The sequence below is a fragment of the Pseudomonas sp. ef1 genome (assembly GCF_007293365.2).
In the GTDB taxonomy this organism is placed as follows: Bacteria; Pseudomonadota; Gammaproteobacteria; order Pseudomonadales; family Pseudomonadaceae; genus Aquipseudomonas; species Aquipseudomonas siliginis.
In genome coordinates, this window is sequence record NZ_CM129815.1 from 2,407,740 (window position 1) to 2,521,199 (window position 113,460).

Sequence of the window (113,460 nt, forward strand, 5' to 3'; positions counted from 1 at the left end):
CATCGCCGGACGTGGTGCTGATCTACGAATCCGGCCCGATTGGCGCCAAGCCGAGCGTACTGCCGCTGTCCATCGGTGACGGTGAGCTGGCCGAGACCGCCGACACCGTGGTGCCGACCGGTGAGATTTTTCGCTATTGGTTGCAGGGCGGGCGCATCGACGTTGGCTTCCTCGGCGCCGCGCAGGTCGACCGTTTCGGCAACATCAACACCACCGTGGTCGGCGACTACCACGCGCCGAAAGTGCGTCTGCCGGGTGCCGGTGGCGCGCCGGAGATTGCCGGTTCGGCGAAAAGCGTGTTGATCATCCTTAAACAGTCGGCGCGGTCGTTTGTCGACAAGCTCGATTTCATCACCTCGGTCGGTCACGGCGAGGGCGGCGATTCGCGTAAACGTCTGGGCCTGCCGGGCGCCGGGCCGGTGGGCATCATCACCGACCTGTGCATCATGGAACCGGAGGAGGGCACCCACGAGTTCGTGGTCACCGCGCTGCATCCGGGCGTGACCCGCGAGCAAGTGGTCGCCGCCACCGGTTGGGCGATCCGTTTTGCCGCCTCTGTTGAAACCACCGCTGAGCCGACCGAAGTCGAGCTGACGGCGCTGCGTGATCTGGAAGCGCGCACCGCTGCCGCCCACGGCCAGGCACCGGGAGAAGCATGATGCGTGACGTGTATATCTGCGACGCGATTCGCACCCCCATCGGCCGTTTCGGCGGCGCACTGTCCGCCGTGCGCGCCGATGACCTCGCCGCCGTGCCGATCAAGGCCCTGATGGAGCGCAATCCATCGGTGGACTGGAATGCCGTCGATGAGGTGTTCCTCGGCTGCGCCAACCAGGCCGGCGAAGACAACCGCAACGTTGCGCGCATGGCGCTGCTGCTGGCGGGTCTGCCGGACAGCGTGCCCGGCGTTACGCTCAATCGCCTCTGCGCTTCGGGCATGGACGCGATCGGTACGGCATTCCGCGCCATTGCCAGTGGCGAGATGGAGCTGGCGATTGCCGGTGGCGTCGAGTCGATGTCCCGCGCGCCATTCGTGATGGGCAAGGCCGACGCGGCGTTTTCGCGCAACATGAAACTGGAAGACACCACCATCGGCTGGCGTTTCATCAACCCGCTGATGAAGGCGCAGTACGGCGTCGATGCAATGCCGCAAACCGCTGACAACGTCGCCGACGACTATAAGGTCTCGCGCGCAGATCAGGACGCCTTTGCCTTACGCAGTCAGCAACGTACCGCCGCCGCGCAGGCCACCGGTTACTTCGCCGAAGAAATTGTTGAGGTACGGATTGCCCAGAAGAAGGGCGAAACCGTGGTCAGCGAGGACGAACATCCGCGCGCCGACACTACGATTGAAGCGCTGGCCAAACTGAAGCCAGTCAATGGCGCGGACAAAACCGTCACCGCCGGCAATGCCTCCGGGGTCAATGATGGTGCTGCTGCGCTGATTCTGGCGTCAGCCGAAGCGGTGAAAAAACACGGCCTGACTGCTCGCGCAAAAGTGCTCGGCATGGCCAGCGCCGGCGTCGCACCACGGGTGATGGGCATCGGCCCGGTGCCGGCGGTGCGCAAACTGACCGAGCGCCTCGGCGTGGCGGTCAGCGATTTCGACGTGATCGAACTCAACGAAGCGTTTGCCAGCCAAGGTCTGGCGGTACTGCGTGAACTGGGGCTGGCGGATGACGCGCCGCAGGTCAACCCGAATGGCGGCGCGATTGCCCTCGGTCATCCGTTGGGTATGAGCGGTGCGCGGCTGGTGCTGACGGCCCTGCATCATCTGGAAAAGACTGGCGGCAAGAAAGGTCTGGCGACCATGTGCGTCGGTGTTGGCCAGGGTCTAGCCCTGGCCATCGAACGTGTCTGACGCGCTGCGGCACTTACAAGAACTGAGGAAAGCGAAATGACTGACAAGCCTGGTTACCGTCGCCCACAGGCAGGCACTCAGCCTGACTACCTGCACCCGACGTATCAATCCACCAACCTGCGCTCGCCGTCCAAGCCGTTGGTGCACCTGCCCCATTCACTCTCGGAAATCACCGGGCCGACCATCGGCGCCGAACACGTTGCCGAGAAGGACAATGACCTCACCGCTCAGCACGACGGCGAGCCATTGGGCGAGCGCATCATCATTCACGGCCGCGTGCTCGACGAGGACGGTCTGCCGGTGCCGGGGATTCTGGTGGAGATCTGGCAGGCCAATGCCGCCGGCCGCTACAACCATGCCCGCGACCTGCACGACGCGCCGCTGGACCCGAACTTCACCGGCACCGGTCGCACCGTCACCGATGCCGATGGCTGGTACCAGTTCCAGACCATCAAGCCCGGCGCCTATCCGTGGGGCAACCACCACAACGCCTGGCGCCCGGCGCACATCCACTTTTCCCTGTTTGGGCCGAGCATTCTTACGCGTCTGGTTACGCAGATGTACTTCCCCGGCGACCCGCTGCTGGCGTATGACCCGATCTACAACTGCGTGCCGGACACTTCGGCCAAGGAACGCCTGATCGCCAGTTTCGATCTGGAAAAAACCATTCCGTCCTACGCCCTCGGTTACCGCTGGGACATCGTGCTGCGCGGCCGTGAAGCCACGCCGATGGAGAAATAAGATGACGCTCTATGCGACCACGTCCCACACCGTCGGGCCGTATTACCACATCGGCCTGACCTGGCTGAACCGCGAAACCCTGGCCAACGAGCTGACCCTCGGCGAGCGCGTGGCGATCACCGGCCAGGTGGTCGACGGCAACGGCGATGTCGTCAACGACGCCATGCTCGAAGTCTGGCAGGCCAACGCCGCCGGCAAGTACGATCACCCGGAAGATCAGCAGGACAAACCGCTCGACCCGAATTTCGAAGGCTTTGGCCGGGTACCGGTGGACGCCGAAGGGCGCTTCCGTTTCACCACGATCAAACCGGGCACCGTGCCAGGGTTGAAAGGCTCGACCCAAGCGCCGCATCTGGTGGTGCTGGTGTTTGCCCGTGGTCTGGTCAAGCATTTGCTGACGCGGATTTATTTTGAAGGCGAACCGGCGAACGTGGCTGATCCGTTGCTGGAATGTGTGCCGGCGGAGCGTCGCGCAACGTTGCTGGCCAAACAGGATGCCTCGGGTGTTTACCAGTGGAATGTGGTTCTGCAGGGCACCGATGCCGAGACGGTGTTCTTCGATTATTGAGAGAACACCCCAAATCCCCTGCAGGACAGAGTCCCTGTGGTGAGGGGATTTATCCCCGCTGGGCTGCGAAGCAGCCCCTAAAACCAGTCGGCGCGGTATTCAGATGAACCGCGTGTATCTGATTTGCGAGTGCTTCGCACTCGAGCGGGGATAAATCCCCTCGCCACAAAGGCTGATCCAGACTTGGGTGATGATCCGATGTGGAACGGGACTGTTGCAAAGTGTGTCTAGACTGTGACTGTCCCTATCGAGTGAAAAAACAATGACAACTACCACCTCTCACTACACCGGCGAAGAGCGCAGCAAGCGCATCTTCGCCATCGTCGGCGCTTCCTCCGGCAACCTCGTCGAATGGTTCGACTTCTACGTCTACGCCTTCTGCGCGATCTATTTTGCCCCGGCGTTCTTCCCTTCCGATAACCCCACCGTGCAACTGGTCAACACCGCTGGCGTATTTGCCGCCGGGTTCCTGATGCGGCCGATTGGTGGCTGGATCTTCGGTCGGGTCGCTGACAAGCACGGGCGCAAGAACTCGATGCTCATCTCGATTCTGATGATGTGCTTCGGCTCGCTGCTGATTGCCTGCCTGCCGACCTACAAGGACATCGGCGTCTGGGCACCGGTGCTGTTGCTGTTCGCGCGTTTGCTGCAAGGTCTGTCGGTCGGCGGCGAGTACGGCACCACCGCGACTTACATGAGCGAAGTCGCGCTCAAGGGTCAGCGCGGATTCTTCGCCTCGTTCCAGTACGTGACGCTGATTGGCGGCCAATTGCTGGCGGTGTCGCTGGTGGTGGTGCTGCAACAGTTCCTCACTGAAGAAGACCTGCGTGCCTACGGTTGGCGGATTCCGTTCGTGGTCGGTGCGGTGGCGGCGCTGATTTCGCTGTTCCTGCGTCGTTCGCTGAAGGAAACCACCAACAAGGAAACCCGCGCGCACAAAGACGCCGGCAGCATCACTGCATTGTTCCGCGATCACAAAGCGGCGTTCATCACCGTGCTCGGCTACACCGCCGGCGGCTCGCTGATTTTCTACACCTTCACCACCTACATGCAGAAATACCTGGTGAACACCGCCGGGATGCATGCCAAGACCGCCAGCTACATCATGACCGGCGCGCTGTTCCTGTATATGTGCATGCAGCCGCTGTTCGGCATGCTCGCCGACAAGATCGGCCGGCGTAATTCGATGCTCTGGTTCGGCGCGCTTGGCACGCTGTTCACCGTGCCGATTCTGCTCAGCCTGAAAAGCATCAGCAGCCCGTTCCTCGCCTTCGTGCTGATCACCCTGGCGCTGGCAATCGTCAGTTTCTACACCTCGATCAGCGGTCTGGTGAAAGCCGAGATGTTCCCGCCGGAAGTCCGCGCGCTTGGTGTCGGCCTGGCTTACGCGGTGGCGAATGCGATCTTCGGTGGTTCGGCAGAGTTTGTGGCCCTGAGCCTCAAGGCCGGCGGCATGGAAAACGCCTTCTACTGGTACGTTACGGCGATGATGGCGGTGGCCTTCCTGTTCAGTCTGCGTTTGCCCAAGCAGGCGAAGTATTTGCACCACGATCTGTAAACCCATGTGCGCGGGCTGCGAGGCCCGCGCCGGCAAGGACTGTTTATGACTCAGCGACCGGGCAATCAATTGTTCGATGCCTACTTCACCGCCCGCGATATGCGCGAAGTGTTCTGCGATCAGGGCCGGGTGCAGGCGATGCTCGATTTCGAAGCGGCGCTGGCCCGGGCCGAGGCGCGGGTCGGGCTGATTCCTTCATCGGCCGTGGCACCTATTGCCGCAGCGTGCGAGGCGGGCCTGTATGACTTTGCGGCGCTGGGCGAGGCGATTGCTACGGCCGGCAATTCGGCGATTCCACTGGTCAAGGCCTTGGGCAAGCAGATCGCCTCGAGCGATGCCGAAGCCGAGCGCTATGTGCATCTGGGCGCGACCAGTCAGGACGTGATGGATTCCGGGCTGGTCCTGCAATTGCGCCAGGCGCTGGCGCTGATCGAAGACCAACTGGCGCAACTGGCCGACTCGCTCGCAGCTCAGGCACAACGTTTCGCTACCACGCCACTGGCCGGGCGCACCTGGCTGCAACATGCCACGCCAGTGACCCTCGGTATGAAAATCGCCGGATGGCTGGGCGCCGTCACGCGCAGCCGTCAGCGTCTGCAACAACTGAAACCGCGTCTGCTGGTGCTGCAATTCGGTGGCGCCTCCGGCACCCTCGCGGCGCTGGGTGAACAGGCGTTGCCGATCGCCAAAGCATTGGCCGAAGAGCTGCAACTGACGCTGCCCGAGCAACCGTGGCACACCCAGCGTGATCGCATCGTCGAATTCGGCGCTGTGCTTGGCCTGATCGCCGGCAGCCTCGGCAAATTCGGCCGCGACATCAGCCTGTTGATGCAGACCGAAGCAGCGGAGGTTTTTGAGCCTGCGGCACCGGGCAAGGGCGGGTCGTCGACCATGCCGCACAAGCGCAACCCGGTTGGCGCAGCGGTGCTGATCGGCGCGGCCACGCGGGTGCCGGGGCTGGTGTCGACGCTGTTCAGCGCGATGCCGCAGGAACACGAACGCAGCCTCGGTTTGTGGCACGCCGAATGGGAAACCCTGCCGGAAATCTGCTGCCTGGTGTCCGGTTCGCTGCAACAGGCGCGCTTGCTGGCCGACGGTCTGGAAGTCGACGCGGCGCGCATGGCCCGCAACCTCGAATTGACCCAAGGCCTGGTGCTGGCCGAAGCGGTGAGCATCGTCCTTGCCCAGCGCGTCGGCCGCGACACCGCGCATCACCTGCTCGAACAATGCTGCAAACGTGCAGTGGCCGAGCAACGCCATTTGCGTGCGGTGCTCGCTGACGAGCCGCAAGTCACCGCCGAACTCAGTGGCGCTGAACTCGATGATCTTCTGAACCCCGCGCATTACCTCGGCCAGGCGCAAGTCTGGGTCGAGCGTGCGGTGGCTGAACACAACGCTTTGACTGTCTGAAGGAGAGGGCTGTGGCTTTCGTTCAACTCGCCGATGGCGAACTGCACTATGAAATTGAGGGCCCGGCGGAGGCGCCGGTGCTGGTGCTGTCCAACTCGCTGGGCACCGACCTGCACATGTGGGACGCGCAGATGCCGGCGTTCACCGAGCATTTCCGCGTGCTGCGTTTCGACACGCGCGGCCATGGGCAATCGCTGGTTACCGAAGGGCCGTACAGCATCGAACAACTCGGTCGCGATGTGCTCGGTCTGCTCGATGCGCTGCATATCGAGCGCGCGCATTTCTGCGGGCTGTCGATGGGCGGGCTGATCGGTCAGTGGCTGGGGATCAACGCAGGCCATCGTCTGCACAAACTGATCGTGTGCAACACGGCGGCGAAAATCGGCGATCCGTCGGTATGGAATCCACGCATCGAAACCGTGTTGCGCGACGGCCCGGCGGCGATGGTCGCACTGCGTGATGCCTCGATTGCGCGCTGGTTCACCCCGGACTTCTCGGCGGCCCATCCCGAGGCTGCGAAGAAGATTACCGAGATGCTCGCCGCGACCAATCCACAAGGCTATGCGGCCAACTGCGCGGCCGTGCGCGATGCCGATTTCCGTGAACAACTGGCTTCGATCAACGTGCCGTTGCTGGTGATTGCCGGCAGCGAAGATGCGGTGACGCCGCCGTCCGGCGGGCACTTCATTCGCGACCGAGTGCGCGACGCCGAGTACGCCGAGTTCCATGCGGCGCATTTGTCCAACGTGCAGGCCGGCGCCGCTTTCAGCGACCGTGTGCTGGCGTTTTTGCAGGCTCAGTGAGGAAGAATTTGTGGACGAGAAACAACGTTACGACGAAGGCATGCAAGTACGCCGCGCGGTGCTGGGCGATGCCCACGTCGATCGCAGCCTGACCACGCTGACCGAGTTCAACTCGGAATTCCAGGAGATGATCACCCGCCACGCCTGGGGCGACATCTGGACCCGCCCGGGCCTGCCCCGCCATACCCGCAGCCTGATCACCATCGCCATGCTGATCGGCATGAACCGCGAGGGCGAACTGAAACTGCACCTGCGCGCGGCAGCCAACAACGGCGTCAGCCGTGGCGAGATCAAGGAAGTGATCATGCAGAGCGCAATCTACTGCGGCATCCCGGCGGCGAACGCGACGTTTCATCTGGCCGAATCGGTGTGGGATGAACTCGGGGTTGAATCCCGCGAGTGAGGTTGTTGCACTGACGCCTTCGCGAGCAGGCTCGCTCCCACATTGGAATGCATTTCCCTGTGGGAGCGAGCCTGCTCGCGAAAGCGGTAGCGGCCGTAACGAATCACACCCTGGCGACAATAAATATTCGCTTGAATGCAAACAACGTATGCCCATCCCCCTCTTGCGGATAATGCTCATGCACCCGCATCAGGTAGTGATAGATAAACCGCGCCTGTTCCGCTGAACTCAACGCCTGCATCACCGGCCGCAGCGCCGAGACCTTCACCCAGTCATACACCGGCGACTTGCCGTCAACCACCTGCAACTGCTCGGTCTCCCAGATATCCAGCGACGTAGTCATGGGCGCGAGCAACCGATAGTAATCCTCCAGTGCCAATAACGGCCGCGCCGCCATGCGCTGGCGTAGTTCAGGTGTGCCCAGTGGTGTGCCACCGGGGCCGCCGTTTTCGAGGGTGTCGAGCATCAACCGATACCACAGCGCATCGCGCCAGTCCGGCATGTGCGCCGCCAGACAGCCGCCGGGATTCAGATAACCGAGCAGGCGCGGCAGCAGTTTTTCATGGCCTTCGATAAAGTGCAGCACGGCGGCCGCGAACAGCAGATCCGCCGGCTGCTCAGGTTGCCAATCAAGCAGGTCGCAATGTTTCCACAACGCCCGGATCGGCAGGCAGCGTGCCTCATCGAGCATCTGCGCGGAGCTGTCGACGCCCTGCAAATGCGCACGCGGCCAACGCTTGGCCAGCAACTGCGTAGCGATGCCGGTGCCGCAGCCCAGATCGTAAATGCGTTGGGGGTTTTGCAGTTCGATACGGTCGAGCAATTCGTTGACCGGACGTTGTCTGAGACGGGAAAACTGTTGGTACGCCTTGGCGTCCCAATCGGGTGCAGTGGTGCGGCGCGTGATCATGAGGTGATCCTCCGGTGATCAAATGGTGTCTTCCGATGACAACCTGGTGCACAGCTGGAGACCGACTACGAAACGGAAGCGTGAAGGGTTGGAGCACCTGAGTCCTTCAGGTTTGCTCACTGTAACTGTCGCCCGCAAAAGCGCTACATGGCCTGACCAATGGCATGCATCTGTGATGGGAATCAAATGTGGGAGCGAGCCTGCTCGCGAAGGCCATTTCATATTCGACAGAGATGTCGACTGAAGCTGCGCTTTCGCGAGCAGGCTCGCTCCCACAGTGGGGCATGTGTGGTTAGAGAAGGCTGATCGGGTAGCTGACGATCAGGCGATTTTCATCGAACTCGTTGTTGCTGAAGTCGCGGCGCATGGTCGAATTGCGCCATCTGACGTTCAAATCCTTCAACGTGCCGCTCTGCACCGTGTAACCGAGTTCCGATTCGCGACCCCATTCCTTGCCGTCGGTGATCGTCCCGGTGTGCACGTTGTCGCCGCTGATGTAGCGGTTCATCAGGGTCAGGCCAGGGATGCCCATGGCGGCGAAGTTGTAGTCGTGGCGCAACTGCCAGGAGCGTTCCTGAGCGTTGTCATAACTGGCGTTGTAGCTGTCGTTGGCCAAGGTGCCGCCGCTGGTGCCGTTGACGCGCATCCAGGCGCTGTCGCCGGCCAGTTTCTGCAGGCCGAGGTAGAACGTGTTGCCGCCGTACTTGGCCGAAAACATGCCGTACCAGGTCTTGTTGTCCAGATCGCCGGCAAGCGCGCTGCCATCTTCCTTGCCATAGAAAAAGCCGAGGTTGGCGCCCAGCGTCCAGTCGCCGAGCGGCTGACTGTGCAGCACATTGAGGTACTGCTGGCTGTAGATGTCCTTGAGTTGCGCATTCCATAAGCCGATCTGTGTGCGCTTGTCGTTGAACAGGTATTCGCCGCCCTGGAAGTTGAAGCGATCAGAGGTGAACGCGGCTTTGCCGGTCATCGACATGTCGCTCATGCTGCTGTCGTCGCGCGGGCTGTTGGCGCGGAACTGGCCGCCATAGAGGGTCAGGCCGGCGACTTCCTTGGAGGTGATCTGGCCGCCACGGAAGGTTTGCGGCAGCGAGCGACCGTCGTCCGAACGCAGAATCGGCAATACCGGCATCCACTCGCCGACCTTGACCTCGGTCTGCGAAAGTCTGGCCTTGAAGGCGACGTTGGTGCGACCGAAGTTGTCCGCCGGGCGCCCGTCATGGTCCAGCGGCAACAACTGCGTACCGCCCGTGCCTTTACCGCCATCGAGCTTGATCGAATACAGCCCGAGTACGTCCATGCCGAAACCGACGGTGCCTTGGGTAAAGCCGGATTTGGCGTCGAGGATGAAACTCTGCGTCCATTCTTCAGCCTTGCCCTGGGTTTTGGTCGGGTTGGTGAAGTTGCGGTTGATATAGAAGTTGCGCAGGTTCAGGTTGACCTTGGCGCCTTCAACGAAGCCGCCTTCTTCGGCGCTTGCCGGCAGGGCCAGACCGGCGATGGCCAGGGCGATCACAGCGGGCAATGCGTAGGGCACAGGGAAAACTGTCATGGACTTGGGTCTCTCTTGTTTTTTTAGGGCGAACGGGTGCGCTGCGGCCGGTTTTCGGGGTGCAGACCTGGAAAGTATTCAGGGGTGAAACGATGGCAATCAGCCGGACGGGGCAGGGCGCGGGAGCATGGTGTCGAACCTGTTGTTATTGGTTTTGTGGAGCGAATGGTGCGGGGGGCGGATGTTTGGATTCAATTGGGAAAAGCGGGTTTTGGGCGATTATCGAACAGCATTGAAGATCAAAAGATCGCAGCCTCCGGCAGCTCCTACAGGGCAACGCATTTCAAATGTCGGAGCTGCCGAAGGCTGCGATCTTTTGATCTTCAAAAAACAAAAAGCCCACCAATATGGTGGGCTTGATGTATTCAGCCGAGGATCAGAACAGCTTCATCTTCGGCGCTTCTTCTTTCAGCGCTTCGTTCTGCGCGGTCTGCGCATTCCAGCCACCGCCCAGGGCCTTGTACAGGTTGACCGCACTGGTCAACTGCGCGAGGCGGTCGGTGATCAGCGCTTGTTGTGCGCTGAACAACTGACGCTGGGCATCGAGGAAGGTCAGGTTGCTGTCGACGCCGATGCGATAGCGACGTTCGGCCAAGCGGTAGTAATCCTGGTTGGCCTGCACGAAGTCACGCTGCGCTTGCAACTGCTCGGTGTAGGTCTGGCGGGCGGCGAGGCCGTCGGCGACTTCCTGGAAGGCGGTCTGGATGGACTTCTCGTAGTTCGCCACGCCAATGTCCTTCTGGATCTTGGCGTAGTCGAGGCTGGCGCGCAGGCTGCCGGCGTTGAAGATCGGCAGGTTGATCTGCGGCTGGAACAGCCACGTCCCCGAACCGCCCTTGAACAGGCCGGACAGGTCCGGGCTCAGGCTGCCCGCGTTGGCGGTCAGGCTGATGCTCGGGAAGAACGCTGCACGGGCCGCACCGATGTTGGCGTTGGCCGCCTTCAGGTTGTACTCGGCCTGGAGGATGTCCGGACGACGTTGCAGCAGGTCCGAAGGCAGACCGGCCGGTACGTCGCTGAGCAGGTCATCAGACAGCGGTTTGGCGGCTTGCAGATTGGCCGGGATACCGGTGCCGAGCAGCAGGGTCAGGCTGTTTTCGTCCTGCGCGACCTGGCGGGTATAACGCGCCAATTGTGCCCGGGCGTTTTCCACGGAAGTGCGCGACTGTGCCAGATCCAGCGCCGAGGCCACACCGACTTCGTTGCTGCGGCTGGTCAGCTTGTAGCTTTCTTCGAAGGCACCGAGGGTGTCCTGCGTCAGCTTGAGCAGTTCCTTGTCCGCCTGCCAGGTCAGGTAGGCATTGGCGACGTTGGCGACCAGACTGATCTGCGTACTGCGGCGTGCTTCTTCGGTAGCGAAGTACTGTTGCAGCGCTTGCTCGCTCAGGCTGCGCACCCGACCGAACAGGTCGAGTTCGTAGGCGCTGACGCCGACGGTAGCCGAGTAGGAGCTGCTGATCATCGACTCGCCGGTCTGCGAGGCACGGGCCGGCAGACGCTGGCGGCTGCCGGCGGCATTGGCTGACACTGCCGGGAACAGGTCGGCGCGCTGGATGCGGTACTGCGCCGCGTAAGCGTCGATGTTCAGCGCCGCGACACGCAGGTCGCGGTTGTTTTCCAGGGCGACCTGGATCAGCTGTTGCAGGGCCGGGTCATGGAAAAACTGCTTCCAGCCCTGTTCGGCAGCGGCTTGCGCCGGAGCCTGGGCCGGCGAATATGCCGGCCCCTGCGGGTACTGGCCTGCGACCGGAGCCTCAGGCTGCTGATAGTCAGGTATCAGCGAGCAACCGCTCAGCACGAAGGCAGCGACTGCGATGGAGAGTAGCGACTTGCTCATTGGCCAGCCTCTTTAGGAGTTTCAGTAGTCTCATCCGCGTCGGTCTTTTTACGCTGACCGATGGACGACACAGTAACGAAGAACAGTGGGACCCAGAAGATCGCCAGGATCGTGGCCGTGAGCATACCGCCAATCACGCCGGTACCGATCGCGTGCTGACTGCCTGAACCGGCGCCGGTGGAAATCGCCAGCGGCACAACACCGAGAACGAAGGCCAGCGAGGTCATGATGATCGGGCGCAGACGCATGCGGCAGGCTTCGATTGCCGCCTCGCGCAGGCTGCGTCCCTGTTCATGCAGTTCCTTGGCGAATTCGACGATCAGAATGGCGTTTTTAGCCGCCAGACCGATGGTCGTCAACAAGCCCACCTGGAAGTACACGTCGTTGGACAGACCGCGCAGGCTGGTAGCCATCAGTGCACCGATGATCCCCAGCGGTACCACGAGCATGACCGCGATCGGAATCGACCAGCTCTCATACAGCGCCGCCAGACACAGGAACACCATCAGCAGCGACAGGGCGTACAGCGCTGGCGCTTGCGAGCCGGACAGACGTTCCTCGTAGGACAGACCGGTCCAGGAGATACCGACACCGGCCGGCAGCTTCTTGGCAATCGCTTCGACTTCAGCCATCGCTTCACCGGTGGAGTAGCCCGGCGCCGGAGCCCCGAGGACTTCGACCGCTTCCACACCGTTGTAACGCGCCAGTTTCGGCGAACCGTAGACCCACTCACCCTTGGCGAACGCCGAGAACGGAACCATGGTGCCTTCGGCGTTGCGCACGTACCACTTCTTCAGGTCTTCGGGGCTCATGCGCGAATCCGGCTGGCCCTGCACGTAGACTTTCTTCACCCGACCACGGTCGATGAAGTCGTTGACGTAGCTACTGCCCAGCGCGATCGACAGGGTGTTGTTGATGTCGCTGATGGTGATGCCGAGGGCACTGGCCTTCTCGTCGTCGATTTCCAGCTGGAACTGCGGCTCATCGTTCAGGCCGTTCGGACGCACCTGGGTCAGCACCTTGCTTTGCGCCGCCATGCCGAGGAACTGGTTACGCGCTTCCATCAGTTTTTCGTGACCGATACCGGCGCGGTCTTGCAGGAACACGTCGAAACCGGTGGCGTTACCCAATTCCAGAACCGCTGGCGGGGCGAAGGCAAACACCATCGCGTCACGGAAACTGAAGAAGTGTTGCTGGGCACGCGCGGCGAGCTTGAACACGCTGTTGTCGGCGTTACGTTCGCCCCACGGTTTGAGCATGATGAACGCCATACCCGAGCTCTGCCCACGGCCGGCGAAGTTGAAGCCGGTCACGGTGAACACCGAAGCCACCGCGTCCGCTTCACCGCCGTCCTTGTTCGGACGCAGCAGATACTCACGCATTTCATCCACGACCACCTGCGTGCGCTGGGCACTGGAACCGGCCGGGGTCTGCACCTGGGCGAACAGTACGCCCTGGTCTTCTTCCGGCAGGAACGCGGTCGGGATGCGGGTGAACAGCCAGATCATGCCCACGACGATCAGCAGATACGCCAGCAGGTACGGCGCCTTGCGGGTCAGCATGTTGCCGACGCCGCGCTCGTAGCTGCGTACGCCACGGTCAAAGTTACGGTTGAACCAGCCGAAGAAACCTTTCTTCGGAGTACCGTGCTCGCCTTTCGGAATCGGCTTGAGCATGGTCGCGCACAGCGCCGGGGTGAAGATCAGGGCAACCAGCACCGACAGGGCCATCGCCGAAACGATGGTGATCGAGAACTGCTTGTAGATCACACCAGTGGAGCCGCTGAAGAATGCCATCGGCAGCAGTACCGCCGAGAGCACAAGGGCGATACCGACCAGCGCGCCCTGGATCTGGCCCATGGATTTCTTCGTCGCTTCCTTCGGTGACAAGCCTTCTTCGCTCATCACCCGCTCGACGTTTTCCACCACGACGATGGCGTCGTCCACCAGCAGACCGATGGCCAGCACCATGCCGAACATGGTCAGGGTGTTGATGCTGAAACCGGCGGCGGCGAGGATGCCGAACGTACCGAGCAGTACCACCGGCACGGTCATCGTGGTGATGACGGTGGCGCGGAAGTTCTGCAGGAACAGGAACATCACCAGGAACACCAGCGCGATCGCTTCGACCAGGGTGTGCACCACGCCTTTGATCGACTCGGTCACCACCGGGGTGGTGTCGTACGGGAACACCACTTCCATGCCTTGCGGGAAGAACGGCTTGAGGCTGTCGATGGTGTTGCGCAGCGCTTTGGCGGTATCGAGGGCGTTGGCGCCGTTGGCCAGTTTCACCGCCAGACCGGACGCCGGGCTGCCGTTGAACTGGGCGCTGATCGCGTAGTTCTCGCCGCCGAGGCCGACTTCAGCCACGTCTTTGAGGCGAACCTGCGAGCCGTCCTTGTTGACCTTGAGCAGGATTTCCTTGAACTGCTCAGCGGTCTGCAGACGGGTCTTGCCGATGATCGTCGCGTTCAGTTGCTGGCCCTGCACGGCAGGCAAGCCACCGAGCTGACCGGACGACACCTGGACGTTCTGCGCGGCAATCGCGTTTTTCACGTCGACCGGGGTCAGGTTGAAGTTGTTCAACTTGGCCGGGTCGAGCCAGATACGCATCGCGTACTGCGCACCGAAGACCTGGAAGTCACCGACACCGGCGGTCCGAGAGATCGGGTCCTGCATGTTCGACACGATGTAGTTGGACAGGTCGTCCTTGCTCATGCTGCCATCACGCGACACCACGCCGATCACCAGCAGGAAGTTTTTCACTGCCTTGGTCACGCGGATACCTTGTTGCTGCACTTCCTGCGGCAGCAGCGGGGTGGCCAGGTTCAGCTTGTTCTGGACCTGGACCTGCGCCGTGTCGGAGTTGGTGCCTTGCTCGAAGGTCGCGGTGATGGTCATGCTGCCGTCGGAGTTACTTTCCGACGACACATAACGCAGGTTGTCGATACCGTTGAGCTGTTGCTCGATGACCTGTACCACGGTGTCCTGCACGGTTTGTGCGGAAGCACCTGGGTAGGTTACCTGGATCGCAATGGCCGGCGGCGCGATGCTCGGGTATTGGTTGATTGGCAATTTCAGGATCGAAAGTGCCCCGACCAGCATGATCACCAGGGCAATTACCCAGGCGAAAATCGGACGGTCGATGAAGAATTTTGACATGGGTTACTCCCCTTTGCCGCCGGCGGCTTTGTCAGCTGCCTGTGCGGGGGCCGGGTTCTTGGTGCCGACGTTAGTCGCTTCGGTCGCTTTGACCTCGACGCCCGGTTTGACGTACTGCAGCCCTTCGGTGATCAGACGATCGCCGGCTTTCAGGCCGTCTTCGATCAGCCACTGGCTGCCGACGGTGCGGCTGGCCTTGAGCTGACGCAGCTCGACCTTGTTGTCGGCGCCGACGACCAGTGCGGTCGGGGTGCCTTTGAGGTCGCGGGTCACGCCTTGCTGTGGCGCGAGGATCGCTGCGCTGTTGACGCCGGCCTGCAACTGGGCGTGGACGAACATGCCTGGCAGCAGGGTGTGATCGGGGTTGGGGAACACGGCGCGCAGGGTCACCGAGCCGGTGGTCTGGTCAACCGAGACTTCGGAGAATTCCAGCTTGCCGTCGAGCTTGTACTGGCTGCCGTCTTCCAGGGTCAGCTTGACTGCGGCGGCGTTGTCGCCAGCCTTCTGCAGACGGCCGCTTTCCAGTTCGCGGCGCAGTTCCAGCAGTTCCACCGACGACTGGGTCACGTCGACATAGATCGGATCGAGCTGCTGAATCACTGCCATTGCATCGGCCTGGCCATTGCTGACCAGTGCGCCTTCGGTCACCGAAGAACGGCCGATACGGCCGGAGATCGGCGCATAGACCTTGGTGTAACGCACGTTGATCTGCGCAGTCTGAAGCGACGCTTCCGATTGCAGGCGGTTGGCCAATGCGGTGTCGTATTCCTGACGGCTTACGGCTTGTTCGTCGACCAGTTGCTTGTAGCGGTCGGAGATGGACTTGGTCGAACGCAGGTTGGCTTCGGCACTTTTCAGCGTCGCTTCATAGACCGACGGATCGATCTGATAAAGCTGCTGACCGGCTTTGACGTCGGCGCCTTCCTTGAACAGACGTTTGAGAATGATGCCGTTGACCTGTGGGCGAACTTCAGCGATGCGGAACGCACTGGTGCGGCCCGGAAGTTCCGAGGTCAGGGTAAAGGCTTGTGGTTGCAGGGTGACGACGCCGACCTGAGGGGGCGGAGCGGCAGGGGCCGCTTCTTCCTTTTTACATCCGCTGAGCAGCGATGCCAGGGCGACGGCAGTGACCAGAGCGGTAACAGCTGGCTTGAATTGCATGAAGATCCTCGGGTCAGGCGCGCATGAAGCGCACAAGAAGTGTGAAAGAGTAAAAATCGGGCACCGGGTGGATAAGTAGCTTGCTAAGTAATATACTTACGTTCATGGTTGTTTGTAAACACCTGCGCCGCGTACCCACCCTGATACAAAAGTCGTCGCAAGGTTTGAAATTGTAGGCCGGGGAGTCGATTCACGAGAGATCGCCCCCTCTTTATTCAGCGGATATTCAGCCATCCCTGAAACATCCTGTTTGAGGTTTTACTGCCATGGTCCGTCGTACCAAAGAGGAAGCTCAGGAAACCCGCAGCCAGATTCTGGAAGCGGCCGAGAAAGCCTTCTATGAAAGGGGGGTTGCCCGCACCACCCTGGCGGACATCGCGACCCTCGCCGGCGTGACGCGTGGCGCCATCTACTGGCATTTCAGCAACAAGGCCGATCTGGTCCAGGCGATGCTCGACAGCCTGCACGAACCGCTGGATGAACTGGCCAAGGCCAGCGAAAGCGAGGACGAACCGGACCCGCTGGGCTGCATGCGACAGTTGCTGATTCATTTGTTTCATCAAGTTGCACTGGACCCGAAAACCCGGCGCATCAACGAAATTCTGTTTCATAAGTGCGAGTTCACCGATGAAATGTGCGATCTGCGCCAGCAGCGCCGGACGGCCAGTCTCGATTGCAATCTGCGCATCGGCCTGACCCTGCGTAATGCGGTGAATCGCGGCCAGTTGCCGGAAGATCTCGACACTGCCCGCGCGGCCATCAGCATTCATGCCTACATCGACGGCCTGCTGTACGGCTGGCTGCTGGCCCCGGACAGCTTCGAACTGCATGCCGAGGCTGAACGCTGGGTCGACACCGGGCTGGACATGCTGCGCCTGAGCCCAAGCCTGCGCAAATGAAACAAAATGCGCAATGGCCCGGCAGGATGTCAATCAGCCGCCATGGCTGATGATCGCGGCGGGGAGTTTAATCGTAGCGAGTCGCAGATTTTGTAGGGAAATTGTGTCGCTGTTGTTAAACGGTGTTTGCTTGCGCTTGTCCTGCGCCAATAGCAAAAAGCCCCTGACTCTCACAAGTCAGGGGCTTTCTTATTTCTGCGCTACAGCCTGATTACAAGGTCGGATAGTCGATGTAACCGACCGGACCTTTACCGTAGAAAGTCTCTGGATGCGGCTCGTTCAGCGGCGCATCAGCCTGCAAACGTGCCGGCAGGTCCGGGTTGGCAATGAACGGCACGCCGAACGCCACCGCGTCAGCCTTACCGCTGGCCAGCCACGCGTTGGCGCTTTCCTTGGTGAATTTCTCGTTGGCGATGTACGGGCCACCGAAAGCTTCTTTCAGTTGCGGGCCGAGGCTGTCGGCGCCTTCTTTTTCACGCGAGCAGATGAACGCGATGCCACGCTTGCCCAGTTCACGGGCGACGTAGGTGAAGGTCTCGGCAAGATTGTCATCGCCCATGTCGTGGGAATCGGCACGCGGTGCCAGGTGCACACCAACGCGGCCAGCGCCCCAGACTTCGATCGCGGCGTCGGTCACTTCCAGCAGCAGGCGCGCACGGTTTTCCAGCGAGCCGCCGTACTGGTCGGTGCGCTGGTTGGTGCTGCTTTGCAGGAACTGGTCGAGCAGGTAGCCGTTGGCGCCGTGGATTTCCACGCCGTCGAAACCGGCGGCCTTGGCGTTCTCGGCACCGGTGCGGTAGGCGTCGACGATGTCGGCGATTTCAGCGGTTTCCAGAGCGCGCGGCGTTGGGTAGTCGGCCAGCGGACGCACCAGGCTGACATGGCCCTTTGGCTGGATGGCGCTAGGCGCAACCGGTGCTTCACCGTTCAGGTAGGAAGGGTGAGAAATGCGGCCAACGTGCCACAGTTGCAGGAAGATCTTGCCGCCGGCGCCGTGAATCGCCTTGGTCACGTTGGCCCAGCCACGCACTTGATCGTTGGACCAGATGCCCGGGGTGTCCGGGTAGCCGACGCCCATCGGCGTTACCGAAGTGGCTTCACTGAGGATCAGGCCGGCCGAGGCGCGTTGTACGTAGTATTCGGCCATCAGCGCGTTCGGCACACGGCCTTCGTCGGCGCGGCAGCGGGTCAGCGGGGCCATGATGATGCGGTTGTTCAGCTCGATGTCGCCGAGTTTGATCGGGTCGAAAATAGTCGCCATGTCTAAAAGCCTCTCTTTAATAAAGGAAGTTGATCAGTTGGAAGCAGGGGCCAGCTCGGCATTGCCGTTCTGGCGGAAGGTAATCAGGGTTACCAGCAGGGCCAGTACAGCCAGCGCGGCGGCAGCCAGTGGCACGCTGGTCAGGCCGTAGCCGTGGGCGATGACGCTGCCGCCGACCCAGGCGCCAAGGGCGTTGCCGACGTTGAAAGCGCCGATGTTCAGGGTCGAAACCAGGTTCGGGGCAGCCTTGCCGAAGGTCACCACGTTGACTTGCAGCGCCGGCACAGCGGCGAAACACGCGGTGGCCCAGAGGAACAGGGTGATCTCGGTCGGGATCAGCGCAACGCTGGTCCAGCTCAACACCGTGGACACCACGGCCATGGCGATGAACACGCCGATCAGCGTGGCGGCCATGCCTTTGTCGGCGAGTTTGCCGCCGATGATGTTGCCGACCGTCAGGCCCAGACCGATGAGCATCAGCGTCCAGGTCACGCCACGCGGCGACACACCGGTGACTTCGCCAAGCAGTGGGGCGACGTAGGTGAACAGGGTGAAGACCGAGGCGGCGAACAGCGCGGTCATGCTCAGTGACAGCCAGATGCCGGCGCCTTTGAGCGCGGCGAGTTCGGCGCGCATGTCGAGTTTCTCTTCGTCACGCTTGGCCGGCAGAAAGCGGATCAGGCCGATCAGCGCGATCACACCGATGACGGTCACTGCCCAGAAGGTCGAACGCCAGCCGGCTTCCTGACCCAATGCGGTGCCCAGTGGTACGCCAAGCACGTTGGCCAGGGTCAGACCGGTGAACATCAAGGCTACTGCCGAGGCACGTTTGTTGGGCGCGACCAGATTGGCCGCCACCACCGAGCCGATGCCGAAGAACGCACCGTGGCACAGCGCCGTGACTACCCGGGCAAACATCAGCACGTTGTAGTCGCTGGCGATGGCGCAGAGCAGGTTGCCGACAATGAAGATGCCCATCAACGCCACCAGCGCGGCCTTGCGCGGCAGCTTCGCGGTGGCCAGCGCCATGAACGGCGCACCGATGGCCACGCCCAAGGCGTAACCGGTGACCAGCCAGCCGGCGCCGGGAATCGACACACCGAGATCCGCCGCCACGTCGGGCAGCAGGCCCATGATGACGAACTCGGTGGTGCCAATGGCGAAGGCGCTCAGGGCGAGGATGAGAAGCGAAAGGGGCATGCAGGTTTCCTTGTCGGCTGACTGACGTTAAGGGTCAGAGCTCTTTACTGAGAGTGCTGAGAAACGCCTGGATGACGTCCTCGTTACGTTTGAAGAAATGCCACTGCCCGGCCTTCTGGCTGCTGATCAGCCCGGCCCGTTGCAACGTCGCCAGATGGGCCGACACGGTCGATTGCGACAGGCCGCAACGCTGATCTATCTGCCCGGCGCAAATACCGTATTCGTGGTTGTGCAACTGCTCGGGGAATTCGCCTTTCGGGTCTTTCAGCCAGTTGAGGATGTCTCGCCGTACTGGGTGCGCCAGGGCTTTTATTATTTCGTCGAGGTCGAGGTTCATGGCTTGGGCTCGTGGTGGCAGTGGCGATATATCGCGATGGAGCGAACTTTAAATCGTTGGATCACGATATACCAATATGAATTCGGTCTGACGAACGCATAAATCGCTATATCGGGTTATAACGATACGAGGATGCTGGAGGAGCGACCGCAGTGCTAAGCTGCGCTCATGAATTATCTCGCGCATTTGCATCTCGGCGGCCAGCGCCCCGGTCAGTTACTCGGCAGTCTCTATGGCGACTTCGTCAAAGGTCGTCTGCAAGGCCAGTTCGACCCGGAGGTAGAGGCGGCGATTGCGCTGCATCGGCGCATTGACGTGTTCACCGATCGGCATCCACTGGTGGACACTGCCCTGGGCCGCTTTACCGAAACGCGCCGACGCTATGCCGGAATCGTCCTCGATGTGTTTTTCGATCATTGTCTTGCGCGGGACTGGACGCTGTATGCCGACCGGCCGCTGGAGCAGTTCACCGCAGACGTCTATCAGGTGCTGTCTCGCGAACGGCAATTGCCGGAGCGGCTGGCAAAGATCGCCCCGCACATGGTCGCCAACGACTGGCTGGGCTCGTATCGCGAATTTGAGGTGCTGGAACAGGTGCTGCGCGGGATCTCGCGACGCCTGACCAGGCCGGAGGAATTGGCCGGGGCAATGGCGGAGTTGCGGCGGTTGTATGAGCCGCTGAGTGAGGACTTCAGCTTGTTTTATCCGCAATTGCAGGATTTCGCACAAAACTCTGATCCACTGAAGATCTGAATGTGGGAGCGAGCCTGCTCGCGAATGCGGTGTCTCAGCCAATATAGATGCTGAATGGCACGACGCCTTCGCGAGCAGGCTCGCTCCCACAGGGGATTTGTATTTTCAGGCGGCGATCAAATCGCCTGCGCGACGCGGTTCGGCAGGTTTCGCCACCTCACCAAACAACACCTTCTGCACCGCCTGCTGCGCTTCGAACGCCAGCGCCGCGCGCTCGCGGCCCTGACAGGCAATCGGCTTGAGCAGATGCACCTGGACATCGCCGCAGTCATGGCTGAACAGGCGCATCAGATGCGAGAGCAAATCATCGTCACCAATGAACGGCGCCAGCGTATCGATTTCGCCGTCACGCAGATAACGAATCGCCACCGGTTGCAGCATCACCTCGGAATCGATCGCCGCCGACAGCAGGCGACCGTGAAAGGTGCGCAGCGAACGGCCATCGGTGGTGGTGCCTTCGGGGAACATCAGCAGTGCATGTTCGGTCTGCAGATGGCGGGTCATCTGCTTGCGGATCAACTGGCTGTCGCCCGAGCCCCGGCGGATGAACAGGCTGCCGGCCTTGGCCGCGAGCCAGCCGGCCACCGGCCAGGTGCGCACCTCGGCTTTGGACAGAAACGACAGCGGCGTGAGCATGCCCAGCAGCGGAATATCGGTCCACGACACGTGATTGCTGACCCACAGCATCGGCTGTTTCGGCAGCTCGCCATGCACGCTCACGCGAAACGGCAGGGCGTTGCTCAGCCGCGCCATGAAGAAGCGCGACCAGCGCTGACGCCGCTCCATCGAGTGCGCCAGACCAATGCGCTCGAACACGCCGAATACGCTGGCCATGGTCAGCCCCAGCGTCACCACCAGCAGCACTCGCGCGATTCGCGCGTACACCCGCAACCGGCTCATCACACCGCCGCCTTGAAGTGTTTGGCGTAGCGCGGGCAGAGTTCGTCGCGCTTGAGCAGGATGAACACGTCGGCCACCTGGAAGTCTTCGTCCCAGCACGGCTCGCCGCAGATCTTCGCACCGAGGCGCATGTAAGCCTTGAGCAGCGGCGGCATTTCGGCGATGACGTTGGACGGGATATCCAGCGTCGGCAGCGGATTTTTCGGCTCGGCGCGCAGGTGTTCGGTGCACAGATAACGTTCGCGCAGACGCTGCATGATCGCGTGGGCCTGAATGCCGCCGTCCTGCATCGGGATGCTCGCGCAACCCATCAGGTAGCTGTAGCCGCCCTGATTGAGCACTTCGGCCAATTCGCCCCAGAGCACGGCGATGGTGCCGCCGTTGCGGTACGCCGGATCGACGCAGGTGCGGCCGATTTCCAGGATCGGGCCTTGCAGATGGGCGAGGCCGTGCAGGCTGAATTCTTCTTCGCTATAGAACTTGCCGAGGCTGCTGGCGGCGGTGTGATCGAGCAGACGCGTGGTCGCCACCAGGCGCCCGGTGTTCAGATCACGCACGCCGATGTGGCTGCAGTGAACATCATAATCATCCATGTCCAGACCCAGTTCGGCGCCTTTCAGTTTGGCGTTGAACTCGCCGCTGAAGACGGCGAAGCGCAGGGCCTGGGCTTGCTGCAAGGCTTCGGCGCCGATCAGGCGTTCGGCTTGCAGGCGGCGTTCATTGCCGGTGTCGCTGATGCGGGCGATTTGCGTCATGTGAATCTCCGTACGGGCCTTTAACCCGTCGTGGGTTGCAGCCGATCGACTTTCTTTATGCAGCCGTGTTGTGCAAAGTCAGGCTATGTAGCCCCGGTGTCATCGCCATGAACGTTCGGTGATGCTTATATGACAGCCCACAAGGAGGCGCCCATGCCCTGGCCAGATCTGCTGCACCGCCGTGAACGCTTGCCCGCCGCTGCTGATCTGGCCGAGGGCTTTGCAACGTTGTTGCAGGCGCTGGGCAACGTCACGCCGTTCGAATTGGCGGTGGCCGGCGGGCGGCGGATGGCGACGCCGGGGCTGGCGTTTCTGGTGGGTTATCAGGCGGCGCTGCGCATGTTGTGGCCGAGCGCGCCGCTGAGCCTCGGCGCCTTGTGCGCGACCGAACAACGCAGCCTGCGTCCGGCCGATATGCAAACGCGGCTGAAAGATTTGCGCCTGAGCGGGCGCAAGGATTTCGTCACCGCAGGCGACGCCGCCGATTGGTTACTGGTGGCTGCGCGCAATGAGGAGCCTGGCGAAACACCGCGCCTGAGTCTGGCGGTGGTGTATCCCGGCGAGCCCGGCGTGAGGGTGGAAAAACTGCCCGCCTTGCCATTAATGCCGGACATCAGCCACGGCCGCCTGTACCTCGACGGCGTCCTGTGCGAATTGCTCGCTGGCGATGGCTGGGACGCCTACGTCAAACCGTTTCGCACCCTTGAAGATGTCTACGTGCTCAGCGCCATGACCGCGTGGTTGTACGGCGTCGGCCAGGACAGCGACTGGCCGCAGGCCCTGCAACTGCGTTTGCTGGCGCTGCTGGCCGGGTGCGCCGAGGCCAGTCGGCAAGCGCCGAACAATCCGCCCGGGCATGTGCTGCTGGGCGGGTTGTTTGCGCAGTTTGAATCACTCAAGACCGAGGTAGATCAGGCGTTGGTGCAGGGTGATCCTGCGTGGGCGGCGATGTGGCAGCGTGATCAAGGCGTGATGCAATTGGCTGCAGGGGCCCGGGCCAAGCGCTTGGCCAAGGCTCTTGCGTTGGCCTGACTGGCCTCATCGCGGGCAAGCCCGCTCCCACAGGTTTCAAAGGTGTTCATGAAATGTGTGTTCACTTGGGACCCCTGTGGGAGCTGGCTTGCCAGCGATGGCAATTTCATGGACGACCAACATCTAAAATTTGTCATAAACCCCGACTAGTCTCGACAGGTTCATTCCCTGAGCGCCCACCATGTTCAAAGGCCTGTCCCTGTTCCTGCTGCTGATCAGCCTCACCGTCCGGGCCGAACAATGGCCGAATGAGCAATGGCCCATCGCCCCGCAGATCACCGGCCCGGCCGTCGAGGCGCTGGAAAACTACGCCTTCGCGCCCCGCAACGACGTCACCCGCGAAGGCATCCGCACCGACGCCTTGCTGATCATCCACGACGGCCAGATCATCTACGAACGCTACGCCGCTCCGACCACTGCACAGACACCGCATCTGACCTGGTCGATCAGCAAAAGCCTGCTGGCAACGGTCCTCGGCGTGGCCTACGGCGAAGGCCGGTTCAAGCTCGACGATCCAGCGCTGAAGTTCTACCCGGCGCTGGAAAAACACCCGGCGATCACCCTCGGCCATCTGCTGAACTGGGCCTCCGGTCTGGATTGGCAGGAGGACTACGAATACGCCCCGCTGAAATCCTCGGTGGTGGCAATGCTCTACACCCGCGGCCATCGCGACATGGCCGCGTTCACCGCCGCACACGACAGTTATGCCGCAGCGGGTCAGGCTTTCCGTTATTCCAGCGGTGACAGCAATCTGCTCGCCGCTGCCCTGAAAACCATGGTCGGCCCAGCACGTTACGCCGACTATCCGTGGACAGCATTGTTCGAGCCGTTGGGCATTCGCCACGCCGTGTGGGAAAGCGATGCCAGCGGCACCTTTGTCGCCTCGTCCTATGCCTATCTCACCGCGCGGGATCTGGCGCGGGTCGGTCTGTTGATGGCGCGCGGCGGGCGCTGGAACGATCGGCAGTTGCTGCCCGAGGATTGGCTCGCGTTCAACCTCACACCGTTTGCCGGCTACAAGGCGCATCAGGACGAAGCCGTACCCGGCGGCCATTGGTGGCTCAATCGTCCTGTCGGCGGCGCCACATCACCATGGCCCGACGCCCCACCCGACACCTTCGCCGCCCTCGGCCACTGGGGCCAGGCGCTGTACGTGATGCCCAGCGAGAAACTGGTGATCGTGCGTTACGGCGATGACCGCGATGGCAGCTACCGGCACAACGAACTGCTCAAACGCGTGTTGCAGGCGGTGCGGCGATGAAGCGCTTTCTATTGTTGCTGTTGGTCGTGCTGCTCGGCTGGGGTTGGTATGAACGGGAAAACCTCTGGGCTTTCCCGGACATCATCAGCGCCTACACCGCCAAGGAATATTGCTCGTGTCGTTATGTGATGAACAACGACGCCGGGTATTGCCGTGGCTATGTGAAGCAATGGCTGCCAACCAGCGGTTTTACCGATGACGCTTCGAGCAAAACCATCACCGTCAGCGGCATGGGCCGCAGCAACAGCGCGCAGTGGCTGAGCGAACGCCAGGGCTGTCGCTTACAGCCTTGAAAGATCGCAGCCTTCGGCAGCACCTACTTTGGAATGCGTTCCCCTGTAGGAGCTGCCGAAGGCTGCGATCTTTTGATCTTGATGTTGCAATAAACCCAAGGGCGGTTAAGGTTCGTGCAGGTTTATCGCCCCCACGAGTGTTCAATGTTCAACCGCTCCCTCTATACAACCTTCGCCAGTCTGCTGTTGACCGCCGCTGCGCTGCCGGCCCAGGCCAATTGGTATCTGGACGGCGAGTCGTCGCGGCTGTCGTTCGTCAGCACCAAAAATGCCAGCGTGTCGGAGGTGCAGCGCTTTCTGGTGCTGCACGGCAAGGTCGACCCCAATGGTCGCGCCGAGGTCGAAGTCGAGCTCGAATCGATCAACAGCGGCATCCCCCTGCGTGATGAGCGCATGCGCAAGGAGCTGTTCCAGATCGAGCAGTTTCCCGCAGCCACCATCACCACCCAAATCGACCTGCGCCCGATCAACGATCTGGCCCCCGGCGCGCAGCTGGAGTTGCGACTGCCGCTGACCGTCAGCCTGCACGGCAAGCAGCACGAATACCCGGCCGAGTTGCTCGCCACGCGTCTGGATGATCGGCGCTTTCAGGTGGTCACGCTGGAGCCGCTGGTGATCAATGCCGAGGATTTCGATCTGGCGCCTGGCCTGGAAAACCTGCGCAAACTCGCCGATCTGTCGGCGATCAGTCTGTCGGTGCCGGTGGGTGCGGTGCTGATTTTCACGGCGCGCTGACATGCGCGGTGCGGTGTTCCCCTGGCGTGACGGCAACCGTTTCGAACTGTTGATCGACGGCCCGCAGTTCTTTCCGCGCATGCTCGAGCACATCGCTGGAGCTTCAGAACAGATCGAACTGGAGCTGTACCTGGTCGAGGCCGGCGCCTGCGCCGAAGCCATCGTCCAGGCACTGGTCGCGGCGGCCGAGCGCGGCGTGCGCGTGCGTTGCCTGTTCGATGATTACGGCAGCCTCGCGTTCACGCTGCATCTGCGTCAGCGTCTGACCCAGGCCGGGGTCGAACTGCGTTTTTACAATCGCCTGAGCTGGCGGCGCTGGGTCGGCAACTTCTATCGCGACCACCGTAAATTGCTGCTGGTCGACCAATGCCTGGCAGTGGTCGGCGGCACCGGCGTGACCGATGAATTCTGGACGCCGGGCCATGATGTCAGCGAGTGGCACGAGGTGATGGTCGAGATCAGCGGCCCGTTGGTGATCGATTGGCAATTGCTGTTTGATCGCCAGTGGATCGCCAACCGTTACCGCCGCGCCTGGCGTCCGGCTGCGCATTTTGGTCTGCCGCGTTTGCCGCGCGTACCGGACAAGGGCGAAGGCATGGGCCGCGTGGCCTACGCCGACGCCCGCCAGCACCGCGACATTCTGCAATCGCTGTTTCGCGCGCTGAACAGCGGGCAAAAACGTATCTGGATGGCCACGCCGTACTTTCTGCCGACCTGGAAAATCCGCCGCTCCCTGCGCAAGGCTGCCGCGCGCGGCGTCGATGTGCGGTTGCTGCTGACCGGGCCGCGCACCGATCACCCGTCCGTGCGCTACGCCGGGCATCGCTACTACCCGCGCCTGCTCAAGGCCGGCGTGCAGATCTTCGAATACCAGCCGTGTTTCCTGCACCTGAAAATGGTTCTGGTCGACGAATGGGTAAGCATCGGTTCGTGCAACTTCGATCACTGGAATCTGCGCTTCAATCTGGAGGCGAATCTGGAAGCACTGGACCCGGCGTTGACGGCAGCGGTGGAGGCGAGCTTTGTGAAGGACTTCGGCTTGAGTCAGCTGGTGAGCCTGGAGGAATGGCAGCGCCGACCGTTGTGGCGGCGGATCAAGCAGCGGGTGTGGGGCTGGGTGGATCGGTTGGTGGTGAATATTCTCGATAGACGCGGTTGAAGCAAGATCAAAAGATCGCAGCCTTCGGCAGCTCCTACAATGGCAGGGTGTACACCCTGTAGGAGCTGCCGAAGGCTGCGATCTTTTGCTTTTGATCGTTCCCACGCTCCGCGTGGGAACGATCAGTGCAGGGGGGCGGTGTGCTTGCTGTTACAGCAGTTCAAAGCTCTGCTGCGTCACCGCCTGCGAATCCAGGCCGATCTGTACGTTGAACTTGCCAGGCTCGGCCGCGTATTTGAGCTGGGCGTTGTAGAACTTCAGGTCTTCCTCGGTAATGGTGAAGTGCACGACCTTCTGTTCGCCGGCCTTGAGCATGATCTTCTGGAAGTTCTTCAGTTCTTTCACCGGGCGGATCATCGAACCGGTGACGTCCTGGATGTACAACTGCACCACGGTTTCGCCGTCACGCTTGCCGGTGTTCTTGACCATGACGCTGGCGTCGAGCTTGCCGCTGGCGTTCAGGGTGGTCGATGACAGCGCCATATCGCTCAGGGCGAAGGTGGTGTAGCTCAAGCCATAACCGAACGGAAACAGCGGGCCGGTGGTGTCATCGAAATACTGCGAGGTGTAGTTGCCCGGTTTGCCCGGGGTGAACGGCCGGCCGATACTCAGGTGGTTGTAGTAGGTCGGGATCTGGCCCACGGAACGCGGGAAGGTCACCGGCAATTTGCCCGACGGGTTGTAGTCGCCGAACAGCACGTCGGCGATGGCGTTGCCGCCCTCGGTGCCGCTGAACCAGGTTTCCAGAATCGCATCGGCCGACTGGTTTTCTTCGAGAATCGTCAGCGGACGGCCGTTCATCAACACCAGCACCAACGGCTTGCCGGTGGCTTTCAGCGCTCGGATCAATTCGCGCTGGGTTTCCGGGATGTTCAGGTCAGTGCGGCTCGAGGATTCGTGGGACATGCCACGGGATTCGCCCACTGCTGCAACGATCACGTCAGCATCCTTCGCCGCTTTCACCGCTTCGTCGATCAGCACGTTGGCCGGGCGCGGGTCATCGACCACTTCCGGGGCATCGAAGTTGAGGAAGTTCAGGTAGTCGAGGACCTTCTTGTCGCCCGTGATGTTGGCGCCACGGGCGTAGATCAGGTTGGCCTTGTCGCCGATCACCGAACTCATGCCATCGAACAGCGTGACCGATTGCGCCGGACGTCCGGCGGCGGCCCAGCTGCCCATCATGTCGATCGGCGCTTTCGCCAATGGGCCGACCAGCGCGATTTTCGCGTCTTTCTTCAGCGGCAGGGTTTCGTTGTGGTTCTTCAGCAGCACCAGACTGCGACGTGCCACTTCGCGGGCCTCGGCGCGATGCAGGCGGCTTTCGGCGTAGGTGTCGGCCGGGTCATCTTCAGCTTTGCCGATGCGCAGGTACGGGTCCTTGAACAGGCCCATGTCGTACTTGGCCGCGAGCACTTCGCGCACAGCGTTGTCGATGTCTTTCTGTTCGATCTCGCCGGACTTGAGCAGCCCCGGCAGCTCTTTGCCGTAGAGGGTGTCGTTCATGCTCATGTCGATGCCGGCCTTGATCGCTAGCTTCGCCGCTTCGCGACCGTCGCGGGCGACGCCGTGCTTGATCAGTTCGAAGATCGCGCCGTGATCGCTGACCGCCAGGCCTTTGAAGCCCCAGTCCTTGCGCAGCAGGTCGTTCATCAGCCAGGTGTTGGCCGTGGCCGGAATGCCGTTGATCGAGTTCAACGCCACCATCACACCGCCAGCACCGGCATCGATCGCGGCGCGGTAGGGCGGCAGGTAATCCTGGTACATCTTCACCGGGCTCATGTCGACGGTGTTGTAGTCGCGACCGCCCTCGACCGCGCCGTAAAGGGCGAAGTGCTTGACGCTGGCCATGATGCTGTCGGCGGCGCTCGGGGTCTCGCCCTGATAGGCCTTGACCATGACTTTGGCGATGCGCGAGGTCAGGTAGGTGTCTTCGCCGAAACCTTCGGAACTGCGGCCCCAGCGTGGATCGCGGGAGATATCCACCATCGGCGCGAAGGTGATGTCGAGGCTGTCAGCGGCGGCCTCTTTAGCCGCAACGCGACCGGACTGGCCGATGGCGTCCATGTCCCAACTCGACGCAAGGGCCAGCGGAATCGGGAAAATCGTACGGTGACCGTGGATCACGTCGTACGCGAAAAACATCGGAATCTTCAGGCGACTGCGCATGGCCGCGTCCTGCATCGGACGGTTTTCCGCGCGGGTGATCGAGTTGAACGTGCCACCGATGTTGCCGCCGGCAATTTCCTTGCGGATCAGTTCGCGGGGCATTTCCGGGCCGATGCTGATCAGGCGCAACTGGCCGATCTTCTCGTCGAGGGTCATTTGTTTCATCAGGTTGCTGATGAAAGCGTCCTTGTTTTCCAAAGGTACCGGGGTCGTGGCGGCCAGTACCTGATGACTGGCCAGGCTGACGAACAGACCCAGCAAACACAGCTTCTTCATGAATTTTTTCTCTAGAGCCCAAACGGTGATGTAACACCGGCCAGCCAAAATGTAGGGAGCGACTATTGTTGTTCGGGTGCCGGCGCAAAATCCTGAGCCGGAAAACCGCAGCCGACAGCGGCAACGTGAACGTGAAGGGCACTTTTTAGCCGATTAACCCGTCGCATGCCAGTGGCGGCGCCGATTATGCCCCAACCGCTGGCCGGGAATGCCCAGCGCTCGGTTTTTAAATCAAATGTGTCATGGAGCATCACTGCAATGAATATCAGCTCAACCTCCCGTTCACGGCTACAGATCGCCACGTTGCTGGTGTTCGCCACGCTGTTGACCGCGTGCGGCATCAACAATATCCCGACCCTCGACGAACAGGCCAAAGCCGCGTGGGGCCAGGTGCAGAACCAGTACCAGCGCCGTGCCGACCTGATCCCCAATCTGGTGGAAACCGTGAAGGGCTATGCCGCCCATGAGCAGGAAACCCTGACCGCCGTGATTGAAGCGCGGGCCAAGGCGACGTCGATTCAGGTCGATGCCAGCACCCTCGACAACCCCGAGAAGCTCAAGCAGTTCCAGCAGGCGCAGGATCAACTGACCGGCGCATTGAGCCGTTTGATGGTGGTCTCCGAGCGCTATCCGGATCTGAAGGCCAACCAGAACTTCCTCGCCTTGCAGTCGCAACTTGAAGGCACGGAAAACCGGATTGCCGTGGCGCGTCGCGACTTCATTCTGGCGGTGCAGAAGTACAACACCGAGATCCGCACCTTCCCCGGTCGCTTGTGGCACAGCGTGATGTACAGCGATCTGCCGATGCGCGAGACCTTCGAAGCCACCACGCCCGGCGCGGAGAAGGCCCCGGAAGTGAAATTCTGATTCGAGGTCGTCCATGCGTGTGTTGAAACTAAGCCTGGTGCTGATGCTGTGGCTGTTCGCCGTCAGCGCCCGGGCCGAATTGACGTTTCCGCCGCTGAGCGGGCGCGTGGTCGATCAGGCGCAAATGCTCGAGCCATCGATTCGCGCGCAACTGAGCCAGCAATTGCAGGCGCACGAGCAGGCCACCGGCGAGCAATTGGTGGTGGTCACGTTGCCCGATCTGCAGGGCACCACCATCGAGGATTTCGGCGTTCAGCTCGGTCGGCACTGGGGCATCGGTCAGAAAGACAAGAACAACGGCGCCTTGCTGATCGTCGCGCGTGACGAGCGCAAACTGCGCATCGAAGTCGGCTATGGCCTGGAGGATCGCCTGACCGATGCGCAGTCGTCGGTGATCATTCATCAGGTCATCACGCCAGCGTTCAAGGCCGGCAATTTCAGCAAAGGCATCAGCGATGGCGTTGCGGCGATGCTGGTGGTGCTGGGTGGCAATCCGCTGGACGAACCGTCGACCGTGTACGAATCCAGCGGCGACCCGGCGGATGATTTCATCTCGCGGCACCCTGCGCTGTTCATGTTCCTGGTGATGTTGTTCATCCTGACGGTGTTTGTCTGCCAGATGCTCGGTATCCTGCCTGCCGGCCGGGGTGGCTCCGGAGGAGGGGGCGGCTTTGGCGGAGGCGGCGGATTCGGCGGCGGTGGCGGTGGCGGCTTCAGCGGTGGCGGGGGCAGTTTCGGCGGCGGCGGTTCGTCCGGCGGCTGGTGAGATCAAAAGAATAATGAGCAGGCATTTTTCGACATGGCATTACTGACTGAACACGAACAACGCAAAGTCGCCGAGGCCATTGCCCGGGTCGAGCGCAATACCGACGCCGAGCTGGTCACGGTGCTCGCTGCCCGTGCCGACGATTACGCGTACATCCCGCTGCTCTGGGCCAGTCTGCTGGCCCTGGTGTTGCCGGGCATCGTCCACTACTTCACCGGCTGGCTGACCCTGCACAGTCTGCTGCTGGTGCAATGGGGCATGTTCATCGTCCTCTGCCTGTTGTTCCGCCTGCCGAAAATCACCACGCATCTGGTCCCGCGCCGCGTGCGCCACTGGCGCGCCTCCAACCTGGCGCGGCGGCAGTTTCTCGAACAGAACCTGCACCACACCGTGGGCAGCACCGGCATGCTGATTTTTGTCTGCGAGGCTGAGCGCTATGTGGAGATTCTGGTGGACGAGGGTATTTCCAGACGGCTGGATAACAGCAACTGGGACGCGATTGTCGCAGCGTTCACCGAACAGGTCCGCCAGGGCCGCACGCTGGAAGGGTTTGTCACGTGCGTGGAGGCGTGTGGTGAGTTGTTGAAGGTGCACGTGCCGGTGACGCAGGTGCGGAACGAGTTGCCGAATCGGTTGGTGGTGTTGGGGTAGATCAAAAGCTCGCAGCCTTCGGCAGCTCCTGCAGGAGAATGCATTCCAATTGTAGGAGCTGCCGAAGGCTGCGATCTTTTGATTTTCGCCGTTGGGTAAATAAGAAGGTGTCCCCAACCCCCATCCCCCCTAAAATACCCGCCATTCCCGATTCCGCCCGTCCGAGGCCGCTTGTCCATGTCCGTTTCCGCTGCTTCCGCGCCGTCCGCCAAACCGGCCGCCGATCACCACGCCCAGTTCATCGAGCTGCTGCAAGCCAGCCTCGACGACAGCGGTTTCATCAAGCTGGTGCTGGCCAAGTACGTCGGTGAAGAGGCGGATCTGCAACGGGTCATCATCAAACCGGTGACGGTCAAGGCGCAGCCGTGCCTGTCATTCGTTTATCGCTACAAGACCCGCGACATCACCAAAAATCTGCCGCTGAGCGAAGGCGTGGCGCTGATCGCCGGGCTGCTGCCGGCCTCGTTCAAAAATGCTCATTTACTGGCGCTGACCGACGAAGCGCAGCTGGAATACAGCAAAAAGGGCAAGAGTTCGCTGTTCAAGAGCAAACCTCAGCAATTGCGTGAAGCGCCTTCGGCCGAGCACAACCGCGAGAAAAGCCGCTTCCTCGAATTGAGCCGTCCGTTCCTCAAGGACCTGGGCGTGACCAATGCGCAACAGGAGCTGATCCCGGCGATGTCGCGCAAGTGGAAGCAGATCAACAAGTTCATCGAAGTGTTCAGCCATGCCCTGACCTCGTCGCCGCTGGCGCTGGACAAACCGGTGCGGGTCGCCGATTTCGGTTCGGGCAAGGGCTACCTGACGTTCGCCATTCACGACTACCTGCGCAACACGCTCAAGGCCGAGGGCGAAGTCACTGGCGTCGAGCTGCGCGAAGAAATGGTCAACCTGTGCAACGCCGCAGCGGCGAAGCTCGAGCATCCGGGGCTGGTGTTCAAGTGCGGTGACGTGCGCACGGTGGCGCCGAGCGAACTGGACGTGATGATCGCCCTGCATGCGTGCGACATCGCTACCGATTACGCGATCCACACCGGCATCCGCTCGGGTGCGTCGATCATCATGTGCTCACCGTGCTGTCACAAACAGATCCGCCTGCAGATCCAGAGCCCGGCGCTGCTCAAGCCGATGCTGCAATACGGCTTGCACCTCGGCCAGCAGGCGGAAATGGTCACCGACAGCTTGCGCGCGTTATTCCTCGAAGCCTGCGGTTACGAGACCAAGGTCTTCGAATTCATTTCGCTGGAACACACCAACAAGAACAAGATGATTCTCGCGGTGAAACGCGCCGAGCCGGTTAATCCAGCGCAATTGTTGGCAAAGATCGCAGAGCTGAAAGCGTTCTATCACATCAGCGAACACTGCCTGGAAACACTGCTGCGCGCTGACGGCTATATGCCTTAACAGGCAGCTGCAAGCTTCAAGCGGCAAGCTGCAAGTTGAAGCATGACGCTGGTGTCCCTGATTTGGGTGATCCTGCTTTTTCTTGCAGCTTGCAGCTTGCAGCTCAATTTAGGTCTACCTTGAATACTCCCCAGACCTTTCCCCGAGGAGTTTTCCCATGGCCGCGAAAAAGATCCTGATGCTGGTCGGCGATTACGTCGAAGACTACGAAGTGATGGTGCCGTTCCAGGCCCTGCAGATGGTCGGCCACACGGTCCACGCCGTGTGCCCGGACAAGTCCGCCGGCAGCACCGTGCGCACGGCGATTCATGATTTTGAAGGTGATCAGACCTACAGCGAAAAACCCGGTCATCTGTTCGCGCTCAATTTCGACTTCGCCAAGGCCCGCGAAGCCGATTACGACGCGCTGCTGATTCCCGGCGGTCGCGCTCCGGAGTACCTGCGGCTGAACGACAAAGTCCTCGAACTGGTGCGCGCCTTCGACAACGCTGGCAAGCCTATCGCAGCGGTCTGCCATGGCGCGCAACTGCTCGCGGCGGCGGGTGTGCTCGAGGGGCGTGAGTGCAGCGCGTATCCGGCCTGCGCCCCGGAAGTGCGTCTGGCCGGTGGCACCTATATCGACATTCCGGTGACCGACGGCCATGTTCAGGGAAATTTCGCCACCGCTCCGGCGTGGCCGGCGCATCCTAAATGGCTGGCCGGTTTCCTCGGTCTGCTCGGTACGAAAATCACCTTGTAGTCGAGGCAAGCGACAGATCGCAGGTGCTGGTCTTTACTCTGAAGCGCGAGATCTCTCAATCGCCCCCAGGAGAAACAGACATGTCCGGATGGTACGAAGTGAGCAAAAGCAGCAACGGCCAATTCAGGTTCGTGTTGAAAGCGGCGAACGCCGAAACGATTCTGACCAGCGAACTCTACAGCACCCGCGCCGGCGCCGACGGCGGGATTGCCTCGGTGCAGGCCAACAGCCCGCTGGATGAGCGCTACGAGAAAAAGTCGACCAGGGATGGCCACCCGTACTTCAACCTGAAGGCGGCCAATCACCAGATCATCGGCAGCAGCGAGTCGTATTCATCGGACGGCGCGTGTGACAAGGGCATTGCCAGCGTGAAGGCCAACGGCCCGACGAAAACCATCAAGGACAAGACCCAGCCGGTGCTCTGAAATCCGACATCAACCTGTGGGAGCGAGCCTGCTCGCGAAAGCGGTGTTCCAGTCACCTTTTGGGTTGGCTGATATGCCGTCTTCGCGAGCGGGCTCGCTCCCACAGGTGACCGCATTCCATTGTGGGAGCGAGCCTGCTCGCGAAGGCGTCAGCCCGGCCAATATCAAACCTCAACCGGTACCGACAATTTCGGATCGCCCAACGCATGGCTCTTGGCATCAAAGAACCGCAACTCAACCCCGGTACCTTCAAACACCTTGGCGTAGTGACGTTTCTGATGCTGAATGAATGCGGCGCTGCGCGGGTAAATCGAGACCGCCACGCACTTCGGTCGGGCCAGGCGCAACGCGCGCACCAGATGCGCATCCTGCTCGCCCAGCGCGTGGCCGAAGATGCACAGGCTGTCGCCATGGGCCAGTAACTGCTCGTAGCAGAACGACAGATAATCCGAGCTGCGGATGGTCTTGAGCTTGTCAGCGCTCGGCCCTTCGGTGACGAACAGCGGCACGTCGTCCAGGGTCTTGATCGTATTGTTGATGGCGAAACTGCCGAGCAGGGTGCCCTCGGTCGAGGTCAGTTTGCGCGCGGTGCCGTCCTGATTGCGCACCAGATGCAGACCGCCGTGCAGATACAGCAGGCGCGGTTTGTCGGTGGCGCTCTGGCTCAGATCGAAGCTCGCGTCGGCGCCGTTGAACAGGTCGTCGATGGCCTTGCCCGGGTGTTGCAGCGCCCAGTAATTGAGCAGGTCGTAATTGGTGGTGAACACCGTGCGATAGCGCGCCAGTTCAGCATTGAGCACCGTCAGTGTCGAAGGCTGCACCAGCCGCCACGGGATGTGCACCGCATGCACGGTGTTGATCAGCGCTTCCTTGATCGCGTAATAGCGATTGCGCGGCGCCGCCGAGCTGACCGCCAGGGCCTTGTTGACCCGGCTGGTAGTTTTCAGGGCGCCCAGCACTTGCTCGAAGCTGCGGGTTTGCAGCGCGTCGAACACCGCCAGTTCCGATGGGCTCAGCGGTTTCTCTTCGACCGTACGGGCGTTTTCGAACAGCGAGTCGTAGCCGAAGTCATCCCATACCGCACGGCTGGCGCCATTGCCCACCAGCAAACCCTGGAAATCGTTCGCGGCGCGCAAGGCGCTCCAGTCTTCGAGGGTGGCGTCGACATTGAGAAAATCGGTCATTGCGTGGGCGGTCTCAAAACAAAGGGCAGATGGACGGCGACTTTATCACGAGCGGACATTGAGCCAGATCAACATCGCTCGTGACCGATCGGTCGATTCTGTGCGCACCCGCCGAATCGAGGCAGTCGATCCGGCTTCAGTCAGGAGACACACGATGAGCAGCACCTTCTTCATTCCGGCGGTCAACATCATGGGCAGCGGCTGCCTCGACGAAGCCATGGTCGCGATTCGCAATTATGGCTTTCGCAAGGCGCTGATTGTCACCGACACCGGGCTGGCCAAGGCTGGCGTCGCCGCAATGATCGCCGAGAAACTGGCGATGCAGGACATCGATTCGGTGATCTTCGATGGCGCCAGACCGAACCCGACTACGGCCAATGTCGAATCCGGTCTGGGGCTGCTGAAGGAAAGCCGTTGCGATTTCGTCGTGTCGCTGGGTGGCGGCTCGCCGCACGATTGCGCCAAGGGCATCGCCCTGTGCGCAACCAATGGCGGGCAGATTGGCGATTACGAAGGCGTCGACCGCTCCAGCAAGCCGCAATTGCCGCTGATCGCCATCAACACCACCGCCGGCACTGCCAGCGAAATGACCCGCTTCTGCATCATCACCGACGAATCGCGCCACGTGAAAATGGCCATCGTCGACCGCAACGTCACGCCACTGCTGTCAGTCAACGATCCGGAACTGATGGTCGCGATGCCCAAAGGCCTGACCGCCGCCACTGGCATGGATGCACTGACCCACGCTATCGAAGCCTACGTCTCGACCGCCGCCAACCCGATCACCGACGCCTGCGCTTTGAAGGCCATGAGCCTGATCAGCAGCAATCTGCGTCTGGCCGTGCGCGACGGCAGCGACCTGGCGGCGCGGGAGAACATGGCTTACGCGCAGTTCCTCGCAGGCATGGCGTTCAACAACGCCTCACTTGGATTTGTCCACGCCATGGCGCATCAACTCGGCGGCTACTACGACTTGCCCCACGGCGTCTGTAACGCCGTGCTGTTACCGCATGTACAGAGTTTCAATGCGCTGGTCTGTGCTGATCGACTCAGGGATGTCGCCCACGCCATGGGCGCGGATATTCGTGGTTTCAGCGCGGAGGAGGGCGCACAGGCGGCGATCAATGCCATTCGCAACCTTGCCAAGGACGTCGAGATTCCCGGCGGACTGCGTGAGCTGGGCGCGAAACTCAGCGATATCCCGGTGCTCGCCACCAACGCCTTGAAGGACGCCTGTGGACTGACCAATCCACGGGCGGCGGATCAGCGCCAGATCGAGGAAATTTTCCGCAATGCGTTTTGAATGAAGGCGCGCAGGCGAGCGAAGTCGAAAAGTCCTTCGCTTGCTTCTGCGACCACGGCAAATGTCCGCACACGGCCCCAATCTGAAACCTGGCCGGCGATGTTGTGGACGGCGGAGATACGGTACTGTCCGACCGCCAGGGAGGGTGCTGCCGGGGTTTGCCATTTCCGGTCGCTTTCGACCGCTGCTCTGGCAATCTCCAGGCCAGTGTCCAGATCGAAAATACTGACGAAACCCTCGGCTCGCGTGACATCTCCCGAAAAGATCAGAGGCGTATCGACCTGCGCGCCCTCAATCGGTTCGACAACGACCGGGACGTCGATCTCGGGCCGCAGTCGCACCTCATATCCGCGCTCTTCGCTCCATTCGGACGTGATGCCTGCATAGGTCTGGTGGGCGTGAATCCTCTGCTGACCCTGGGCCTGAACGCCGGTGATGCTGAACGCCCATCGTCCATTTGCGCTGACCAGCCCTTCGCCAAGCGAATGGGTGTTTTCAATGTTCCAGACCTGCACAAGAGCATTGGGTATACCGCTGCCGAGCAACAATGTCGCAGGTCCCGTCGTGCTGGCCTCTTCGGGATAGGTGATGGTCGGGGCCGGTTGTGAAGTTTGCTCGTCGCGAGTGCTCATCATGCTTCTCGTCCATGGCTGATTTGAACGCTGAGGTTGGCATGACGTGCCTGAATTCGAACCTGTAAGAACTACCAGTCATTCAGTCTTTTTTACACAGTAGGTAATTTCTTTTTCTTCTAAAAAACTGTCATTTCTGTCAGTTGTCCGGTGTGGTGGCCTGGGGTCGAATGCTCGCTACGAGGGGATCGACGTCGATCTCTTGAGGAGCATACGAACATGTCGGAATCTATCGCGCCATTGTCCCCAAACTTGCAGTCAGCCGGGGAGCTGGATGCGCTCTTTGGTCTGCGAACGCTGAAATTCCCCGGAGCGGGCAAGACCATTGCCAAAGGCGTGGCGATCACGCCTTCGGAGCAGATCATGGTCAGCGCTACCGTCGAGCAATCGGGCCATTCGTACTACGGCCTTGCGCGCCTGGATGCCGATGGCAATCCGGATCCGGATTTCGGCACCGGCGGATATCTCAGCGGCCAGTTCGGCACAGGCTCGCTCACGCAAGGCGGGCCATTGATCGTTGATGCGCTGGGACGGATCTGGATGTGCGGTGTGATTGGCGTCGTCAAAGACCAGACTCTTGAATACCAGCAAGTCATCGCCCGGTTTCTGCCCGACGGTTCGCCGGACATCGAGTTCGGCGGCGACAGGAATGGCTACCGGATTGTGCCCATGCGGATTCCGGCACTCTTTGGGGCCACGCATGGGCAACTGCTGCTGGCGAAATCCGATCCGCAGCTTGCGCAGCCGGACCGGCTGCTGTTCGTGACCGCGCAAAAGGGCAGTGGCCTGTTGACGCGATTCCATCTCGATGGCTCGGACGATTTATCGTTCGCCAGCAACGGTTGGCTGCCCCTGTCGCTGCCAGGGGTGGCCATTTCGCTGTCCGGGATCATCCAGCTCGACGATGGGCTGATTCTGCTGCATGGCAAAACGGAAGTAACCAATCAGGGATTGGTCATGGCGTTCGACCACAACGGGAAAGTTGCACAAGCGTTCGGCGACAAGGGTGTACTGCTGTTGAATATTCAGCGCGATGGCCAGCCGCTCGAAAGCAGCGTGATGGACATTGCTGTGCAAACGGCGCAGCGCCTGCTTCTGCTCGGTTCGGCGGTCGAGTCAACGCAAGGCACGAAACTGCAACACGGGTTCATCAGTGGTATTACCTACTCCGGCCAAATGGATGACGCGTTCAACAATCCTGTCCTCACCCCGACGGCGCAGGAGCGGGATCTGAGAGGTTGGAAGGCAGGGTTTGCGCTGGATGATATCGCCGGTAAACGGATCGTTGCGGTCGGACAGACCTCGGGCAGCGCACGAGGCTTGTTGACGGCAGGCTTTCTGGTCGATGGCGCTGTGGATGATTCGTTTGATGTCGAGGGCGCGAGAGACATTTCATGGTCAGCCATTGATGCCTGCCTGCAAGGCTCTTCAATTCTGGTGTTGGGACGCAAGGACGATAGTGCGCAATTGGTCCGCTTGCTGACTGCGCCTGTCACAACACGGCGAGACCGCATCGGCCTTTGAGCGCCAGAGGTAAACCGAACTGTCCTGCCGGCTCGGATGAACCCTGTCCAGTTCGGCGGGATCGTCAGCCAGGTTTTGGTCGGCGCGCATCAAGGACCTCACCGGCAGCACCACCCCGGCTTGCCGCAGAAGTTGCGCACGCTGGATAAGTTCTGAGACTCGCGGCGTCTGTGATGACGCCTTCGCGAGCAGGCTCGCTCCCACTTTGGAATGCGCTTTCCTGTGCGAGCGAGCCTGCTCGCGAATTCCGACTTCAGACACATGAGAAGATTCGCTGGCCAGATCTGTTGAATCCTCCGATGCAGAAAGGGATAGTGCGCGGCTGCAAATGTCATCAAGGAGCGGGAATTGACAATGAAGTCCAATTGGATCAGCGCAGTAGCGCTCTGCGGATGGTTCATGGCTGGGCAGGCGTGGGCCGATTGCACGCCGCCGGCGGTCAGCGCGGAAGCGGATTTCTCGCTGTGCAAGGACTGGCCGGCTTATCCGTCGCTGACGATTACCGCGCTATCGACGTTCGTGCCCGATCCGGTATATGGCCATGACGGCAGCGTGGGCTCGTACGATCTGGATCTGGCTGTCATCACGGCCGGCAGCCCCAAACCGCTGGCAACCTATCATCAGCCGTCGGCGTTTCTCTCCGATGCCATCGCGCTGGAGAGTCTGGAACTCGACACGGCGCGTTATAAACTCACGCCCGACCTTCGTGCATTCGGCGTCCGCGCCCATTTCAAAGGCTCGTCGCGCGTCAATCCGCTGGATGAAACCCTGCTGTCGCTCTACGTGAAAGAGGGCGACAAGGTGCGCCCGGTGCTGGATCGCTTGGTCGTCTACAGCTTCAGTGGCGAGTGGGATGGCAATTGCGCCGGAGAGCGCTCGGAGACGGTGCGTACGCTTGAGATGGGCAAAACCAGTTCCCATGGTTACGCCGATATCATTGTCCGCTCAGTCACCATGGGTCTGGTCGGCGAGGGTTCACCCGACACCTGCGAGTCGAAGACCACTCACGAAAAGCCGGTGCTGACCACGTTGCGCTATGACGGACAGCAATATTTCGTTCCCGAAAATCTGAGAGGCTATTGAAGGCGCGTCGTTCTACTTCCTCGATCCCGACGGGCACAAGCTGGAAGTCCACGTCGGCGATTTGCAATCGCGGCTGGACGCATGTCGCCAGAAACCGTACCCCGGCATGCGTTTTCACGACGCGCAGTGATCCGCCGTGACCCTCTGATATAGACTGGCCGCCAAGTATTCTGGCGCTTGCAGGTTTCTCATGACTCCATCATTGCTGTTGGCCGTTCTGGCTTCGGGTTTCATCTACGGGATCACGCCCGGGCCGGGCGTGCTGGCGGTGTTCGGGATTGGCGCGGCCCATGGCCGGCGCGCCGGGGCGGGTTTTCTCTGCGGGCATCTGCTCGGCGATGTGATCTGGTGCAGCACCGCGCTGGTGGCGATTGTCGGTGCGCGGGAAATCGGCAGCACCGCGTTCGATGTGCTCGGCGTGCTCAGCGCGTTGTACCTGTTCTGGCTCGGCTGGCGTGCGGTGCGTGCCCAACGCCGCAATGGCGACGAGGCGCAAGGGGCGGCGCGGCAGCCGTTCTGGCACGGCATCGTCTTCGGCCTGACCAATCCCAAGGCCTATCCGGTGGCGGTGGCGACCTTTACGGCGCTGTTGTCGAGCCGCGCCGAACTGCTCAACTGGTCGATGCTACCTGCACTGATCGCCCTGAGTTTCATCGGCGGCGCCCTGGCCTACGCTATCCTCATCGGCGTGGTCGGCGCACAGCGAGTGCGCATGGTGTATCAGCGGCATGAGCTGCTCATCACGCGTTTATGCGGCGTGATGTTTATCGGCTTCGCCATCAACGCGTTGATGCACGCGCTGCCGGGGCTGCTGCCGAACAAGACTTGATGGAATGGGCAGGGACGCGCAATCACGATCATGGATGATTGAAATCGCTGCATTGCGCGGACACCCCGTAGAACCATGCAAAGCCCCAACCCTGCGCCGCTGGCGAGCTACATTGACCTGTTGCTGGACGCCGTTTGCGCGGTCGACAAACAGGGCCGTTTCGTTTTTGTCAGCGCTGCCTGCGAGCGGATTTTCGGCTACACGCCTGACGAACTGATCGGCCGCTCGATGATCGAGCTGGTGCACCCGGCTGATCGCCAGCGCACCCTCGCGGCCGCGGGCGAAATCATGGGCGGCGACCCGAAGCACAATTTCGAGAACCGCTACCTGCGCAAGGACGGCAGCGTCGCGCACATTTCCTGGTCGGCGCGCTGGTCGGAAGTCGATCAACTGCGCATCGCCGTCGCCCGCGATATCACCGAGCGCAAGCAGGCCGAGTCGCGGCAAGCGGCGTTGTACGCGATTTCCGAGGCGGCGCATGCGGCGGAAGATTTGCTGGCGCTGTTCAAACGCATCCATCTGCTGATTGGCGAGTGGCTGCCGGCGCTGAATTTTTCCGTGGCGCTGTACGACGAACACTGCGCGCAGCTGAATTTTCCCTATCACGTCGACGATCACGAATTGCAGCCCGAGCAGCCCGGCACCGTCATCGGACGGCTCTGCGCGCAAGTGATCCGCAGCGGCCAGCCAATGTTGCTGACGCCGGACAGCGCCGATGCCACGCCCGATTTTGCTGAGCTGGTGGCGGAACAAAACGCGCCTTGCTGGCTCGGCGTACCACTGAATTCAAAAAACGGCACCATCGGCGCCTTGATCGTCAAAAGCCTCGCTGGCGGCGAACGCTACACCGAGCAGGACAAGGAACTGCTGCAATACGTCTGCGCACAAGTCGCCACGGCCATCGAGCGCCAGCAACTGCACGCGCGGCTCAAGCGCATGGCGCAATACGATCAACTGACGCAACTGCCCAATCGCGAACTGCTGCGTGATCGGCTCAGGGCTGCGCTGGCCGATGCGCGAACCCTGCACGGACACATGGCGCTGCTGTATGTCGATCTGGATCGCTTCAAACAGGTCAACGACACCCATGGCCATGCCGTCGGTGACATGCTCCTGCAAACCGTGGCCAACCGGCTGAAAGGCTGCGTGCGTGAAACCGACACGGTGGCGCGTATCGGTGGCGATGAATTCGTCGTGCTGCTGCACAGCGTGCATGCCGCCGGCGATCCCGACAGCGTCGCCGGAAAAATCCGACAGGTGCTGGCGCAGCCCATGCGCCTCGACGGGCATGACCTGCGGATCGAATCGAGCATCGGCGTGGCGCGCTTTCCTGAACACGGCGAAGAAGAACAGCAGCTGTTTCGGCATGCCGATCAAGCCATGTATGCGGCCAAACGCCTGAATCATCGGGCCTTGGGCAGCTGAAGCGAGCGCGCCGTTCGTCGCGGTTCAGGCAGATTTTCTAAACCTTTGACCGCTAAAGCATTCCTAACTGAGGCGGACAATTGTCCGCCGCGACATTTGAGCAGCGGGCGAATCACGGCCCGTTTGAATTTTCAACAAAGGAGGGCGCGACCATGAGCCGGATGGCCACCCGTTTACGTAACGTCAGTTTTGCAACCCTGCTGGGCCTGTGCGCCAGCAGTGCGTTCGCCCAGTCGCCTGCCGAATTCATCAACGATGCCTCTGCCAAAGGCATGGCTGACATCGAAGCCAGCCGTCAGGCCCACGGCAAGACCGAATCGAAAGAGGTCAAGGATTACACCATCGTTGTGATCAACGACCGCACTACAGCCAACCAGCATCTGGCGAAAATCGCCAAGAAACTCGACCTGCCGGTTGCCCCCCGCGAAGAACTTGCTGACAAGGCCAAGGAGCTGATGCCGGAAGTGAAGGACGGCACCACATTCGATCAGGCCTACGCTGCCAGTCAGGTCAAGGCGACCGAAGAGGCCATTACCCAGATCGAGCAACAGGCACAGACCACCGACGTGCCGGAAATCAAAGCGTTTGCCGATGAGACTTTGCCGAAACTGCAAAGCCATCTGGAGAAAGCTCGAGCGTTGCAGGCCAGTCGCTAACTTCGCCTTGTTGTTGCAGCGCGAGCGAAACCTTCAGTTGAAATGCGATGCTTCCCCTGTGGGAGCTAGCCTGCTCGCCAAAGCGGTGTGTCAGTCAATGATGTTTTGACTGACCCGCCATCTTCGCGAGCAGGCTCGCTCCCACAGGGTGTGTTTACTTGCTCAGCACTCATTCAAATCCTGCTTTGGCTTGCTCTTGTCGCCCAGCCCCTCAAGATCAAACACCTGATTTTCACCCAACGCGCGGTAATGCCGGCGCAGCGCTTCAAGTTGCTTCAAGTCCAGCGCTTCCAGCCCGAGCATCGCGTTCTGCGCTTCCTTGTTCACTCGCAACAGCTCATCGAGTTTCAAATGCAGAATGTCGGTATCGCGGTTCTGCGTGTTCTGAATCAGGAACACCATCAGGAACGTGATGATCGTCGTCGAGGTATTGATGATCAGCTGCCACGTGTCGTTGTAACCAAAAATCGGCCCGCTCAACCCCCACAGCCCGATCAGAATCAACGCCCCCATGAACGTCTTCGGGCTACCGGCCCACAGGGCAAGTTTCTGGGCAATCTTTGCGAATTTCATGATGGAAGTCCTTGTTTTGGGAGCTTGAAATTCAGACATCGGCGTTGTGCTGAAAATTCTAATTACAAATAACCGGGCGGGACGCCGGAGGCGAGGCGAGCTCATCGGCCTTATCGCTGTATGGTATGGGCAGCTGCACTTCCCGGTTTCAAGCCATGCCCCGACAGGAGAACGCAATGAGTTGGTCTGCCAAGCAATACGTCGCTTTCGAAGATGAACGCACCCGCCCGGCCCGTGATCTGTTGGCGGCGATACCCACGGCGCAGGCCCGAGCGGTGGTGGACATTGGTTGCGGACCGGGCAATTCCACCGAATTGCTGGTGCAGCGTTTTCCCGAGGCGAGCGTCAGTGGCCTCGACAGTTCGGCGGACATGATTGCCGCCGCGCGCAAGCGCTTGCCTGACGTGCAGTTTCAGGTGGCCGAGGTCGATAAATGGGCTGACGAAGGTCCGTTCGATGTGATCTTCGCCAATGCGGTGCTGCAATGGGTGCCTGATCACGCATCGTTGCTGCCAGCCCTGGCGAGCAAACTTTCAGATGGTGGCAGCCTGGCGATCCAGATGCCGGACAACCTCAACGAACCGTCCCACCGCTTGATGCGTGAAGTCGCCGCCAATGGGCCGTGGGCGAGCAAGCTCGCAGACGCTGCCGGGCAGCGCACCGACATGGCCAGTGCCAGTGAGTATTTTTCAATGCTGCGGCCGCACTGCGCGCGGGTCGATGTGTGGCGCACCACCTATCACCATCAACTTCGCGATGGTGCAGCGGGGGTGGTGAAGTGGTTCAAGGGTAGCGGGTTGATTCCATTCCTGAGCCCATTGACCGAGGAGGAGCGGGCGCAGTATCTGCAGCGGTATCTGGCGGAAGTTGCCAAGGCTTATCCGGCCTTGGCTGACAGCTCGGTGCTGTTGCCGTTTCCACGTTTGTTCATTGTTGCGACCCGCTGAGTTACGCCTCCGGGTTCCTTGGGTTCGCCACGTTATCTCTGGTCGGCGCATCTATTGAACGCAACACGGTCGGTCCCCTCTCCCTCGGGAGAGGGTTAGGGTGAGGGGCTTATTGGCGCAGAAACCCGATCACCGCTGCACCGCCAACATCATCGTCCTCTGGCATCCTTTCAACTCGTTCACGCTGAGCTCGTCGGAAATTTCCTTCTGTTTTCCAGGCTTTTACACGTGGTGCGCTATGGCTGTTTAAAGTTGAATCACGTTGCGTCCCGATGCCTACAAATCCTTGCGCCGCTGCCTACTGGTACGCCAGAATCCGCCGGCTTGTGCGCCTGGAGGGCGGTCGGTAACTTGGTTCGCGTCACTGATTTCCAGTGATCGGGTTTAGTAGCCCGGTAATGTCCTCCTCGTAACGGTTGCACGAGTTCCGTTGAATCAGGCGCGTGCCTGTATTTTATGGTGGCTGTGCGCATGGCGCCTTCGGGTGCGCCGGATGGGGGATGGGTCCGGTCTACTAACTTGCGTACAGCCGCCACCCTCCCGTTTAGTAGCGTGGTGGATGCGGCTCAAATGAAAGGTACCGCCCCGTGTTCAAAGTAACGCCAAATCCGCCGGAAACCGATCCGGCTTCTCCGTACGAGTCCCTCGATTCGAAAAAACTCCACGAAGCCGCCGAACGCGCCCTCGACCACTATCTCATCCCACCAAAAACCAGCTCACCGCCGTACCAGGCCAGCAGCATGTTCATGGTTAATCCAGGCACCGACACCGAGTCGCTATTGGTCAACGCCAGCGAGTTCCTCGGCTCGGCCAGCGTCATGCTCGGCGACTTCGCCGCCTTGCTCGACGGCAGCCAGCGCAAAACCCTGCTCGGTATAGCCCAGGTCGTCATGCTGGGCGAGCTGGCGGTGAATCAGGTGCTGGATCATGTGGTGCCGGTGGGTTAGCCGGCGCTGATTTCCGAGTAAAAAGTAACCGGTCGTTGCGACCGGTTTTTCGGCTAGTGCAGCGTCAAAACCGCTGATCAATACCAGGTTTGTCCTCTTGAAAGGGCTCGGAAGGGGGAATCGGGAATTGCTGCTCCTCATACTCGCCCACCCGCCGAGCGAGAATTTCCAATTCATCGCCTTCCGGCGAGTTCATCTCAGCGCCCCAAATCTGCTCGATACGCAGCAATGCTGCGGACAAGTCTTCAGTGCTCCGAATGGGTTTGATGTCCATAAATGATGTCCGCTTTGGTAACCACATGAGCGGCGATCTTGAACGGCACAACAAACGCTGTGTTCATCATTACGTTGCCAAATATGACTGCATTGCGGAGAGTCAGATTCGCGGTGACAAAAGCGGCCACGCGTGACCCAACCGCGTAATCCTCAATGTCAGCTGTGTAGCAATCAGAAGATCTCTATTGCTTTACGAAATTAGTGAAATTTTTCAAAAATGGTCATATCTGATCCTTAAGGGAGGTTAGATGGCTACAATGGCTCTATTAAGATCCTTAAGAATTGGAAGGGTTTGCCATGTCATTCATGCATTTGCTTCACTCGCCGGCTGAGATCGCTAGAAATGTCGGAGAAAACGCCAAAATCCTGCGGCTCTCCAAAAACCTTTCCCGCAAGACGCTCGCAGAAAAGGCGGGGGTTTCCGAATCCACCATCAAGCGATTCGAAGCGACCGGCCTCGTGACGTTGGAGGCTTTGATCCTGATAGCCACTGCGCTTGATGAAGTCAACGCTGTGACCAAGCTGTTCAAACCAGAGCAACCGAGCTCGCTGGATGAGCTGAAGAATGCCAGGCGCAAGAGAGGGATGCGCTGATGATCAAGCCTTTCAAACACACAGAAGCGCTGGATGTTTTGAAAGAGGGCGCCAAGGTTGGTGAGCTGGTCAGAGTCGCGGGCCGGGGGATTTACTTCGCTTACGATCCGGGTTGGCTTGCCACTGGCTACAATCTTTCGCCGCTGACAATGGCTTGGGACGAAAAGCCCCAGTTGGCCAGGAACACCAGCCTCTTCGAAGGGCTACACGGACCGTTCGCCGATTCACTGCCTGACGGCTGGGGCATGCTGCTGATGGATCGATATTTCGACAGCACCTTCGGTGACGGCACCCACCTTACCCTCACAGCGCTTGATCGCCTTGCTTATATGGGCGAGCGCAGTATGGGGGCGTTTGAATATCAGCCGAAGGCGGAAAAAACAGAGCTCACAGGCCCTTTGGATATTTGCCTACTCTACGAAGCTTCAATCGAAGTTCAAGAGGGTGAGACCCCTGCTGTGCTTACCAAATTGCGACTGGCCGGTGGCTCACCGGGGGGCGCACGACCGAAGGCAATCGTGGCGCTGTCTGCCGACAAAAAACACGCAATTTCGGCCTTTGATGCCCTGCCCGAGGGCTATGCACATTGGATCGTGAAGTTCAGGGCATTGTACGAACCGATTGAAACCGGCGGCATTGAACTCGCCTATGCCGAGATGGCTCGTGCCGCCGGAGTGACCATGGCTGAATCGGATCTTCTGGATGTGCAGATGCCTGGCGGCGAGGTTGAGCGTTTCTTCGCAACCAAGCGCTTCGACCGCGACGGCGAGCGCAAGATTCACATGATGACCGTCTCGGCGCTCATGTACGCGGACTACCGCGCATTGTCATCCATCGACTACCCGAACCTGCTCAAGCTCACTCAGGTGTTGACCAGAAGCTCCGTCGAAGTGGAAAAGATGGCCAGGTTAATGATCTTCAATGCGCTGTCTCACAACCATGACGACCATGCGAAGAACTTTGCCTTTCTCTGCCACAATCCTGAAAAAAAAGGCGAGAAAGAAACCTGGACGCTGTCCCCGGCATACGACCTGACTTTCGCAAACGCCATGGGCGAGCACACCACTGACTTCGGTGGCCGCACTCCCGGCACGCCTACGCGCAAGCGAATCATTGAGATCTGCAAGGATTACAAATACCTCAAGGCCGAGGAATACATCGAGCAGACTCTCGCTGCGCTCGCCGACTGGAAGAAGGTATTCACTCGATTGAATGTCCCGCACAAAGCCGGGAAGCCGATCTTCAATGTACTGGCGAGGCTGCATCAGGATTTCGAGAAGTAATCCGGGGAGGAGGGGCTCAGCGATCTTCTGGAAGTCTTCACCGCCAACACGCTTCAACTTCCAGACACAAAAAAACCGGCCATCAAGGCCGGTTTTTCATTTCTGCATCCCCCGTCAGACAACACAACGCGAGATCAATATTCGGTGGAGCGGGTAGAGGGAATCGAACCCTCATCTAAAGCTTGGGAAGCTTTCGTTCTACCACTAAACTATACCCGCTCAGAGCGGCTGACTTTGTACCAGACTCGGCCACGGATTTGAAGTTTTCTTTTCTCTGCGAGGGCTTTGCCACGCAGAAATCGGTCGATCGCGAGCAAGGGCTGCGCCGGTGCAGCAGGCACTTCAAGCTTGCAGCCTTGCCCGCGATGACGCTGTTTCAAATGGCCAGGGCATGTTGATCCTGCACAAACGAGTAGCGCGTTCGGCTGGCTTGCGGCGCAGGTTTCAGAAAGCCGAGCAGGGCGTTCTGGCTGTCGCGGCAGGCGGCCTTGTGCTCCATGTCGAGAAAGTGTCCGGTGGCTTGCAGGGTGGTGAAGCTGCTGTGGGCAACGTGGTTGCCGAACAGTCGCGCATCCTCGGCGGCGGTGTATTCGTCCCATTCGCCGTTGAGAAACAGCACCGGCACGTTGATCTTTTTCGCCGCATTCAGATAGCACTGGCGATCGCTGTGCAGCACGTCGTTGATATGAAAATGCATCTGTCCGTATTCATGCTCGGCGAGGCTGCTGACGTGGCGATAGTTGAAGCGCTTGAACAGCGACGGCAGGTGTTTGCCGATGGTGTTGTTGACCAGATGGCCGACCCGATCGCCGTCGCGGCTGCCGAGGTAATCGACGCCGCGCTCAAGGTAATCGAGCATGTGCGCATTGATCACCGGGGAGAACGAGCTGATCACGGCTTTTTCGATGCGCCGGGGCTGCTGGGCGAGGGCGACCAGAGTGGCGGCGCCACCCCAGGAGAACGACAGCACGTGTTCGGCGGCGAAGTGGTCGATCAGCTCCAGCAGAATCTGCCCTTCGACTTCCTTCGTCAGATGTTTCTCATGCCGGTTGTGGGCTTTTGACCGACCCGCGTAGGGCTGGTCGTAGCAGACCACGTTGAATTGCGGGTGCAGGTTTTTCACGGTCTGTGCAAACGACGCAGTCGTGGCCATCGAGCCGTTGACCAGAATGATGGTCTTTTCTGCGGCGTCTGCGCGATAGAACTCCGTGTAAACCCGATACTGACCCTGTATATCCAGCACAGCGATTTCTGGCCTCATGTCATAAGACTCCTGGCAAGCAAGCGGGTATGCGCGCAATCGAGATTGCACGAGCTTTGTGACAGGTAGGCATACGCCTGAAATTTGCTGGCCCATGTCGATCCGGTACGGCAGGTCGACGGGTGTTGTTATTGGCGGGCAGATTGCCGGCTGAGGCGCAGCCCTTGAGGGCAGACGACCGACAAAAAGTTTCTTGGAAGTATGTGGTGACTCATCGGTCACATTTCGGCCGACGTCCTGATTCAAGCAGGGGACTCAGGATCACGCAAGTGCCGTCGGCGAATTGTTCGACAACTTCGGCTGAGCGGTCGCCGGCTTAGAACAAATGAATCTCTTCGGTGCGCAAAGCGCGGTACTCGCCCGGTTTTAGCGCGTGATCGAGGGTCAGTTTGCCCATGGATTCGCGGTGCAGGCGCAGGACTTTGTTGTTGAAGAACCCAAACATGCGCTTGACCTGATGGTAGCGGCCTTCAACGATGCTCAGCCGTGCCGAGCGTGGGCCGAGCAGCTCAAGCTGCGCCGGTTGCGTGGTCAGATCTTCGAAAGCGAAGTAGATGCCCTCGGCAAATTTCAGCGCGTAGCTCGGGTCGATGTCCTGTTCGGTTTCGACGTAATAGACCTTCGCCAGTTTGGTTTGCGGCTGCGTCAGGCGCCGCGACCAGGCGCCGTCATTGGTGATCAGCATCAGCCCGGTGGTGTTGAAATCCAGACGCCCGGCGATGTGCAGATCGTCCTTGTGCGGTTCATCGAGCAGGTCGAGCACGGTCGCATGCTGCGGATCGCGGGTAGCGCTGACGCAGCCCGGCGGTTTGTGCAGCATGAAATAGCGCGCCGGCTTACCGCTTTGCAGCACCTCATCGTCAACTTCGACCCGGCTGAATTCCAGCACATCACTGTGCGGGTCGCTGACGATCTTTCCGTCAATCCGCACGCGCTTTTCCACCAGCAACAGGCGAACCTGCTGACGGTTGTAGCGGGGCAGATTGCTGAGGAAGCGGTCGACGCGCATGGTCAGGATTCAACGGACAAAGGGCCGCGCATCTTACGGGATCGGCCGCCGGTCTGCTTGCAACTGCGCTTCGACCTGGGCGCAACGCGGGCACAGGCAGGCTTGATTGCGCAGCGCGGCCGGCAGCGCTTCGAGCACCGCCGGGTCGATGGTTACGCCATAGCACCAGCATTCGCGGTCGGCGGTGCGCGGGTCGGCGAGGCTGCAATCGTTGCGGGCGCCGCAGGCCGGGCAGTGGTCGGGTTTGACGTCGTTATCAGGCATAGGTCGAGTGCGGCATTTCCATGCAGGTGCGGTTGCGCCCGGTTTGCTTGGCGCGGTACATCGCATGATCGGCCCGCGACAGCAGGGTGTGCAAAGTGTCATCGCGTTGCACGGTGGTGGCGCCGATGCTCACGGTCAGATGCAGGCTGTGGCCATCGTAGGCATATTCGTGTTGCTCGACGTGTTGACGGATTTTCTCGGCGATTTTCTGCCCGGTCTCGCCGTCGGTGTCTTTCAACAGAACGATGAACTCTTCACCGCCCCAGCGGCAGACGATATCGGCGTGACGCAGGCAACTTTGCAGGTCGCGGGCGAAACCGATCAATACCTGGTCGCCAGCCATGTGCCCGTAGGTGTCGTTCAAGGCTTTGAAGTGGTCGAGGTCGAGCAGCAACGCGGTCAGCGGCTTGGTTTCCCGCTGGGCCTCGTGCAGCGCTTGCGCAGCGAGGATGTCGAAGCCGCGTCGGTTCGGCAATTCGGTGAGACTGTCGAGGGTGGCGTGCGCCTGAATCTTCGCCTGGAAGCGCTTGATCACTCGATTGAGCAAGGCCAGCACGATCAACGTCACCAGCAGGCAGATCAGCAGATTGAGATACAGCGACTGGCGGATCTCGCTCAGCGCGCCGTCTTCGCGTTTATCGACAAACAGATACCAGTTCAACTCGGGGATAAACCGCACGTTGAGAAAATGCCCCTGGCCGTGGGTGGAGTATTCGTAGCTGCCGCTGTGCGGCTTGGGCAACTGGCTGACCAGACTTTTCATGCTCTCCAGTTCGCCAAGACTCTGGCCGATGTGCGCGCCTTCCGGACCACCCTCGGCACCGGTCAGGACAAGACGGCCGAAGGTGTCGACGAAGTACACGCTGCGTTGATAGCGCTGTTGATACTTGTCGATCAGCTTGATCACCGCGTCCACGGTCAGGCCCACGCCCGCGGCGCCGATGAAGCGGTTGTGGTAGTCGTAGACCTTGTAGTTGATGAAGAACGTCAGGTTGTCCTTGTTGGCCAGATCCGGGTCGACGTTGATCTCGTACGGGTCCTGCATGTCGCGCACGCGGAAGTACCAGGTGTCGCGCGGCTCATCGACTTTGACCTGCTTGAGCACGCCTTTGGCGTGGTAGTAGGTGAGCGTGGCATTGGAAACGAAGAACGCCGTGTAGGCGCCGTAATGGGTCATGACCTCGTCGAGATAGCGGGTCATCTGCTCGGGATTCTGCTCGCCGTTGACCACCCAGTCGCGCATGAACGTGTCACGGGACATCATCGAGGAAATCAGGATCGGCCGGACCAGATCTTTCTGGATTTCCGAATAGACCGTGTCGGAGGTCAGTGGCAGTTCAGTGTTGACGATGTTGTCGCGGATCGACTCGCGGGAAGCGAAATAGCTCAACAGCGAGGTGGCGAGAAACCCGGCGCCGAGCAGGGCGACCAACGTGAGCACCAGTGAACGTTGCGAGTACAAGGGAGAACGAAGCGGCATGGCAGATCCGTTGGCAGTGGCCCGATGGGATGCATTCTAGTGGCACTGCGCGCAAATAACTGCTCCCTGTGCGGCGTGAATGGTCGTTCTTTTATTCGGAGGTGGTGCGCCAGAACCTGTGGGAGCGAGCCTGCTCGCGAAGGCGGTGGGTCAGCCACATCCATGTTGAATGACATACCGCATTCGCGAGCAGGCTCGCTCCCACAGGTCGACAGATTCAGGCCAGGGTTTTGAGGTATGCCCGCCATCCCCCCAAATGACTGATATCCACCGCACCCTCCAGGCCATACGGCTCGCAGATAAACCCGCTCTCCCAGCGCCCATCCGCCAGTTGCACCTTGCCCAACCCGAGCGGCGCCGGAATCCCGGTGAGAAACGAGCCCAGCTCGCTGCTCGGCAACTCCCAGACCTCCACGGCAATCGCCACGCCGCCGTCCTTGACTCGTACCATCCCCGGACGCAGCGGTGGTCCACCGGCCAGGGCGTGCAGTCGATAGTCCGGCGAACTGAACGTGGTTTCCAGCAAACGCCCGCCACGCTGGGTCAGTTGCCAGTTCAGCGCCAGCCCTTGCAGATGCGCGCCACACACCACCAATCGAGCGCGGTCGTTGCGCGCAGCGTTCGCCGGAGCTGGCAGGGCGCTGTCCTGCTGGCGCTGCAAGGCATCGGCCACGCTCAACAGATACTGGTCGGTAAATACCCGTCCGAACAACGTCACGCCCCACGGCAAACCATTGTCCATGAACGCGGTCGGCACGGCGACGGCGGCGTAGTCGAGCAGGTTCATGAAGTTGGTGTAATAGCCGAGTTCGGAATTGCGCAGCACCGGCTCGGCCTCAAGCTCGGCCAGGGTCACCGGACGGCCGATAGTCGGTGTCAACACGCAGTCAAGATTTTCCAGGGCCTCGTCGCAGAGGGCCTTCAGTGCCTGCAATCGATATTGCGCGCGGAAGGTTTGCACGCCGGTCACTGCCGGAGCTTTGGCCAGCACCGCTCGGATCACCGGCAGCACCGCTTCGGGATTCTGCTCCAGCAGCTCACCGGCGACGCTGTAACGCTCGGCGACCCACGGCCCGTCGTAGAGCAGACGCGCTGCTTCGAGAAACGGCGACAGATCGAATTCGACTGCCTCGCCGCCCAAAGCCTTGAGCCGTTCGATGGCCGCTGCGAACAACTGTGGCCCCTCGTTGCAGCCGAAAAATTCAAGGTCCTGCGCCCGTGGCACGCCGAAGCGAAACGGCCGTGGCGCGCCAAATGCCGAGCCGTCATTCCATGCCGGGTTGCCTCGACTGTACTCATCGCGAGGATCGTGTCTGGCCGTCAACGCCAGCAACTGACTGGCCTCGCGAGCAGTGGCGGTGAAAGTGGTTACGCAGTCCAGCGTGCGGCACGCCGGCAGCACGCCAGCGGTGGAAATCAGGCCTTTGCTCGCCTTCAATCCCACCAGATTATTCAGCGCCGCCGGCACCCGCCCGGAACCGGCGGTGTCAGTGCCCAAGGCAAAACTCGCCACACCCAGCGCTACCGCCAGCGATGAACCCGCACTGGAACCGCCGGACGGATACTCCGCCAGCACGCTGTTCGGGCACGCACCATAAGGCGAGCGGCTGCCATTGAGGCCGGTGGCGAACTGATCGAGATTGGTCTTGCCCAGCGGAATCGCCCCCAGCGCCAACAGTTGCTCGACGATGGTGGCCGACTGCTGCGGCACATAGGCAAACGCCGGGCATGCAGCGGTGGTGGGAATGCCGGCCAGATCGATGTTGTCCTTGATCGCGAACGGCACGCCATACAGCGGCAGACTGTCGAGGTCACGACCGTCGAGGGCGGCCAGATACGTCTCCAGTTCATCGACGCTGAGCAAGTGAATGAACAGGTGATAGTCGGGATTCAGCGCAGCGGCTTTTTCGCGCAGTTGCAGCAGCAGCTGGCGCGGTGTGGTGTCGCCATTGCGATAGGCCTGGCGCAGTGCATCGAGTTGCAGATTCATCGGTTGATCCTTATAAAAAATGGCTTCAGTCGAGTTCCAGCACCACCACCCGTTGTCCGGCGCGCACCGCCGAACCGGGTTGCACGCGGATCTCTCGCACCACACCGGCCAGCGGCGCGAGCACAGGGATTTCCATCTTCATCGACTCGAGAATCACCAGCACGTCGCCCGCCGCGACACGCTGGCCGGCCTCGACCTGCACCTGCCAGAGATTGCCGGCGATGTGGCTGTCGACGCTGTGTTCACCGCTTTCCAGCGGTGCTTCTTCGCTGGCGTCAGGCACGGCTTCTTCACTGTCGAAATGCGCTTGGCCGCTGGCGATCCAGCGTTCGCGTTCAGCCTTGAACGCGCCCTGTTGCTGCGCGCGGAAGGCGCTGATGCCCGCGGCTTGCTGACTGAGAAATGCCTGATAGTCGGCGAGCTTGAGTTGGCTGTGTTCGATGTTCAGATCGAAGCGCCCCAACGGGAAATCGCGGCGAATGCGCAGCAGTTCTTCGGCGCTGACCGGGTAGAAACGGATCTGATCGAAGAAGCGCAGCAGCCACGGTTTGCCGTCGAACGCGGCGACTTCGCGATAGCGATTCCACATCTGCAGGGTGCGCCCGACAAACTGATAACCGCCCGGGCCTTCCATGCCGTACACACACATGTAGGCCCCGCCGATGCCGACCGAATTTTCGGCGGTCCAGGTGCGTGCCGGGTTGTACTTGGTGGTCACCAGACGATGACGCGGGTCGAGCGGCGTGGCCACCGGAGCGCCGAGATAGACGTCGCCAAGGCCCATCACCAGATAGCTCGCATCGAACACCGTGCGCTGCACTTCGTCGAGGTTGGGCAGGTCGTTGATGCGCCGGATGAACTCCAGATTGCTCGGGCACCACGGCGCGTCCTTGCGCACGGTGGTCATGTATTTGTCGATCGCCAACTGACAGGCCGGGTCGTCCCACGACAGCGGCAAGTGCACGATGCGCGAAGGCACCTGCAAGTCCTTGGCGGCGCACACCGCGTCCCATTCGCCAGCGACGATGCCGAGCAGATCGGCCAGCGGCAGTTGCTCGGGCTGGTAGTGCACTTGCAGCGAGCGAATGCCCGGGGTGAGGTCGATCACCCCATGCAGGGCCTGGCTTTCCAGCGCCTGCATCAGCGCGTGGGCGCGAAAGCGCAGGACCAGATCAAGCTCCGGCGCGCCGATCTCCAGCAGTAAATGAGTGTCGCCAGAAACCCTCCCGACAAGCCGCCGATCCCCCTGACCCAACTCAAGAACCACAGGCGACACAATCCCTTGTGGGAGCTGGCTTGCCAGCGATGAAGTTGATGCGGTGTCAGATCGGGCACCATCGCTGGCAAGCCAGCTCCCACAGGGGGCATCCCATTTCAGGGCGAGATCGCGGGCGGTGCCGAGGTCGACGGGGATGAACTGAATTTTATCGCCCGCCTTGAGCTGCCCCAGCTGCCACAGATCGGCCTCAATCACCGTCACCGGGCAGACGAACCCACCCAGGCTCGGGCCATCCGGGCCGAGAATCACCGGCATGTCCCCGGTGAAATCCACCGCACCAATCGCATACGGATTGTCATGGATGTTTGACGGGTGCAGACCCGCTTCACCGCCATCCTCACGCACCCACTCAGGCTTCGGCCCGATCAGGCGCACGCCGGTGCGGCTGGAGTTGAAGTGTACTTCCCACTGGGTCGCGAAGAACGTGGCGATGTAGTTTTCGCTGAAGTATTCCGGCGCGCCGTGCGGACCGTAGATCACCCGGATCTGGCGCACGCTCGGCAGCGCAGTGATGTGCTGTTCGGCCAGTTGCTGGCCGGCGCTGTGGTCGGCCAATGCCGGCACATGCAAGACATCACCGGCCCTCAACGCGCGCCCGCCATGCCCACCGAACTGGCCGAGGGTAAAGGTACTTTTGCTGCCCAGATAATCCGGCACCTGCACGCCGCCGCGCAGGCACAGATAACTGCGCGCGCCGGCGCCGCTGATGCTGCCCAGTTGCAATGTCGCGCCGGCCGGGATCAGCAGCGCGGTGTTCATCGGCACCGGTTCAGCGTCAAGGGTCAAGGCAATCGGCGCGCCGGTCACCGCGACCACCGCGTCACAATTGAAGCGCAGGATCGGCCCGCTCATGGTGATTTCCAGCGCGGCTGCGCCTTGTTCATTGCCGAGCAGGCGATTACCCAGACGCAGTGCTCGGCTGTCCATCGGCCCCGACGGAGGCACGCCGACGGCCCAATAGCCGAGGCGGCCGGGATAGTCCTGCACGCTGGTCTGCGTGCCGGCGCTGAGCACTTCGAAGGTGTTGGCGTGATAGAGCAGATTTTCCAGGCAACGGGTCCACGGCTGGCCGCTGGCGAATGGAGTATCGAGGAGAATCTGCCGCAGGTAATCGCGGTTGGTTTCCACGCCATACAGCAGGCTATCGCCCAGTGCCTGATGGAGTTCGGCGCGAGCCTGTTCGCGGCTCGGCGCCCAAGCGATGAGCTTGGCAATCATCGGGTCGAAATACGGCGGAATTTCCACACCGGCCTCGACCCAGGTATCGATGCGCAACTCAACGCCGTTGGCTGGCGGAAACTGCACAGCGGTCAGCAGGCCCGGGCTCGGCTGGAAATCACGCCCCGGATCTTCCGCGTACAGACGTGCCTGAATCGCATGGCCCTGCGGTTCCAGGCCTTGATACAACTCGTTCAGCGGCGGCAGATCACCGGCGGCCAGTTCGATCATCCAGCGCACCAGATCTACGTTCCACACCTGCTCGGTGACGCCGTGCTCGACCTGCAAGCGCGTGTTCACTTCGAGAAAATAGAAGCGCTGGGCCTCGCTGTCGAAGACGAATTCGACGGTGCCGGCGCTGCGATAATTCACCGCTTGCGCCAGTTTGATCGCTGCCGCGCACAGCTCATCGGCCATGCCTTCGGGCAGGTTCGGCGCCGGGGTTTCTTCGAGGACTTTCTGGTTGCGCCGCTGCACCGAACAGTCGCGCACACCGAGAGCGATGACTTCACCGCAGCCGTCGCCGAACACTTGCACTTCCAGATGCCGCGCGCGTTCGATGTACTTCTCGATGAACACCCCGGCGTCGCTGAAGTTGTTCTGACCGAGGCGTTTCACCGCTTCGAATGATTCGCTCAATTCACTGGCGCTGCGGCACACGCGCATGCCGATGCCACCGCCGCCAGCGGTGCTTTTCAGCATCACCGGGTAGCCGACCTGTTCGGCGGCGCTCAGCGCGCAATCGAGGCTGTCGAGCAGGTCGGTGCCTTCGAGCATCGGTACGCCGTGCTGTCTGGCCAATGCGCGAGCAGTGTGCTTGAGGCCGAACACCCGCAATTGCTCCGGCGTCGGGCCGATGAAGGCGATGCCCTGCGCTTCGCAGGCTTCGGCGAACGCTGCGTTTTCCGAGAGAAATCCGTAGCCGGGATGAATCGCCGTGGCGCCGCTTTGTTTGGCGATAGCGAGGATTTTATCGACGGCCAGATACGTCGCGGACGCCGCGCCTTCGCCGAGGCTGTACGCTTCGGCGGCCTGGGAGATGTGCAGGCTGGCAGCATCGGCTTCTGAGTACACGGCGACGCCTTGGGCCTTCAGCACGTTGATCGTGCGCAGGATGCGACAGGCAATCGCGCCACGGTTGGCGATGAGGATTTTTTCGAACATGGCATAACCCCTGAAGGGGGAGCGGGCCGTCCCGCTGTTTTTCGACAGACATCCGGGCCGTCCCGGATGGAAAAAACATCACTCAAACTCACCGCAAACTCCTGTGGGAGCCGGCTTGCCAGCGATGAGGTCGGCACATCCAACATTGTTGGTGACTGAAACACCGCAATCGCTGGCAAGCCAGCTCCCACAGGACTATCAGTGCCTTGAACGTTTCAGGCACTGCCCGGAACGCGCCTGGCACAGGGCAAAGAGCCAACGGCGTAAACGGCTGATGGTCAGTTCCATACCAGCAACTCCGCCGGGGTCGGGTTGTAGGCATTGCACGGGTTGTTCAACTGCGGGCAGTTGGAAATCAGCACGATCACGTCCATCTCGGCGCGCAAGTCGACATACTTGCCCGGCGCGGAAATACCGTCCTCGAAAGTCAGCCCGCCATCCGCCGTCACTGGCACGTTCATGAAGAAATTGATGTTCGGCCCGATGTCACCTTTGCTCAATCGGCCGTCGTGGACGCAGGCGCGCAGGTAGTTGTCGCGGCAGCTGTGCATGTAGCGTTTTTCCAGGGCGTAGCGCACGGTGTTGCTCTCTTGCGCGCAGGCGCCGCCGAGGGTGTCATGGCGCCCGCAGGTGTCGGCAACGATGGTCAGCATCGGCTGGCCGAGGTTGGAATACAGCACGCTGCCGGTGCTCAAGTAGACGCTGTTCTGCCGGCGCAAGGTGCGTTGCACGTCGTAGCGCTCCTTGGGGTTGGCGAGGCTGTAGAACAAGGTGTCGACGGCCTGATTGCCTTCCAGATCCAGGATGCGCAAGGTCTGCCCGGCCTTGACCTCCATCAGCCAGGGCTCGCCGGCGGGAATGGTGGCGCGGTAGATCGCGCTGTCGGCTTGCTTGTGCGAAGTGGCGATTGCGAGTGACATGGCTGCGATCCTCAGGCGAACAAACGGTCGGTGTTGATGAAGCCGCGCTCGTTTTCCGGGCGCGAAGTGCGGCAGTGTTCGGCGACGCTGGCGTCGGCGTTCATCCAGCTCAGCTTCAAGGGTTTCGGAGCGTATTCGGGTGACGGGTCCATCGGATGTTGCAGGGCGGTGAGCACCACCAGGGTGTCCATCGGCGCATACAACTCGATGTAGTCGCCGGCCTTCGAATTGCCCTCGACGAAGTGGAAACGCCCGGCCTCATCGACGTTCACACGGCTGAACAGATTCAGGGTCATCAGCAGGTCGGACAGGCCCAGGCCCCACTTGCCGAGTTCCACCAGCAGGTTGTCGGTGCCGTTGCGAAAGAAGCCGTTGCGCAGTTCCTGGTAGCGGCCCTGACCGTACTTTTCGGCGACTTCCTGTGCGCACAGCACGCCGCCGAGGCTGTCGCTCCAACCGCAGGTGTCGGCGGTGATCGCGGCGAGTACGCGACCCATGTCCGAGTACAGGCAGTGGCCGGCAGTGAGCTTGGCGGTGTGTTGGCATTTGAGGCTGTCGGGCAGGTTCAGCCGCTCCGTTTTTTCATTGGCATTGAGCAAGGTCAGGCTGACATTGGCGCCGCCGCGCAGGTCGGTCAGGCGCAGCAATTGGCCGCGCTTGAGCACGAACGAACGGTGGCCGCCGCCCGGCAGCATTTCCTCAGCGAAGGGTGGGAAAAGTTGGATTGAATCAGTCATTGCAGCAGTCCTCTCAAGCAGTGCGAAGGGTGCCCGCCAGCGGCAGCGGCAGGGCCTCGACGGCGGCGCGTTGGGCGCGGCGGTCGCTGTTCAACGGGATGTCGTAGGTGATGCGGGCGCCATAGGCGCCGGGGGCGTGCGGGTCGAGGCGCACCTTGTCGAACACCAGCAGGCGCGTGCCCAGGCTGAAGCCTTCCGACAGGTCGTGGGTGACCATGAACACCGTCAGTTGCGTCTCGCGCCACAGCTCCAGCAGCAGCGCGTGCATGTCTTTGCGGATGCCCGGATCGAGCGCGCCGAACGGCTCGTCGAGCAACAACACGCGCGGCTTCATGATCAGCGCCTGAGCGATGGCCAAGCGTTGCTGCATGCCGCCGGACAGCTGTGCCGGGTATTTGTCCAGCGCATGGCCGAGGCCGACTTTGCTCAGCAGTGCTGCCGCCTGTTCGCGGGCCTCGCGTTTGGCGTTGCCGAACAGCCGACCAAGCAAGGGCGCACGCGGCAATTCGAGACCGAGGGCGACGTTGTCGAGCACGCTCAGATGCGGGAACACCGAGTAGCGCTGAAAGACCACGCCACGGCTGGCATCCGGTTCGCCGGCCAGCGGCTGGCCGTCGAGCAGAATCTCCCCGCGACTGGCGCTTTCCTGGCCGAGCAGCAGGCGCAGGAAGGTCGATTTGCCGCAACCGGAGGCGCCGACCAAGGTGCAGAACTCGCCCTCGTTGACGTTCAGGTTCAAGCCTTCCAGCACCACTTGATCGGCGTACTGCTGCCAGACGTTTTTTACTGTGATGAAGCTCATTTCGCCGCTCCCTCGTACCAAGGGAAAGCGCGCTGGGTCAGCTGCTTCAAGCCCCAGTCCATCAGCCAGGCGAGCAGGGTGATCCACACCACGTAGGGCAGGATCACATCCATCGCCAGGTAGCGCCGCACCAGAAAGATCCGGTAGCCGAGGCCATCGGTGGAAGCGATCGCTTCGGCAGCAATCAGGAACAGCCACGCCGAACCGAGCATCAAGCGCAGCGAGATCAGCAAGCGCGGCAACAGCTGCGGCAAGACCACGCGCAGCATCAGCGTCCAGGTCGAGGCGCCCAGGGTCTGCGCCTTGATCAGCAGTTCGACCGGAATGTCGCGGGCACGCTGTTCCAGATCCCGGGCCAGCGCCGGGGTGATGCCGATGACTATCAGCATGACTTTCGATAACTCGCCCAGGCCGAAGACGATGAACAGAATCGGCAGGATCGCCAGCGGCGGCACCATCGACAGCACCGTCAGCAACGGCGACAACGGCGCGCCGAACAGCGGCAGGGTGCCCGCCGCAATACCGAGGCAAAGACCTGCCAGCGCCGCGATGCCGAGGCCGATGGCCAAGCGCCGCAGACTCGCCGCAGTGTCTTGCCACAACAGGTATTCACCGGTGCGGCTGTCGGCGTTGAAGGCCAGGCGTTTTACCGCATCGCTCATCTGCACGGCGCTGGGCAGCAGTTTGTCGTTGGGGTTGTCCGCCAGGCGCTCGGCCGAGCCTGTGAAGTAGGCGAACAGCACCAGCGCGAACGGCAGGATCACCAGCAACAGGCGGCTCGGGCGATCGGGGTGGCGATTGATCAGGCGCATGGCCAAATCCTCCGTGGCTTACAGCTTGGCGTCGGCGGCCATCTGCACGTAAGTCGGATCGAAACGCAGCTTGAGATTGGCGGTGTCGCCGCTGGTCACGCCGTTGGCGAAGGACATGCCGACCGCGCTCGGGTCCTTCGCGCCTTCGCCGAGCAGGCCGTGCTCGAAGGAGAATTCGGCGACCTTGCGCATGGTGTCCGGCAGTTGTTTGCTGGTGGCGAAATTCAGTGCTTCGCTCGGCGTGGCGAACAGTTTTGTGGTGTCCAGTTGCGCCTGGAATCCGGCGAGATCGGTGCCAGAGGCCTTGGCCATGTGTTCCAGCGCAGCTTTGCTCGCGGCATTTTTTGCGTTCATCAAAGCGACCACTTCGAACCACGCCCCGGTCAGCGCTTTGCCCAGCGCCGGGTTGTCTTTGAGGGTGGCGCTGTTGACCACCATCATGTCCATGATCTCGCCGGGGATCTGGCTGGAATTGAACACTTCGGTGACGCCGGGTTTGGCTTTGATATCCGAGAGCATCGGGTTCCAGGTGGTCACGGCGTTGACGTCGTCGGTGTTGAACGCGGCGGCAATGTCGGCGTCGGAGGTGTTGACCACTTTCAGGTCTTTCTCGGTCAGGTCCACCGAGTCCAGCGCCCGGGCCAGCAGATAATGGGAGACCGACAGCTCGACCAGATTGACGTCCATGCCCTTGAGGTCGGCGACTTTCTTGCCTTCACCCTTGAGCACGATGCCGTCGTTGCCGTTGGAGAAATCGCTGACGATCAGCGCGGTACTGTCAACGCCGCCGGCAGCCGGAATGGTCAGCGCATCCATGTTGGTCATGGTGCAGCCGTCGAACTGGCCGGCGGTGTACTGGTTGATCGATTCGACGTAGTCGTTGAGTTGCACGACGTCGATCTTGATCCCGTATTTCTTCGCCCATTTGTCGACGATGCCCTGGCTGCCGGCGTATTCCCATGGCATCCAGCCGGCGTAGATCGTCCAGCACACGCTGAAGTGGTCTTTCTGGGCGGCGGAAGATTGCGTGCTGATGAGCGTGGCGAAGGCGGCGGCGAGCAGGGCGGGGAAACGTAGTCGGATCATTGCGGATTCTCCAGTTGATCGAGGGCGGACAGGAAGGCAACGCGGCACCGCGAACGGTGGCTTGTCTCCCGGGCTTTTGTCCCGCCGTGTAACCTCAACTGGAGGTCGCCAACTCTCGGACCAGCCACTCGCGATTGCGAGCCGGAACCCTAGTCAGCCATTGCAAATTGTGGTGCCGCGAACCTGTGATGACTCCTGCACGGGTTTGCTAAAGCGAGAGACGTGCCAAGTCGCGCCGAGGCCTCTGCGGCGGGGATCTGCTGGATTGCCGGGGGAGCGGGGCGCGCGATAGCGCATCGTGGTGGTGCGCGGTTGCACCGTCATGCAGCGTGTTCAGGGGGCACGGGTGGTTGATTTGCGGATTAACAAGATTTCATGATCACTTGTTTCAACTTGTTGCAGGAACGCACCAGATTCTGAAATCGCTGTCTGATTCTTCGACAGTCACGCAATTGCTGACGGTCGCCTGCCAGCGTCGCTGGTGTGGCCAACCCGCGGTCCAGGAGGCCGCCATGTATCGCCGAATCGTACTGCTTGCCGTGATGCTTTTTTCCCTTGGCGGATGCGTTCCTTATTCCTATGGAGACAGCTACTACAGGTCAGAGGTCTACACATCACCCGCACCGGCCTATTACAGCGGTGGCGGCTCCTATTACCGCAGCGGCGGCACCTATTACACCCAGCCGCGCTACTACCAGCCAGCGCCGCGTTACTACCAGCAACCGCGTTATTACCAGGCGCCGCGGCACTACCAACCGGCCCCGCGTTACTACGAAAGCCGTCGCTGGCACGGCAATGATCGCGGACGCTGGGACGGCCACCGTCGCGGCGGTTGGGACAACGACCACCGCGGTCGCGGCAACTATGATCGCCACAGCGGTCGGCGTGACTACAACGGCCGTGGCAACCGCTGGTAAATCTCTGCAATGAACAAGCGGCGCATCAAGCGCCGCTTTTTTTTGCCCGGCGAAAAGTTGTTCCGTTGGCCATCTCCTAGGAGATTCCCGGAAGCGTCCTACAGTTTCATTTCGTGGCGTTTGTTAGCGTTCGTGGATGCCGAACGAGGCGAGCAATCCTCAGCTCGATAGCGGCGAAAAATGGACGTTCAGCACTATGAAGCTACTGGTTATTCATCAAAATTTTCCCGGTCAGTTCCGTCATGTGGTGCTGGCGGCGCTGGAGCGCGGTGATGAGGTTGTGGCGATAGGTCGGGACACTGCACCGGGCGTCGCCGGTGTGGAAATCCATCGATATCGAGCGACCAGCCGAGCGCCCGGCAATATTCACCCGTATCTGATCCGCTACGAACAAGCGGTGATCGACGGGCAGAAAGTTTTTGAAATCCTGGGCAGGCTGAAACGTTCGGGCTATCTGCCAGACGTGATTCTTGCTCATCCCGGATGGGGAGAGACGCTGTTTGCCAAGGACGTCTATGCCGATACGCCGCTGATTCACTATTGCGAGTATTACTATCGAGCGCAGGGCGCCGATTGCGGGTTCGACCCTGAATTCCGGCGAGCCGCAAGGGAGTCGTCACGGCTGCGAGTGCTCAACTCGCTGCATCTGTTGAATATTCAACAATGCGATATCGCAATCGCGCCTACGCAGTGGCAGCGCAGCCTGTTTCCGGCCGCTTACCGGCCGGCGATTCGGGTCATTCACGAAGGTGTGATTCAACGTGCTGACTTGGCGAAAGTCGGGGCAGTCAGACTGCCCAATGGAATCGAGCTCAAAGCCGGACAGCCGATCGTTACCTATGTCGCCAGAAACCTTGAGCCTTATCGCGGCTTTCACAGTTTCATGCGAGCGATCCCGCTTATTCAGGCCGAGTGTCCAGATGCACAGATCATCGTGGTTGGCGGTGACGGTGTCAGTTATGGGAGTAAGCCGGTCGGGTACCCGGATTGGCGCAGCAGGATGGAGGCGGAGGTCAGTTTCGATCACTCCAGAGTGCATTTCACAGGGAAACTTCCTTACCAGACTTATCGAGCGGTTCTGCAGTGTTCGAAAGTTCATGTCTATTTGACGTATCCGTTTGTCTTGTCCTGGTCGTTACTGGAGGCGATGGCGTCCGGTTGTGTGGTTGTTGCGTCGGATACGGCTCCGGTAAGGGAAGTCATTGTCGAGGGGGCTAATGGAATATTGGTGGATTTCTTTGACCATCAAGAAATTGCCAGAAGTGTAAGCAAGGTTTTGAAGTCGGCAGGTGGGTACGGTGGTCTTGCCAGCGCCGCGAAGTTGACGGCAGGTCGGTTCAGTGTGGAATCGGGCGTGAGCCAATATTTTGAGGTTTTTGCAAGCGCGATATCCGGGCATAGCGACATACCAACCGTTCCGCAGTTTGAGCGGGAGGTTTGAAATGTCCAGGAAGTCGCGTAAGCAGGCGATCAAGTGGTTTAAAAGGTTGTTGAAGTATGGATTGTTCTTTTATGTCTGTTACTGCGTAGCGGAATTTTATATTCGCAAAGAACAATCTGCCGAGTCGGCGGCTATTCACCAGGCAAACGAGAAAGCTTGTCAGAACAAACTGGCGAGCATGCAGCAAGTGCCGATATTAGGCGGCGCCTATATAGATAAGACGCTAGTCCCTGAGTTTTATGTAGGCATGCCTGAAATGGTGAACAAGAAAGCGTGTCTGGCGATTGCTATGAAGGGGCTTTTCTGGTGGACCGGGACGGGGCTGCACCGGTACCAGGATCAGCGCGCAGAGTCGATCCCCAAAAGTTGGCGGCTCTATAAATTGAACGCCGGACTTTTTACCAGGAAAGAAACCACCGAACCCCATGAGCGGGGTTATCGGCACGTCAACTGGCCGGATGAGTTGATTGTGAAACTAAAGAATTATCCGGGGCTGGAGATTTGGCTCGATGCACCTCCACCGCATTTCAAGAATGAAGATTCGGTTAGAACGTTTGTCATTACTGGCTGGCCGCGGCGAGATGGAACCCCTCGATTGATCAACTGTGACGGCTTGATTCGCCCGGCTTCGGAGGAAAAGCTGACTGACGAGAAACTGGCAAGGTTCAGCAGAACTGACTTGGAAAATCTTGATTTCGGCAAACTGAATTTTTTCTGCGCTATCAATCTGGATAACTTCGACTTCGCTGGTGGGCACGGTGGCGTAAAACTCGGATTAGCGTCATTACGCGAAGCACCTGAGATGCTCAAGTATCTCAGTGGTTATCTTTCACGGGCTGTTATTACAAGGAAGTAACAATGAGTTATGTATTCAGCGATATGGAAAAATCAGAGATTTTCAACGCGGCTAATATTTGCAAAGGAATGAGGCTGAGCTCAAAACAAATTCAGTACGATGCGCTGAAAATAGCAGGGGCAAGCTGCGCCCCCCTGTACCAAAAGCTATTCGACATTATTGGTGAAAAAATTTCTGACGTTGTAGCCGCCGATAAAGAGGCTGGAGAGGTGCTGAAAAGCGCCAGACTCTGGCTTGCCGTGGCCATTGATGCCAACGGTGGAAACGGTGCCTACTCTGCCCTGATTCGTGGTTACACCTCCCGCCAGGGTGAACTCAGACTGAATACTATTTTCAGTGAAGACCTGATGCAGCTTTCATCCAACCAGGTTGCCGTCAACTTCATCAATACCCTGATCAACGGATCCCTTGCCGGTCAACTGGCGCCGTGGACGGTTCCGTCAATCAGCCAGATCGCTGAAATCGACGCCAGCGCGATTGGCGAGGCTCTGTTCAAGGAGGTTTGCGGGGAGGACGACACCGCCGTGAAAAGTAACTCCGGTTGGTCTGGAACAGTCGGATTCAGCCTGCTGGGCGGTAAACCTCCCTATGAAACGTGGAGACTGATCTCTGCTGGCGACCCGAATGCGGAAGATGACGGCCCACCCACTCAGGCAAAACCCAACCGGCTCGACGACTATAAAAACATTATCTTCGCAATCGACGCCTACAGCGTCGGCCTGCGAGCGGCGATCAGTAATTTCGGCGTCAATCCACTGCAAAGTCTGCTCTCGGTCGTACCCGAGCAAATCAATATCGCGCTGGCCAGTGGCAGTGTGAATCCGCTGATTCAGCATGTAGTCAAAGGCACGCCTGTTGCCGCCGTGGTCGAGCTGATCTTGCGCTACGGCCAGAACGAATTTCTCGACATGTTCAAGCGCACTTACGACGGCGATTCTGCTGCCATACCCACTACCAACGACACCTTCGCCAGCAACGCTTACGCCTTCTTCTCGGCATTCTCCCCAGAGCAGTCGCAAAGCATCGTCACCCGGACAATAGGCGAGTTCGGCAATGCCAATGCATGGGCGAAACTGGCAGCCGAGGCGACGCCGCTCGGTCTGGCGTTGCGCAACTCTTTGCAGCAACTGAGTGAAGTCGTCATAGAGCGAGCCGACGGTTATCCCGACCGCAACCTCGAGCTTTACGATCCGCACACTGGCGAAGGCTTTATCACCGCGCAGTGGCTGGCGGACCGTGCGCAGATGCTCGCCCGTTTGATTGCCCGAACCCAAGGCTCGTTTGGCGAACACTCGCTGCAGCAGTTTTCCTACTCCGATCTCGCCTCGGGCAAACAGGCGCCGATGACCACCGGCGTGTTGAACCCGCTGGCCATGTTCGGTGACGACGGAGGGCGATCTTTCGCCGGTGGCGCCAATGCCGATCATCTGTATGGCGGCGAGGGCAATGACTCCATCGATGGGATGGCCGGTCACGATGTCATTGAAGGTGGTCGCGGCAATGACTCGCTAACCGGAGGTGACGGCAATGATGTGTTGTACGGGATGGCCGGTGATGATGTTCTGATCGGAGGAAAGGGTAACGACGCCTTGATCGGGGGCGAAGGCAACGACCGTTATGAATTCGCCAGCGGCGATGGCCTCGACGAGATTCTTGATGCCAACGCCGATGGGCAGCTGTGGATCAACGGCGCACCGATTCCCGCACTCAAACGCCGCGCGCCTCTAAGCAATATCTGGTCTACCGAGGATCGGTCCATCACCCTGGCGCTTGTTGAAAACACCCTCAACATCAAATACGGCCAGGGCGATCTGGTGGTGATCAAAAACTTCCAGCCCGGGATGCTTGGCATCCGCCTCCCTGAATACGAGGGGCAGCCGCTCACTGCTGCGGATCTGACGCTTCAGGGCGACTGGAAAGCCAAAGACGCCGATCCCACTGTCCCCGGCGATCAGCCCTCCTTTGATGAGCTGGGCAACGTGGTGCTGCTGCCCAAGGTCAAACAGCGCAACAAGGCCGACGTACTTTACGGTTCCGCCGCAGACGACGTCATTCTCGGCCTGGGCGGTTCTGATCGATTGTTTGGCAAGGCTGGAGACGATCTGTTATTCGGCGACAAGCAGACGACGCTCGAAAAAGCTATGGCCGACGGTGACGCCAAGGGCAAGGCGAATCGCGGAGACTGGCTCGACGGCGGGCAAGGTGACGATTTGCTTATCGGTACGGCATCCCGAGATGTTCTGCTCGGTGGCAATGACCGGGATACCTTGATCGGCGGTGCTGGCGACGATGTGTTATCCGGAGACGAAACCACCGGTGCGCTGGAGCAGGGTTGGGCGGTCAAACGCGCTACCGTCACTATTGCTGGCGGTGTGACCAGTCACCGAACGGTCTTTTCAAAGGCTTTGATAAACAGTGCCTCCGAGGGCGGTGACGACGTGCTGTACGGTCAGGGTGGCAAGGACTTTATCGATGGCGGCTGGGGGGAGGACCTGCTTGACGGCGGAGCTGACGACGATTTTCTCAAAGGCGATCAAGGTAACGACACCCTGGCCGGTGGCAGCGGCAACGATGTGATGCTTGGTGACAACCTCGATTGGGGCGGTGGCCTGCCCAGCAGACACCATGGCAACGATGTGCTTGACGGTGGTAAGGGTGATGACTGGCTCGCCGGCAACGGTGGCAGCGATGCGCTGTATGGCGGCCTTGGCAACGACACTTTGCAGGGCGATGACGACGTAGTGGACGGCGTCGACGGTAATGCCGCGCACTTTTTCGGCGATGATCTGTTGGACGGTGGTGCCGGCGATGATCGGCTCTGGGGCGGCGGTGGCGATGATTTGCTCTTCGGCGGCGAAGGTAATGACGATCTGATCGGCGATAGCCCTGAGCATCGGGTTCGCTATCACGGCAACGACTTTCTCGATGGCGGTGCGGGGGACGACACCCTGCGCGGCATGGGCGGCGCAGATACGCTGGCGGGTGGCGCAGGGGCTGATTTCCTCGATGGCGACGTATCTGACCTGCAACCGGGCGGAAGCAACAACGACGTGCTTCAGGGCGGAGAAGGAAACGATACGTTACAGGGTGGTTTCGGTGCCGACACGCTGTACGGCGGCGCGGGTGACGACATCCTTGCCGGCGATTACGAAAACAGCGCTGAGGCCGAGCAGAATGCCGATTATCTGCACGGTGGCTCAGGCAACGACACGCTGCTCGGAGGCGCTGGCAACGACACCTTGCTGGGCGGGGAAGGGACGGACTACCTTCGCGGCGATTCTGGCGACAACGTGTTTGATGGCGGTCCCGGTGCTGACGTGCTGGATGGCATGGATGGCGCTGACATCTACTATTTCGGCGCTGGCGACGGCCTGGATATCGTCACCGATGCCGGCGGCCGCAACATCATCAGGTTCGGTGCAGGGTTTTGCGCGCAAAGCCTGAAGGCCGACGTTATCGACGCTACCGTCGGCACGGTGTTGCGACTGGCCAATGGCACGGGCGACGCGATACTCATCAAGAATCACGAGCGGTGGAAGGATTCCACATTCAATTTCAGCGACGGCGTGGTACTTGATTACGCAGATGTCCTGCGCAAAACATTGCCACCGATAGAGACGGCCGAGCCACCCGTACCGGAACCTGTCACCGCCCCGGCAACCCATGAAAGCAACGTTGAGGATCCGGTTCAGCCAGACGATGTCACCGCTGCGGCGCAAGGCCTGGTGGCGTCTGTTCAAGCGGTCAACTGGACCGATGAGTTCCTCGCGCAAATCAAGTCAAAACGCTCCGCCCGCAGACACGCCACAGGTTTTACCTTGAATGAGCAAGGCGTCTGGGTTCGCAGCCATATCACTACCACCGACACCGGTTACACCACTCACACCGAGCTGATCGATGGCAGCGTCGGAGCGGGATCACTGTCTGAAACGCCGCCATGGATGAAGGTTGATGCAGGGCACGCCGTGGTCAGTGAAAGGCAGTCGACAACCACAACCCGTGTCGAACATAAACCGGTGAAAGCCGAGGGAGCAATGCCTTCCTCAGCTCAGGCGCCTCGCTATTATCGATCCGGTTCGGCCAGCGGGTTTTCATTCAATACGGGCGACGTATTGGTTGAGGACCGAAAGCAATCCGGCGCGCTTGAAGGCTGGTACGTCTATCCGGCGGCAAGCTTCAGTTCGGGCGCAACAGTGCCCAGGGCGTTTCGCTGGGATGTCACAACTGAAACGATCAAACGCAAAATCGTCCATGGCGACGATGCCGGCGGGCGAGTCAACGTCGAAGTGGAAAACGTTTTCCACGGCGGCGCGGGTGAAGATCTGATCGTCGCTTATGCAGGCTCCCCGCTTGACTACGGCACTGTCGGCGACAGAACACCGGGCGCGTTTTTATCCGCAGGTGCAGGTGACGATACCTTGCTGGGCTCTGAGGGCGCCGACTATCTGGTCAGCGGGGCAGGGGATGACTGGCTTTACGGCGAAGGCGGTGCCGACACCTACATCGTGCAAGCGCACGCCGCAGCGACCACCACGATTGCGGATGTGCCGAACCCTGTTTTCCACCGCGCAGAAGTTGGCGCAGCGGAGTGGAAAGACGAGTACGGACCTCTCGATGAGGACACGGTCGTTCTTCCAGCAGATGCGCAGCGCGATGCACTGCAATTGAGCTGGGGTGCTGCGCTGATAGAGACCACTCATGTCGAGCTGGAACCCAACCCGGGTCGTGGGGCTTACCGCAACCCGCCGAGAGCGAAAATGCTTCATCCGACACTCGATATCCAATGGGGCGGGACACAGAAAGTCCGCATCGTCTGGCCCCACAGCGGTGAACTTGAGGGCGCCGGTATTGAGCTCTTGAAGTTCGCCGATGGGTCGGTCGCAAGTTTGAAGCAGCTCCTGGAATCAAGTCAGCTCGGCTCTGCGCCCGAAACTTTTCATACGGGTGTCATCGTCAACCATCCCATCCGTTCAACTTCCTTGCGAGACGAACGAGCGCTGCCACTCGTGGGCGGTCGGGGCAACGACACGATAAGCGGCGCGGGGGAGATCCGAGGCATGCACGGGGATGACGTGCTCACGGGCAGCCTCGGTGATGATCTGCTGCTGGGTGGGCCGGGCAATGACACGCTGACTGGCGGTGCTGGAAATGATATCTACCGATACGATGGCCTCGGCAGGGACGTAATCATCAACAACGGAGGCGGCCTGGACGGGATCGATTTTTCCGAACGCAGGCTGACGATCGACAACCTGAAATTTCACCGTGAGCGCGATGATCTGGTGATCGTGGTCGACTACGGCATGGCACCGAAAATCCGGTTTTCCGGGCACTTTGCCGCAGGTGAAAGCGCTATTGGCTTCATAAGAGTCAGCGAAGGAACAGCGATTCAAGACTACAGCGCAAGGCAAATTGCTGAACGTCTGCACCCGCTTCCGCCACTGAGGGATGTCGAAGACATTTTGATAAAGGGCGACGATGAAGCGCAGCGGGCCATGAAGGAAATCATCGAGTTCTACGAACTGAATGTCTGACAAGACGACCGATTGAGCCGGCCCGCGATGGCAATCCAGTCGCCATAGCGGGCCTCGCGTCACCTCAATACTGGGTCAGATCCGCCAAGGGATGCCGTCCCTCCCAGACTTTATGAAAGTGTGCCTCGACCACCGCATCCGGCACGCTACTGATATCCGGCCAGTGCCAGTGCGGCTTCTGATCCTTGTCGATCAACCGCGCACGCACGCCTTCGCTGAATTCCGGGTGACGGCAGCAATTGAGGCTCAGGGTGTATTCCATCTGGAATACTTCGGCGAGCGACATGTGCCGCGCGCGGCTGATCTGTTCCCAGACCAGATGCGCGGTCAGCGGCGAGCCCTCGGTCATGGTTTTCGCCGCACGGGCGATCAATGGATCGCTGCTGTCGCGGTGCAGGCTGATGGCTTTCCACGCACAGGCAACGTCGCTGACATCGAGCAGTTCGTCGATCTGCTGACGACGCGGCAGCCACTGCGCTTCGGGCATTTGCTCAAGTGCTTCCTGCTGCAGAGCCTTGAGCAGGCTGTTGAGCTGCATGGCGGTCTGTTCCTGCCAGTTCAATTGCAGCAGGCCTTCGATCAATTGCGGTTGCTGTTCGTCGAGCAGGAAGCGATCGGCCAGGTCCAGATCCAGCGCATCACGGCCGTTGATGTGCGCGCCGGTCAGGCCGAGAAACAAGCCGAGCTTGCCCGGCAACCGCGCAAGAAACCAACTGGCGCCGACGTCCGGATACAGTCCAATAGTGATTTCCGGCATCGCCAGACGGCTGCTCGGCGTGACGATCCGCGTGCTGGCGCCCTGCAGCAGACCCATGCCGCCACCGAGCACATAACCGTGACCCCAGCAGATCAGCGGCTTGGGATAGGTATGCAGGCTGTAATCGAGGCGATATTCCGCGCTGAAAAACTGCGCGGCCAACGGCGGGACTTCGCCGGGGTGAGCGCGGCAGGCTTCGACCAGGCTGCGCACCTCTCCGCCGGCGCAGAAGGCTTTGGCGCCGTTGCCGCGCAGCAGTACGCAGACGATTTGCGGGTCATTGGCCCAGGCGTTCAATTTGTCGCTGAGCGCGTTGATCATCGGCAGGGACAGTGCGTTCAGCGATTTTTCGGCATCCAGGCTGGCGATGCCGATGCGGGCGCCGTCGGTGCCGGTAAGTTCTTCGAAGTGCAGATTCATCGTGACCTCGATCGGGAATTTGAGCGATCAGTATGATCGCTATGGGGGAAAGTGCCGGATCTGCGTCAGATCAATTGACAAGCGTGGTCGGCTTTCCTAGGGTTCGCCCCATTGTTTTTGCCGGAAATGACCATGACTGCTGACGACCGTATCAAACTCGAACCGAGCTGGAAGGAGGCACTGCGTGCTGAGTTCGACCAGCCTTACATGGCAGAGTTGCGCAGCTTTCTGCAGCAGGAGCGGGCCGCCGGCAAGGAGATCTACCCGCCGGGACCGATGATTTTCAACGCACTGAACTCAACGCCGCTGGACAAGGTGAAAGTGGTGATCCTCGGCCAGGACCCGTACCACGGCCCGGGCCAGGCCCACGGTCTGTGCTTCTCGGTGCAACCGGGCGTGCCGGCGCCGCCGTCGCTGGTCAATATCTATAAAGAGCTGAAGCGCGACCTCAATATCGACATTCCCAACCACGGCTACCTGCAGAGCTGGGCCGAACAGGGCGTGCTGCTGCTCAACACCACCATGACGGTTGAGCGCGCCAACGCCAACGCGCACAAGGACAAGGGCTGGCAGCACTTCACCGACCGCATCATTGAGGTGGTCAGCGAGCGGCAGCCGCATCTGGTGTTCATGCTTTGGGGCGCCCATGCGCAGAGCAAGCAGAAGCTGATCGACGCGACCAAGCACCTGGTGCTGACCTCGGTGCATCCGTCGCCGTTGTCGGCGTATCGCGGGTTTTTGGGCTGTGGGCATTTCAGCCGGACCAACAAGTTTCTCGAACAGAATGGCGAAACGCCTATCGACTGGCGCTTGCCACCGATTTGATGTGTCGACCGGGTTGGCCCCTTCGCGAGCAGGCTCGCTCCCACAGGAATTGTGTGCAAGCCACAAACCCCCTGTGGGAGCGAGCCTGCTCGCGAAAAGAGCGACCCCATCTCGCAGACTTAGGCGGGATGACGATTCCAGTATTTGAACAACGGCTCCGCCAGAAACAGCACAAACAACAGCCGCATCACCTGCATCGCCGTCACCAGCGGCACCGACAGTTGCAGGGTCTCCGCCGTCAGGCTCATCTCGGCAATCCCGCCCGGCATCATGCCCAGAGTCAGTGAACGCAGATCCAGATGGGTCAATGCACTCAAGCCCAGCGCCGCCAGCGACGCGATCAACATGGTCAGCGCCGTGCCGATCAACGTCCGGCCCATGAACGACGGCGCGCGGCGGAAGAACTGCCGATTGAAGTGACAGCCCAGACCGCTGCCAATCAGCCATTGGCCGATCTGACTGCCGCCATTGGGCAAACCGATGTGCAGATCCCAGGTGATGCTGACCGCCGCACTGACCAGTAACGGCCCGAACAGCCATGGATTGGGTTGGCGCAAACGCTGCCAGAGCCAGGCGAGCAGGGCGCCCGCCGGACACAGAATCGCCAGCCAGCGCCAATCGACACTGCCGGCGTGAGAAATCGGCGTGCCGTCACCGAGCAGATACTTGAACGCCGCCGGCACGCACAACACCACCACCAACACCCGCAGACTCTGCCCGGCCGCGACATGGCTGAGCAGTGCACCGTTACGAGCGCCGAGGTTGACCATCTCCCCGGAACCACCGGGCATGCTTGAGAAAAAAGCCGTGGCGCGATCCTCGCCGGTGCGGCGCATCAGCCACACGCCGACCACCGCCGACAGGCTGGTGACCAATGCACCGAAGAAGATCAAACCGAAATGACTGAGCACCTGTTCCATCACCAGCGGGGTGAAGTGCAGGCCGATACCGATGCCGACGATCCACTGGCCGCACTTGCGCCCGCCAGGGATTTCCGCCAGTTGCCACGGCGTCAGGCAGCGCACCAGGATGATCGCCAGCAACGAGCCGACCATCCACGGTAGCGGCCAGCCGATCTGACTGGCGATGAAACCGCCAAGCAGACCGACCAGCGGGGTGCCCCACCAGGCTTTCAGGGACAAGCGATCAAACATCGGCAATGACGCGCCGTGCCGCCGAACGTTTACGCCAGATGCGAATCAGCGGCATCAGCAGCATGATCGCGGTGAGGATCCAGCAACCGAAGGTGATCGGACTCGACCAGAGAATCTCCAACGCGCCATTGGAGATCGACAGCGCGCGACGCAGGTTCTGCTCCATCAGGCCACCGAGGATGAAGCCCAGCAGCAGCGGCGACAGCGGGAAATCCAGCTTGCGCAGGATGTAACCGAAGATGCCGATACCGATCATCAGGAACAGATCGAAGGTGGTCGCGTGCACCGCGTAAACGCCGATCCCGGTGATGATCGCGATGATCGGCACCAGCGCCCAGTTCGGCACGGCGAGGATGCGAGTGAATACGCGGATCATTGGGATGTTGAGGATCACCAGCATCACGTTGGCGATGAACAACGACGCGATCAGGCCCCAGACGATGTCCGGTTGCTGTTGGAACAGCAGTGGACCCGGGGTGATGTTGTACAGCGACAGCGCGCCGATCATCACCGCAGTGGTGCCCGAACCCGGAACGCCGAGGGTCAGCATCGGAACGAGAGCGCCGCACGCCGCGCCGCCGATTGCGGTCTCTGGCGCGGCCAGACCACGCGGATCACCTTCACCGAATTTGCCGCTGGTGCCAGCGATGCGCTTCTCGGTCATGTAGGCCACGGCACTGGCGAGCGTTGCGCCGGCACCGGGCAGCACGCCCATGATGAAACCGAGCACGCCGCAGCGCACGTTGACGACGAAAACCGACGCCGCTTCCTTGAAGTTGAACATCATCCGGCCGGTGGCTTTCACCGCTTCCTGGCCGTGGTGGGTCTTTTCCAGCAGCAGAAGGATTTCGCTGATCGAGAACAGACCCAGCACCAGCACGACGAACTGGATGCCGTCGGTCAGGTGAATGTTGTCGCCGGTGAAACGGTACACGCCACTGTTGGCGTCGATGCCGACGGTGGAAAGGAACAGACCGATCAGCGCCGCAATAAAGGTCTTCAGCGGTCGATCACCAGCCATGCCGCCGAGACAGACAATCGCGAACACCATCAACACGAAGTATTCCGCCGGTCCGAAGGCAATCGCCCATTTCGCCAGCAGCGGCGCAAACAGCACCATGCCACACGTGGCGATGAACGCGCCGATGAACGAACTCCACGCCGACAGTGACAGCGCGACACCGGCCATGCCTTTGCGGGCCATCGGGTAGCCGTCGAGGGTGGTCATTACAGTCGAGGCTTCACCCGGAATGTTCAGCAGGATCGAGCTGATCCGGCCGCCGTATTCGCAGCCCAGATACACCGCCGCGAGCAGGATCAGCGCCGACTCCGGCGGCAGGCCGAGTGCGAACGCGATCGGAATCAGCAACGCCACGCCATTGATCGGACCAAGGCCCGGCAGCAGACCGACGACAGTGCCGATCAGGGTGCCGCACAGTGCGGTCACCAGGTTGTACGGGCTCAGCGCGACGCCGAAGCCCTGACCCAAATAGCCAAGGGTATCCATATCAGTTCTCCAGGACGCTGAGCAGGCCGAGGGGCAGCGGAACATCCATCAAGCGATCGAACAGCAGATAGAGACCAACCGCCATCAGGCTGATGATCACCACGCTAGGCAGCCAGCGGCCGCCATAGAGACGGGCCATCGGTACGCCGGTAATGATGCTGGCCACGATGAAGCCAAGGGGTTCGAAGGTGCCGGCAAACACCAGCAACAACACCACGCACAGACCGATCTTGGTCAGGGTTTCGCGATCCAGCGGCGGCTCATCCGGGTTGTGTTTGATCGGCGCCGGGCGAAACACCATGTACAGCAGCGCCAGGCCCATCAGGCCGAGCATCAGCAGCGGAAAGGCGCGTGGGCCGACCGGTTCATAGGAAAAAGCCGCTTGGTACGGCCACGCCATCAGTGCCAGGCCGGCACACACCAGCAGCAACACCGAGGCGAAAATGCGTTGAATAAGCATGGGAGCTCCTGTGCTGCGTCCCCGCGTAGGAGACGCAGCCACTAGACAGAGACGATCACTGGATCAGGCCGAACTCTTTGGCCAGCACTTTGTAGTCGGCGACCTGCTTCTTCACGTAGGTGTCCAGTTCCGGGCCGGTCATGGCGAACGGGAACAGCTCACGCTGATCGCGCAGCTTGGCGAACTCGTCGGAAGCCAGCAGTTTGTCGAAGGAGTCTTTCCACCAGGCGTAGTCTTCGTCGCTGACTTTTGGCCCGAGGTAGAAGCCGCGCACCACCGGCCAGACGATGTCGTAGCCTTGCTCGCGAGCGGTCGGGATGTCCTTCATTTCCGGTTCGTCGAGACGCTTGTCCGAGAACACCGCGAGCAGGCGCATGTCACCGCTCTGGATGTGCGGCATGGAGTCGGAGATGTCGGTACTGCCGACCTGGATGTGACCACCGAGCAGGGCCGTGGCGATTTCACCGCCGCCTTCGAGTGCCACGTAACGCAGCTCGCGCGGGTTGATCCCGGCAGCCTTGGCGATCAGTGCGGTCTGCATCCAGTCCTGGCTGCCGACGGTGCCGCCGGAGCCGATAACCACTGAGCCTGGATCTTTCTTCAACGCCTGAACGAGATCGTCGAGGGTCTTGTAGGGCGAATCGCTTTTCACTGCGATGGCACCGTAGCTGGTGCCGACGGCCGCGAGCCAGCGCACGTTGGTTTCATCGAAGCGGCCGAACTTGCCCTGGGCCAGGTTCAACAGCGAACCGCTCGACCACGCGACCAGCGTGCCGGCATCCGCCGGACGTTGCGCGACCACCGCGTTGTACGCCACCGCGCCGACACCGCCGGGCATGTAGGTGACGCGCATCGGCTTGCTCAGCAACTTCTGGTTGACCAGTGCGCTCTGCACCAGTTTGCAGGTCAGGTCGAAACCACCGCCGGGGGAGGCGGGGGCGATGCATTCCGGACGTTTCGGCTCGGCCATGAGTTGGCCGGCAAACAGCATCGCGCCAGCGGCGAGAGCAACTTTACGCAGTGATACGTTCATTTGAGTCTCCAGAGGAGTTGTTGTTATGGATGGACCGAATGACCAAAGGGCAACGCGAAAACCTAGCGGCAGGCGCAGTTTTCTCGCGGCGCGCGCGCAACGACTGAAACAACGGAGGGGAAACAGGACTGCGGCGAGAAGCCGACGGTGCAACGGTGGAATCGAGCAAGGCGAGCAGGCATTACAGCCTCGGTGCGCATGGAGGGCATGCTGGGGTACTCCGTTATTGTTCTTATGAGTCGAAAACGCTTCATGGCGTTTTGCGTTGCGCTGTGTGGCGGCAGCGGCGACAGTCGAAACTGTCCGTGGGCCGACTCTAACCGGCTAACCTTTCAACAACCTTTCAATTGTCTTTCACGGTTTTTCGGGCTTCACAGCGGCGGTTGCGGCTGTAAACTCCGCGACAAAGCGTGGCGTCGGCCAACCCTGAACGAGGTAAAAATCCATGCGTGTCCTGCTCGTCGAAGACCATTTGCAACTGGCCGAAAGCGTGGCTCAGGCGCTCAAGAGCACCGGTCTGACGGTGGATGTGTTGCACGATGGCGTAGCTGCCGACCTGGCGTTGGGCAGCGAGGAATACGCCGTAGCGATCCTCGACGTAGGCCTGCCGCGCATGGACGGTTTCGAGGTGCTGGCGCGGCTGCGTGCACGCGGCAAAAACCTGCCGGTGTTGATGCTGACCGCGCGCAGTGACGTCAAGGATCGCGTGCATGGCCTCAATCTCGGTGCTGACGACTACCTGGCCAAGCCGTTCGAACTGACGGAACTGGAAGCGCGGGTCAAAGCCTTGCTGCGCCGCAGTGTGCTGGGCGGCGAGCGTCAGCAGCGCTGTGGCGTGCTGGCTTACGACCTCGATACGCGGCGCTTCACCCTCGGCGACGAACTGCTGACCCTCACCTCGCGCGAGCAAGCCGTTCTCGAAGCGTTGATCGCGCGGCCGGGGCGAGTGATGAGCAAGGAGCAACTGGCCGCGCAGGTGTTCGGCCTCGACGAAGAGGCCAGCCCCGACGCCATCGAAATCTACGTGCACCGCTTGCGCAAGAAGCTCGATGGCCAGCCCGTGGCCATCGTCACCTTCCGTGGCCTCGGCTATCTGCTGGAAAGCCGCGATGCATAAGCCCAGCAGCCTGCGCTGGCGGTTGCTGTGGAACCTTGGATGGTTGCTGGTGGTGCTGATGCTCGCCAGCGGCTTGAGCGCTTACTGGAACGGTCGCGAAGCCGCCGACACCGCGTATGACCGCACGCTGCTGGCCTCGGCACGCACCATCGCTGCCGGGTTGTCGCAGCGCGATGGCAGCCTCAGCGCCGATGTACCTTACGTGGCGCTGGACACCTTCGCCTACGACAGCGCCGGGCGCATCTATTACCAGGTCAACGACATTCACCAGAAGCTGATTTCCGGCTACGAAAATCTTCCCGGGCCACCGCCCGGCACGCCGCGCACCGACAGCTATCCGGCGCTGGCGCGCTTTTACAATGCGAAGTACAACGGCCAGAACGTGCGCGTGGTCAGCCTGCTCAAGGCCGTAAGCGAGCCGAATATGAACGGCATGGCGGAAATCCGCGTGGCTGAAACCGACGAAGCGCGGGTCAGCATGGCGCGCAGTCTGGCGGCCGATACGTTGCTGCGCCTGGGCATGCTGGCCGTGGGTGCATTGCTGCTGGTGTGGTTCGCGGTGAGTGCGGCGTTGCGCCCGCTGGAGCGGTTAAGAACCGCTGTTGAGGAACGCCAGCCCGACGACTTGCGGCCGCTGCCGCTGGTGGAAGTGCAGCATGAACTGGGACCCCTGGTACGCGCGCTCAATCATTTCACCGAAAGGTTACGCGGCCAGTTCGAGCGGCAGGCGCAGTTCATCGCCGATGCCGCTCACGAGTTGCGCACGCCGTTGGCGGCACTCAAGGCACGCCTGGAGTTGGGCCTGCGTTCAAACCAACCGGAAACCTGGCGCACCACCCTTGAGTCATCCGCACAAAGCACCGATCGCCTGACCCATCTGGCCAATCAGCTGCTGTCGCTGGCCCGGGTCGAAAACGGTGCGCGGGCGATTGCCGAGGGCGGCGCGCAGTTGCTCGATCTGAGCCAGTTGGCCCGAGAGCTGGGCATGGCCATGGCGCCGTTGGCGCACAAGCGCGGCGTGGCGTTGGCGCTGGAGGCGGATGAACCGGTGTGGCTGCGCGGTGAGCCGACGCTGCTCAATGAACTGTTGAGCAATCTGGTCGACAACGCGCTGGCGCATACGCCACCAGGCGGCAATGTGATTTTGCGGGTGACGGCGCCGGCGGTGCTTGAGGTTGAGGACGACGGGCCCGGGATCCCGCTGCATGAGCGCGATCGGGTGTTCGAGCGGTTTTACCGGCGTAATCAGCAGGTCGCCGGCTCAGGTCTGGGCTTGGCGATTGTCGGCGAGATCTGTCGCGCGCATCTGGCGCAGATCACCCTGCATGATGGCGAGCAGGCGGGATTGAAGGTGCGGGTCAGTTTTATAGCCGGGTAATACTTTTGTGGCGAGGGTTTTTTGTGACGAGGGGATTTATCCCCGCTCGGCTGCGCAGCAGTCGCGGTTCGCATCGCAGAGTCTAGGGTCGCTTCGCAACCCAACGGGGATAAATCCCCTCACTACAGGTCAGTAGAACATCGACCGCGATTCTTCCAGATCCGCGCAGAACTGCTTGTTCTCCGGGTCAATCCCCAGCTTCCTGAACGCCGGCACACTGAGCGGATCAATCCGCGCAAACGGATGATCGGTGTCCTTGCGGCAATACAAATTGGCCACCTGCACGACATCGACGTAATCGATGCGCGTCGAGTCGCGGCTGAAGTCTTGATACAGCAATGGCAAATGCACCAGGCGCTCGGGAAACTCCCAGACCCGCAGCAATTTCTCGCCGAGCAATGGGTGAATCTGCTCGATCACATGGGTCAGGCTGACCGCATCGGAGAGCAGTTCATTGTGGTCTTCGGCGTAAGTCAGAATCGGCAGCACGCCAATCTGATGCACCAGCCCGCCGAGTGCCGCCTGATCGGGCTTGAGCTGGGTGTGGCGACGACACAGCGCATAGCTGACGCCAGCGATTTCCAGACTGCTGCGCCAGACTTCGCGCATCTTCTGTTCGACCACCTCGGAGCGGGCATTGAAGATCTGCTCCATCACCAGACCGATCGCCAGGTTGCTGCTGTAGTTGATGCCCAAACGGGTGATGGCGGTGTGCAGGTCGGTGACTTCCTGCGCAGCGCGCAGCAGCGGACTGTTGACCACTTTGATCAGGCGCGCCGACAGCGCGGTGTCGCGGCCGATGACTTTGCTCAGATCGCTGACGCTGATTTCCGGATCCTCGGCGGCCTTGCGAATTTGCAGGGCCACTTCCGGCAACGTTGGCAGAACCAGGTCATCGTTATCGATGGCCGCAACCAAATCCTGTTGGACCTTTTCCGCCAGTTCGCTCATTTGGACTCTCTAGGGTGTTGCAACAATGCTGCGATCAACGCTGGATTTCGCGGTCGCGATCCAGTTCGTAAGGCAGGTCGAGCACGTGCAACGCGGGGCCTTCGAGGGCGCCCAGACGCAAATCACCGGCTTCGGCAGCTTCGGCCTGCAACACGGCCAGGAGTTCAATGTTTCCCTCGGCATTGGCCGCCAGCACCACTTCGCCGATCGAGCTGTTGTGGCTGGGCGCGAACAACTGAGTGCCGGGCTCCGGCAACTCGGCTGCGTCGAGGTGCAGGCGGTACAGGCGCCGCTTGAGCTTGCCCAGATACTGCATGCGCGCGACGATTTCCTGGCCGGTGTAGCAACCTTTCTTGAAACTCACGCCGCCGACCGCCTGCAAATTGAGCATCTGCGGGATGAACAGTTCGCGAGTGGAAGGCATGACCTGGCCGATGCCGGCGCGGATCTGGCCCAGCAGCCATTGATTCAGTTCGGCCTCAGGCAGCGTGGCGGACAGTCGGCTTTGAATGTTTGGCGCCTGAGCGGCAGGCACCCAGAGTTCGGCGCGCTCGGGCGAAACGCGAATTGCGATCAGGCCTTCGTTGCGCACAACGCTGTCGGTTTCGGCGGGCAGTGCCAGACCGAGGCTGGTCAGGGCTGCATCGCCATGTGCCAGACCGAAGCGCACCCAGGCGGCGCTTTCATCGGTCAGTTTCGATTTGGAGAACACTGCGTACTTTTTCAGGTCGGCCAGTTGCGGTTCGAGCAGCTCGCTGGCCATCGCCATCACCACGCCGTCACCTTCAAGCAGGATGCGGAAGCTCGACTGCATCCGGCCTTTCTGCGTGCAGCGGGCGCCAAGGCTGGCGCGGGTGTCGCTCAGGTAATTGATATTGCAGGTCAACTGGCCTTGCAGGAATTTTCCGGCGTCCGCACCGCGAACCGCGAGTACGCCTTCATGAGACAGGGTGCAGAAAAAAGCAGAATCGGCCATGGGTCATCGCAGGGTAAATAGACTGGGGCACATCATAAGGGGGCAGGGTTGAAATGGGTAGTTGATAAAGGATCAGGGGTCCCCGACCAAAGCCGACTGTGCGGTCCGCGCCGGGGCTGTATACTGCCCGGCAAATTCGAGGAGGGCTCCATGGTCGAACAAGTTGAACTGAATCGCCTCTTTTGGCACAGCCGTCGCGGCATGCTTGAGCTTGACGTGCTGCTGGTGCCGTTCGTGCAGGAGGTTTACGCGACGTTGAATCAAGTGGATCGCGATCTGTACGTGCGTTTGCTGACCTGTGAGGATCAGGACATGTTCGGCTGGTTCATGGAGCGCAGCGAGTCGGAAGATCCCGAGCTGCAACGCATGGTCCGGATGATTCTGGATCGTGTCCAGCCCAAGTAATACGTTCGAATGCCGCTGGCATGCCTCACGGCAGTTGCTGGCGGCGTATCTGTTGGCCCAGGGCTTCGCCATGGGCTCGTTGTTTCTTCTGTCGATTCCACTCTGGGCCAGTCTGCTCGGCGCTTGCGTCTGTGCGCTGCACGGTCTTTGGGTGCTGCCACGGCAGATTCTGCTGAGTCATCCGCAAGCATTTTGCGGGTTACGGCGCGACGGCGATGGCTGGCAGGTCTGGAATCAGGCTGATGGCTGGCAAGCGGTGCAACTGCGCCCGGACAGTCTGGCGCTGCCGTTGATCGTGGTGCTGCGCTTTCGCCTTCGCGGAGAGTGGCGGGTCAGGTCGATCTGCGTGCCACGTGACTCGCAGGCAGCGGATCTGCACCGACGCCTGCGAGTGCGGCTCAAGTTCAGCCGGCGTAGGTGGGCGGCACCAGAATAGTGTCGAGCGCTTCGGGCAGCAGGTCCGGGTAGTCGAGGGTGTAATGCAGGCCACGACTTTCCTTGCGTTCCATGGCTGAGCTGATCATCAATTCGGCAACCTGTGCCAGATTGCGCAGCTCGATCAGGTCGCGGCTGACTTTATAGTTGCTGTAAAACTCATCGATCTCATCCAGCAGGAGACGCACCCGGTGCTGCGCCCGTTGCAGGCGCTTGTTGGTGCGCACGATGCCGACGTAGTCCCACATGAATCGGCGCAATTCGTCCCAGTTGTGCGCGATGATCACGTCTTCATCCGAGTCGGTGACCTGGCTGGCGTCCCAAGCGGGCAGGGCTTTTGGTGCCGCGACCTCATCAAGTTGCGCGAGAATGTCCGCTGCTGCCGAACGGGCATAAACGAAGCATTCCAGAAGCGAATTGCTGGCCATGCGGTTGGCGCCGTGCAGGCCGGTGAAGCTGGTTTCGCCGATGGCGTAGAGGCCGGGCACGTCGGTGCGACCGTGCTGATCGACCATCACTCCGCCACAGGTGTAGTGCGCGGCGGGAACCACCGGGATCGGTTGTTTGGTGATGTCGATGCCGAAGCCCAGGCAGCGTTCATAAACAGTCGGGAAGTGAGTTTTTACGAACGATTCAGGCTTGTGGCTGATGTCGAGATATACGCAGTCGACACCCAGACGCTTCATCTCATGGTCGATGGCCCGCGCGACGATGTCACGAGGCGCCAGCTCCGCGCGTTTGTCGAAGCGGTACATGAAGCGCTCGCCATTGGGCAGCTTCAAATGCGCGCCTTCGCCGCGCAGCGCTTCAGTAATCAGGAAACTCTTGGCTTGCGGGTGATACAGGCAGGTCGGGTGGAACTGGTTGAATTCCAGGTTCGCCACCCGGCAACCGGAGCGCCAGGCCATGGCGATGCCGTCACCGCAGGCGCCGTCGGGGTTGCTGGTATAAAGGTAGACCTTGGCCGCGCCGCCCGAAGCCAGAATCACGAAACGTGCGCCGTAGGTGTCGACTTCGCCCGTGGCGCGGTTCAGCACGTAGGCGCCGAGGCAGCGATCGCCTTCCATGCCCAAGCGGCGCTCGGTGATCAGATCAACGGCCACCCGCTGTTCCAGCAGTTCGATGTTCTCGCGCTCTTTGGCCCGGGCCAGCAAGGTTTTGAAGATCGCGGCACCGGTGGCGTCTGCAGCATGGATGATGCGCCGATGACTGTGGCCGCCTTCGCGGGTCAGGTGAAATTCGAAACCACCATCTTCAGTGCCGGACTGTTCGTCGCGGGTGAACGGCACACCCTGGTCAATCAGCCATTGGATGGCTTCGCGGCTGTGCTCGACGGTGAAACGCACCGCGTCTTCGTGACACAAGCCGCCGCCAGCGTTGAGGGTGTCGTCGACGTGGGATTCGACAGTATCGGTATCGTCGAGCACCGCGGCCACGCCGCCTTGGGCCCAGAAGGTCGAACCGTTGGCGAGATCGCCTTTGCTCAATACGGCAATGCGCAGATGACCGGGCAAGGTCAAAGCGAGAGTCAAACCGGCAGCACCGCTGCCAATCACCAGAACATCGTGTTGGAACTGTTGGCTCATTTCAGGATTCCGCTCAAAGCGACCCGGGTCGGGGTTGGCGCAAGACAGCTGGATCGGCGAGTCAAGACAGCCACACAGCCCACTAGTATATAGAGGGGTTGGGCGGCACAATAGCCAGGCCCAGATGGCATTGTGAGACTACTGCGCGGTAAAAAGTGCTGTGCTTCGTCGGAAGTTTTTTTGCCGGTTTGGGAAAAAGACACCTGTATCGGCGCTGAAACAGACTTTTCCGAGCAGGGTTGCGCAATGTCAGGTGGGTACGGCTATAAATAATTGGAACTTTTGCCAAAGGCCCAAGATCAATAGACGGTGCCAGAAACCAGGGACAGTGTCGGCTTCAGTGCGGAATCTGCGTTTGGATTCCTGCCGGCGAAACCGATAACAAGATTATTCGCGCAGCCGGTTTATCCCGCGCTGCGTTTTTCGTGCGTGCCAAATCAGAGCCCGCAGGAAACTTGCTTGGAGGGGGAGAACTTTTGCGAAAAGCCCGAGTCTATGTTTGCAAGTCTGGTCGTTTAGTAATGCAAGTCTCCTCCGGGCTTATCGAGGAGTGTTCATGCTAACCCAGGAAGAGGATCAGCAGCTGGTCGAACGCGTACAGCGTGGCGACAAGCGAGCTTTCGATCTGCTGGTGCTGAAATATCAGCACAAAATTCTCGGGTTGATCGTGCGTTTTGTGCACGACACCCATGAAGCCCAGGACGTTGCTCAGGAAGCCTTTATCAAGGCGTATCGGGCACTTGGAAATTTCCGCGGTGACAGTGCGTTTTATACGTGGCTGTACCGTATTGCCATTAACACGGCAAAGAACTACCTGGTTTCCCGCGGCCGTCGGCCGCCGGATAGCGATGTAAGTTCGGAGGATGCGGAGTTCTATGATGGCGATCACGGCCTCAAGGATCTCGAATCACCAGAACGTGCATTGCTGCGGGATGAGATCGAAGGCACCGTCCATCGGACCATCCAGCAACTGCCAGAGGATTTGCGTACGGCTTTAACTTTACGTGAATTCGATGGTCTGAGTTACGAGGACATTGCGAGCGTCATGCAGTGTCCGGTGGGTACCGTGCGCTCCCGGATTTTCCGCGCTCGGGAGGCCATCGACAAAGCCCTGCAACCGTTGTTGCAGGAAAACTGAGACAGCGGCGACAGCCAAGAGAGGAACGCCATGAGTCGTGAAGCCCTGCAGGAATCGCTGTCCGCAGTGATGGATAACGAAGCGGACGAACTGGAATTGCGTCGAGTGCTTAGCGCACTGGATGATGTTGATACCCGTGAGACCTGGGCTCGTTACCAGATCGCTCGGGCAGCCATGCACAAGGATCTGCTGCTTCCGCGTCTGGATATCGCTGCGGCAGTGTCCGCTGCGCTGGAAGACGAAACGGCTCCGGCCAAAGTATCCCGCAGCCCTTGGCGTAACCTGGGTCGCCTCGCTGTTGCCGCTTCGGTAACCGTGGCCGTTCTGGCCGGTGTTCGCCTGTACAACCAGGACGAAATCGCTGGTGTTGAACTGGCCCAGCAGTCGAATCAGCCTACTCTGGCCACTCCACAGGTCAAAGGTCCGGCAGTTCTGGCTGGTTACAGCGAAAGCTCGGAAGCGACTGGTCCTATGGCTAACGGCGTTCTGCAAGGACAGCCAGGCTGGCATGATCAGCGTCTGCCAGGCTATCTGCGTCAGCACGCTCAGCAGGCTGCACTCAAAGGAACTGAAAGCGCGCTGCCATACGCACGTGCCGCAAGTCTGGAAAACCGTTAAGGAGGATCATGCGCGCCATCCCTCTACTTTCGCTTCTGCTCAGCGGCTGGTTCATCGTTCCAGCCCACGCTGACGAGGCCCAGGACTGGTTGACCCGTCTGGGCCAGGCCGAGCAGCAGCAAAGCTTCCACGGTACTTTCGTTTACGAGCGCAACGGCAGTTTTTCCACGCACAACATCTGGCATCGTGTCCAGAATGGCCAGGTCCGCGAGCGGTTATTGCAGCTCGACGGCTCGGCTCAGGAAGTCGTGCGCATTGATGGACGTACTCAATGCGTCAGCGGCACCCTGATTGCGGGATTGGGTGATTCACCCAACGCTGCCGCCCGTGCGCTGGATCCCAAAAAGCTGAAGAATTGGTATGACCTTGCCGTCATTGGCAAGTCGCGCGTGGCCGGCCGTGACGCAGTGATCGTGTCGCTGACCCCTCGTGATCAGCACCGATACGGTTTCGAGCTGCATCTGGACAAGAAAACCGGCCTGCCGCTCAAGTCGTTGCTGTTGAACGACAAGGGACAGCTGCTCGAACGTTTCCAGTTCACCAGCCTCGACACGGATGAAATCCCGTCGGACAAGGATTTGCTGGCAGACGCCGATTGCAAGCCGATCAACATCGCAAGCGACAAGGTTTCTGCAGCGAAAACCGTTCAGGAGTGGCGTTCGGACTGGCTGCCGCCAGGCTTCGAGCTGACCAGCAGCAGTTCGCACAAGGATGCGCAAACCAAGACCCAGGTCAGCAGCCTGATGTATGACGATGGCCTGGCGCGTTTCTCCGTGTTCCTTGAGCCGTTGAACGGTGCAACCGTCACCGATACTCGTACCCAGTTGGGCCCTACCGTCGCGGTATCCCGTCGTTTGACTACACCGCAAGGTGAAATGATGGTCACGGTGGTTGGCGAAATCCCGATTGGCACCGCCGAACGAATCGCTCTATCGATGCGTAACAACGATGGCGCTGCGACCAGCAAGCAGTGAGCTGATTTCAGTCATTTCCACCTCGTCGTCGAGACGTCGAAATGTTTGCTGAGCATTTTCATTTGCAAAACCCCTGAAAATTTTTTATAGGTCAGAGCCTCACGGCTCTGGCCTTGTTTGTTGTTCCCGGAACAAAAATGCCGGTCTGTGGTTTCCGGTGTTCCTTTGCTCCATATCGCTTAACCCTGCTCGTCGTAACGGGAGCTGTATGTCGATACCAAGTTTGAAGTCTTACCTTTCCATCTTCGCCACCGTGCTGTTGCTCGGTCAGGCGGTCCCTGCTGCGCAAGCGGCCGATCTGCCTGATTTCACCCAGTTGGTCGAACAAGCGTCGCCAGCGGTAGTGAACATCAGTACCACGCAGAAACTGCCGGACCGTCGCGTGAATCAGCAGATGCCGGATCTGGAAGGCCTGCCACCGATGCTGCGCGAATTCTTCGAGCGCGGCATGCCGCCTCAACAGCGCTCGCCGCGTGGCGACGGGCGTCAGCGTGAAGCGCAATCGCTGGGTTCGGGGTTCATCATTTCGCCGGATGGCTACATCCTCACCAACAACCACGTGATCGCCGATGCTGACGAAATCCTCGTCCGTCTGGCTGACCGCAGTGAGATGAAAGCCAAGCTGGTCGGCACCGATCCACGTTCCGACGTGGCGTTGCTGAAAATCGAAGGCAAGGATCTGCCGGTGCTCAAGCTCGGCAAATCCCAGGATCTGAAGGCTGGCCAGTGGGTCGTCGCGATCGGTTCGCCATTCGGCTTTGACCACACCGTGACCCAAGGCATCGTCAGCGCCGTCGGTCGTAGCCTGCCAAACGAAAACTATGTGCCGTTCATTCAAACCGACGTGCCGATCAATCCGGGCAACTCCGGTGGCCCGCTGTTCAACCTGAACGGTGAAGTGGTCGGCATCAACTCGCAGATCTACACCCGCTCCGGTGGCTTCATGGGCGTGTCGTTTGCCATTCCGATCGACGTGGCGATGGATGTTTCCAACCAGCTCAAGAGCGGTGGTAAAGTCAGCCGCGGCTGGCTGGGCGTAGTCATCCAGGAAGTGAACAAGGATCTGGCCGAGTCGTTCGGTCTCGACAAGCCGGCCGGCGCTCTCGTTGCACAGATCCAGGATGACGGCCCTGCGGCCAAGGGCGGCCTGCAAGTTGGCGACGTGATCCTGAGCATGAACGGTCAGCCGATCGTCATGTCCGCCGATCTGCCGCATCTGGTCGGCGCGCTGAAGGCTGGCGCCAAAGCCAATCTGGAAGTGATTCGTGAAGGCAAGCGCAAGAACGTCGAGCTGACCGTCGGCGCAATCCCGGACGAGGACAAGGAGCTGGCAGGTCTGCCGAAATCCGGCGCTGAAAGCAGCAGCAACCGCCTCGGCGTTGCGGTCGGCGAATTGACCGCCGAGCAGAAGAAAACCTACGACCTCAAAGGTGGTGTGGTGATCAAGGAAGTGCAGGACGGTCCTGCGGCCCTGATCGGTCTGCAGCCGGGTGACGTGATCACCCACCTGAACAACCAGGCCATCGGCTCGGCCAAGGAGTTCACCGACATCGCCAAGGCGTTGCCGAAGAACCGTTCGGTGTCGATGCGCGTGCTGCGTCAGGGCCGTGCCAGCTTCATCACCTTCAAACTGGCTGAATAAGCCAGCAACAAGGTAAAAAAGAAACCGCCTCGAAAGAGGCGGTTTTTTTGTGTCTGAAGTTTTTGTCTTGTCTGGAAAGACTCAGCCCATCATGTCCTTGACCATACGCTCCTGTTCCATCAGCTCACGCTGGCGGGCATCGATGCGCGAGGACAGCGGGAAGTTGTTGCCAGCCTTGCGCTTGGCGAAGTCCAACTGCTGAATGGCCTGGCGGTAATCGCCGACCAGCGCAAAATACTCGGCTCGCGCCTGATGCAGGCCGATGATGTTGCCCGACAAGCCACGGGTTTCAGCAACCTGATACCAGACGTCCGGATCATCCGGGCGCGACTTGAGCAGGCTGTCCAGCGCCTTCTCGGCATCGGCGGCGCGATTCTGTTTCAGCAGCAGATCGACGCGCACCTGATTCAGCGGATAGTTGCCCGGGAACTGCGTGAGCATGCGGTCGACCCGTGACTGCGCATCGGGCAGGCGATTGTTGGTGATGTCCAGATCGACCTGAGCGAGGTTGTAGATGATCTCGTTCGGCGACTTGGCCAACAATTGCTTGAGGTTCTCGCGGGCTTCGTTGAGCTGGCCGCCCTTGATCTGGGCGATGGCGAGGCCGTAACGCGCGACATCGTTTTTCGGGTTCTCATCGAGCAGGGCGCGGAAACGCTTGGCGCCCAGTCCCGGGGTTTCTTCGTAGATCAACTGCACCCGCGCGCGGATCAACTGGTAGCGCATGCTGTCTTCGATGCCGCCCGGTTTCGCCTGCTCGGCGCGGTTGCGGGTATCGGCGATACGCGATTCGGTGACCGGGTGAGTCAGGAGGAATTCCGGCGGTTTGGCGTCAAAGCGGTACTGGCGCATCAGGCGTTCGAACATGGTCGGCATCGAGCGCGGATCGTAACCGGCCTTTTCCAGGTTGAGGATGCCGATGCGATCTGCCTCCTGTTCGTTTTGTCGCGAGAAGCGCCGTTGTTCCTGCAACGCCGCAGCCTGGGTGCCAGCGATGGTGGCGATGCCGGCATCACCGCCGCCGGCCGCCGCAATGACAATGCCGGCCAGCAACGCGGCCATCATCGGCACCTGCATTCTTTGTGAAGCTTCCACCCCGCGAGCAAAGTGGCGTTGCGACAAGTGCGCCAATTCGTGAGCGAGCACCGAGGCGTATTCACCTTCGGTCTGGGCGTTGAGGAACAGGCCGCCGTTGACCCCGACCACGCCGCCCGGCGCTGCAAAGGCGTTGAGTTGTGGGCTGTTGATCAGGATGAATTCCAGGCGTCGGTCGGAAACCTGGCTGGTCTCGACCAGCTTGTACACGCTGGATTCGACGTAGTCCTTGAGCTGCGGATCGTTGAGCTGGGAAACCTGACTGCGCAGCATGGCCAGCCAGGCGCGGCCGAGCTGGTATTCCTGTTGCGGCGAGACAATGGCAGAGCTGGCGTCGCCGAGTGACGGCAGATCGTCGGCAAAGCCTGGTGAGGCGAGCAGGCAAGCGAGCGTCAGCAGGGTAGGGCGCAGAAAAGTCATGCACAAAGCCTTGGAGGACAAAGACCTTACTGTAGCCGGACACCGAAGCCGCGACCAGATATTCTAGGCAGCTCGACAACGAACCGGAGTGACGCAATGACTGACGCTGTAGCCCATGACGTGGAACTGGACGCCAGTGGCCTGAACTGTCCGTTGCCGTTGCTCAAGGCAAAAATGGAACTCAACAAACTGCACAGCGGCGCTGTGCTCAAGGTGATCGCTACCGATGCCGGCTCGCAACGCGACTTCCGTACCTTTGCCAAACTGGCCGGTCATGCGCTGTTGCGCGAAGAAGACGAGGCTGGCGTCTACCGTTACTGGTTGAAAAAAGCCTGACGCGAGCGCGTTAACGATCGAAGGGATTATTGATGTTCAAAGTGTTACGCGACTGGATTCAGCGCTACTTCTCCGATGAAGAAGCCGTGGTGCTGGCGGTGCTGCTGGTTCTCGCCTTCACCGCCGTGCTCACCCTCGGCGGCATGCTTGCGCCGGTATTGGCGGGGATGGTGCTGGCGTATCTGATGCAAGGCCTGGTGGTGACGCTCGAGCGACTGCGCGTGCCGGGCGGCGTGGCGGTGGGACTGGTGTTTGCGCTGTTCATGGGCGCGCTGATGCTGTTTATTGTCGTGGTGCTGCCGCTGCTGTGGCATCAGTTGATCACGCTGTTCAACGAGTTGCCGGGCATGCTCGCCAAGTGGCAGTCGCTGCTGCTTCTATTGCCAGAGCGCTATCCGCATCTGGTGTCTGACGAGCAAGTCTTGCAAGCGATCGAAGCGGCGCGAGGCGAGATTGGCAAGTTCGGTCAGTGGGCTCTGACTTTCTCGTTGTCGAGTTTGCCGCTGCTGGTGAACATCATGATCTACCTGGTGCTGGTGCCGATTCTGGTGTTTTTCTTCCTCAAGGATCGGGCGATGATTGGCGAGTGGGTGCGTGGCTATCTGCCTCGCGAGCGCGCGCTGATCACCCGCGTCGCGCAGGAAATGAACCGGCAGATCGCCAATTACATACGTGGCAAAGGCATCGAGATAGTGATTTGCGGCGGCGTGACCTACATCGCCTTCATCGCGCTGGGCCTGAACTACGCGGCGCTGCTGGCTTTGCTGGTCGGCTTGTCGGTGGTGGTGCCATATGTCGGTGCGGTAGTGGTGACCGTGCCGGTGCTGCTGATTGCGCTGTTCCAGTGGGGCTGGAGCGATCAGTTCATCTACCTGATGGCGGTCTACGGAATCATTCAGACGCTGGACGGCAACGTGCTGGTGCCGTTGCTGTTTTCGGAAGCAGTGAACCTGCATCCGGTGGCGATCATCTGCGCGGTATTGTTGTTTGGCGGATTGTGGGGATTCTGGGGTGTGTTCTTTGCGATCCCGCTGGCGACGCTGTTCAAGGCAGTGCTGGATGCGTGGCCGCGCAAGGAGCCGGTGGTGGCGCCGTTGCTTTAAATCGGGGTGAGGCTTTTGGCCTCATCGCTGGCAAGCCAGCTCCCACAGGTTTTGTATGTGCTGAACCCGGTGGGAGCTGGCTTGCCTGCGATGGCGTCGGTGACGACGCAGCAAAAACATCAGGCTTTATTCAGAGCCTCAGCCGCCGCCAGCACGGCATCAACATGCCCCGGCACTTTCACGCCACGCCATTCCTGACGCAGCACACCGTCCTTATCAATCAGGAAAGTGCTGCGATCAACGCCCAGGTATTCCTTGCCATACAGCTTTTTCAGCTTGATCACGTCGAACAGCTGGCAAACCGCCTCGTCCTTATCGCTGATCAGCTCGAAGGGGAATTCCTGTTTGCCTTTGAAGTTTTCGTGCGACTTCAAGCTGTCGCGGGAAATGCCGAAGACTTCGGTGTTGGCAGCCTTGAATGCCGCATATTGATCGCGAAAGCCCTGGCCTTGAGTGGTGCAGCCCGGGGTGCTGTCCTTTGGGTAGAAGTAGATCACCACTTGCTTGCCCTTGAGTTCGGACAGGCTGACGGTCTGCCCGCTGGTCGCAGGCGCGGTGAAATCCGCAACCGGTTGGTCGATGACAACGGCCATGAAAGCTTCCTTACATTGGGTTTTGTGGGCGCCAAGGCTCGATCAGGGCATCCAGGTTCATCGCGTCGGCGAAATCGAGGAACTGATCGCGCAGCCAACTGATCTGGGTGTTGGCCGGCAGGGTCACGGTGAACGTGGCGTTAAGCATGGTGCCGCCGGTCTGTGGCGCCTGATAGGTGTCGCAGGTGAGGTTTTCCAGCTCGACGTTGTGGTCCATGAAGAACTGGCACAGCTCATTGATAATGTCCGGGCGATACGCCGAGCTGACGTAAGCCACGTAAGGCAGCGCTTGCGGACGATTTTCCAGAGCGGCGCTGCGCACCACGTTGACGGTGAAAGCGTGACGCTTGGCCAGCAATGGCAGGCTGCCTTCGAGGCGCGCGAGGGCGTCCCAGCTACCGGAAACTTCCAGCACCAGAGCGCTGCACTCGCCGTGGCGGGTCAGGCGAGAGGTGACGACAGCGCAGCGGTTTTCATGGCTGGCGCGGCACAGGACGTTGGTCAGCTCCATGGGGTTGGCGCCGAGGGCACTGATGACAAGGAATTGTTCGCGAACTGTGGGGGTGGACATGCAGCATTCCTAAAGCGATGAGCGGTCGGTAGGTTGACGGGCATTGATGGCCGGGCGTGCCTGTTCTGGCGGTCCGTATAAAGAGCCCCGGCCAGCGTTCGCGGCTCGCTCCACTGTGCGGGAGCGCGTCGATGCGACGCAGGAACGGGGCCTGGGAGGCCGAAAAGGGAGGCTGAAACCCGGCGTACAAGCTGATCTGTACCGATCAAAGTCTGAAGGGTAGCGAAAAGCGGCGCCAAGGGGAATGGCGGCGGCGCAGTACTTCGCTTGTGCAAGCATCTTGGCGCCAGTACCATTACCGCTCTCTTTTTCCGGCAGGAGCGGTTTCATGATTGCGGGCAGTATGGTGGCACTGGTCACTCCCATGGATGCACAAGGGCGTCTTGACTGGGACAGCCTCAGCAAACTCGTGGACTTCCACCTCAAGAACGGCACCCATGCCATCGTCGCCGTCGGTACTACCGGCGAGTCGGCCACCCTTGATGTAGAAGAGCACATCGCCGTCATCAAAGCCGTGGTCAAACAGGTTGCCGGGCGCATTCCGGTCATCGCCGGCACCGGCGCCAATTCGACCCGCGAAGCCGTCGAGCTGACCCGCAACGCCAAGGCTGCCGGCGCCGATGCCTGCCTGCTGGTGGTTCCTTATTACAACAAGCCGACCCAGGAAGGTCTGTACCAGCACTTCAAGCACATCGCTGAAGCGGTCGACATTCCGCAGATTCTCTACAACGTTCCCGGCCGCACCTCCTGCGACATGCAGGCCGAGACGGTGATTCGCCTGTCCACCGTGCCGAACATCATCGGCATCAAGGAAGCCACCGGCGACCTCAAGCGCGCCAAAGCGATCATCGATGGCGTGAGCAAGGATTTCATCGTGCTGTCCGGCGATGATCCGACCGCTGTCGAGCTGATCCTGCTGGGCGGCAAAGGCAACATCTCGGTCACCGCCAACGTCGCCCCGCGCGAAATGGCTGACCTGTGCGAGGCCGCGCTGAAGGGCGACGCCGATACCGCACGCGCAATCAACGAAAAACTGATGCCGCTGCACAAGGACCTGTTCATCGAAGCCAACCCGATTCCGGTGAAGTGGGCTTTGGTCGAAATGGGCCTGATGCACGAAGGCATCCGCCTGCCACTGACCTGGCTGAGCACCCCTTGTCATGAAACGCTGCGCTCGGCCCTGCGCCAGTGCAACGTCCTGGTTTAATTGAGGAAGTACAACGCATGAAGCGAATGGCCGGACTTTCCGCACTTGCCTTGATTATCTCCAGCACCAGTGGCTGCGGATGGGTCTGGGGGCCGGAAGGTTATTTCCGCGACCGTGGAAGCGATTACCTGCAAGCGCAACAGACTGCACCGATGCAATTGCCACCGGATGTGAGCACTGCCAAGCGCCTCGACCCGCTGTTGCCGATCCCGCGCAACGTGGCCGATGACACCGCGACGGGCGAATACGTCGTGCCGCGTCCTCAGCCGCTTTCGACGGTTGCCGATGCCACGGATTACTCGCTGCAGAAGAGCGGTGATTCGCGTTGGGTCGTGGCCCAGCACCCACCGGCCGAAGTCTGGCCAGTGGCGCTGCAGTTCTTCCAGGACAACGGTTTCCGTCTGGATGAACAGCGTCCGCAGACCGGCGAGTTCACCACTACCTGGCAGCACTCCGACGAGTTGTCCGCATCGATGGCCAAGCGCCTGAGTGCGGCCGGTATCGCCAGCGACAGCGAAACCCGCGTGCGTGTGCGCATCGAGCCGGGCGTGCAGCGCAACACCAGTGAAATCTACGTAGTCAGCGCCGAGCGTCCTGCCGGCAGCACGGCCGACGTGGCCTTCACCAACCGTTCGGTCAATACTGGCCTGGACGCTGCGCTGGTCGACGACATGCTCGCGAGCATGAGCCGAACGTCCGAGAAGGGCGGCTCGGTGTCGATGCTGGCCTCGCGTGATTTCGACGCCCCGAGCCGTGTCAGCCTGAACGAAGACGGCAGCGGCAACCCGGTGTTGAACGTCGGTACCGATCTGGACCGCGCCTGGTCGAGCGTCGGCCGTGCGCTGGAACAGGGCGAATGGCGCGTTGAAGACATCAACCGCAGCCTGGGCTTGTACTACATCAACCTGGCCGAAAAAGCCGAGAAGAAAGACGACAAGCCTGGCTTCTTCAGCAGCCTGTTCGGCAGTGCGCCGAGCAAGGAAGAAGTCGAAGCCCGCGCCGAGCGTTATCAGGTTCGCCTGAGCAAGGTGGGCGAGAACATCCAGGTCACCGTCGAAAAGAACATCAACACCGTCGCGCCGGCCGATGTCGCGCGTAAAGTGTTGAGCGTGATTCAGGACAACCTGGGCTGATCCGATATGCGTTTTGCCGTTCTCGGCAGCGGTAGCCAAGGGAACGGCACGCTGATCGCCAGTGCTGATACGTACGTGCTGGTTGATTGTGGTTTTTCCCTGCGGGAAACCGAAAGACGTCTGTTGCGCCTGGGTGTGCACCCGGCGCAACTGAGCGCGATACTCGTGACCCACGAACATGCCGACCACGTGCATGGCGTGGGTTTGCTGTCTCGGCGCTACAATCTGCCGGTCTACCTCAGTCGCGGCACACTGCGCGGGATGCGCAAACCGCTGGAACCGGCAGGCTTTCTGGCCGGCGGCGAGCAACTGCAGATCGGCGCACTGAACGTCGGGGTCATTGCCGTGGCCCATGACGCGCAGGAGCCGACCCAGTACGTCTTCAGCGATCAGGAACAGCGGCGCTTCGGCCTGCTGACCGACCTGGGGTCGTTCTGCGAGCGGGTGCTGGATGGCTATCGGGATCTCGATGCGTTGATGATCGAGTCCAACCATTGCCGCGACATGCTGGCCCGTGGTCACTACCCGTACTTTCTCAAGCAGCGGGTGGGCGGCGAACGCGGACATCTGAACAACCATCAGGCGGCATTCCTGGTGGCCGAGTTGGGCTGGCAGGGTTTGCAACACCTGGTGCTGGCCCATCTGAGCAGCAAGAACAACCTGCCGCAGCTGGCCCGGCAATGTTTTGTCGACACCCTCGGGTGCGACCCGGACTGGCTGCAACTGGCCGATCAAGATTCAGGGCTCGACTGGCGCCACATCGCCTAGCCCACCTACTTAGCAAGCGGAGCCCATCATGGAAAAACGTGAAGAACTCTACCGCGGCAAAGCCAAATCGGTTTACAAGACCGACGACGCTGACCGCTTGATCCTGCTGTTTCGCAACGACACTTCGGCGTTCGACGGCAAGCGCATCGAACAGCTTGATCGCAAAGGTATGGTGAACAACAAGTTCAACGCCTTCATCATGCAGAAACTCGAAGCGGCCGGCGTGCCGACCCAGTTCGACAAACTGCTGGGCGACAACGAATGCCTGGTGAAGAAGCTCGACATGATCCCGGTGGAATGCGTCGTGCGTAACTACGCCGCCGGCAGCCTGGTCAAGCGTCTGGGCGTCGAGGAGGGCATGAAGCTCAACCCGTACACCTTCGAACTGTTCTTGAAGGACGACGCCAAAGGCGACCCGTTCATCAACGAATCCCACGTTGTTGCATTCGGCTGGGGCACCGCCGAGCAACTGGCGCGCATGAAGGAACTGTCGCTCAAGGTCAACGAAGTCCTGAGCAAACTGTTCGACGACGCCGGCCTGCTGCTGGTCGACTTCAAGCTTGAATTCGGCGTGTTCAGCGACGGCTCCATCGTCCTCGGCGACGAGTTCAGCCCGGACGGCTGCCGTCTGTGGGACAAGGACACCAAGAAGAAGATGGACAAGGACCGCTTCCGCCAGGGCCTCGGTGATGTCATCGAAGCCTACGAAGAAGTCGCCGCTCGTCTGGGCGTACCGCTTTAATCGACGCAAGCATCTGATAGCACGGAAAAAATTTCGTTTGGGGGGTTCGCAACCGACGAAAGTGTTGTTATGATGCGCGCCGTTGGAGAGATGCCAGAGTGGCCGAATGGGACGGATTCGAAATCCGTTGTACCTTCACCGGTACCTAGGGTTCGAATCCCTATCTCTCCGCCATTATTGAACAAGACAAAGCCCCCGTAATCATTGCTGATTGCGGGGGCTTTTTCGTTTCTGGCGTTTTGTTCGCAATGCTTTTCGGGTACAACCTGCCGACTGCATAAAAGGAACAGCTCGATGAGTGAAGTTCAGCCGTTGGCGGGTGATGACGAGGTGAAGCCGCAGAGCGTGAGTCTGCGCGAGGCGTTCTGGTTCTGGTTGAAGCTGGGCTTTATCAGTTTCGGCGGGCCGGCCGGGCAGATTTCGATCATGCACCAGGAACTGGTCGAGCGCCGGCGCTGGATTTCCGAGCGGCGTTTTCTGCATGCCTTGAACTATTGCATGTTGCTGCCCGGGCCGGAAGCGCAGCAGCTGGCGACCTACATTGGCTGGCTGATGCATCGAAGCTGGGGCGGGATTGTGGCCGGGGCGTTGTTTGTGTTGCCTTCGCTGTTCATCCTGATTCTCCTGTCGTGGCTCTATATCGCCTTAGGTGAAGTGCCGGTAGTGGCCGGGCTGTTTTACGGGATCAAGCCTGCGGTGACGGCCATCGTCGTGCAGGCGGCGCATCGCATCGGTTCGCGGGCGCTGAAGAACAATTGGCTGTGGGCGATTGCGGCGGCGTCGTTTACGGCGATCTTTGCGTTCAATGTGCCGTTTCCGCTGATCGTGCTGGGCGCGGCGGTGATTGGCTATTTCGGCGGTCGAATGGCGCCGGAGAAATTCAGGCCAGGCGGGCATAGTGCGGCGAAGAAGTCTTTCGGCGCGGCGTTGATCGATGACGACACGCCAACCCCGGCCCATGCCCGTTTCAGCTGGAAGAAACTGACCTTGATCGCCGTGATCGGTGCCGCGCTGTGGGCATTGCCGATGGGTGTATTGACCGCGCTATTCGGCTGGCAGGGCACGTTGACGCAAATGAGCTGGTTCTTCACCAAGGCAGCGCTGCTCACCTTCGGTGGAGCTTATGCGGTGCTGCCCTATGTCTATCAAGGTGCGGTCGGTCACTACGGCTGGCTGACCCCGACCCAGATGATCGACGGCCTGGCGCTGGGCGAAACCACACCGGGGCCGCTGATCATGGTGGTGGCGTTTGTCGGTTTTGTCGGGGCTTATGTGTCGCAGGTGTTCGGCGCCGATCAGGTATTCCTCGCCGGAGCGGTCGCCGCCGCGCTGGTGACGTGGTTTACCTTTCTGCCCTCATTCCTGTTCATCCTCGCCGGCGGCCCGCTGGTGGAGTCGACGCACGACGAACTCAAATTCACCGCCCCACTGACCGCGATCACTGCTGCGGTGGTCGGCGTGATTCTCAATCTGGCGTGTTTCTTCGGCTATCACGTGCTCTGGCCGCAGGGCTTCAGCGGTAGCCTGGACTGGCCGTCGGCGTTGATTGCGCTTGCGGCGGCCATTGCGCTGTTTCGCTTCAAGCGCGGAGTGATTCAGGTGTTGCTGGCCTGTGCGTTGGTTGGGTTGGTGGTGCATTTGCTGCGTTAGTGGTCGCGGCGCCGGAAATCGAATCGCGCGCTGGAGGCCTGAAGAACTCAGTCACCTGGAGATCATTGGCTCGATCATCGTCATGCTCAACAAGGGCGCCGACATGCGCTCCAGCATCGCAGCTGAAGCACGGGCGAAGATCGTCTATGAGCGCTTGATGAGGCTCGCGCCTGACATCAGGCGGCGCGCCCCGGTTGATCACTGGGAAATGTTCGTGACTTCCAAAGATTTGCGCTCGATCGCTACGGGCTGCAAATGCCCCAAACGGTCGAGGTGATAGCGCTGCAGATCCCGCGCCAGAATCAGTTGGCCGTGATACAGCGCTGCCGCTTCGTTGCGCACATCCTCGATCGACGGGCTCACCGCCGGATTGGCCTGATAGCGCGCGCTGAAATGCGTCAATACCAGATTGCGCACCCCGGCTGATTCGGCAAATCCAGCGACAGCGGCGGCGCTGCTGTGGCCGTAACTGGCACGAGCGCGGTCGATTGCTGCCTGCACGAATGTCGCTTCATGCACGAGCACATCCGCCGATTGCGCCACTTCGGCCAGCAGTGCCGGCCGATCGTTATCGCCGCAGACAATGATGCGTCGATCAGGTCGTGAACTCAGCAGATAGTCGCGAGCGTGCAGCACCCGCCCGTCAACCTCCACGTCCTGACCGTGGGCCAACTGACCCCAGAGCGGGCCGCGTTCGATGCCTTCGGCATCCAGGCGCTGCACGTCCAGACGCGGTTCCGGGTCGGACTCGGTGAACACATAACCATGACACGGCACGCGGTGCGACAACTCAACGGTCCGCACCTGAACGTTAACGTTGCGCCACTCCGTGAGCGTTTCCACAGCGTGCAGGTTGATTTCAAATGGCAGATACGATTGCGTCACCTCCAGACTCATTTTCAGCCAGGGATGCAGCGCTGTCGGCAGGATAATGTCCAGTGGCCGCGTGCGTCCGGACATGCCGGTGCTCGCCAGCAGACCCGGCAAGCCCAGGCAGTGATCGGCGTGCACATGAGTGATGAAAATCGCCCGCAATTCACTCAGTGACAGCGGCGTGCGCAGCACCTGATGCTGAGTGCCTTCACCGCAATCGATCAGGTACCAGCCCTTGCCGGCAGACGCGATCAGTGCCGTCGCGCTGACGTTGCGCTGGCGGGTCGGCACGCCGGCAGACGTGCCCAGAAACAACAAATCCACGGTGGTTCTCCCTGGCGGATCGGATCTCAGATATTGCGTGCAGTTTTCCGTGTGCTTTCGACAATCAGCGAGGCGATTCGGATCCATCGATGGACTGCGACAATTCATCGGACACTCGCGCTGTCGGCTTCTGGCCTTGGCACTTCGCTCGCTGATGATGGTCACAGCGAAACGGAGTCACTTAGCGGAGGTCAACTTGCCCAGAAAATCCAGGCCGATCGTCGACCGCGCCGATGCGGCGACCCTTTCGCAAGAACGCAAAGATGTGTTTTTCGCGGCGGTGCAGGTCAGCCGCATGGCCATGATTGTCACCGATCCAGCGCAGCCCGACGATCCCATCATTTTTGCCAACAATGCGTTTCTTGAACTCAGCGGCTACGAGCTGGAAGAAGTGCTCGGGCGCAACTGCAGGTTTCTGCAAGGCGAGCAGACTGATCGTGCGGTGTTGCAACGGGTCAAGCAAGCGCTGAAACATCACCACGAAACCTGCGTGGAGGTGCTCAACTATCGCAAGGACGGCTCGTCGTTCTGGAACGAGCTGTTCATAGCGCCGTTGTTCAACGAGCGCGGGCAACTGGTGTATTTCTTCGCCTCGCAAATGGACGTCAGCCGCCGCCGTGACGCCGAGGACGGTTTGCGTTACAGCGAGAACATGGAAGCACTGGGACAGTTGACCGGTGGTATCGCCCACGATTTCAACAACCTGCTGCAAGTGATGATCGGCTACATCGAGCTGATCCAGCATACCGCCAAGCGGCCGAGCATCGATCCGCAACGCATCGTGGTCGGCGCCGGCCACGCTCGCGCGGCGGCGGAAAAAGCACGTTTGCTGACCCAGCATCTGCTGGCATTCTCCCGCCGACAACGGCTCGAAGGCCGGGTGATCAATCTCAATGCCTTGCTCGAGCGGTCAACGCTGCCGGCACCGGAATCCTGCGATCTGGAGCCGCAATTCGAGTTGGCCGAGGACTTGTGGAACTGCCGGCTCGACCCGGCGCAGGCGGAGATGGCGCTGAACCATTTGCTTTCCAACGCTTGCGACGCATTAGTTGACCGGCAACAGCCAGCGATTACCGTGCTGACCCGCAACGTCGTGGTCCCGGACGCGACCGATCCGCATCAGGGCGGATTGGCGGCGGGGCGTTACGTCTGCATTGCGATCGCCGATAACGGCGTGGGCATTGCCGCTGACGATCTCGACAAAGTGATGGAACCTTTCTTCACCACCAAAGAGGAAGGCAATGGTGCCGGCCTCGGTTTGTCGATGGTTTACGGCTTCGTCAAGCAATCCGGCGGTGTGGTCAAAATCGAATCGACGCCGGGACTCGGCACCACGGTGCGCCTGTTCTTCCCGGCGGATGACAGTCAGCTATCGGCATCTGGCTCCGCTGAGACCGTAGAAAATCTCAAGGGTACGGAGCGCATCCTGATCGTCGAGGATCGCGCCGAAGTCGCTGAACTGGCGCGCTTTGTATTGTCCGAACAGGGTTACCACACCGACCTCGCTGCGGATGCCAGCGAGGCACTGGCCGTGCTGCAGAGTAGCGAATACGACCTGGTATTCACCGATTTGGTCATGCCGGGCGAGATGAACGGGCTGGCACTGGCGCGGGAAATCAGCCAGCGCTATCCGGCCATGAAGATCCTGCTGACGACCGGGTACTGCGCGGACGAGTCGACGCCCAATGAGCTGGCTGACAATGAGTTCGAATTGATCGCCAAGCCCTACGCGCCGGTGGAACTTTTGCGCAAGCTGCGCTCGATGCTCGGCTGAAAAAACGAACTGACGGCGCACGTTCGGCGTCCATCCTAAAGACTGCATTGAACAACCAGTGAGGGACCCGATCCCCGAGGAGATGTTGGCAGTGAGCGATGACTTGATGATCAATAACGTGCCGATCGACTGAGCGTCAACGAGGACGGTTCATGCAGGAGCAATCTTTGGTGGTGATTAGCGGCGCCAGTGCTGGCGTCGGGCGCGCGGTGGCTCATCGGTTTGCCGCTGGGGGCTACCGCATCGGACTGTTGGCGCGTGATCCGGCGGGACTGGCCGCCACGCAAGAGGAGCTGCAAGCGTATGGCGTTCAGGTTGAAACCGTCAGCGTCGACGTCGCCGATGCGCTCGCCGTGCAGCAGGCCGCCCAGCAACTGGAAACCGCGCTCGGGCCGCTGGCGGTCTGGGTTAACGCGGCGATGGTCACGGTGCTTTCGCCCATAGAGCAATTGTCCGCCGCCGAGATTGAGCGCGTCACCCAGGTAACCTATCTCGGCACTGTCCACGGCACGTTGGCAGCGCTGTCGTTGATGCGCCCACGCAACAAGGGACTGATCATTCAGGTCGGCTCGGCGCTGGCCTATCGCGCCATTCCGTTGCAGGCCGCTTACTGCGGGGCAAAATTTGCCGTGCGCGGTTTTACCGATTCGTTGCGCTGTGAGTTGCTGCATGAGCGCAGCCATATTCGCGTGTGCATGGTGCAATTGCCCGCGATCAATACCCCGCAGTTCGACTGGGCGCGCAACAAATTGCCCAAGCGTCCCCAACCGGTGCCACCGATTCACGACCCCGACGTAGCGGCACGGGCGATTTTCAGTGTGGTAAAGCATCCTCCGCGAGAGTTGTGGCTAGGGTGGTCGACGATCAAAGCGATTATTGGGCAGTCGGTCATGCCCGGTCTGCTCGACCGTTTGATGGCGCGAAGTGCATGGTCCGGTCAGCAGACCAATGAGCCTGAAGACAACGAGCACCCGGACAACCTGTTCGAAGCGCAGCCGGATCGGCATCAGATTCGCGGCCGCTTCGTCGGCCGTTCCAGGGATGCAGCGCTGGCCTTGACCTCGACGCAAGTGCTGGCGATATCGGCAGTGATTGCCATATTGGTCGGCGTGGTTCTATTACAGCTCTGATGCTTTCCCGGTTCGCTCCACTGTCGACGCATCTCTGCGCGCGCTGCTAGAGGCGCCGGGGTGCATGGAAGCAACAAATGCAGCACATGCACCTTTGATGACTGTGGTTTCGTTCAGATCTCTTTGATCGGCGTCTCGCCCTGTACGGCTTTGATCAGGTTGATCACGTGCAGGCAATCAGCCTTGTTCACATACGATTCGCCACTGGCCACCGTCTCGTGGTTGCGCGCACGCAGGCGCCAGCGCCATTGGCCTTTGCCAGTGCTCGGGGTGCCTCGGGTTTGTCGGTAGATTTCGAAATACATACGGTTCGCTCCCTGCGATCGATAGGCGCGCCCACCTGTGTGGCGCATCGACGCAAGCCTAGCGCAGCGGTTTTTTTTGGCTATCGGGGATTTGTTTCCAATCGTTCGTGGATGTTTCTGCAAAGGCCGCCGCAGAAACGTTTATGGACGGCATCCCCAAGGCCTTTCTACACTGCCGCTATTCCGGGAGCAGGGGCAATGGATGAACCGCAATGAACTACGCAAGGCCGACATCAACCTGATGGTGGTGTTCGAGACCCTGATGCTCGAACGCAACGTAACCCGCGCGGCGGAGAAACTGTTTCTCGGCCAGCCGACCATCAGTTCGGCACTCAACCGTTTGCGCACGATGCTCAACGATCCGCTGTTCATCCGCGTCGGCCATCGCATGGAGCCGACGGCCCGTGCCGAAGATATTTACCGCCATCTCAAACCGGCACTGGATTCACTCTCGGCGGCGCTGAGCCTGACCCGCGATTTCGATCCCGCCACCAGCACCATGACCTTTCGCATCGGCCTCTCCGACGACGTCGAATTCGGCCTGCTGCCGCCGCTGTTGCGCGCGCTGCGCCAAGAGGCGCCGAGTGTGGTGTTCGTGGTGCAGCATGTCGATTACTGGCGCATTCCCGACCTGCTCGCCGCCGGCGATATCACCGTCGGCATCAGCCAGACCCGTGGCCTGCCGGCCAACGCCAAACGCAAACTGCTGCGGCATATCCAGCCAAGCATCCTGCGCGCCGATGCCTCTGATACGCCGCTGACCCTCGACGAATATTGCGCTCGCCCGCATGTGCTGGTGTCGCACACGGCCAATGTCAGCGGTTACGCCGATGAGTGGCTGGCGGAACTGGGGCGCACGCGGCAGGTGGTGTTGTCGGTGCCGCAGTACAGCGCACTGCCGGCTTTGCTGGCCGGCACCGACCTGATCGCCAGCCTGCCGGATTACACCGCAGCGGCGATGGCGGCGTCCGGGGCGCTGTTCCAGGAACCGTTCCCGTTCAAGACGCCGACACTGGACCTGTCGATGGTCTGGCTCAGCCACGTCGACAGCGACCCGGCCGAACGCTGGCTGCGTTCGCGGCTGGAAGCGTTCATGAGTGAACGGCCAACTGAGCACCACGATCCCTTGTAGGAGCCGCCGAAGGCTGCGATCTTTTGATCTTGATTGTGAAAAACACAAAATCAAAAGCTCGCAGCCTCGTTTCACTCCACAGCTCCTACAGGGAATGCGTTGAGCCGACTGTGTTATACGTACGCCCCCCGCATCCGCCGACTGGAGATCCGCAATGCCACACCTGCACATGGAATACACCGCCAACCTGACGCAGTTGAACGCTGACATCGCCCTGATCCGGCTCAACAACACGCTGGTCGGTTCCGGTCAGTTCGGCGCGGAGTTCGATATCAAGAGCCGCGCGATCAAGATCGACAACTTCAAGGTCGGCACGGCGCAGGGCGAGCGTGCCTTCGTCCATGTGAAACTGGCCTTGCTCAGCGGGCGCTCGGCGGAGATCAAGAAGCAGCTCTCGCAAAGTCTGCTGGCAGTGTTGCAGGAACTCTGCGAATGGCCGGCCGGGCTCGAAGTGCAACTGTGCGTGGAACTGCTCGACATCGATCGCGAGTCCTACAGCAAAGCCGCCATCGGCATCTGACGTTCAGGCGTTTTCCAGCTCGCTGCACACCTCAATCACCTGCTCGCGCAGCCAGACGTTGGCGCTGTCCTGATCGGCGTTCTGGCTCCACTGCATGTCTAGGGTGAAACCCGGCAGGCCGTTGGGCGCTTCGCAGTGGTTGAACACTGCGTCGTTGGTCAGCAGACGCTGGATACGCCGGGGCAGGGTGAGGATGAAATCGGTGCCGGTGATCATCTTCAACGCGGCGCTGTAGCTGTTCGATCGGGCCACTATCTGGCGCTTTTGCGCTTGCCGCGCCAGCCAGCCGTCGACCATGTTGGTGCTTGAAGTCCACGGCGTTGGAAACACATGCCGACGTTCGGTGAATGCTTGCAGGCTCAGGCGCGGCTCCAGTGGCGTGGCGCGTTTGTCGAAGACGCAGACCAGGTCATCTTCCAGCAACATCCGTGATTTCAGATCCGCATGCTGGCGGTGAAAGTGCGGGCCGAAACTGATCACCAGATCGAGGCTGCCGTCGCGCAACTCTTCGGCCGGAACGTCGGTTTCAAACTTGTGCATGTTGACCATCACCGGTAAGTCATCGAAGTCGAAGCGCTTCAACAGTCGCGGCAGAATCAATTGCTCGAAGTATTCCGGGGCGCAGATGTTGAAAGTCACCGCCTGCCGGCTCGGGTCGAAAGCCGGGGCACCGGCGTGGCAGAGGTTGATGCTTTCGAGGATTTTCTGCACATGGCCGTACATGCTGCAGGCCTTGTAGGTCGGGCGCATGCCGGTGCGGGTGTTGATGAACAGTTCGTCTTCGAAACTGGTGCGCAATTTCTTCAGGCAATAACTGACGGTGGACTGGCTGACGAACAGGGTTTCCGAGACATCGGTGACACTGCTCTGCTCGTACACGGCGACGAATACCATCAAGTCCTGCATATCGAGCTTGCGAAGCAAATTACTGTTCAGCATGAGTTCCGTCTCGCTGTGCCCCTTGCGCAGAATTCGCGCAAACGTGTGCGTACGATCCTAACGGAACGATGGTGCCAGGAGAAACCCTTGTAGGACATTTCACGGACACATGTGGGACAGAAACTTTTAGCAACACGACGTTGGCAATCTCGTGCGCAAAAGATGGCCAGAGGCCTCTAGCCCGGGCAGGGCAAGTGACGTGTGTAGTCGCGAGGGTTGAAGCGCACAACCATCAGCAGCATGGTCACCATCACTGCAGTCAGCGCCCACCACGCACCTTCGAAACTGCCCAGCCGATCGCGAATCATCCCTGCCAACAGCGGCGACAGGCCTGCGATCAGATAACCGATCCCCTGTACAAACGCGGTCAGGCCACCGGCGCGCTGCGGCTCGTCGCAGTGATCCAGCGCAATGATCAGGCTCATCGGAAACAGACCGCCAATCCCCAGCCCCAACAGACAGGGCCATAACAGGGCCAGAGATGGCGGGGCAAGAATCAGCCCGCAGAAACCGCCGATGATCAGCAACAGCAGAACCGCCAATATCCCACGCCTATCACGACTGCGATTGGCGATCGCCGGCACTACCAGCCCGGAAATGACCTCCATCGCTGTAAGAAAACCCAACATCAGCCCGGCGTTTTGTTCACTCCAGCCCTTTTCCATGTAGTACGGGGCGAGCCAGGCGAGGACACAGGTGTAGGACGCCGTACCGAGGCCAAAGAAAATCGCCAGCAACCAGGCGCGACGGCGCGTGATGAAAGACTCCCGCTGGGTCACCCTTGGTAAGGCTGGCGCGGGCTGCAAGCACCAGACCAGCAACGCGACCAATGCCAACGCCGCCCAGATGGCCAGCCCGACGCGCCAACTGCCGGTCTGCACCATCACCAGCGGCGCGAACGATGCCGCAATCGCGGCGCCGCCCATGATCGAAGTCACGTAGACGCCCATGCACAACGCCACGTTGTCAGCAAAGCGCGATTTGATCAGCGCCGGCATCAATGCCTGAATCAGCGCTATGCCAATGCCGGCCAGTATCGCGCTGACGATCAGTTCGACCGCGGAATCGATAAACAGCCGTGACACGCTCGCCAGCCCGATGACCAACAGCGACAGCAGCACCGTGCGTTGTTCGCCCAGACGCTGGCTGATGCCCAGGCCGAAGAACATCGCCAGCCCCATGGCCATGACCGGCAGCATCGTCAGCAAAGAGGCAAGCGTGAAGCTCAATGGGATATCGCTACGGATCGCCGACAGCAGCGGCCCGATGGCTGCCATTGAGGGGCGCAGATTAAGTGCGACAAGAATGATCGCGAGTATCAGCCAAGCGGCGGGGCGAGAGTGATTCATCAGCGGGCCTTTGAGTGCAGAGGCTGATGATTAGGCGCGGCGTCGCCGGCGTCGGCAAATCAGAAAACCCCGGGCCAGACCTAAAAACTCGATAACACCCCCTGTCCCGACGTGGGAGCGAGCCTGCTCGCGAATGCGTTCCTCCAGACAAACAATTATTTGCTGACACTGCGCTTTCGCGAGCAGGCTCGCTCCCACAGAGGACATTGCGAAGTGCCTGAAACTGAATAAACCCTGAACCATTCTCAAATACTCGCAAATTTTCACGTTCGTACTCCGAGGCAACTAATCATTAGCATCTTTTTCACGAAAAATTGATCCATGCCTGCCTAAAGTTTGTCATGCCTCGGTGAATGAAGTTTTCACACTTGACGGGGCTCTTCTTTCAGGAACAGTCACTCATCATGCTGAAGTTAAAAGCCGTGCGCCCGGAATGGGTGACGTTGTTTGCCAGCGCCTTTTTGTTGCTCGGTTTCAATCTGGTGCTTTGGCAACACCTGTTCGAGATCACCGCCGCCGATGGCAAGGGCATCGCCATGCGCGTGGCGTTCGGCGTGATGATCCTTGCCGCGTTCAATATCGTGCTGACGATATTCGCGTTCCGGCCACTGCTTAAACCACTTTTGACTCTTTTGTTTTTAGTCAGCGCCGGCGTGGCTTATTTCATGAGCCAATATGGCGTCATGATTGATGCGGGCATGTTGCGCAACTTTGCCGAGACCAACGCGACGGAAGTGCGTGATCTGCTTTCGTTGAAGTTGTTCGCTTATATTCTCTTGCTGGGTGTTTTGCCGTGTTTGTTGTTGTGGAAAGTACCGGTCAATTATCGGCGCTGGCATCGCGAGTTGTTCAGCAAAGTTATTGTCAGTGTTGCCTCGGCGGCGGTAATCGGTGTTGTCGCATTGGCCAACTATCAAGGTTTGTCGTCGCTGTTTCGCAATCACCACGAAATTCGCCTGATGCTGGTGCCGAGCAATTACATCGGCGCATCCATTGGTTATCTGCAAGAGCAAGTGGTCTCGGCGCAGCAGCCGTTCATCAAGATCGGCGAAGATGCCCAGCGCAACCCCGACTTGCAGCTACAGCCACGCAAATCCCTCACCGTGCTGGTGGTAGGGGAAAGTGCGCGAGCGCAGAACTTCGGCATTCTCGGTTACGACCGAGACACCACCCCGCAACTGGACAAAGAGGCCGGGCTGATCGCTTTCACTGACGTGCATTCCTGCGGCACGGAAACCGCCGTTTCGGTACCGTGCATGTTCTCCAACATGGGTCGCAAGGATTACAACGCCAGCAAGGCCAGGAATGAAGAGGGCTTGCTCGATGTGCTCAAGCGTGCCGGCATTGATGTGATCTGGCGCGATAACCAGTCCGGCTGCAAAGGCACTTGCGACCGCGTCACGGTGCAGGATGTCAGCAAGTTGCAAGACCCGGCGTTGTGCGCCAACAGCGAATGTCGCGATGAAATCCTCCTGCAAGGGCTGCAAAGTTTTATCGATCACTTGGACAAGGACACCGTGCTGGTTCTGCACCAGATGGGCAGTCACGGCCCGGACTACTTCAAGCGGTATCCCAAGGAGTACGAACACTTCACTCCGGTCTGTGAAAGTAACGCGCTGAACAATTGCAGCCGCGAAAGTATCGTCAACGGTTACGACAACACCTTGGTCTACACCGACCATGTGCTGGCGAGCCTGATCGATGTGCTGCGCAGCAATCAGGACAAAGTCGACACCGCCATGCTCTATCTGTCGGACCACGGCGAATCGCTGGGCGAGTACAACCTGTTTCTGCACGGCACGCCTTATATGCTGGCGCCCGAGCAACAGAAGCATGTAGCGATGCTGGCGTGGTTCTCTGACAGCTATCAGAAGGCCTATTCGGTCGACACCCATTGCCTGCAACTGAGCCGGGACAAGCCGCTGAGCCAGGACAATCTGTTCCACCCGATGCTCGGCCTGCTCGAAGTGCGCAGCAGCGTCTATCAACCTGCCTTGGACATGTTTGCCGGCTGTCGTGGCGCGGTGATCGACGGCGTGTTGGCCAAGCAGTGAAGCGTTTCCTGCCCGTCGCGCCAATGCGACGGGCCTTTCTGTTTCTGCTGTCAGACTATTCTTGCTGACAGGCAAGACATTTCCTTACAGCTCTTGCCCTTCAAAGGCGCGTAAATCGTCGGTGGCGATATATACTGCGCGCCATTCTTCAAGGGAGAGCCGTGTGGCTATCGATATTCACTGGATTCGCGACAACGAAAGCCTCGCGCAGTTTTGCGCCGAGTGGCAGCAGCTGCCGTTCGTTGCCCTCGACACCGAATTCATGCGGGTCGACACCTTCTATCCGATTGCCGGCCTGTTGCAGATCGGCGACGGCAAACGCGCCTACCTGATCGACCCGCTGACCATCAACGCCTGGCAACCGCTGGCAGCGTTGCTGGAAAACCCGGCGGTGCTGAAAGTCCTGCACGCCTGCAGCGAAGACCTCGAAGTGCTTCTGCGCCTGACCGGCAGCCTGCCGTCGCCGTTGTTCGACACGCAACTGGCCGCCGCTTACCTGAACCTCGGTTTTTCGATGGGCTATTCGCGACTGGTGCAGGAAGTGCTCGGCATCGACCTGCCCAAGGGCGAGACCCGTTCCGACTGGTTGCAGCGTCCGCTGTCCGAAACCCAGATCAGCTATGCCGCCGAAGATGCCGTGCATCTGGCCGAGGTGTTCGTCGAGTTGCGGCCCAAGCTGTCCGACGACAAGTTCGCCTGGGTGCTGGAGGATGGCGCCGAACTGGTCGCCAACCTGCGCCGCGAAACTGATCCTTACGAGGTGTATCGCGAGGCGAAACTGGCGTGGAAGTTGTCCCGTGCACAACTCGCCGTGCTGCGTGAGCTGTGCGCCTGGCGCGAAAAAGAAGCCCGCGCCCGCGACCTGCCGCGCAACCGCATCGTCCGTGAACACTCGCTGTGGCCCTTGGCCCGCACCCAGCCGGATAACCTCGCGGCGCTGGGCAAGATCGAAGACATGCACCCGCGTACCGTACGTCAGGACGGTCAGTTTCTACTTGATCTGATCAAGCGCTCTGGCAGTGTGGGGCCAGATCAATGGCCGCCGGCAGTGCCGGAGCCGTTGCCGATCGAAGCCGCTGCGCTGATCAAGCAACTGCGCGCGCTGGGTCAGGCCGAGGCCGAACGCCTGGGTATTGCCCCGGAACTGATGCTGCGCAAGAAAACCCTCGAAGCCCTGGTCAAAAGCGGCTTCCCCGAGGGGCCTTACCAATTGCCCGATTCGCTGCGTGGCTGGCGCCGCGAATTGCTCGGCCAGAAGCTGCTCGACAGCCTGGCCACCGCCGGAGAACAGCCTTGAAACGTATTTGCTCCATCTACCAAAGCTCCAAGCGCAGCGGCATGTATCTCTACGTGCTCAAGAGCGATGCGCTCGAGCGCGTGCCAGAGGCGCTGATGACGGCTTTCGGCAAAGCGAAGCATTCCTTCGATCTGGTGCTGTCGCCCGAGCGCAAGCTGGCCAGCGAAGACATCACCGTGGTTCTGGAAAACCTCGACAAGCAGGGCTATCACCTGCAGATGCCACCGGCCGAGGACGAGTACATCGAGCATTTGCCCGAAGAGTTGCTGCGACGCAACGACCCGGTCTGACCCGCGAGGCCCTGTTCTGGGCCTCGGTTAACCCTGGAACTGTTTTTACCGCGATGGCCGGCCCGACCCCGGCGGCTGTCTGCACGGTTTGCGAAAGGTTTGAAGATGCGCGTTCTGATTGCCGAACACGACTACGCGATATACGCCCGCCTGCTGCGTCAGGCGCTGCCCGAGCTTGAAATCCTGACCAGCGGCGACTCCGCCGAACTGGCGCGTCAGGCCGCCGATTGCCCGGTGTGGCTGGGCCAGCCGGATCTGCTGGCGACCTTGCTGCGCCAGGGCCATCAACCGCAATGGCTGCAATCGACCTGGGCCGGCATCACGCCGCTGCTCGCCGACGGCCTGCGCCGCGACTATCGTCTGACCCGCGCCGTGGGGATTTTCGGTCAGGTCATGGCTGAATACGTGCTGACCTACATCCTCGGCCACGAACGCGAAGTGCTGGCGCGGCTGGTCAGCCAGGTCGAGCGCAAGTGGGACAACCGCAGCGGCCAGAGTCTGGTAGGGCGCAAGGTGCTGATCGTCGGCACCGGTGACATCGGCCAGAGCGTTGCGCAGTTTCTGCGGCCGTTCGGCGTCGAGCTGTACGGTATCGCCAGCAGTGCCCGCGAACAGGCACCATTTGTCGAAGTCGGCGCGCTGGCCGATCTTCCGCGTCTGGTGGGCGAAGTGGATTACGTGGTCAATCTGCTGCCGAACACCGAACACACCCACGATATCTACGACGCGGCGCTGTTCAAGCAATTCAAGCCGACCGGATTGTTCATCAACGCCGGGCGTGGTGTCGCAGTGGTCGATGCCGATCTGGTAGAAGCCTTGAAGGAAGGGCATCTGGCCGGCGCGGTGATCGACGTTTGCCGTCAGGAGCCATTGCCGCAACGCCATCCATTCTGGACCGCATGGGGCTTGTTGCTGACCGGGCACAGTTCGGCACCGACCTCGCCGGCGCTGATGGTGGATTTGTTTGTGCAGAACCTGAAAGCGTATGAGGCAGGTGAAGCTTTGCGCGGCGAGGTGGATTTCACCCGCGGTTACTGACTCTCCACCGATTTCACTGTGGGAGCGAGCCTGCTCGCGAAGAGGGCGTGTCAGTCGACAACAGCGTGTCTGACACAGCGCTTTCGCGAGCAGGCTCGCTCCCACATTGGTTTCAAAGTGTAGCCACCAGTTTGCTCAGCGGGCGGCGCTGGTGCGGACAAGCGGATTTACCGGCAGTCGCCAGCGCTTGGCCCCCGCGCCCGCTGGCACTAGACTGGCGGCCTTTTCACCACCTTGATGTTGATGCTTGAGCCATGGCCGCCATAGTCGAACCGTTCTGGAAACGCAAAACCCTCGATCAACTCGATCACGAGGAATGGGAATCGCTGTGCGACGGCTGCGGTCTGTGCTGCCTGCAAAAGCTCGAGGATGAAGAAGACAACAGCGTCTATTACACGCGCATCGCCTGCAAACTGCTGGATCTGAAAACCTGCCAGTGCAGCGATTATCCGAACCGGATCAAGTTTGTCCCGGACTGCATTCAGCTCACGCCGGGTCAGGCGGAAGAATTCAAGTGGCTGCCGCCGACCTGTGGTTATCGTCTGGTCAGCGAGGGCAAGGATCTGCCGTTATGGCATCACCTGGTGTGTGGCGACCGCGACGCGGTGCACCATGAGCGGATTTCCCAGTCCGGGCGCATGCTCGCCGAAGGCAGCGTGCCGGAGGATGACTGGGAAGATCATCTGATTTTTCGCGCGGGTTGATGAGGTGGTGAGTTGTTGAACCCGTAAAATCAAAAGATCGCAGCCTTCGGCAGCTCCTACAATGGAAAACGTGATTCCGTGTAGGAGCTGCCGCAGGCTGCGATCTTTTGCTTTAAAGCCTCAGACGCCGGCCTTCGGCGAGGTCAGCGAATCATTGCCGGTGACGGTGGCTGTTTCAGTAGCCACTTCGGCATTAGTCTTCAACTTGCTCAGTTCTTCCCCGGCGCGTTCGATCTTCGTCCGCACGTTGTTCATGTCCTGACGGCCTTTTTCCAACAGGCTTTTTGCCGAGCAGTGTCCGGTGATGCCACGGGCTACGGCCACGCCGCCGAGCGCCACTTGCAGCAGGCCGAATACGCCGCCACGGCGCAGGCCCTTGCCGACCATCAGCACGCCGCCGGTCAACGAGCCGACGCGCTCCCAGCCATGCACATTCTTGTGCGAAGGCGACTGGAACGGGGTGGATTCGATGCGTTCTACGCGTTTGAGCTCGCTCATGATCTATCTCCAGGCAGGGTGCGATTGATAGATAAGCTGACTGCCGGGGCCGTCAGCTTGTTCCATCGAATGTGCGACGCTTCAGCGGAATTTCGGCCCGGAGCGCGTGTTCAGGCCCTTGGCCATGCGGTCGTAGAGCACGACGTTGACCGTGGCGGCGAGATTCATGCAGCCGGTGGTCGGGATGTACACGACGTCTTCGCACCAGTCGCGAATCTCTTTATCCAGCGAGCCGTCTTCCGGCCCGAAGATATACAGGGCGCGGTCGGGGTGGGTGTATTCCGGCAGCGGCCTTGCGCCTTCGACCAGCTCTACCGCGACGGGAACGCAGTTGAGCGGAAGGATTTTTTTCAGGTCGTCGATGCCGATCAACGGGATGTCGTAGTGCACGCGCTTGGTGTCGGTGACGAAGTCGGCGGCGCGTTCATAACGCTTGCCGGTGTAGAACACCGACGCCACGCCGTAACAGCCTGCGGCGCGCATCACCGAACCGACGTTCTCCGGTGATTTGGGGTTATACAAACCAATGCAGCTGTACCGTTTGTCTGCCACGAGCGGGGTGCCTTCGGGAAAAAGAGGGCGATTATACGGGGATTGGGGGAGGGCGGGCAGATTCGAGATTTGTGGTGCCTGGCCGGCCGCCTTCGCGAGCAGGCTCGCTCCCACAGGGGAACGCATTTCAACTGTGGGAGCGAGCCTGCTCGCGAAAGGGCCAGCTCAGGCGATGAAGATCTTCAATCTTCTTTTTCATCAGGCCAGCCAGGGCCGCAAACGGGTTATGCGTGGCCTTGGCGATCTTCGGTGTGCTCAGCGAGCCCTCGCCGAAATACTGCTGATCGGTGTAACGCGAGTGTTCGTTGTCGTGGCAATACAGGCACAACAGCTCCCAGTTCGAGCCGTCCTGTGGGTTGTTGTCGTGGTTGTGGTCGCGGTGGTGCACGGTCAGTTCGCTCAGGCGCTTGCCGGAAAACTCACGGGCGCAGCGGCCGCAGACGTGCGGGTACATCTTCAGGGCCTTGTCGCGGTAGCCCATTTCCTTGTCGCGCTGGTTGTCGGCGAGGATGCGGTCCAGCTTCGACGTGTTGGTGGGGGTGGACGAACTCATGGGTTCACCTTTGCAGAAAGACTGATGACGGTTATGCGCAGTTTAGCTCAGCCCTTGAGCTTCTCGGCAATCCAGATCGTGTGACGGGTGCCCTTGTTGCCGTGGGCGAAGACCTGGACTTCTTCGGCCTTGAAACCGGCCTTCTTCAATTTGTCGGAAAACTGTCGGTCGGCGCTGGCCGACCATACCGCGAGCACACCTTTGGGGCGCAGCGCCTTGGCGCAGGCATTCAGGCCAGCAGCGGAATACAGCCAGCTGTTGGCCTTTTGAGTCAGGCCTTCGGGGCCGTTGTCGACGTCGAGCATGATCGCATCGAAACCGTTCGGCTCGCTTTGCAGCACGTTGGCCACATCTTCCATGCGGATCACCGTGCGCGGATCGAGCAATGGCCGACCGGACTTCTCCCCGAGCGGGCCGCGATTCCACTCGACCACGCCGGGCACCAGCTCAGCGACCACCACTTCGGCGGACTTGCCCAGGTGCTTGAGTGCCGAGGCGAGGGTGAAACCCATGCCCAGGCCGCCGATCAACACCCGCGAATTCGGCCGGCCGGCGACCTTGCGGCAGGGGATTTCTGCCAGTGCGTCCTCGGAACCGTGCATGCGCGTGTTCATCAACTGTCCGCCGTCGCCGCCCTGGATCTTGATGACGAAATCCTCGCCATACTCGAACAGGCACAGGGCACCGCCGTTTTCAGGGATCGGGGTGGTGTCGAGCAGAACGAAACGTTTCATGGAAATCTCTAAAGGGGGGAAGGCAAGCAGGCGCGTTGGGAGTAGCCTGAGCACAGACTAAAGGCCAAACGGAGCCCTTGATGAAGCGCACCATTCTAACGGTCATTACCCTGGCCGCGCTCGCGATTACTGCAGTGCAGGCCCAGCAGAGCGTTCCGGTCAGCCCAACGCCGCAACCCGGCTCGCCCGGCACCGCGACGCCGACACCGTATCCGCAGATCACCCCGATCACCCTGCCCAAGTCGGGCGCCGGTAGCGGCAGCCCGCCACTGGTGCCGATTGAAATGCCCAGCCCGCCGAGCAAGGATCAACCTATGCCGGGCATCGAGCCGAACGGCAACAAGATCAAATCCCCGGGCGGCTAAACCTGTTGCGCGGCGAGCTGGCCATCGGCCATGCGCAGGCGTTTGGACAGCGAGACGGCGAGGGCGCGGATGATCTTCGCGGCGATTTTCGGTGCGTCGTTGAGCATTTTCTCCAGCGAGTCCTTGCCCAGATTGAGCAACTGACAATTGCTCGCCGCGATGCAG

Annotated in this window: 107 protein-coding genes, 2 tRNA genes, 2 pseudogenes and 1 riboswitch (2 of these 112 running past the window's edge); of the genes and pseudogenes, 64 read left to right on the forward strand and 47 right to left on the reverse strand. The window is 60.5% G+C overall.

Annotated elements, in window-relative coordinates; all coding sequences use genetic code 11:
* The 8 genes from FEE99_RS10890 to pcaC form a co-directional block, all read left to right on the forward strand.
* Nucleotides 1–659, forward strand: partial view of a CoA-transferase subunit beta gene (locus tag FEE99_RS10890; RefSeq protein WP_041478918.1) — the 3' portion only. 121 nt of this gene lie to the left of the window's left edge; the window shows 659 of its 780 coding nt (coding positions 122–780); its start codon lies beyond the left edge, outside the window; the stop codon is at nt 657–659.
* Nucleotides 656–1,861, forward strand: coding sequence for a 3-oxoadipyl-CoA thiolase (gene pcaF, locus FEE99_RS10895; RefSeq protein ID WP_177327019.1), 1,206 nt, complete (start codon nt 656–658; stop codon nt 1,859–1,861). The genes FEE99_RS10890 and pcaF overlap by 4 nt, the downstream gene beginning before the upstream one ends.
* Nucleotides 1,862–1,897: 36 nt before the next feature.
* A complete protein-coding gene (gene pcaH / locus FEE99_RS10900; protein WP_041478916.1) occupies nt 1,898–2,602 on the forward strand; it encodes a protocatechuate 3,4-dioxygenase subunit beta in 705 nt (234 codons plus the stop codon).
* A gap of 1 nt (nt 2,603) precedes the next feature.
* A complete protein-coding gene (pcaG, locus tag FEE99_RS10905) occupies nt 2,604–3,170 on the forward strand; it encodes a protocatechuate 3,4-dioxygenase subunit alpha (protein ID WP_041478915.1) in 567 nt (188 codons plus the stop codon).
* Nucleotides 3,171–3,432: 262 nt separating this feature from the next.
* Entirely contained in the window at nt 3,433–4,728 is a 1,296-nt protein-coding gene (locus FEE99_RS10910; RefSeq protein ID WP_041478914.1) for an MFS family transporter, read from the forward strand.
* A gap of 45 nt (nt 4,729–4,773) precedes the next feature.
* On the forward strand, nt 4,774–6,138 hold the full coding sequence (locus tag FEE99_RS10915) for a 3-carboxy-cis,cis-muconate cycloisomerase (RefSeq protein WP_041478913.1): 1,365 nt from the start codon (nt 4,774–4,776) through the stop codon (nt 6,136–6,138).
* A gap of 11 nt (nt 6,139–6,149) precedes the next feature.
* On the forward strand, nt 6,150–6,941 hold the full coding sequence (gene pcaD / locus FEE99_RS10920; RefSeq protein ID WP_041478912.1) for a 3-oxoadipate enol-lactonase: 792 nt from the start codon (nt 6,150–6,152) through the stop codon (nt 6,939–6,941).
* 10 nt (nt 6,942–6,951) lie between these two features.
* Nucleotides 6,952–7,344: a 4-carboxymuconolactone decarboxylase gene (gene pcaC, locus FEE99_RS10925; protein WP_007917093.1), complete on the forward strand. Its 393-nt coding sequence runs from the start codon at nt 6,952–6,954 to the stop codon at nt 7,342–7,344.
* 103 nt (nt 7,345–7,447) lie between these two features.
* Here pcaC and FEE99_RS10930 read toward each other — a convergent pair whose 3' ends face one another.
* The 5 genes from FEE99_RS10930 to emhA all read right to left on the reverse strand — a co-directional run bounded on the left by FEE99_RS10930 (nt 7,448) and on the right by emhA (nt 15,965).
* Nucleotides 7,448–8,254: a methyltransferase domain-containing protein gene (locus tag FEE99_RS10930; protein WP_041478911.1), complete on the reverse strand. Its 807-nt coding sequence runs from the start codon at nt 8,252–8,254 to the stop codon at nt 7,448–7,450.
* 292 nt (nt 8,255–8,546) lie between these two features.
* Nucleotides 8,547–9,806 carry an OprD family porin gene (locus FEE99_RS10935; protein ID WP_041478910.1) on the reverse strand — a complete coding sequence of 420 codons (1,260 nt, stop codon included), beginning with the start codon at nt 9,804–9,806 and terminating at the stop codon, nt 8,547–8,549.
* 376 nt (nt 9,807–10,182) lie between these two features.
* Nucleotides 10,183–11,643, reverse strand: coding sequence for an efflux RND transporter outer membrane subunit EmhC (gene emhC, locus FEE99_RS10940; RefSeq protein ID WP_024011945.1), 1,461 nt, complete (start codon nt 11,641–11,643; stop codon nt 10,183–10,185).
* On the reverse strand, nt 11,640–14,804 hold the full coding sequence (gene emhB / locus FEE99_RS10945; RefSeq protein ID WP_041478908.1) for an efflux RND transporter permease subunit EmhB: 3,165 nt from the start codon (nt 14,802–14,804) through the stop codon (nt 11,640–11,642). The genes emhC and emhB overlap by 4 nt, the downstream gene beginning before the upstream one ends.
* A gap of 3 nt (nt 14,805–14,807) precedes the next feature.
* Nucleotides 14,808–15,965, reverse strand: coding sequence for an efflux RND transporter periplasmic adaptor subunit EmhA (gene emhA, locus FEE99_RS10950; RefSeq protein ID WP_039762673.1), 1,158 nt, complete (start codon nt 15,963–15,965; stop codon nt 14,808–14,810).
* A 266-nt stretch (nt 15,966–16,231) separates the two neighbouring features.
* Between emhA and emhR the strand changes: the two genes are divergently transcribed.
* On the forward strand, nt 16,232–16,864 hold the full coding sequence (emhR, locus tag FEE99_RS10955) for an efflux system transcriptional repressor EmhR (protein ID WP_016771330.1): 633 nt from the start codon (nt 16,232–16,234) through the stop codon (nt 16,862–16,864).
* Nucleotides 16,865–17,075: 211 nt separating this feature from the next.
* Here the strand turns inward: emhR and FEE99_RS10960 are convergent, their stop codons facing one another.
* The 3 genes from FEE99_RS10960 to FEE99_RS10970 are packed head-to-tail and all read right to left on the reverse strand — an operon-like array spanning nt 17,076 to nt 19,662.
* Nucleotides 17,076–18,125 carry an alkene reductase gene (locus FEE99_RS10960; RefSeq protein WP_041478907.1) on the reverse strand — a complete coding sequence of 350 codons (1,050 nt, stop codon included), beginning with the start codon at nt 18,123–18,125 and terminating at the stop codon, nt 17,076–17,078.
* Nucleotides 18,126–18,158: 33 nt separating this feature from the next.
* Nucleotides 18,159–19,325, reverse strand: a complete 1,167-nt coding sequence (locus FEE99_RS10965) for an MFS transporter (protein WP_016771328.1) — start codon at nt 19,323–19,325, stop codon at nt 18,159–18,161.
* 34 nt (nt 19,326–19,359) lie between these two features.
* Nucleotides 19,360–19,662 (reverse strand): ArsR/SmtB family transcription factor, encoded by a 303-nt coding sequence (locus tag FEE99_RS10970; protein ID WP_016771327.1) that lies wholly within the window; start codon nt 19,660–19,662, stop codon nt 19,360–19,362.
* Between the two features lie 168 nt (nt 19,663–19,830).
* On the opposite strand from FEE99_RS10970, the gene FEE99_RS10975 reads away from it, so the two are divergent.
* A complete protein-coding gene (locus tag FEE99_RS10975) occupies nt 19,831–20,415 on the forward strand; it encodes an acyl carrier protein phosphodiesterase (RefSeq protein ID WP_041478906.1) in 585 nt (194 codons plus the stop codon).
* A gap of 105 nt (nt 20,416–20,520) precedes the next feature.
* Here FEE99_RS10975 and FEE99_RS10980 read toward each other — a convergent pair whose 3' ends face one another.
* Both FEE99_RS10980 and olsB read right to left on the reverse strand, forming a co-directional pair.
* Nucleotides 20,521–21,315, reverse strand: a complete 795-nt coding sequence (locus tag FEE99_RS10980) for a lysophospholipid acyltransferase family protein (RefSeq protein WP_041478905.1) — start codon at nt 21,313–21,315, stop codon at nt 20,521–20,523.
* Nucleotides 21,315–22,070 carry an L-ornithine N(alpha)-acyltransferase gene (gene olsB / locus FEE99_RS10985; RefSeq protein ID WP_016771324.1) on the reverse strand — a complete coding sequence of 252 codons (756 nt, stop codon included), beginning with the start codon at nt 22,068–22,070 and terminating at the stop codon, nt 21,315–21,317. The genes FEE99_RS10980 and olsB overlap by 1 nt, the downstream gene beginning before the upstream one ends.
* Before the next feature lie 153 nt (nt 22,071–22,223).
* On the opposite strand from olsB, the gene FEE99_RS10990 reads away from it, so the two are divergent.
* The 5 genes from FEE99_RS10990 (at nt 22,224) to FEE99_RS11010 (ending at nt 26,550) form a co-directional block, all read left to right on the forward strand.
* Nucleotides 22,224–23,102, forward strand: a complete 879-nt coding sequence (locus tag FEE99_RS10990) for an acyl-CoA dehydrogenase family protein (protein ID WP_041478904.1) — start codon at nt 22,224–22,226, stop codon at nt 23,100–23,102.
* Between the two features lie 181 nt (nt 23,103–23,283).
* Complete coding sequence (locus FEE99_RS10995) at nt 23,284–24,363, forward strand: serine hydrolase domain-containing protein (protein ID WP_041478903.1); 1,080 nt, start codon at nt 23,284–23,286, stop codon at nt 24,361–24,363.
* A complete protein-coding gene (locus FEE99_RS11000) occupies nt 24,360–24,656 on the forward strand; it encodes a hypothetical protein (protein WP_041478902.1) in 297 nt (98 codons plus the stop codon). Before FEE99_RS10995 ends, FEE99_RS11000 begins: the two co-directional genes overlap by 4 nt.
* Before the next feature lie 144 nt (nt 24,657–24,800).
* Complete coding sequence (locus FEE99_RS11005) at nt 24,801–25,391, forward strand: YceI family protein (protein ID WP_039762684.1); 591 nt, start codon at nt 24,801–24,803, stop codon at nt 25,389–25,391.
* Nucleotide 25,392: 1 nt separating this feature from the next.
* The gene (locus FEE99_RS11010; RefSeq protein ID WP_041478901.1) at nt 25,393–26,550 is read left to right on the forward strand and encodes a phospholipase D-like domain-containing protein; all 1,158 of its coding nucleotides are present in this window, start codon (nt 25,393–25,395) and stop codon (nt 26,548–26,550) included.
* 150 nt (nt 26,551–26,700) lie between these two features.
* On the opposite strand, the gene bglX is transcribed toward FEE99_RS11010, so the two are convergent.
* Entirely contained in the window at nt 26,701–28,992 is a 2,292-nt protein-coding gene (gene bglX, locus FEE99_RS11015) for a beta-glucosidase BglX (protein WP_041478900.1), read from the reverse strand.
* 258 nt (nt 28,993–29,250) lie between these two features.
* Between bglX and FEE99_RS11020 the strand changes: the two genes are divergently transcribed.
* The 6 genes from FEE99_RS11020 (at nt 29,251) to FEE99_RS11045 (ending at nt 33,844) form a co-directional block, all read left to right on the forward strand.
* A complete protein-coding gene (locus tag FEE99_RS11020; protein ID WP_024011957.1) occupies nt 29,251–29,859 on the forward strand; it encodes a LemA family protein in 609 nt (202 codons plus the stop codon).
* A gap of 13 nt (nt 29,860–29,872) precedes the next feature.
* Nucleotides 29,873–30,625, forward strand: coding sequence for a TPM domain-containing protein (locus FEE99_RS11025; protein ID WP_039762691.1), 753 nt, complete (start codon nt 29,873–29,875; stop codon nt 30,623–30,625).
* Between the two features lie 33 nt (nt 30,626–30,658).
* Nucleotides 30,659–31,276, forward strand: coding sequence for a TPM domain-containing protein (locus FEE99_RS11030; RefSeq protein WP_041478899.1), 618 nt, complete (start codon nt 30,659–30,661; stop codon nt 31,274–31,276).
* Between the two features lie 177 nt (nt 31,277–31,453).
* Nucleotides 31,454–32,680 carry a class I SAM-dependent methyltransferase gene (locus FEE99_RS11035; protein WP_041478898.1) on the forward strand — a complete coding sequence of 409 codons (1,227 nt, stop codon included), beginning with the start codon at nt 31,454–31,456 and terminating at the stop codon, nt 32,678–32,680.
* A 157-nt stretch (nt 32,681–32,837) separates the two neighbouring features.
* Nucleotides 32,838–33,419 carry a DJ-1/PfpI family protein gene (locus FEE99_RS11040; RefSeq protein WP_041478897.1) on the forward strand — a complete coding sequence of 194 codons (582 nt, stop codon included), beginning with the start codon at nt 32,838–32,840 and terminating at the stop codon, nt 33,417–33,419.
* Nucleotides 33,420–33,499: 80 nt separating this feature from the next.
* Nucleotides 33,500–33,844 carry a YegP family protein gene (locus tag FEE99_RS11045; protein ID WP_041478896.1) on the forward strand — a complete coding sequence of 115 codons (345 nt, stop codon included), beginning with the start codon at nt 33,500–33,502 and terminating at the stop codon, nt 33,842–33,844.
* Nucleotides 33,845–34,008: 164 nt separating this feature from the next.
* Here the strand turns inward: FEE99_RS11045 and FEE99_RS11050 are convergent, their stop codons facing one another.
* A complete protein-coding gene (locus FEE99_RS11050; protein ID WP_041478895.1) occupies nt 34,009–35,028 on the reverse strand; it encodes a DUF4917 family protein in 1,020 nt (339 codons plus the stop codon).
* A 154-nt stretch (nt 35,029–35,182) separates the two neighbouring features.
* Here FEE99_RS11050 and yiaY point away from each other — a divergent pair, with 154 nt between their 5' ends.
* Nucleotides 35,183–36,331, forward strand: a complete 1,149-nt coding sequence (gene yiaY, locus FEE99_RS11055; RefSeq protein WP_041478894.1) for an L-threonine dehydrogenase — start codon at nt 35,183–35,185, stop codon at nt 36,329–36,331.
* On the opposite strand, the gene FEE99_RS11060 is transcribed toward yiaY, so the two are convergent.
* The gene (locus tag FEE99_RS11060) at nt 36,292–36,963 is read right to left on the reverse strand and encodes a hypothetical protein (RefSeq protein ID WP_177327018.1); all 672 of its coding nucleotides are present in this window, start codon (nt 36,961–36,963) and stop codon (nt 36,292–36,294) included. The genes yiaY and FEE99_RS11060 overlap by 40 nt on opposite strands.
* 219 nt (nt 36,964–37,182) lie before the next feature.
* Here FEE99_RS11060 and FEE99_RS11065 point away from each other — a divergent pair, with 219 nt between their 5' ends.
* The 6 genes and pseudogenes from FEE99_RS11065 to FEE99_RS11090 all read left to right on the forward strand — a co-directional run bounded on the left by FEE99_RS11065 (nt 37,183) and on the right by FEE99_RS11090 (nt 42,480).
* The gene (locus FEE99_RS11065) at nt 37,183–38,487 is read left to right on the forward strand and encodes a hypothetical protein (RefSeq protein WP_041478893.1); all 1,305 of its coding nucleotides are present in this window, start codon (nt 37,183–37,185) and stop codon (nt 38,485–38,487) included.
* Nucleotides 38,488–38,835: 348 nt separating this feature from the next.
* Nucleotides 38,836–39,570: a PA3715 family protein gene (locus FEE99_RS11070; RefSeq protein ID WP_081932513.1), complete on the forward strand. Its 735-nt coding sequence runs from the start codon at nt 38,836–38,838 to the stop codon at nt 39,568–39,570.
* Nucleotides 39,569–39,700, forward strand: a pseudogene (locus FEE99_RS11075) (glutathione transferase); the annotation flags it as partial. The gene FEE99_RS11070 and the pseudogene FEE99_RS11075, both read left to right, overlap by 2 nt.
* Before the next feature lie 60 nt (nt 39,701–39,760).
* On the forward strand, nt 39,761–40,399 hold the full coding sequence (locus FEE99_RS11080; RefSeq protein ID WP_041478891.1) for a LysE family translocator: 639 nt from the start codon (nt 39,761–39,763) through the stop codon (nt 40,397–40,399).
* Between the two features lie 75 nt (nt 40,400–40,474).
* Nucleotides 40,475–41,824, forward strand: coding sequence for a sensor domain-containing protein (locus FEE99_RS11085; RefSeq protein ID WP_041478890.1), 1,350 nt, complete (start codon nt 40,475–40,477; stop codon nt 41,822–41,824).
* A 152-nt stretch (nt 41,825–41,976) separates the two neighbouring features.
* On the forward strand, nt 41,977–42,480 hold the full coding sequence (locus tag FEE99_RS11090) for a DUF4142 domain-containing protein (protein WP_041478889.1): 504 nt from the start codon (nt 41,977–41,979) through the stop codon (nt 42,478–42,480).
* Nucleotides 42,481–42,642: 162 nt separating this feature from the next.
* Here FEE99_RS11090 and FEE99_RS11095 read toward each other — a convergent pair whose 3' ends face one another.
* Nucleotides 42,643–43,053 (reverse strand): low affinity iron permease family protein, encoded by a 411-nt coding sequence (locus FEE99_RS11095; protein WP_016771301.1) that lies wholly within the window; start codon nt 43,051–43,053, stop codon nt 42,643–42,645.
* 176 nt (nt 43,054–43,229) lie between these two features.
* Here FEE99_RS11095 and tam point away from each other — a divergent pair, with 176 nt between their 5' ends.
* Together tam and FEE99_RS11105 are read left to right on the forward strand one after the other, a co-directional pair.
* Nucleotides 43,230–44,000, forward strand: coding sequence for a trans-aconitate 2-methyltransferase (gene tam, locus FEE99_RS11100; RefSeq protein ID WP_143979054.1), 771 nt, complete (start codon nt 43,230–43,232; stop codon nt 43,998–44,000).
* Nucleotides 44,001–44,587: 587 nt separating this feature from the next.
* The gene (locus FEE99_RS11105; RefSeq protein WP_064361065.1) at nt 44,588–44,947 is read left to right on the forward strand and encodes a DUF6124 family protein; all 360 of its coding nucleotides are present in this window, start codon (nt 44,588–44,590) and stop codon (nt 44,945–44,947) included.
* Nucleotides 44,948–45,011: 64 nt separating this feature from the next.
* Here FEE99_RS11105 and FEE99_RS11110 read toward each other — a convergent pair whose 3' ends face one another.
* Complete coding sequence (locus tag FEE99_RS11110) at nt 45,012–45,221, reverse strand: transcriptional regulator (protein ID WP_081932519.1); 210 nt, start codon at nt 45,219–45,221, stop codon at nt 45,012–45,014.
* A 299-nt stretch (nt 45,222–45,520) separates the two neighbouring features.
* On the opposite strand from FEE99_RS11110, the gene FEE99_RS11115 reads away from it, so the two are divergent.
* Both FEE99_RS11115 and FEE99_RS11120 read left to right on the forward strand, forming a co-directional pair.
* Complete coding sequence (locus FEE99_RS11115; protein WP_041478886.1) at nt 45,521–45,817, forward strand: helix-turn-helix domain-containing protein; 297 nt, start codon at nt 45,521–45,523, stop codon at nt 45,815–45,817.
* Nucleotides 45,817–47,100 (forward strand): type II toxin-antitoxin system HipA family toxin, encoded by a 1,284-nt coding sequence (locus FEE99_RS11120; protein ID WP_041478885.1) that lies wholly within the window; start codon nt 45,817–45,819, stop codon nt 47,098–47,100. Before FEE99_RS11115 ends, FEE99_RS11120 begins: the two co-directional genes overlap by 1 nt.
* Before the next feature lie 145 nt (nt 47,101–47,245).
* Here FEE99_RS11120 and FEE99_RS11125 read toward each other — a convergent pair.
* From FEE99_RS11125 to FEE99_RS11180, 12 genes are all read right to left on the reverse strand, one after another.
* Nucleotides 47,246–47,319, reverse strand: a tRNA-Gly gene (locus FEE99_RS11125).
* Between the two features lie 157 nt (nt 47,320–47,476).
* Nucleotides 47,477–48,361 carry an alpha/beta fold hydrolase gene (locus FEE99_RS11130; protein WP_041478884.1) on the reverse strand — a complete coding sequence of 295 codons (885 nt, stop codon included), beginning with the start codon at nt 48,359–48,361 and terminating at the stop codon, nt 47,477–47,479.
* Between the two features lie 316 nt (nt 48,362–48,677).
* Complete coding sequence (locus FEE99_RS11135) at nt 48,678–49,370, reverse strand: pseudouridine synthase (protein WP_041478883.1); 693 nt, start codon at nt 49,368–49,370, stop codon at nt 48,678–48,680.
* Nucleotides 49,371–49,403: 33 nt separating this feature from the next.
* Nucleotides 49,404–49,634 (reverse strand): cysteine-rich CWC family protein, encoded by a 231-nt coding sequence (locus FEE99_RS11140; RefSeq protein ID WP_041478882.1) that lies wholly within the window; start codon nt 49,632–49,634, stop codon nt 49,404–49,406.
* Nucleotides 49,627–51,114, reverse strand: a complete 1,488-nt coding sequence (locus tag FEE99_RS11145; RefSeq protein WP_041478881.1) for a sensor domain-containing diguanylate cyclase — start codon at nt 51,112–51,114, stop codon at nt 49,627–49,629. The genes FEE99_RS11140 and FEE99_RS11145 overlap by 8 nt, the downstream gene beginning before the upstream one ends.
* 217 nt (nt 51,115–51,331) lie before the next feature.
* Nucleotides 51,332–53,104 (reverse strand): allophanate hydrolase, encoded by a 1,773-nt coding sequence (gene atzF / locus FEE99_RS11150; protein WP_041478880.1) that lies wholly within the window; start codon nt 53,102–53,104, stop codon nt 51,332–51,334.
* A gap of 25 nt (nt 53,105–53,129) precedes the next feature.
* Nucleotides 53,130–56,765 (reverse strand): urea carboxylase, encoded by a 3,636-nt coding sequence (uca, locus tag FEE99_RS11155; protein ID WP_041478879.1) that lies wholly within the window; start codon nt 56,763–56,765, stop codon nt 53,130–53,132.
* A 278-nt stretch (nt 56,766–57,043) separates the two neighbouring features.
* Nucleotides 57,044–57,685: an urea amidolyase associated protein UAAP2 gene (locus tag FEE99_RS11160; protein ID WP_041478878.1), complete on the reverse strand. Its 642-nt coding sequence runs from the start codon at nt 57,683–57,685 to the stop codon at nt 57,044–57,046.
* An 11-nt stretch (nt 57,686–57,696) separates the two neighbouring features.
* Entirely contained in the window at nt 57,697–58,422 is a 726-nt protein-coding gene (locus FEE99_RS11165; RefSeq protein ID WP_016771290.1) for an urea amidolyase associated protein UAAP1, read from the reverse strand.
* 13 nt (nt 58,423–58,435) lie between these two features.
* Complete coding sequence (locus FEE99_RS11170) at nt 58,436–59,224, reverse strand: ABC transporter ATP-binding protein (protein ID WP_041478877.1); 789 nt, start codon at nt 59,222–59,224, stop codon at nt 58,436–58,438.
* Complete coding sequence (locus FEE99_RS11175) at nt 59,221–60,036, reverse strand: ABC transporter permease (protein WP_041478876.1); 816 nt, start codon at nt 60,034–60,036, stop codon at nt 59,221–59,223. The genes FEE99_RS11170 and FEE99_RS11175 overlap by 4 nt, the downstream gene beginning before the upstream one ends.
* A gap of 18 nt (nt 60,037–60,054) precedes the next feature.
* Nucleotides 60,055–61,122 (reverse strand): putative urea ABC transporter substrate-binding protein, encoded by a 1,068-nt coding sequence (locus FEE99_RS11180; RefSeq protein WP_041478875.1) that lies wholly within the window; start codon nt 61,120–61,122, stop codon nt 60,055–60,057.
* Nucleotides 61,123–61,185: 63 nt separating this feature from the next.
* Nucleotides 61,186–61,286: riboswitch (guanidine-I (ykkC/yxkD leader) on the reverse strand.
* Nucleotides 61,287–61,634: 348 nt separating this feature from the next.
* Here FEE99_RS11180 and FEE99_RS11185 point away from each other — a divergent pair.
* From FEE99_RS11185 to FEE99_RS11200, 4 genes are all read left to right on the forward strand, one after another.
* Entirely contained in the window at nt 61,635–62,039 is a 405-nt protein-coding gene (locus FEE99_RS11185; RefSeq protein WP_039760873.1) for a hypothetical protein, read from the forward strand.
* Nucleotides 62,040–62,235: 196 nt separating this feature from the next.
* Entirely contained in the window at nt 62,236–63,480 is a 1,245-nt protein-coding gene (locus FEE99_RS11190) for a glycosyltransferase family 4 protein (RefSeq protein ID WP_041478874.1), read from the forward strand.
* A 1-nt stretch (nt 63,481) separates the two neighbouring features.
* Nucleotides 63,482–64,336: a hypothetical protein gene (locus tag FEE99_RS11195; RefSeq protein WP_041478873.1), complete on the forward strand. Its 855-nt coding sequence runs from the start codon at nt 63,482–63,484 to the stop codon at nt 64,334–64,336.
* A gap of 2 nt (nt 64,337–64,338) precedes the next feature.
* Nucleotides 64,339–69,870 carry a calcium-binding protein gene (locus FEE99_RS11200; protein ID WP_041478872.1) on the forward strand — a complete coding sequence of 1,844 codons (5,532 nt, stop codon included), beginning with the start codon at nt 64,339–64,341 and terminating at the stop codon, nt 69,868–69,870.
* Nucleotides 69,871–69,934: 64 nt separating this feature from the next.
* On the opposite strand, the gene FEE99_RS11205 is transcribed toward FEE99_RS11200, so the two are convergent.
* The gene (locus tag FEE99_RS11205; protein ID WP_041478871.1) at nt 69,935–71,047 is read right to left on the reverse strand and encodes an enoyl-CoA hydratase/isomerase family protein; all 1,113 of its coding nucleotides are present in this window, start codon (nt 71,045–71,047) and stop codon (nt 69,935–69,937) included.
* Nucleotides 71,048–71,179: 132 nt separating this feature from the next.
* Here FEE99_RS11205 and ung point away from each other — a divergent pair, with 132 nt between their 5' ends.
* A complete protein-coding gene (ung, locus tag FEE99_RS11210; RefSeq protein ID WP_024011989.1) occupies nt 71,180–71,872 on the forward strand; it encodes a uracil-DNA glycosylase in 693 nt (230 codons plus the stop codon).
* Nucleotides 71,873–71,991: 119 nt separating this feature from the next.
* Here the strand turns inward: ung and FEE99_RS11215 are convergent, their stop codons facing one another.
* Genes FEE99_RS11215 through FEE99_RS11230 form a run of 4 tightly spaced genes read right to left on the reverse strand, consistent with a single transcriptional unit; the run spans nt 71,992 to nt 76,026 of the window.
* Nucleotides 71,992–73,026, reverse strand: a complete 1,035-nt coding sequence (locus FEE99_RS11215) for an AbrB family transcriptional regulator (protein ID WP_041478870.1) — start codon at nt 73,024–73,026, stop codon at nt 71,992–71,994.
* Nucleotides 73,019–74,533, reverse strand: a complete 1,515-nt coding sequence (locus FEE99_RS11220) for a tripartite tricarboxylate transporter permease (protein ID WP_016771277.1) — start codon at nt 74,531–74,533, stop codon at nt 73,019–73,021. The genes FEE99_RS11215 and FEE99_RS11220 overlap by 8 nt, the downstream gene beginning before the upstream one ends.
* A gap of 1 nt (nt 74,534) precedes the next feature.
* A complete protein-coding gene (locus FEE99_RS11225; RefSeq protein ID WP_016771276.1) occupies nt 74,535–74,993 on the reverse strand; it encodes a tripartite tricarboxylate transporter TctB family protein in 459 nt (152 codons plus the stop codon).
* A 55-nt stretch (nt 74,994–75,048) separates the two neighbouring features.
* Entirely contained in the window at nt 75,049–76,026 is a 978-nt protein-coding gene (locus FEE99_RS11230) for a Bug family tripartite tricarboxylate transporter substrate binding protein (protein ID WP_024011991.1), read from the reverse strand.
* A 445-nt stretch (nt 76,027–76,471) separates the two neighbouring features.
* Between FEE99_RS11230 and FEE99_RS11235 the strand changes: the two genes are divergently transcribed.
* Nucleotides 76,472–77,143, forward strand: coding sequence for a response regulator (locus tag FEE99_RS11235; RefSeq protein WP_024011992.1), 672 nt, complete (start codon nt 76,472–76,474; stop codon nt 77,141–77,143).
* Nucleotides 77,136–78,521, forward strand: a complete 1,386-nt coding sequence (locus tag FEE99_RS11240) for a sensor histidine kinase (RefSeq protein WP_041478869.1) — start codon at nt 77,136–77,138, stop codon at nt 78,519–78,521. Before FEE99_RS11235 ends, FEE99_RS11240 begins: the two co-directional genes overlap by 8 nt.
* A 129-nt stretch (nt 78,522–78,650) precedes the next feature.
* On the opposite strand, the gene FEE99_RS11245 is transcribed toward FEE99_RS11240, so the two are convergent.
* Together FEE99_RS11245 and ygfZ are read right to left on the reverse strand one after the other, a co-directional pair.
* A complete protein-coding gene (locus FEE99_RS11245) occupies nt 78,651–79,472 on the reverse strand; it encodes an HDOD domain-containing protein (protein ID WP_041478868.1) in 822 nt (273 codons plus the stop codon).
* Nucleotides 79,473–79,506: 34 nt separating this feature from the next.
* Nucleotides 79,507–80,448: a CAF17-like 4Fe-4S cluster assembly/insertion protein YgfZ gene (ygfZ, locus tag FEE99_RS11250; RefSeq protein ID WP_041478867.1), complete on the reverse strand. Its 942-nt coding sequence runs from the start codon at nt 80,446–80,448 to the stop codon at nt 79,507–79,509.
* Between the two features lie 150 nt (nt 80,449–80,598).
* Here ygfZ and FEE99_RS11255 point away from each other — a divergent pair, with 150 nt between their 5' ends.
* Together FEE99_RS11255 and FEE99_RS11260 are read left to right on the forward strand one after the other, a co-directional pair.
* Nucleotides 80,599–80,853: an FAD assembly factor SdhE gene (locus FEE99_RS11255; protein WP_007911418.1), complete on the forward strand. Its 255-nt coding sequence runs from the start codon at nt 80,599–80,601 to the stop codon at nt 80,851–80,853.
* Nucleotides 80,837–81,289 (forward strand): protein YgfX, encoded by a 453-nt coding sequence (locus FEE99_RS11260; RefSeq protein WP_041478866.1) that lies wholly within the window; start codon nt 80,837–80,839, stop codon nt 81,287–81,289. Before FEE99_RS11255 ends, FEE99_RS11260 begins: the two co-directional genes overlap by 17 nt.
* Here FEE99_RS11260 and nadB read toward each other — a convergent pair.
* A complete protein-coding gene (nadB, locus tag FEE99_RS11265; protein ID WP_041478865.1) occupies nt 81,258–82,874 on the reverse strand; it encodes an L-aspartate oxidase in 1,617 nt (538 codons plus the stop codon). The genes FEE99_RS11260 and nadB overlap by 32 nt on opposite strands.
* Nucleotides 82,875–83,430: 556 nt before the next feature.
* Here nadB and rpoE point away from each other — a divergent pair.
* The 4 genes from rpoE to FEE99_RS11285 all read left to right on the forward strand — a co-directional run bounded on the left by rpoE (nt 83,431) and on the right by FEE99_RS11285 (nt 87,246).
* A complete protein-coding gene (gene rpoE, locus FEE99_RS11270; RefSeq protein ID WP_003172477.1) occupies nt 83,431–84,012 on the forward strand; it encodes an RNA polymerase sigma factor RpoE in 582 nt (193 codons plus the stop codon).
* Between the two features lie 30 nt (nt 84,013–84,042).
* Complete coding sequence (locus tag FEE99_RS11275; protein WP_008077804.1) at nt 84,043–84,630, forward strand: sigma-E factor negative regulatory protein; 588 nt, start codon at nt 84,043–84,045, stop codon at nt 84,628–84,630.
* A gap of 8 nt (nt 84,631–84,638) precedes the next feature.
* Nucleotides 84,639–85,604, forward strand: a complete 966-nt coding sequence (locus FEE99_RS11280; protein WP_041478864.1) for a MucB/RseB C-terminal domain-containing protein — start codon at nt 84,639–84,641, stop codon at nt 85,602–85,604.
* A 208-nt stretch (nt 85,605–85,812) separates the two neighbouring features.
* Nucleotides 85,813–87,246 (forward strand): DegQ family serine endoprotease, encoded by a 1,434-nt coding sequence (locus FEE99_RS11285; protein WP_016771271.1) that lies wholly within the window; start codon nt 85,813–85,815, stop codon nt 87,244–87,246.
* A gap of 81 nt (nt 87,247–87,327) precedes the next feature.
* On the opposite strand, the gene FEE99_RS11290 is transcribed toward FEE99_RS11285, so the two are convergent.
* Nucleotides 87,328–88,761, reverse strand: coding sequence for a M48 family metalloprotease (locus FEE99_RS11290; protein ID WP_024011999.1), 1,434 nt, complete (start codon nt 88,759–88,761; stop codon nt 87,328–87,330).
* A 96-nt stretch (nt 88,762–88,857) separates the two neighbouring features.
* Between FEE99_RS11290 and FEE99_RS11295 the strand changes: the two genes are divergently transcribed.
* Nucleotides 88,858–89,097 (forward strand): sulfurtransferase TusA family protein, encoded by a 240-nt coding sequence (locus FEE99_RS11295; RefSeq protein ID WP_041478863.1) that lies wholly within the window; start codon nt 88,858–88,860, stop codon nt 89,095–89,097.
* Nucleotides 89,098–89,129: 32 nt separating this feature from the next.
* Nucleotides 89,130–90,200: an AI-2E family transporter gene (locus FEE99_RS11300; RefSeq protein ID WP_041478862.1), complete on the forward strand. Its 1,071-nt coding sequence runs from the start codon at nt 89,130–89,132 to the stop codon at nt 90,198–90,200.
* A 119-nt stretch (nt 90,201–90,319) separates the two neighbouring features.
* Here FEE99_RS11300 and FEE99_RS11305 read toward each other — a convergent pair whose 3' ends face one another.
* On the reverse strand, nt 90,320–90,793 hold the full coding sequence (locus FEE99_RS11305) for a peroxiredoxin (protein ID WP_041478861.1): 474 nt from the start codon (nt 90,791–90,793) through the stop codon (nt 90,320–90,322).
* Nucleotides 90,794–90,803: 10 nt separating this feature from the next.
* Nucleotides 90,804–91,364, reverse strand: a complete 561-nt coding sequence (locus FEE99_RS11310; RefSeq protein ID WP_024012001.1) for a glycine cleavage system protein R — start codon at nt 91,362–91,364, stop codon at nt 90,804–90,806.
* 328 nt (nt 91,365–91,692) lie between these two features.
* On the opposite strand from FEE99_RS11310, the gene dapA reads away from it, so the two are divergent.
* The 7 genes and pseudogenes from dapA to FEE99_RS11345 all read left to right on the forward strand — a co-directional run.
* The gene (gene dapA, locus FEE99_RS11315) at nt 91,693–92,571 is read left to right on the forward strand and encodes a 4-hydroxy-tetrahydrodipicolinate synthase (protein WP_016771265.1); all 879 of its coding nucleotides are present in this window, start codon (nt 91,693–91,695) and stop codon (nt 92,569–92,571) included.
* Between the two features lie 17 nt (nt 92,572–92,588).
* Entirely contained in the window at nt 92,589–93,704 is a 1,116-nt protein-coding gene (gene bamC, locus FEE99_RS11320) for an outer membrane protein assembly factor BamC (RefSeq protein ID WP_064361067.1), read from the forward strand.
* Nucleotides 93,705–93,710: 6 nt separating this feature from the next.
* Nucleotides 93,711–94,472, forward strand: coding sequence for an MBL fold metallo-hydrolase (locus FEE99_RS11325; protein WP_024012002.1), 762 nt, complete (start codon nt 93,711–93,713; stop codon nt 94,470–94,472).
* 28 nt (nt 94,473–94,500) lie between these two features.
* Nucleotides 94,501–95,214 (forward strand): phosphoribosylaminoimidazolesuccinocarboxamide synthase, encoded by a 714-nt coding sequence (purC, locus tag FEE99_RS11330; protein ID WP_016771262.1) that lies wholly within the window; start codon nt 94,501–94,503, stop codon nt 95,212–95,214.
* A gap of 84 nt (nt 95,215–95,298) precedes the next feature.
* Nucleotides 95,299–95,388, forward strand: a tRNA-Ser gene (locus FEE99_RS11335).
* Nucleotides 95,389–95,508: 120 nt separating this feature from the next.
* Nucleotides 95,509–96,864 (forward strand): chromate efflux transporter, encoded by a 1,356-nt coding sequence (chrA, locus tag FEE99_RS11340; protein ID WP_041478859.1) that lies wholly within the window; start codon nt 95,509–95,511, stop codon nt 96,862–96,864.
* A 40-nt stretch (nt 96,865–96,904) separates the two neighbouring features.
* Nucleotides 96,905–97,039, forward strand: a pseudogene (locus tag FEE99_RS11345) (hypothetical protein); the annotation flags it as partial.
* A 23-nt stretch (nt 97,040–97,062) separates the two neighbouring features.
* Here the strand turns inward: FEE99_RS11345 and FEE99_RS11350 are convergent.
* Entirely contained in the window at nt 97,063–98,061 is a 999-nt protein-coding gene (locus tag FEE99_RS11350; RefSeq protein ID WP_041478858.1) for a ribonuclease Z, read from the reverse strand.
* Between the two features lie 196 nt (nt 98,062–98,257).
* On the opposite strand from FEE99_RS11350, the gene FEE99_RS11355 reads away from it, so the two are divergent.
* On the forward strand, nt 98,258–99,835 hold the full coding sequence (locus tag FEE99_RS11355; protein WP_237143810.1) for a histidine kinase famiy protein: 1,578 nt from the start codon (nt 98,258–98,260) through the stop codon (nt 99,833–99,835).
* 152 nt (nt 99,836–99,987) lie between these two features.
* Complete coding sequence (locus FEE99_RS11360; RefSeq protein WP_041478857.1) at nt 99,988–100,965, forward strand: SDR family oxidoreductase; 978 nt, start codon at nt 99,988–99,990, stop codon at nt 100,963–100,965.
* Nucleotides 100,966–101,078: 113 nt separating this feature from the next.
* Here the strand turns inward: FEE99_RS11360 and FEE99_RS11365 are convergent, their stop codons facing one another.
* Nucleotides 101,079–101,270 carry a YegP family protein gene (locus FEE99_RS11365; RefSeq protein ID WP_016771242.1) on the reverse strand — a complete coding sequence of 64 codons (192 nt, stop codon included), beginning with the start codon at nt 101,268–101,270 and terminating at the stop codon, nt 101,079–101,081.
* A 202-nt stretch (nt 101,271–101,472) separates the two neighbouring features.
* On the opposite strand from FEE99_RS11365, the gene FEE99_RS11370 reads away from it, so the two are divergent.
* Both FEE99_RS11370 and FEE99_RS11375 read left to right on the forward strand, forming a co-directional pair.
* On the forward strand, nt 101,473–102,402 hold the full coding sequence (locus FEE99_RS11370) for a LysR substrate-binding domain-containing protein (protein WP_041478856.1): 930 nt from the start codon (nt 101,473–101,475) through the stop codon (nt 102,400–102,402).
* A gap of 154 nt (nt 102,403–102,556) precedes the next feature.
* Nucleotides 102,557–102,922 (forward strand): 5-carboxymethyl-2-hydroxymuconate Delta-isomerase, encoded by a 366-nt coding sequence (locus FEE99_RS11375; RefSeq protein WP_041478855.1) that lies wholly within the window; start codon nt 102,557–102,559, stop codon nt 102,920–102,922.
* A gap of 3 nt (nt 102,923–102,925) precedes the next feature.
* On the opposite strand, the gene FEE99_RS11380 is transcribed toward FEE99_RS11375, so the two are convergent.
* Together FEE99_RS11380 and FEE99_RS11385 are read right to left on the reverse strand one after the other, a co-directional pair.
* Nucleotides 102,926–103,861, reverse strand: a complete 936-nt coding sequence (locus tag FEE99_RS11380; protein WP_041478854.1) for a LysR family transcriptional regulator — start codon at nt 103,859–103,861, stop codon at nt 102,926–102,928.
* Between the two features lie 176 nt (nt 103,862–104,037).
* Entirely contained in the window at nt 104,038–105,210 is a 1,173-nt protein-coding gene (locus tag FEE99_RS11385) for a cyanate transporter (protein WP_041478853.1), read from the reverse strand.
* A gap of 404 nt (nt 105,211–105,614) precedes the next feature.
* On the opposite strand from FEE99_RS11385, the gene FEE99_RS11390 reads away from it, so the two are divergent.
* The 5 genes from FEE99_RS11390 to FEE99_RS11410 all read left to right on the forward strand — a co-directional run bounded on the left by FEE99_RS11390 (nt 105,615) and on the right by FEE99_RS11410 (nt 110,593).
* Entirely contained in the window at nt 105,615–107,264 is a 1,650-nt protein-coding gene (locus FEE99_RS11390) for a phosphoethanolamine transferase (protein ID WP_143979059.1), read from the forward strand.
* A gap of 163 nt (nt 107,265–107,427) precedes the next feature.
* Nucleotides 107,428–108,561, forward strand: a complete 1,134-nt coding sequence (gene rnd / locus FEE99_RS11395) for a ribonuclease D (protein WP_041478851.1) — start codon at nt 107,428–107,430, stop codon at nt 108,559–108,561.
* Nucleotides 108,558–108,851 carry a YcgL domain-containing protein gene (locus FEE99_RS11400; RefSeq protein ID WP_041478850.1) on the forward strand — a complete coding sequence of 98 codons (294 nt, stop codon included), beginning with the start codon at nt 108,558–108,560 and terminating at the stop codon, nt 108,849–108,851. The genes rnd and FEE99_RS11400 overlap by 4 nt, the downstream gene beginning before the upstream one ends.
* Before the next feature lie 105 nt (nt 108,852–108,956).
* Nucleotides 108,957–109,889 (forward strand): D-2-hydroxyacid dehydrogenase, encoded by a 933-nt coding sequence (locus tag FEE99_RS11405; protein ID WP_041478849.1) that lies wholly within the window; start codon nt 108,957–108,959, stop codon nt 109,887–109,889.
* Between the two features lie 254 nt (nt 109,890–110,143).
* The gene (locus tag FEE99_RS11410; protein WP_016771232.1) at nt 110,144–110,593 is read left to right on the forward strand and encodes a YcgN family cysteine cluster protein; all 450 of its coding nucleotides are present in this window, start codon (nt 110,144–110,146) and stop codon (nt 110,591–110,593) included.
* A 120-nt stretch (nt 110,594–110,713) separates the two neighbouring features.
* On the opposite strand, the gene FEE99_RS11415 is transcribed toward FEE99_RS11410, so the two are convergent.
* From FEE99_RS11415 to FEE99_RS11430, 4 genes are all read right to left on the reverse strand, one after another.
* The gene (locus tag FEE99_RS11415) at nt 110,714–111,091 is read right to left on the reverse strand and encodes a YgaP family membrane protein (protein WP_041478848.1); all 378 of its coding nucleotides are present in this window, start codon (nt 111,089–111,091) and stop codon (nt 110,714–110,716) included.
* A gap of 81 nt (nt 111,092–111,172) precedes the next feature.
* On the reverse strand, nt 111,173–111,643 hold the full coding sequence (locus FEE99_RS11420) for an RNA methyltransferase (RefSeq protein ID WP_007911337.1): 471 nt from the start codon (nt 111,641–111,643) through the stop codon (nt 111,173–111,175).
* A 127-nt stretch (nt 111,644–111,770) separates the two neighbouring features.
* A complete protein-coding gene (locus FEE99_RS11425; protein ID WP_447121763.1) occupies nt 111,771–112,196 on the reverse strand; it encodes a YajD family HNH nuclease in 426 nt (141 codons plus the stop codon).
* A gap of 47 nt (nt 112,197–112,243) precedes the next feature.
* A complete protein-coding gene (locus FEE99_RS11430; protein ID WP_016771229.1) occupies nt 112,244–112,930 on the reverse strand; it encodes a spermidine synthase in 687 nt (228 codons plus the stop codon).
* An 80-nt stretch (nt 112,931–113,010) separates the two neighbouring features.
* On the opposite strand from FEE99_RS11430, the gene FEE99_RS11435 reads away from it, so the two are divergent.
* Nucleotides 113,011–113,295, forward strand: coding sequence for a hypothetical protein (locus FEE99_RS11435; RefSeq protein WP_041478847.1), 285 nt, complete (start codon nt 113,011–113,013; stop codon nt 113,293–113,295).
* Here FEE99_RS11435 and FEE99_RS11440 read toward each other — a convergent pair.
* Nucleotides 113,292–113,460 carry the end of a cyclic nucleotide-binding domain-containing protein gene (locus FEE99_RS11440; protein ID WP_016771227.1) on the reverse strand. 305 nt of this gene lie beyond the right edge of the window, so only the last 169 of its 474 coding nucleotides appear in the window; its start codon lies beyond the right edge, outside the window — the gene reads right to left on this strand; the stop codon is at nt 113,292–113,294. The genes FEE99_RS11435 and FEE99_RS11440 overlap by 4 nt on opposite strands.

Bases quoted from the DNA above. Each gene is read 5' to 3' on its own strand.
- FEE99_RS11140 (WP_041478882.1), bottom strand. From the start codon at position 49,634: ATGCCTGATAACGACGTCAAACCCGACCACTGCCCGGCCTGCGGCGCC.
- FEE99_RS11025 (WP_039762691.1), top strand. From the start codon at position 29,873: ATGCGTGTGTTGAAACTAAGCCTGGTGCTGATGCTGTGGCTGTTCGCC.
- FEE99_RS11175 (WP_041478876.1), bottom strand. From the start codon at position 60,036: ATGCGCCTGATCAATCGCCACCCCGATCGCCCGAGCCGCCTGTTGCTG.
- FEE99_RS11080 (WP_041478891.1), top strand. From the start codon at position 39,761: ATGACTCCATCATTGCTGTTGGCCGTTCTGGCTTCGGGTTTCATCTAC.
- FEE99_RS11325 (WP_024012002.1), top strand. From the start codon at position 93,711: ATGCGTTTTGCCGTTCTCGGCAGCGGTAGCCAAGGGAACGGCACGCTG.
- FEE99_RS11095 (WP_016771301.1), bottom strand. From the start codon at position 43,053: ATGAAATTCGCAAAGATTGCCCAGAAACTTGCCCTGTGGGCCGGTAGC.
- FEE99_RS11310 (WP_024012001.1), bottom strand. From the start codon at position 91,364: ATGTCCACCCCCACAGTTCGCGAACAATTCCTTGTCATCAGTGCCCTC.
- FEE99_RS11120 (WP_041478885.1), top strand. From the start codon at position 45,817: ATGATCAAGCCTTTCAAACACACAGAAGCGCTGGATGTTTTGAAAGAG.
- FEE99_RS11390 (WP_143979059.1), top strand. From the start codon at position 105,615: ATGCTGAAGTTAAAAGCCGTGCGCCCGGAATGGGTGACGTTGTTTGCC.
- FEE99_RS11230 (WP_024011991.1), bottom strand. From the start codon at position 76,026: ATGAACGTATCACTGCGTAAAGTTGCTCTCGCCGCTGGCGCGATGCTG.
- FEE99_RS11370 (WP_041478856.1), top strand. From the start codon at position 101,473: ATGAACCGCAATGAACTACGCAAGGCCGACATCAACCTGATGGTGGTG.
- FEE99_RS11280 (WP_041478864.1), top strand. From the start codon at position 84,639: ATGCGCGCCATCCCTCTACTTTCGCTTCTGCTCAGCGGCTGGTTCATC.
- FEE99_RS10935 (WP_041478910.1), bottom strand. From the start codon at position 9,806: ATGACAGTTTTCCCTGTGCCCTACGCATTGCCCGCTGTGATCGCCCTG.
- FEE99_RS11360 (WP_041478857.1), top strand. From the start codon at position 99,988: ATGCAGGAGCAATCTTTGGTGGTGATTAGCGGCGCCAGTGCTGGCGTC.
- tam (WP_143979054.1), top strand. From the start codon at position 43,230: ATGAGTTGGTCTGCCAAGCAATACGTCGCTTTCGAAGATGAACGCACC.
- FEE99_RS11135 (WP_041478883.1), bottom strand. From the start codon at position 49,370: ATGCGCGTCGACCGCTTCCTCAGCAATCTGCCCCGCTACAACCGTCAG.
- FEE99_RS10960 (WP_041478907.1), bottom strand. From the start codon at position 18,125: ATGGCGACTATTTTCGACCCGATCAAACTCGGCGACATCGAGCTGAAC.
- emhR (WP_016771330.1), top strand. From the start codon at position 16,232: ATGGTCCGTCGTACCAAAGAGGAAGCTCAGGAAACCCGCAGCCAGATT.
- FEE99_RS10990 (WP_041478904.1), top strand. From the start codon at position 22,224: ATGCCCTGGCCAGATCTGCTGCACCGCCGTGAACGCTTGCCCGCCGCT.
- FEE99_RS10980 (WP_041478905.1), bottom strand. From the start codon at position 21,315: ATGAGCCGGTTGCGGGTGTACGCGCGAATCGCGCGAGTGCTGCTGGTG.
- FEE99_RS11115 (WP_041478886.1), top strand. From the start codon at position 45,521: ATGTCATTCATGCATTTGCTTCACTCGCCGGCTGAGATCGCTAGAAAT.
- FEE99_RS11365 (WP_016771242.1), bottom strand. From the start codon at position 101,270: ATGTATTTCGAAATCTACCGACAAACCCGAGGCACCCCGAGCACTGGC.
- FEE99_RS11285 (WP_016771271.1), top strand. From the start codon at position 85,813: ATGTCGATACCAAGTTTGAAGTCTTACCTTTCCATCTTCGCCACCGTG.
- FEE99_RS11205 (WP_041478871.1), bottom strand. From the start codon at position 71,047: ATGAATCTGCACTTCGAAGAACTTACCGGCACCGACGGCGCCCGCATC.
- olsB (WP_016771324.1), bottom strand. From the start codon at position 22,070: ATGACGCAAATCGCCCGCATCAGCGACACCGGCAATGAACGCCGCCTG.
- FEE99_RS11425 (WP_447121763.1), bottom strand. From the start codon at position 112,196: ATGAGTTCGTCCACCCCCACCAACACGTCGAAGCTGGACCGCATCCTC.
- pcaF (WP_177327019.1), top strand. From the start codon at position 656: ATGATGCGTGACGTGTATATCTGCGACGCGATTCGCACCCCCATCGGC.
- chrA (WP_041478859.1), top strand. From the start codon at position 95,509: ATGAGTGAAGTTCAGCCGTTGGCGGGTGATGACGAGGTGAAGCCGCAG.
- FEE99_RS11020 (WP_024011957.1), top strand. From the start codon at position 29,251: ATGAATATCAGCTCAACCTCCCGTTCACGGCTACAGATCGCCACGTTG.
- FEE99_RS11045 (WP_041478896.1), top strand. From the start codon at position 33,500: ATGTCCGGATGGTACGAAGTGAGCAAAAGCAGCAACGGCCAATTCAGG.
- FEE99_RS11300 (WP_041478862.1), top strand. From the start codon at position 89,130: ATGTTCAAAGTGTTACGCGACTGGATTCAGCGCTACTTCTCCGATGAA.
- FEE99_RS11165 (WP_016771290.1), bottom strand. From the start codon at position 58,422: ATGACTGATTCAATCCAACTTTTCCCACCCTTCGCTGAGGAAATGCTG.
- FEE99_RS11255 (WP_007911418.1), top strand. From the start codon at position 80,599: ATGGTCGAACAAGTTGAACTGAATCGCCTCTTTTGGCACAGCCGTCGC.
- dapA (WP_016771265.1), top strand. From the start codon at position 91,693: ATGATTGCGGGCAGTATGGTGGCACTGGTCACTCCCATGGATGCACAA.
- pcaH (WP_041478916.1), top strand. From the start codon at position 1,898: ATGACTGACAAGCCTGGTTACCGTCGCCCACAGGCAGGCACTCAGCCT.
- FEE99_RS11225 (WP_016771276.1), bottom strand. From the start codon at position 74,993: ATGCTTATTCAACGCATTTTCGCCTCGGTGTTGCTGCTGGTGTGTGCC.
- FEE99_RS10910 (WP_041478914.1), top strand. From the start codon at position 3,433: ATGACAACTACCACCTCTCACTACACCGGCGAAGAGCGCAGCAAGCGC.
- bglX (WP_041478900.1), bottom strand. From the start codon at position 28,992: ATGAAGAAGCTGTGTTTGCTGGGTCTGTTCGTCAGCCTGGCCAGTCAT.
- FEE99_RS10975 (WP_041478906.1), top strand. From the start codon at position 19,831: ATGAATTATCTCGCGCATTTGCATCTCGGCGGCCAGCGCCCCGGTCAG.
- FEE99_RS11240 (WP_041478869.1), top strand. From the start codon at position 77,136: ATGCATAAGCCCAGCAGCCTGCGCTGGCGGTTGCTGTGGAACCTTGGA.
- FEE99_RS11170 (WP_041478877.1), bottom strand. From the start codon at position 59,224: ATGAGCTTCATCACAGTAAAAAACGTCTGGCAGCAGTACGCCGATCAA.
- emhB (WP_041478908.1), bottom strand. From the start codon at position 14,804: ATGTCAAAATTCTTCATCGACCGTCCGATTTTCGCCTGGGTAATTGCC.
- FEE99_RS11200 (WP_041478872.1), top strand. From the start codon at position 64,339: ATGAGTTATGTATTCAGCGATATGGAAAAATCAGAGATTTTCAACGCG.
- FEE99_RS11145 (WP_041478881.1), bottom strand. From the start codon at position 51,114: ATGCCGCTTCGTTCTCCCTTGTACTCGCAACGTTCACTGGTGCTCACG.
- FEE99_RS11160 (WP_041478878.1), bottom strand. From the start codon at position 57,685: ATGTCACTCGCAATCGCCACTTCGCACAAGCAAGCCGACAGCGCGATC.
- FEE99_RS11375 (WP_041478855.1), top strand. From the start codon at position 102,557: ATGCCACACCTGCACATGGAATACACCGCCAACCTGACGCAGTTGAAC.
- FEE99_RS11195 (WP_041478873.1), top strand. From the start codon at position 63,482: ATGTCCAGGAAGTCGCGTAAGCAGGCGATCAAGTGGTTTAAAAGGTTG.
- FEE99_RS11385 (WP_041478853.1), bottom strand. From the start codon at position 105,210: ATGAATCACTCTCGCCCCGCCGCTTGGCTGATACTCGCGATCATTCTT.
- FEE99_RS10915 (WP_041478913.1), top strand. From the start codon at position 4,774: ATGACTCAGCGACCGGGCAATCAATTGTTCGATGCCTACTTCACCGCC.
- FEE99_RS11305 (WP_041478861.1), bottom strand. From the start codon at position 90,793: ATGGCCGTTGTCATCGACCAACCGGTTGCGGATTTCACCGCGCCTGCG.
- FEE99_RS11430 (WP_016771229.1), bottom strand. From the start codon at position 112,930: ATGAAACGTTTCGTTCTGCTCGACACCACCCCGATCCCTGAAAACGGC.
- bamC (WP_064361067.1), top strand. From the start codon at position 92,589: ATGAAGCGAATGGCCGGACTTTCCGCACTTGCCTTGATTATCTCCAGC.
- ung (WP_024011989.1), top strand. From the start codon at position 71,180: ATGACTGCTGACGACCGTATCAAACTCGAACCGAGCTGGAAGGAGGCA.
- FEE99_RS10965 (WP_016771328.1), bottom strand. From the start codon at position 19,325: ATGCCCCTTTCGCTTCTCATCCTCGCCCTGAGCGCCTTCGCCATTGGC.
- FEE99_RS11110 (WP_081932519.1), bottom strand. From the start codon at position 45,221: ATGGACATCAAACCCATTCGGAGCACTGAAGACTTGTCCGCAGCATTG.
- FEE99_RS10930 (WP_041478911.1), bottom strand. From the start codon at position 8,254: ATGATCACGCGCCGCACCACTGCACCCGATTGGGACGCCAAGGCGTAC.
- FEE99_RS11000 (WP_041478902.1), top strand. From the start codon at position 24,360: ATGAAGCGCTTTCTATTGTTGCTGTTGGTCGTGCTGCTCGGCTGGGGT.
- FEE99_RS10995 (WP_041478903.1), top strand. From the start codon at position 23,284: ATGTTCAAAGGCCTGTCCCTGTTCCTGCTGCTGATCAGCCTCACCGTC.
- FEE99_RS10970 (WP_016771327.1), bottom strand. From the start codon at position 19,662: ATGAACCTCGACCTCGACGAAATAATAAAAGCCCTGGCGCACCCAGTA.
- FEE99_RS11060 (WP_177327018.1), bottom strand. From the start codon at position 36,963: ATGAGCACTCGCGACGAGCAAACTTCACAACCGGCCCCGACCATCACC.
- FEE99_RS11040 (WP_041478897.1), top strand. From the start codon at position 32,838: ATGGCCGCGAAAAAGATCCTGATGCTGGTCGGCGATTACGTCGAAGAC.
- FEE99_RS11415 (WP_041478848.1), bottom strand. From the start codon at position 111,091: ATGAGCGAGCTCAAACGCGTAGAACGCATCGAATCCACCCCGTTCCAG.
- atzF (WP_041478880.1), bottom strand. From the start codon at position 53,104: ATGAATCTGCAACTCGATGCACTGCGCCAGGCCTATCGCAATGGCGAC.
- FEE99_RS11435 (WP_041478847.1), top strand. From the start codon at position 113,011: ATGAAGCGCACCATTCTAACGGTCATTACCCTGGCCGCGCTCGCGATT.
- FEE99_RS11190 (WP_041478874.1), top strand. From the start codon at position 62,236: ATGAAGCTACTGGTTATTCATCAAAATTTTCCCGGTCAGTTCCGTCAT.
- FEE99_RS11235 (WP_024011992.1), top strand. From the start codon at position 76,472: ATGCGTGTCCTGCTCGTCGAAGACCATTTGCAACTGGCCGAAAGCGTG.
- FEE99_RS11295 (WP_041478863.1), top strand. From the start codon at position 88,858: ATGACTGACGCTGTAGCCCATGACGTGGAACTGGACGCCAGTGGCCTG.
- FEE99_RS11185 (WP_039760873.1), top strand. From the start codon at position 61,635: ATGTATCGCCGAATCGTACTGCTTGCCGTGATGCTTTTTTCCCTTGGC.
- emhA (WP_039762673.1), bottom strand. From the start codon at position 15,965: ATGCAATTCAAGCCAGCTGTTACCGCTCTGGTCACTGCCGTCGCCCTG.
- FEE99_RS11035 (WP_041478898.1), top strand. From the start codon at position 31,454: ATGTCCGTTTCCGCTGCTTCCGCGCCGTCCGCCAAACCGGCCGCCGAT.
- FEE99_RS11275 (WP_008077804.1), top strand. From the start codon at position 84,043: ATGAGTCGTGAAGCCCTGCAGGAATCGCTGTCCGCAGTGATGGATAAC.
- ygfZ (WP_041478867.1), bottom strand. From the start codon at position 80,448: ATGGCCGATTCTGCTTTTTTCTGCACCCTGTCTCATGAAGGCGTACTC.
- yiaY (WP_041478894.1), top strand. From the start codon at position 35,183: ATGAGCAGCACCTTCTTCATTCCGGCGGTCAACATCATGGGCAGCGGC.
- FEE99_RS11005 (WP_039762684.1), top strand. From the start codon at position 24,801: ATGTTCAACCGCTCCCTCTATACAACCTTCGCCAGTCTGCTGTTGACC.
- uca (WP_041478879.1), bottom strand. From the start codon at position 56,765: ATGTTCGAAAAAATCCTCATCGCCAACCGTGGCGCGATTGCCTGTCGC.
- emhC (WP_024011945.1), bottom strand. From the start codon at position 11,643: ATGAGCAAGTCGCTACTCTCCATCGCAGTCGCTGCCTTCGTGCTGAGC.
- FEE99_RS11290 (WP_024011999.1), bottom strand. From the start codon at position 88,761: ATGACTTTTCTGCGCCCTACCCTGCTGACGCTCGCTTGCCTGCTCGCC.
- FEE99_RS11410 (WP_016771232.1), top strand. From the start codon at position 110,144: ATGGCCGCCATAGTCGAACCGTTCTGGAAACGCAAAACCCTCGATCAA.
- FEE99_RS11405 (WP_041478849.1), top strand. From the start codon at position 108,957: ATGCGCGTTCTGATTGCCGAACACGACTACGCGATATACGCCCGCCTG.
- FEE99_RS11215 (WP_041478870.1), bottom strand. From the start codon at position 73,026: ATGTTTGATCGCTTGTCCCTGAAAGCCTGGTGGGGCACCCCGCTGGTC.
- FEE99_RS11130 (WP_041478884.1), bottom strand. From the start codon at position 48,361: ATGAGGCCAGAAATCGCTGTGCTGGATATACAGGGTCAGTATCGGGTT.
- FEE99_RS11220 (WP_016771277.1), bottom strand. From the start codon at position 74,533: ATGGATACCCTTGGCTATTTGGGTCAGGGCTTCGGCGTCGCGCTGAGC.
- FEE99_RS11180 (WP_041478875.1), bottom strand. From the start codon at position 61,122: ATGATCCGACTACGTTTCCCCGCCCTGCTCGCCGCCGCCTTCGCCACG.
- FEE99_RS11245 (WP_041478868.1), bottom strand. From the start codon at position 79,472: ATGAGCGAACTGGCGGAAAAGGTCCAACAGGATTTGGTTGCGGCCATC.
- FEE99_RS11065 (WP_041478893.1), top strand. From the start codon at position 37,183: ATGTCGGAATCTATCGCGCCATTGTCCCCAAACTTGCAGTCAGCCGGG.
- FEE99_RS11090 (WP_041478889.1), top strand. From the start codon at position 41,977: ATGAGCCGGATGGCCACCCGTTTACGTAACGTCAGTTTTGCAACCCTG.
- pcaG (WP_041478915.1), top strand. From the start codon at position 2,604: ATGACGCTCTATGCGACCACGTCCCACACCGTCGGGCCGTATTACCAC.
- FEE99_RS11085 (WP_041478890.1), top strand. From the start codon at position 40,475: ATGCAAAGCCCCAACCCTGCGCCGCTGGCGAGCTACATTGACCTGTTG.
- FEE99_RS11380 (WP_041478854.1), bottom strand. From the start codon at position 103,861: ATGCTGAACAGTAATTTGCTTCGCAAGCTCGATATGCAGGACTTGATG.
- FEE99_RS11010 (WP_041478901.1), top strand. From the start codon at position 25,393: ATGCGCGGTGCGGTGTTCCCCTGGCGTGACGGCAACCGTTTCGAACTG.
- FEE99_RS11030 (WP_041478899.1), top strand. From the start codon at position 30,659: ATGGCATTACTGACTGAACACGAACAACGCAAAGTCGCCGAGGCCATT.
- rpoE (WP_003172477.1), top strand. From the start codon at position 83,431: ATGCTAACCCAGGAAGAGGATCAGCAGCTGGTCGAACGCGTACAGCGT.
- purC (WP_016771262.1), top strand. From the start codon at position 94,501: ATGGAAAAACGTGAAGAACTCTACCGCGGCAAAGCCAAATCGGTTTAC.
- FEE99_RS11050 (WP_041478895.1), bottom strand. From the start codon at position 35,028: ATGACCGATTTTCTCAATGTCGACGCCACCCTCGAAGACTGGAGCGCC.
- nadB (WP_041478865.1), bottom strand. From the start codon at position 82,874: ATGAGCCAACAGTTCCAACACGATGTTCTGGTGATTGGCAGCGGTGCT.